83 protein-coding genes (1 of these 83 cut by a window edge) are annotated in these 92,115 nt (G+C 62.3%); 48 read left to right on the top strand and 35 right to left on the bottom strand.

The window, feature by feature from the left end:
* Nucleotides 1-441: the start of an MFS transporter gene (locus Q0O40_RS00220; protein ID WP_295524711.1), read on the bottom strand. Its footprint begins 897 nt before the window's first position; only the first 441 of its 1,338 coding nucleotides appear in the window; its start codon is at nt 439-441; its stop codon lies off the left edge, out of view.
* A 436-nt stretch (nt 442-877) separates the two neighbouring features.
* Here Q0O40_RS00220 and Q0O40_RS00225 point away from each other — a divergent pair, with 436 nt between their 5' ends.
* Genes Q0O40_RS00225 through Q0O40_RS00260 form a run of 8 tightly spaced genes read left to right on the top strand, consistent with a single transcriptional unit; the run spans nt 878 to nt 10,754 of the window.
* Complete coding sequence (locus tag Q0O40_RS00225; protein WP_295524713.1) at nt 878-2,092, top strand: aromatic ring-hydroxylating dioxygenase subunit alpha; 1,215 nt, start codon at nt 878-880, stop codon at nt 2,090-2,092.
* Entirely contained in the window at nt 2,079-3,350 is a 1,272-nt protein-coding gene (locus Q0O40_RS00230; RefSeq protein ID WP_295524716.1) for a cystathionine gamma-synthase family protein, read from the top strand. Before Q0O40_RS00225 ends, Q0O40_RS00230 begins: the two co-directional genes overlap by 14 nt.
* 1 nt (nt 3,351) lies before the next feature.
* Nucleotides 3,352-4,812, top strand: coding sequence for an NAD(P)/FAD-dependent oxidoreductase (locus Q0O40_RS00235; RefSeq protein ID WP_295524718.1), 1,461 nt, complete (start codon nt 3,352-3,354; stop codon nt 4,810-4,812).
* Between the two features lie 8 nt (nt 4,813-4,820).
* Nucleotides 4,821-5,948: an FAD-binding oxidoreductase gene (locus Q0O40_RS00240; protein WP_295524719.1), complete on the top strand. Its 1,128-nt coding sequence runs from the start codon at nt 4,821-4,823 to the stop codon at nt 5,946-5,948.
* Nucleotides 5,945-7,213 (top strand): sarcosine oxidase subunit beta family protein, encoded by a 1,269-nt coding sequence (locus Q0O40_RS00245; protein ID WP_295524720.1) that lies wholly within the window; start codon nt 5,945-5,947, stop codon nt 7,211-7,213. Before Q0O40_RS00240 ends, Q0O40_RS00245 begins: the two co-directional genes overlap by 4 nt.
* Before the next feature lie 13 nt (nt 7,214-7,226).
* Nucleotides 7,227-7,490, top strand: a complete 264-nt coding sequence (locus tag Q0O40_RS00250; protein WP_295524722.1) for a sarcosine oxidase subunit delta — start codon at nt 7,227-7,229, stop codon at nt 7,488-7,490.
* Nucleotides 7,487-10,267, top strand: coding sequence for a 2Fe-2S iron-sulfur cluster-binding protein (locus Q0O40_RS00255; protein ID WP_295524724.1), 2,781 nt, complete (start codon nt 7,487-7,489; stop codon nt 10,265-10,267). Before Q0O40_RS00250 ends, Q0O40_RS00255 begins: the two co-directional genes overlap by 4 nt.
* On the top strand, nt 10,260-10,754 hold the full coding sequence (locus Q0O40_RS00260; RefSeq protein WP_295524727.1) for a hypothetical protein: 495 nt from the start codon (nt 10,260-10,262) through the stop codon (nt 10,752-10,754). The genes Q0O40_RS00255 and Q0O40_RS00260 overlap by 8 nt, the downstream gene beginning before the upstream one ends.
* A 39-nt stretch (nt 10,755-10,793) precedes the next feature.
* Here Q0O40_RS00260 and Q0O40_RS00265 read toward each other — a convergent pair whose 3' ends face one another.
* Nucleotides 10,794-12,074, bottom strand: a complete 1,281-nt coding sequence (locus tag Q0O40_RS00265) for an MFS transporter (protein WP_295524729.1) — start codon at nt 12,072-12,074, stop codon at nt 10,794-10,796.
* A gap of 24 nt (nt 12,075-12,098) precedes the next feature.
* On the bottom strand, nt 12,099-13,463 hold the full coding sequence (locus tag Q0O40_RS00270) for an FAD-dependent oxidoreductase (RefSeq protein WP_295524730.1): 1,365 nt from the start codon (nt 13,461-13,463) through the stop codon (nt 12,099-12,101).
* A gap of 92 nt (nt 13,464-13,555) precedes the next feature.
* On the opposite strand from Q0O40_RS00270, the gene Q0O40_RS00275 reads away from it, so the two are divergent.
* A complete protein-coding gene (locus Q0O40_RS00275; RefSeq protein WP_295524732.1) occupies nt 13,556-15,916 on the top strand; it encodes a transketolase in 2,361 nt (786 codons plus the stop codon).
* A 13-nt stretch (nt 15,917-15,929) separates the two neighbouring features.
* On the opposite strand, the gene Q0O40_RS00280 is transcribed toward Q0O40_RS00275, so the two are convergent.
* The 3 genes from Q0O40_RS00280 to Q0O40_RS00290 all read right to left on the bottom strand — a co-directional run bounded on the left by Q0O40_RS00280 (nt 15,930) and on the right by Q0O40_RS00290 (nt 17,603).
* Nucleotides 15,930-16,337, bottom strand: a complete 408-nt coding sequence (locus Q0O40_RS00280) for a PilZ domain-containing protein (RefSeq protein ID WP_295524734.1) — start codon at nt 16,335-16,337, stop codon at nt 15,930-15,932.
* A gap of 175 nt (nt 16,338-16,512) precedes the next feature.
* The gene (locus tag Q0O40_RS00285) at nt 16,513-16,797 is read right to left on the bottom strand and encodes a hypothetical protein (RefSeq protein ID WP_295524736.1); all 285 of its coding nucleotides are present in this window, start codon (nt 16,795-16,797) and stop codon (nt 16,513-16,515) included.
* A 110-nt stretch (nt 16,798-16,907) separates the two neighbouring features.
* Entirely contained in the window at nt 16,908-17,603 is a 696-nt protein-coding gene (locus tag Q0O40_RS00290; RefSeq protein WP_295524738.1) for a pirin family protein, read from the bottom strand.
* 132 nt (nt 17,604-17,735) lie between these two features.
* Here Q0O40_RS00290 and Q0O40_RS00295 point away from each other — a divergent pair, with 132 nt between their 5' ends.
* Entirely contained in the window at nt 17,736-18,665 is a 930-nt protein-coding gene (locus Q0O40_RS00295) for a LysR family transcriptional regulator (protein WP_295524740.1), read from the top strand.
* A gap of 9 nt (nt 18,666-18,674) precedes the next feature.
* Here the strand turns inward: Q0O40_RS00295 and Q0O40_RS00300 are convergent, their stop codons facing one another.
* From Q0O40_RS00300 to Q0O40_RS00325, 6 genes are read right to left on the bottom strand one after another with little or no spacing between them, the layout of a single operon-like run.
* Nucleotides 18,675-19,529 carry a hypothetical protein gene (locus Q0O40_RS00300; protein WP_295524741.1) on the bottom strand — a complete coding sequence of 285 codons (855 nt, stop codon included), beginning with the start codon at nt 19,527-19,529 and terminating at the stop codon, nt 18,675-18,677.
* Nucleotides 19,529-21,115 (bottom strand): acyl-CoA dehydrogenase family protein, encoded by a 1,587-nt coding sequence (locus Q0O40_RS00305; protein ID WP_295524868.1) that lies wholly within the window; start codon nt 21,113-21,115, stop codon nt 19,529-19,531. Before Q0O40_RS00305 ends, Q0O40_RS00300 begins: the two co-directional genes overlap by 1 nt.
* Nucleotides 21,115-22,338 (bottom strand): acetyl-CoA C-acetyltransferase, encoded by a 1,224-nt coding sequence (locus Q0O40_RS00310; protein WP_295524743.1) that lies wholly within the window; start codon nt 22,336-22,338, stop codon nt 21,115-21,117. The genes Q0O40_RS00305 and Q0O40_RS00310 overlap by 1 nt, the downstream gene beginning before the upstream one ends.
* Complete coding sequence (locus Q0O40_RS00315; RefSeq protein WP_295524744.1) at nt 22,335-23,543, bottom strand: CoA transferase; 1,209 nt, start codon at nt 23,541-23,543, stop codon at nt 22,335-22,337. The genes Q0O40_RS00310 and Q0O40_RS00315 overlap by 4 nt, the downstream gene beginning before the upstream one ends.
* Before the next feature lie 26 nt (nt 23,544-23,569).
* Nucleotides 23,570-24,763, bottom strand: coding sequence for an acyl-CoA dehydrogenase family protein (locus Q0O40_RS00320; RefSeq protein ID WP_295524745.1), 1,194 nt, complete (start codon nt 24,761-24,763; stop codon nt 23,570-23,572).
* 10 nt (nt 24,764-24,773) lie between these two features.
* Entirely contained in the window at nt 24,774-25,691 is a 918-nt protein-coding gene (locus Q0O40_RS00325; RefSeq protein ID WP_295524747.1) for an SDR family NAD(P)-dependent oxidoreductase, read from the bottom strand.
* Between the two features lie 261 nt (nt 25,692-25,952).
* On the opposite strand from Q0O40_RS00325, the gene Q0O40_RS00330 reads away from it, so the two are divergent.
* The gene (locus tag Q0O40_RS00330; RefSeq protein ID WP_295524749.1) at nt 25,953-27,236 is read left to right on the top strand and encodes a DUF3391 domain-containing protein; all 1,284 of its coding nucleotides are present in this window, start codon (nt 25,953-25,955) and stop codon (nt 27,234-27,236) included.
* 165 nt (nt 27,237-27,401) lie between these two features.
* Here Q0O40_RS00330 and Q0O40_RS00335 read toward each other — a convergent pair whose 3' ends face one another.
* Together Q0O40_RS00335 and Q0O40_RS00340 are read right to left on the bottom strand one after the other, a co-directional pair.
* On the bottom strand, nt 27,402-29,039 hold the full coding sequence (locus Q0O40_RS00335; RefSeq protein WP_295524751.1) for an NAD(P)/FAD-dependent oxidoreductase: 1,638 nt from the start codon (nt 29,037-29,039) through the stop codon (nt 27,402-27,404).
* A gap of 107 nt (nt 29,040-29,146) precedes the next feature.
* A complete protein-coding gene (locus Q0O40_RS00340; RefSeq protein ID WP_295524753.1) occupies nt 29,147-29,461 on the bottom strand; it encodes a PilZ domain-containing protein in 315 nt (104 codons plus the stop codon).
* Nucleotides 29,462-29,652: 191 nt separating this feature from the next.
* On the opposite strand from Q0O40_RS00340, the gene Q0O40_RS00345 reads away from it, so the two are divergent.
* Nucleotides 29,653-30,882 (top strand): dipeptidase, encoded by a 1,230-nt coding sequence (locus Q0O40_RS00345; protein WP_295524755.1) that lies wholly within the window; start codon nt 29,653-29,655, stop codon nt 30,880-30,882.
* 3 nt (nt 30,883-30,885) lie between these two features.
* On the opposite strand, the gene Q0O40_RS00350 is transcribed toward Q0O40_RS00345, so the two are convergent.
* Together Q0O40_RS00350 and Q0O40_RS00355 are read right to left on the bottom strand one after the other, a co-directional pair.
* Nucleotides 30,886-32,397, bottom strand: a complete 1,512-nt coding sequence (locus Q0O40_RS00350) for an exopolyphosphatase (RefSeq protein ID WP_295524756.1) — start codon at nt 32,395-32,397, stop codon at nt 30,886-30,888.
* A 4-nt stretch (nt 32,398-32,401) separates the two neighbouring features.
* Complete coding sequence (locus tag Q0O40_RS00355) at nt 32,402-34,591, bottom strand: RNA degradosome polyphosphate kinase (protein ID WP_295524758.1); 2,190 nt, start codon at nt 34,589-34,591, stop codon at nt 32,402-32,404.
* Between the two features lie 333 nt (nt 34,592-34,924).
* Between Q0O40_RS00355 and Q0O40_RS00360 the strand changes: the two genes are divergently transcribed.
* From Q0O40_RS00360 to Q0O40_RS00385, 6 genes are all read left to right on the top strand, one after another.
* Nucleotides 34,925-35,896, top strand: coding sequence for a sulfate ABC transporter substrate-binding protein (locus Q0O40_RS00360; RefSeq protein WP_295524871.1), 972 nt, complete (start codon nt 34,925-34,927; stop codon nt 35,894-35,896).
* 58 nt (nt 35,897-35,954) lie between these two features.
* The gene (cysT, locus tag Q0O40_RS00365) at nt 35,955-36,806 is read left to right on the top strand and encodes a sulfate ABC transporter permease subunit CysT (RefSeq protein ID WP_367183700.1); all 852 of its coding nucleotides are present in this window, start codon (nt 35,955-35,957) and stop codon (nt 36,804-36,806) included.
* Complete coding sequence (cysW, locus tag Q0O40_RS00370) at nt 36,803-37,651, top strand: sulfate ABC transporter permease subunit CysW (RefSeq protein WP_295524762.1); 849 nt, start codon at nt 36,803-36,805, stop codon at nt 37,649-37,651. The genes cysT and cysW overlap by 4 nt, the downstream gene beginning before the upstream one ends.
* Nucleotides 37,648-38,640, top strand: a complete 993-nt coding sequence (locus Q0O40_RS00375) for a sulfate/molybdate ABC transporter ATP-binding protein (protein ID WP_295524764.1) — start codon at nt 37,648-37,650, stop codon at nt 38,638-38,640. Before cysW ends, Q0O40_RS00375 begins: the two co-directional genes overlap by 4 nt.
* Nucleotides 38,637-38,813, top strand: a complete 177-nt coding sequence (locus tag Q0O40_RS00380) for a YezD family protein (RefSeq protein WP_295524765.1) — start codon at nt 38,637-38,639, stop codon at nt 38,811-38,813. The genes Q0O40_RS00375 and Q0O40_RS00380 overlap by 4 nt, the downstream gene beginning before the upstream one ends.
* 99 nt (nt 38,814-38,912) lie before the next feature.
* Nucleotides 38,913-41,387: a TonB-dependent receptor gene (locus Q0O40_RS00385; RefSeq protein WP_295524766.1), complete on the top strand. Its 2,475-nt coding sequence runs from the start codon at nt 38,913-38,915 to the stop codon at nt 41,385-41,387.
* A gap of 41 nt (nt 41,388-41,428) precedes the next feature.
* On the opposite strand, the gene Q0O40_RS00390 is transcribed toward Q0O40_RS00385, so the two are convergent.
* Together Q0O40_RS00390 and Q0O40_RS00395 are read right to left on the bottom strand one after the other, a co-directional pair.
* Nucleotides 41,429-41,824 carry a GFA family protein gene (locus Q0O40_RS00390; protein WP_295524767.1) on the bottom strand — a complete coding sequence of 132 codons (396 nt, stop codon included), beginning with the start codon at nt 41,822-41,824 and terminating at the stop codon, nt 41,429-41,431.
* Nucleotides 41,825-41,828: 4 nt separating this feature from the next.
* The gene (locus Q0O40_RS00395) at nt 41,829-42,668 is read right to left on the bottom strand and encodes a TIGR00266 family protein (protein WP_295524769.1); all 840 of its coding nucleotides are present in this window, start codon (nt 42,666-42,668) and stop codon (nt 41,829-41,831) included.
* Nucleotides 42,669-42,920: 252 nt separating this feature from the next.
* On the opposite strand from Q0O40_RS00395, the gene ahpC reads away from it, so the two are divergent.
* From ahpC to Q0O40_RS00420, 5 genes are all read left to right on the top strand, one after another.
* Nucleotides 42,921-43,484 carry an alkyl hydroperoxide reductase subunit C gene (gene ahpC, locus Q0O40_RS00400; RefSeq protein WP_295524771.1) on the top strand — a complete coding sequence of 188 codons (564 nt, stop codon included), beginning with the start codon at nt 42,921-42,923 and terminating at the stop codon, nt 43,482-43,484.
* Between the two features lie 164 nt (nt 43,485-43,648).
* The gene (gene ahpF, locus Q0O40_RS00405; protein ID WP_295524873.1) at nt 43,649-45,199 is read left to right on the top strand and encodes an alkyl hydroperoxide reductase subunit F; all 1,551 of its coding nucleotides are present in this window, start codon (nt 43,649-43,651) and stop codon (nt 45,197-45,199) included.
* A gap of 110 nt (nt 45,200-45,309) precedes the next feature.
* Nucleotides 45,310-45,693 (top strand): cytochrome c family protein, encoded by a 384-nt coding sequence (locus Q0O40_RS00410; protein WP_295524773.1) that lies wholly within the window; start codon nt 45,310-45,312, stop codon nt 45,691-45,693.
* Nucleotides 45,694-45,768: 75 nt separating this feature from the next.
* Complete coding sequence (locus Q0O40_RS00415) at nt 45,769-46,221, top strand: Rrf2 family transcriptional regulator (RefSeq protein ID WP_295524775.1); 453 nt, start codon at nt 45,769-45,771, stop codon at nt 46,219-46,221.
* 78 nt (nt 46,222-46,299) lie between these two features.
* On the top strand, nt 46,300-47,106 hold the full coding sequence (locus Q0O40_RS00420; RefSeq protein WP_295524777.1) for an outer membrane protein assembly factor BamD: 807 nt from the start codon (nt 46,300-46,302) through the stop codon (nt 47,104-47,106).
* 74 nt (nt 47,107-47,180) lie between these two features.
* Here Q0O40_RS00420 and Q0O40_RS00425 read toward each other — a convergent pair whose 3' ends face one another.
* Entirely contained in the window at nt 47,181-48,245 is a 1,065-nt protein-coding gene (locus Q0O40_RS00425) for a glycosyltransferase family 1 protein (RefSeq protein ID WP_295524779.1), read from the bottom strand.
* Nucleotides 48,242-49,153, bottom strand: coding sequence for a UDP-2,3-diacylglucosamine diphosphatase (locus tag Q0O40_RS00430; protein ID WP_295524781.1), 912 nt, complete (start codon nt 49,151-49,153; stop codon nt 48,242-48,244). The genes Q0O40_RS00425 and Q0O40_RS00430 overlap by 4 nt, the downstream gene beginning before the upstream one ends.
* Nucleotides 49,154-49,329: 176 nt before the next feature.
* On the opposite strand from Q0O40_RS00430, the gene recN reads away from it, so the two are divergent.
* From recN to Q0O40_RS00455, 5 genes are read left to right on the top strand one after another with little or no spacing between them, the layout of a single operon-like run.
* Nucleotides 49,330-51,006 carry a DNA repair protein RecN gene (gene recN, locus Q0O40_RS00435; RefSeq protein WP_295524783.1) on the top strand — a complete coding sequence of 559 codons (1,677 nt, stop codon included), beginning with the start codon at nt 49,330-49,332 and terminating at the stop codon, nt 51,004-51,006.
* Complete coding sequence (locus Q0O40_RS00440; protein ID WP_295524784.1) at nt 51,003-51,695, top strand: GNAT family N-acetyltransferase; 693 nt, start codon at nt 51,003-51,005, stop codon at nt 51,693-51,695. Before recN ends, Q0O40_RS00440 begins: the two co-directional genes overlap by 4 nt.
* Nucleotides 51,696-51,699: 4 nt before the next feature.
* Entirely contained in the window at nt 51,700-53,763 is a 2,064-nt protein-coding gene (gene ligA / locus Q0O40_RS00445; protein ID WP_295524786.1) for an NAD-dependent DNA ligase LigA, read from the top strand.
* A gap of 5 nt (nt 53,764-53,768) precedes the next feature.
* A complete protein-coding gene (locus Q0O40_RS00450; protein ID WP_295524788.1) occupies nt 53,769-54,395 on the top strand; it encodes a LysE family translocator in 627 nt (208 codons plus the stop codon).
* Nucleotides 54,392-54,883 carry a CinA family protein gene (locus Q0O40_RS00455; RefSeq protein ID WP_295524789.1) on the top strand — a complete coding sequence of 164 codons (492 nt, stop codon included), beginning with the start codon at nt 54,392-54,394 and terminating at the stop codon, nt 54,881-54,883. The genes Q0O40_RS00450 and Q0O40_RS00455 overlap by 4 nt, the downstream gene beginning before the upstream one ends.
* Here Q0O40_RS00455 and Q0O40_RS00460 read toward each other — a convergent pair.
* The 3 genes from Q0O40_RS00460 to Q0O40_RS00470 are packed head-to-tail and all read right to left on the bottom strand — an operon-like array spanning nt 54,873 to nt 57,374.
* The gene (locus tag Q0O40_RS00460; protein ID WP_295524791.1) at nt 54,873-55,781 is read right to left on the bottom strand and encodes a 50S ribosomal protein L11 methyltransferase; all 909 of its coding nucleotides are present in this window, start codon (nt 55,779-55,781) and stop codon (nt 54,873-54,875) included. The two genes, Q0O40_RS00455 and Q0O40_RS00460, sit on opposite strands and share 11 nt — an antisense overlap.
* Nucleotides 55,778-56,623 (bottom strand): subclass B3 metallo-beta-lactamase, encoded by an 846-nt coding sequence (gene bla, locus Q0O40_RS00465; RefSeq protein WP_295524793.1) that lies wholly within the window; start codon nt 56,621-56,623, stop codon nt 55,778-55,780. The genes Q0O40_RS00460 and bla overlap by 4 nt, the downstream gene beginning before the upstream one ends.
* 37 nt (nt 56,624-56,660) lie before the next feature.
* A complete protein-coding gene (locus Q0O40_RS00470) occupies nt 56,661-57,374 on the bottom strand; it encodes an SDR family NAD(P)-dependent oxidoreductase (protein WP_295524795.1) in 714 nt (237 codons plus the stop codon).
* 140 nt (nt 57,375-57,514) lie between these two features.
* Here Q0O40_RS00470 and sdhC point away from each other — a divergent pair, with 140 nt between their 5' ends.
* The 3 genes from sdhC to sdhA are packed head-to-tail and all read left to right on the top strand — an operon-like array spanning nt 57,515 to nt 60,213.
* Nucleotides 57,515-57,940: a succinate dehydrogenase, cytochrome b556 subunit gene (sdhC, locus tag Q0O40_RS00475; protein WP_295524797.1), complete on the top strand. Its 426-nt coding sequence runs from the start codon at nt 57,515-57,517 to the stop codon at nt 57,938-57,940.
* A gap of 47 nt (nt 57,941-57,987) precedes the next feature.
* Entirely contained in the window at nt 57,988-58,371 is a 384-nt protein-coding gene (gene sdhD / locus Q0O40_RS00480) for a succinate dehydrogenase, hydrophobic membrane anchor protein (RefSeq protein WP_295524799.1), read from the top strand.
* Between the two features lie 3 nt (nt 58,372-58,374).
* Nucleotides 58,375-60,213 carry a succinate dehydrogenase flavoprotein subunit gene (sdhA, locus tag Q0O40_RS00485; protein ID WP_295524801.1) on the top strand — a complete coding sequence of 613 codons (1,839 nt, stop codon included), beginning with the start codon at nt 58,375-58,377 and terminating at the stop codon, nt 60,211-60,213.
* Nucleotides 60,214-60,641: 428 nt separating this feature from the next.
* Here sdhA and Q0O40_RS00490 read toward each other — a convergent pair whose 3' ends face one another.
* The 3 genes from Q0O40_RS00490 to Q0O40_RS00500 form a co-directional block, all read right to left on the bottom strand.
* Complete coding sequence (locus Q0O40_RS00490; RefSeq protein WP_295524803.1) at nt 60,642-60,995, bottom strand: type II toxin-antitoxin system ParD family antitoxin; 354 nt, start codon at nt 60,993-60,995, stop codon at nt 60,642-60,644.
* Nucleotides 60,996-61,086: 91 nt separating this feature from the next.
* A complete protein-coding gene (locus Q0O40_RS00495; protein WP_295524805.1) occupies nt 61,087-61,590 on the bottom strand; it encodes a hypothetical protein in 504 nt (167 codons plus the stop codon).
* A gap of 57 nt (nt 61,591-61,647) precedes the next feature.
* Complete coding sequence (locus tag Q0O40_RS00500) at nt 61,648-62,529, bottom strand: neutral zinc metallopeptidase (protein ID WP_295524807.1); 882 nt, start codon at nt 62,527-62,529, stop codon at nt 61,648-61,650.
* Between the two features lie 168 nt (nt 62,530-62,697).
* Between Q0O40_RS00500 and Q0O40_RS00505 the strand changes: the two genes are divergently transcribed.
* The 4 genes from Q0O40_RS00505 to Q0O40_RS00520 all read left to right on the top strand — a co-directional run bounded on the left by Q0O40_RS00505 (nt 62,698) and on the right by Q0O40_RS00520 (nt 67,580).
* Nucleotides 62,698-64,260: a M28 family peptidase gene (locus Q0O40_RS00505; RefSeq protein WP_295524809.1), complete on the top strand. Its 1,563-nt coding sequence runs from the start codon at nt 62,698-62,700 to the stop codon at nt 64,258-64,260.
* 66 nt (nt 64,261-64,326) lie between these two features.
* On the top strand, nt 64,327-65,784 hold the full coding sequence (gene guaB, locus Q0O40_RS00510; RefSeq protein WP_295524811.1) for an IMP dehydrogenase: 1,458 nt from the start codon (nt 64,327-64,329) through the stop codon (nt 65,782-65,784).
* 42 nt (nt 65,785-65,826) lie between these two features.
* Nucleotides 65,827-67,008, top strand: coding sequence for an RsmB/NOP family class I SAM-dependent RNA methyltransferase (locus Q0O40_RS00515; RefSeq protein ID WP_295524813.1), 1,182 nt, complete (start codon nt 65,827-65,829; stop codon nt 67,006-67,008).
* A 65-nt stretch (nt 67,009-67,073) separates the two neighbouring features.
* Nucleotides 67,074-67,580, top strand: a complete 507-nt coding sequence (locus Q0O40_RS00520; protein WP_295524815.1) for a hypothetical protein — start codon at nt 67,074-67,076, stop codon at nt 67,578-67,580.
* Between the two features lie 42 nt (nt 67,581-67,622).
* On the opposite strand, the gene Q0O40_RS00525 is transcribed toward Q0O40_RS00520, so the two are convergent.
* A complete protein-coding gene (locus Q0O40_RS00525; protein WP_295524817.1) occupies nt 67,623-68,108 on the bottom strand; it encodes an RNA pyrophosphohydrolase in 486 nt (161 codons plus the stop codon).
* Nucleotides 68,105-69,067 (bottom strand): alpha/beta hydrolase, encoded by a 963-nt coding sequence (locus tag Q0O40_RS00530; protein WP_295524818.1) that lies wholly within the window; start codon nt 69,065-69,067, stop codon nt 68,105-68,107. Before Q0O40_RS00530 ends, Q0O40_RS00525 begins: the two co-directional genes overlap by 4 nt.
* A gap of 235 nt (nt 69,068-69,302) precedes the next feature.
* On the opposite strand from Q0O40_RS00530, the gene Q0O40_RS00535 reads away from it, so the two are divergent.
* Nucleotides 69,303-70,679, top strand: a complete 1,377-nt coding sequence (locus tag Q0O40_RS00535; protein WP_295524821.1) for a deoxyribodipyrimidine photo-lyase — start codon at nt 69,303-69,305, stop codon at nt 70,677-70,679.
* Nucleotides 70,680-70,724: 45 nt separating this feature from the next.
* Nucleotides 70,725-71,996 (top strand): cyclopropane-fatty-acyl-phospholipid synthase family protein, encoded by a 1,272-nt coding sequence (locus tag Q0O40_RS00540; protein ID WP_295524823.1) that lies wholly within the window; start codon nt 70,725-70,727, stop codon nt 71,994-71,996.
* Between the two features lie 50 nt (nt 71,997-72,046).
* Here the strand turns inward: Q0O40_RS00540 and Q0O40_RS00545 are convergent, their stop codons facing one another.
* From Q0O40_RS00545 to purF, 3 genes are all read right to left on the bottom strand, one after another.
* Entirely contained in the window at nt 72,047-72,415 is a 369-nt protein-coding gene (locus Q0O40_RS00545) for a PilZ domain-containing protein (RefSeq protein WP_295524825.1), read from the bottom strand.
* 94 nt (nt 72,416-72,509) lie between these two features.
* Nucleotides 72,510-73,220: an SDR family NAD(P)-dependent oxidoreductase gene (locus tag Q0O40_RS00550; RefSeq protein ID WP_295524827.1), complete on the bottom strand. Its 711-nt coding sequence runs from the start codon at nt 73,218-73,220 to the stop codon at nt 72,510-72,512.
* An 11-nt stretch (nt 73,221-73,231) separates the two neighbouring features.
* The gene (gene purF / locus Q0O40_RS00555; RefSeq protein ID WP_295524830.1) at nt 73,232-74,719 is read right to left on the bottom strand and encodes an amidophosphoribosyltransferase; all 1,488 of its coding nucleotides are present in this window, start codon (nt 74,717-74,719) and stop codon (nt 73,232-73,234) included.
* Between the two features lie 227 nt (nt 74,720-74,946).
* Between purF and Q0O40_RS00560 the strand changes: the two genes are divergently transcribed.
* The 6 genes from Q0O40_RS00560 to Q0O40_RS00585 all read left to right on the top strand — a co-directional run bounded on the left by Q0O40_RS00560 (nt 74,947) and on the right by Q0O40_RS00585 (nt 83,279).
* The gene (locus Q0O40_RS00560; protein WP_295524832.1) at nt 74,947-76,188 is read left to right on the top strand and encodes a lipoprotein-releasing ABC transporter permease subunit; all 1,242 of its coding nucleotides are present in this window, start codon (nt 74,947-74,949) and stop codon (nt 76,186-76,188) included.
* Nucleotides 76,181-76,870, top strand: coding sequence for an ABC transporter ATP-binding protein (locus Q0O40_RS00565; RefSeq protein ID WP_295524834.1), 690 nt, complete (start codon nt 76,181-76,183; stop codon nt 76,868-76,870). The genes Q0O40_RS00560 and Q0O40_RS00565 overlap by 8 nt, the downstream gene beginning before the upstream one ends.
* Before the next feature lie 70 nt (nt 76,871-76,940).
* The gene (locus Q0O40_RS00570; protein WP_295524836.1) at nt 76,941-77,429 is read left to right on the top strand and encodes a glutathione peroxidase; all 489 of its coding nucleotides are present in this window, start codon (nt 76,941-76,943) and stop codon (nt 77,427-77,429) included.
* Between the two features lie 190 nt (nt 77,430-77,619).
* The gene (dnaE, locus tag Q0O40_RS00575; protein ID WP_295524838.1) at nt 77,620-81,216 is read left to right on the top strand and encodes a DNA polymerase III subunit alpha; all 3,597 of its coding nucleotides are present in this window, start codon (nt 77,620-77,622) and stop codon (nt 81,214-81,216) included.
* A gap of 23 nt (nt 81,217-81,239) precedes the next feature.
* A complete protein-coding gene (locus Q0O40_RS00580) occupies nt 81,240-82,847 on the top strand; it encodes a long-chain fatty acid--CoA ligase (RefSeq protein WP_295524840.1) in 1,608 nt (535 codons plus the stop codon).
* Between the two features lie 12 nt (nt 82,848-82,859).
* Nucleotides 82,860-83,279 (top strand): DUF1330 domain-containing protein, encoded by a 420-nt coding sequence (locus Q0O40_RS00585; protein WP_295524842.1) that lies wholly within the window; start codon nt 82,860-82,862, stop codon nt 83,277-83,279.
* 46 nt (nt 83,280-83,325) lie between these two features.
* On the opposite strand, the gene Q0O40_RS00590 is transcribed toward Q0O40_RS00585, so the two are convergent.
* From Q0O40_RS00590 to Q0O40_RS00605, 4 genes are read right to left on the bottom strand one after another with little or no spacing between them, the layout of a single operon-like run.
* Nucleotides 83,326-84,393 carry a PA0069 family radical SAM protein gene (locus Q0O40_RS00590; RefSeq protein ID WP_295524844.1) on the bottom strand — a complete coding sequence of 356 codons (1,068 nt, stop codon included), beginning with the start codon at nt 84,391-84,393 and terminating at the stop codon, nt 83,326-83,328.
* 57 nt (nt 84,394-84,450) lie between these two features.
* Entirely contained in the window at nt 84,451-84,978 is a 528-nt protein-coding gene (moaB, locus tag Q0O40_RS00595; RefSeq protein WP_295524846.1) for a molybdenum cofactor biosynthesis protein B, read from the bottom strand.
* Nucleotides 84,968-86,722 (bottom strand): lytic transglycosylase domain-containing protein, encoded by a 1,755-nt coding sequence (locus Q0O40_RS00600; protein WP_295524849.1) that lies wholly within the window; start codon nt 86,720-86,722, stop codon nt 84,968-84,970. The genes moaB and Q0O40_RS00600 overlap by 11 nt, the downstream gene beginning before the upstream one ends.
* Before the next feature lie 20 nt (nt 86,723-86,742).
* Nucleotides 86,743-87,561, bottom strand: a complete 819-nt coding sequence (locus Q0O40_RS00605) for a uracil-DNA glycosylase family protein (RefSeq protein WP_295524851.1) — start codon at nt 87,559-87,561, stop codon at nt 86,743-86,745.
* Between the two features lie 28 nt (nt 87,562-87,589).
* Here Q0O40_RS00605 and Q0O40_RS00610 point away from each other — a divergent pair, with 28 nt between their 5' ends.
* From Q0O40_RS00610 to Q0O40_RS00630, 5 genes are all read left to right on the top strand, one after another.
* Nucleotides 87,590-89,236 (top strand): electron transfer flavoprotein-ubiquinone oxidoreductase, encoded by a 1,647-nt coding sequence (locus tag Q0O40_RS00610; protein WP_295524853.1) that lies wholly within the window; start codon nt 87,590-87,592, stop codon nt 89,234-89,236.
* 30 nt (nt 89,237-89,266) lie between these two features.
* Nucleotides 89,267-90,064, top strand: a complete 798-nt coding sequence (locus Q0O40_RS00615) for a 4-(cytidine 5'-diphospho)-2-C-methyl-D-erythritol kinase (RefSeq protein WP_295524855.1) — start codon at nt 89,267-89,269, stop codon at nt 90,062-90,064.
* Between the two features lie 9 nt (nt 90,065-90,073).
* Nucleotides 90,074-90,802, top strand: coding sequence for an N-formylglutamate amidohydrolase (locus tag Q0O40_RS00620; RefSeq protein WP_295524857.1), 729 nt, complete (start codon nt 90,074-90,076; stop codon nt 90,800-90,802).
* Nucleotides 90,803-90,925: 123 nt separating this feature from the next.
* Nucleotides 90,926-91,591 (top strand): hypothetical protein, encoded by a 666-nt coding sequence (locus Q0O40_RS00625; protein WP_295524858.1) that lies wholly within the window; start codon nt 90,926-90,928, stop codon nt 91,589-91,591.
* A 174-nt stretch (nt 91,592-91,765) separates the two neighbouring features.
* Nucleotides 91,766-92,115, top strand: a 350-nt coding sequence (locus Q0O40_RS00630; RefSeq protein WP_295524860.1) for a dihydroxy-acid dehydratase, incomplete at its 3' end; no start/stop codon positions are given.

Here is a 92,115-nt window from a genome sequence, read left to right on the forward strand (position 1 = left end):
GCGGCGCGCGGCCGGAAAGTAATCGCAGATGATCGACGTGCACGAAGGCGTTCCGCCCGCTTCGCCGATACCAACCCCCATGCGCGCGAGCAGCAAGGTCGTATAGCTGCGCGACAGGCCGCACAGCGTGGTCATCAGCGACCATAGCGTGATCGACACCGCGAGGAGATTGCGCCGGTTCGAGCGGTCGGCGATCCACGATAGCGGGATGCCCATGGTGACATAGAACAGCGCCAGTGAGACGCCGGTGAGGAAGGCGACGCCGCCATCACTGAGATTTAGCTCGAGCCGGATTTCCTCGAGCACGGTGGACATGACGTAGCGATCGGCGATGTTGATCGTGTAGGCCAGCATCATGATCATCAACACATACCAGCGCAGCGCAACCGAGGCGGATGCTTCGCCCGCCGGGACGTCATTTGCCGTGCCGATACCCGCCATACCTTGAAGTCCTGTTCTGTTACGGTACCTGTTTCAGGCCTTGCGGCATGAACCTCCCGGTCCGGCGAATAACATTCGCTGTTCCCTTGCTTGAACGGCAGGCCGCAATAGTCAAGCGCGCGGTGGCAAAGGCGAAGCGATTGCGGAACGCTTGCTGCGATGCATTAGCAGCCACTTAGCGCGGCAATAAGCCCACTCTATGCAACTGCGGAGGGGTACTGCCCATTCGCAGCGCCATGGCGCAAATGGCCGATTTGCGCGACTTACGCCGAAAATTCAGCGAAACCCGCCTGCGCGGCTAACATCCAAATGCGCACCATAAGCAACTTTTGTGCTCTCAAATTGTTATTTTGCCATGGGTTCATGCTGAAATCCGATTGGAAGCGCACCGCCCGTTGGTTCACCTCCGCGATCAGGATTGCATTGGACCAACGACATGAACGATTTTAGCCGAATTGGCGCACTCCTCGCCCAACGGCGCGAAGGCCATTGCCTGCCGCAAGGGCTGTACAATGGCCTCGACGCATTTGCGTTTGATCAAGAGGCGATTTTTGGCACCAGCTGGCTGATGGCCGGCTTCGAGTGCGAATTGCCAAGGCCCGGCAGTTATCTCTCGCAGATGTACGGCAAGTGGCCGTTGCTGATCGTGCGCGGCAAAGACGGCGAGATCCGCGCGTTTCATAACAGCTGCCGCCATCGCGGCTCGATGATCTGCCCCCCGGGAAGTGGCTCCTCACCCAAACTGGTGTGCCCTTATCACCGCTGGACGTACGAGCTTGACGGCTCGTTGCTCTCCGCGATGCGCATGGGCGATGATTTCGAGAAAGACGAGCACGGGCTTCACCCGGTGCGGATCGAGCTGGTCGCGGGTGCGATGTTTATCTGCTTTTCGGACAACCCGCCGCCATTCTCCGATTTTGCGGCAAAGCTGGAAACCTATCTGGTGCCCGCCAATCTCAAAGATGGCAAGCTGGCCTTCCAGAGCACCATTTCCGAATCAGCGAACTGGAAGCTGGTGATGGAAAACGGCCGCGAGTGTTATCATTGCGCGACCGGCCACCCTGAGCTTTCGCGCACTTTTCCGGTGGGCATGTCGAAGCATTTCGACGTGGCTGACGATGCGCGTGCGCAGGCGTTTCTCGACGAGATGCAGGCCTGCGGCCTCGCCACCGAGGCCCTCGAGGGCAGCTGGTGGCAATTGGCGCGGTTCTCGCTGAACCGCGATGTGGTCTCGCTTTCGATGGATGGTCAGCATGTCGTCAAAAAGCTGATGACCGATCTCAATGGCGGCTATGTCGGCTCGATGCGGTTGGCGGTCGATCCGCACTGCTTCATGCATTCGGTGGCCGATCACACCTTCATGTTCAGCGCGATGCCAGTTTCCCCCTGCGAGACCCATGTTACGGGCAAGTGGATCGTGCACAAGGATGCGGTGGAAGGCGTGGACTACACGATCGAAAGCCTGTCAGACCTATGGACCCGCACCAATTTGCAGGACAAGGAATTGGCCGAAAACAACCAGCTTGGCGTGAACAGCCCGGGTTACACCCCGGGGCCATACTCGCGTGATGCCGAGATGCTGGCGCTGCGCTTTACCGACTGGTACGTTGAGACCGCACGCAAATTTGTCGAGACTCATGGCCAAGGATAACTCTGGGGATAACCCCGGACCATATCGCCCCGAAACGCTGGCCGTGGCCTTTGGCTTCGACCCGCAGACGGCCATGGGCGCGGTCAAGCCGCCGGTCTATCTGACCTCGACTTTCATCTACCCGTCGGCTCAGCATGCCAAGGACGTCCACCGCGCATTCTTCGATGCAGAAGGCCCTTTGGTGGGGATAAGCAACCACATTTATTCGCGGCTCGGGCATCCCGGCCTCGATATTCTGGAAACGCGGCTGGCGGCGATTGATGGCGCAGAGGCGGCGGCTGCTTTTTCGAGCGGCATGGCCGCGCATTCTTCAATCGCGCTGGCATTCGTCCGCCCCGGCGAGAGCGTGCTCTATGGCCGGCCGATCTATGGCGGCGTTGATATGCTTTATTCGCAGGTGATGCCGCAATTTGGCCTGCATTTCGAAAATTACCTTGATGGGACCGACCCTGAAGGTGTGCGCAAGGCCGCCGATGCGGCGCTGGCGAAGGGGCCGCTGGCGCTCATCGTCGCCGAAACTCCGGCCAATCCGACTGCCGCGATTGTCGATCTTGATTTGATGGTAGCGGTGGCCGACGAAGTTGGCACGCGGACGGGCAAGCGGCCGCTGGTGGTGGTGGACAACACATTGCTCGGCCCGTTTGCCCAGCGCCCGATCGAGCACGGCGTGGACCTGTGTATGACTTCTCTGACCAAATATTGCGCCGGGCACAGCGATTTGCTGGCGGGCGGCATCAGCGGGCGAACCGATCTGATCCATCAACTTCGCACTTTGCGCACCACGTGGGGCAATCATCTCGATCCATTTACATCGTGGCTGGTCGTGCGCAGCCTTGAATCGGCTTCGGTGCGGATCGAGCGCGCGATGAGCAACGCGCGGCTCGTGGCCGAATTCTTGCGCGATCATCCCAAGGTCGCCGGGGTCACGTATCTCGGCTTTCTGCCCGAAGGGTCGCGGCGGCGCGAAGTCTATGACCGGCAATGCAAGGGCGCTGGATCGACCTTCTCGTTCCATCTCCATGGCGGCGAGGCGGAATCGTTTCGCATGCTCGATCACCTGCGGTTGTTGAAATTGGCGGTCAGCCTCGGCGGCTCCGAAACACTGATCTGCCATTCGGCGACCACCACGCATTATGCCGTGCCGCGCGAGATGCGGCTGGCAGGCGGGATCACCGATGGCACGATGCGGCTTTCGGTAGGACTGGAACATCCCGACGATCTGATTGCAGATCTGCGCCAAGCGCTTGAGGCGGTTTGAAATGCACGCAAATAACGGAATCGATGAATCCGCCATCAATGGCAGGTTTCCAGCGCCATCGCAGCGCTATGATCTGGTCGTGATCGGCGCTGGCCCGGCCGGCATCGCAGCGGCGATGGCCAGCTCGGGCAAGGGCAAGTCGGTGCTGCTGATCGATGAGCATCCTGTGCCCGGCGCGATGATGGGCAACGACGTGCCGCTGATGTTTGGCGGGCGGATGACCACTGCCACACTGAACCCCGAGCGCATGGTCGAAACCGTGTTCGTGACCGAGCCCGCGCTCGAAGCCGCGATGGAGGCGGGCGTGGAAGTGCTCTTGGGTACGTGCGCGTGGGGCGTCTACCGCAATGGACCGGGGATGGCCGCGTTGCCCGAGCGCGTGGTCGGCCTGGCCGATGCCAGCCGCGCCTGGATGGTCGGCTTCGATCACCTTGTGATGGCGACCGGCGCGCGCGATCTGGCTATCGGTTTTCCCGGCTGGAACCAGCCCGGTGTGATGGGCGCGGCGGCGCTGACCATGCTGCTGGCGCGCTATGAAGCGTTTGCGGGCAAGCGGGTGTTATTCATCGGTAGCCACGATCTCGCGCTCGAAACTGCGTTGCTCGCGCGCGACAAGGGCATCGATGTCGCAGGTCTGGTCGAAGTGCGTGGGTGCCCACAGGGCCGGGCCGAGCTGGTCAGCGCGCTGGAGCAGGCGCAGATCCCGTTTTTCCTTAATGACGCGATTGCGGAGGCCAAGGGCGGGCTCGACGGCGTATCGGGCGCAGTGCTGCGCTCCGGCGCTGCCATTGACTGCGATACAATCTGCCTTGCCTTTGGCACGGTGCCTGCCATCGAATTGGTCGATGCGATGGGCGGCGCGCGCACTCTGGATGGGATGCGCGGCGGCTATGTGCCGGGCATCGAGGAGGGCGTGAGCTTTGTCGGCGATTGCGCGGGCCTTGCCGATACCGGGTTTGACCATGTGGCTTACCGGATGGATTGGGCGCAGGCGCTGGGCGCGCTGAGCAAGCCCGATACCATCGTCTGCCAGTGCGAAGAAGTGACCCGCGCCGATCTTATCGGAGTGCAGCCGCCGAACTATCTGTCGCGCCCGGACCCGATGGCGGCGCGCTCGCTCGAAAGCCTGCTTGGCGATGGCCCAGCCAATCAGGACCAGATCAAGCGGCTGACCCGCGCGGGCATGGGCGTGTGCCAGGGCCGCCGCTGCCGCGATCAGGTGGCGATGATCCTGGCGCTGGAATCGAACAAGCCGTTTGGCACCATTCCGCTCGCCTCGCACCGTGCGCCGGTTCGCCCGATCCCGCTTAAAGTGCTCGCCGATTGGGATGAAGACCCCACCATGCGCGCGGGCTGGGATGTGTGGTTTGGCATTCCCACCCAGTGGACGCCCTACCGCGACATCGGCACGCCGCGCGAAAAGGTGCATCAGGACATGATTTCCGGGAACATGAGCCTGTGAGCGCGGCGATGAAGGTAGTCGTGGTCGGGGGCGGGGTGACGGGTCTGAGCGCCGCATGGTGGATGGCGCGTTCGGGCGTGCATGTCACGGTGCTCGACAAGTTCATCGTCGGCTGGGAAGCTTCAGGCCGCAACGGCGGCGGGGCATCGCATTATCAAAGCCCGCTGTTTGAAGAAGAGCAGCGGATGTGGCCGCAGATGGACGCGTTGCTTGGTTATCCGACCGAGCACCAGAAAGAGCGCATTGTCATCGCAGTGACCGAGCGCCAACTGGGCCAATATCACTACATCGCCAAGATGAACAACGAGATGGGCCACCGGGTCGATCTGCTCGATGCCAAACAGGCGCAGACCGCGGTGCCGCTGGCGGGTGAAAACTGCCTTGGCGGGATGCAATATCGCTTCGGCGGCCACGCCAATCCCCAGCGCACGGTGCAGGCTTATGCTTGGGCGCTGCAGGATCTGGGCGGGCGCATCGTGCAGCACAGCCCGGTCACCGGTTTTAAGACGCAGGGCGGCAAGGTGACGGTGGTCGAGTCTGCGACTGGGCGCTACGAATGCGATGCGGTTGTCGTCGCGGCGGGCCCGCAGATCAGCGGCTTGATGGCGCAGCTGGGCGTGGATGTGCCTCTTGCGGCGGCGCGCGCCGAGATGATCGTGACCGAACCTGCGCCGATGATGCCGCTGGGCGGGGTGGACGGCAACGGGCTTTATGGCCGCCAGACAATGCGCGGCAATCTGGCCTATGGCGGCGGCCCGCACGAGTGGATCGATGTCGATGCGACTGGCCCGGCGGCGCGGCCGACTTCGCCGTTGACGCGCAATCTGGCGCGGCGCGTGGCGGAGTTGCTGCCCAAAGCAGCGCACCTCAGCGTGATCCGCAGCTGGGCAGGCGTCATCGAGAATACCCCCGATGGCCGCCCGATCATCGACCGGATGCGCGATCCTGAAAACGTCGTGGTCGCGACGATGTCGGGCGTCGGGTTTGGGCTTTCGCCCGCTTCGGGCCATGCCATTCGCGATCTGGCGATCGAGGGGCATTGCACCTTTACCGATATTGGCAAGCTGTCGCTCTCGCGCTTTGATGGCATTGCGCCTGATTGGCGCGCGCAGCGGGGGTGGCTTGCAGCCGCATGAACAGGTATTCGGTTTTTGGCCTGATGCGCGGCGCGCTGGGCGGGCAGAAGCACTGGCAGCCCGCGTGGCGCGATCCAGAGCCGCGCGCGAGCTATGATGTCGTGATTATCGGCGGCGGCGGGCATGGGCTGGCCACCGCATATTACCTCGCCAAGGTCCACGGTGTGCGCAATGTCGCGGTGCTGGAGAAAAGCTGGATCGGCGGCGGCAATACCGGGCGCAACACTACCTTGGTGCGCTCCAACTACCGGCTCGCGCCGCTGCACAACCTGTTCGATTTCGGGCTGAAGATGTGGGAGCATCTTTCCGACGAATTGAATTACAACGTGATGTTTTCCCCGCGCGGCGCGATGTTCCTCGGCCATTCGGATGCGGACATGACCATGCTGGCGCAGCGCGGCGATGCCTTGCGCTGCGACGGGATCGATGCCGAATTGCTCACGCGCGATGAGGTTGCCAAAGTCGAGCCGTTGATCGACATGTCGCGCACCGCGCGTTTCCCCATCGAAGGCGCGCTGATGCAGCCGCGTGGGGGCACGGCGCGGCATGATGCAGTTGCATGGGGTTATGCGCGTGCCGCCGATGTGCTGGGTGTCGACATCATCCAGAAATGCGAAGTGACCGGGTTTGTGCGTGATGGCGCCGATGGTTCGGGGGCGGTGGTCGGCGTGGAGACCACGCGCGGGCGGATCGGCGCTGGCCGCGTCGGCATCTGCGTAGCAGGGCATAGCGGGCAAGTGGCGGGGCTGGCGGGCCTCAAGCTACCGATAGAATCGCAGACCTTGCAGGCGGTGGTGACCGAGGGCGTGAAACCGATGGTGAACAGCTCGGTGATGTCGCAATCGCTTCATTGCTACGTCAGTCAGTCGGACAAGGGCGGCATCGTGATGGGCGGCGATCCCGACAACTGGCCAAGCTACGCACGGCGCGGCCAGCCAACGGTGATCGAGACGGCGATTGCCCAGACTATCGCGATCATGCCCGCGCTCTCGCGGCTGCGCATGCTGCGCACGTGGTCGGGCGTGACAGACATGAGCTTTGATGGCGCGCCGATCATCGGGCCGACGCCGGTGCGCAACCTCTTCATCAACGGCGGCTGGTGCTATGGCGGGTTCAAGGCAACGCCTGCTTCGGGCTGGACGTATGCGCATACTTTGGCAACCGGGGCGGCGCATCCGCTGAACGCGCCGTTCGCGCTCGATCGGTTCGTGCGCGGAGCCACTGTCGATGAAACCGGGGTCGGCCCGATGCCGAACCACCGCTAGGTCTGGCGCTGAGATGTATCTGATCGATTGCCCCCATTGCGGCCCGCGCGCGCAGCTTGAATTCACCTATGAGCGCACGATGGATTCCATCGCGCCTGCAGGTGCGGACCCGCAAGAGGCGATGCGCGTGCTCTATAGCCGCGCCAATCCGATGGGCGCGGATGACGAGGTTTGGCGGCATACTTACGGCTGCCGTGCGTGGCTGGTGCTGACGCGCAACCGCATGACGCACAGCATCGATGCGGTGCGCGCTGTTGGGCCGGAGACTCTGGCATGAGCGCTGGTCCATCACGCATTTCCCCCGGCGGCGAGACTGTTACATTCACCTTCGACGCGGTGACCTACTGCGCGCGCGCAGGCGATACCCTTGCCGCCGCGCTGCTGGCCAATGGCGTTGGGCTTGTCGCCCGCAGCTTCAAGTATCACCGCCCGCGCGGGATCATGGCGGCCGGGATCGAGGAGCCGAACGCGCTGGTAACAGTGGGCGAGGGCGGGCGCGCCGAACCCAATACGCGCGCGACCGATCTGTTTGTGTATGAAGGCATGGTCGCGAAAAGCCAGAACGCCTGGCCCAGCCTGTCGCTCGATCTGGGCGCGGCGTTAGGGCTGGCTTCGCCTGCGCTGCCTGCGGGCTTTTATTACAAGACGTTCTTTGGCCCGGCCAAACGCTGGATGCGTTATGAGTGGCTCATCCGCCGCGCCGCTGGCCTCGGCAACGCGCCGACCTTGCCGGACCCTGACAAGTTCGCGCAGCGCGCCGCGTTTTGCGATGTGTTGGTGGTCGGCGCTGGCCCCGCCGGGATCAAGGCTGCACTGGAAGCGGCGGAGAGCGGCGCGCAGGTCATGCTGGTGGAGCAGGACGCGGTCTTGGGCGGTTCGCTCCACCGCGATCCCGATCCGGAATGCGACGCGGCGTGGATCGCAGCATCGGCAGCGCGCATTGCCGCGCTGGGCGGACGCATTTTGCTGCGCACGACCGCTTCGGGCTATTGGGACCACAATTTTCTGACGCTGACCCAGCGTCTGGCCGAACCCGGCGCGGTGCCGGCGCATGGCTTTGCACAGCAACTGTGGCATTTGCGCGCGGGCCGGGTGGTGCTGGCGACGGGCGTGATCGAGCGCCCGATCCCATTTACCAACAACGACCGGCCGGGCGTGATGCTGGCAGGTGCAGTGCGCACTTATGTGCGGCGCTACGGCGTGCTGCCGGGCCGGCGCGTGGTCATCGCCGCCAACAACGATGACGCTTATCGCACAGCGGCGGCGCTGATCGAAGCGGGCGCGGAAGTGCTCGCCATCCTGGATTCGCGCTCCTCGTCGACCGCCGATGCGCCTGATGGCGTGCCGGTTCTTTACGACGCGAGGCCGACCCACGTTAGCGGCACCGCGCATCGCCTGAGCCGCGTCACGGCGCTTGTCCGCGAGCGCGAGCAAAGCTGGACTGCTGATTTGCTGGCGGTTTCGGGCGGGTTCGTGCCGGTGGCGCACCTTCACATGCAGGCGGGCGGCAAGCTTGACTGGAACGAGGCGGCGCAGGCGTTTGTGCCCGGCGTAACGCATCAGAACTGCGTCACGATTGGCGCAGCCGCTGATCCCGTTCCGGCCACACCTGCGGCGCCAGCTGGCCATCCCAAGAAAAGCTTTGTCGATTTCCAGAATGACGTCAGCCTCGCCGATATCGATCTGGCCTGGCAGGAAGGCTATCGTTCGGTCGAACACCTCAAGCGCTATACCACGCTGGGCATGGCGACCGATCAGGGCAAGACCAGCAACATGGTCGCGCTCTCCCGGCTCGCCGAGCGCGGTCATGTGTCGGTGCCGCAGGCGGGGCTGACGACGTTCCGCCCGCCGTTCACGCCGGTGACTATGGGGCTGTTCGCCGGTGCCGGTGCGCGCAATGCGGCGGCGCATGAGCGGCGGCTGGCGCTGTATGATTTGCATGAGGCGCGGGGGCCGGTGTGGCAGCCGCTTGGCTATTGGTTCCGACCGCGCGCCTATACGCTGGGCAGCGAGACGCTGGCCGAGGCGGCGCTGCGCGAGGCGCGCGGCGTGCGCACCAGCGTTGGCCTCACCGATGTTTCCACGCTGGCCAAGTTCGAAGTCAGCGGCCCGGATGCGGCGGCGCTGCTCGAAATTGTTTGCGCCACGACCGTCTCAAAGCTGGCGGCGGGGCGCGGACGCTACACGTTCATGCTGCGCGAAGACGGCATGGTGTTTGACGATGGCACCGTTTGGCGGCTGGCCGAAGATCGCTACCTGCTGACCAGTTCGACCGGCGGCGCCGACCGGATGGCCAGCCACCTCTCGTTTGTGCGCAATGTGCTGCGGCCTGAATTGCGGGTGTCGGTGGTCAATGTGCAGGAGCATCATGCCGGAATTGCGTTCGCCGGACCGAAAGCCAGCACGCTGCTGGCCGGGCTGATCGGAGAAGCGCCGCCGCGCCATATGTCGCTGGCCCGCGCGGTGATCGCCGGGGTGCCGGTGTTGCTTCTAGCGGCGAGCTACAGCGGCGAGCGCGCATTCGAAATTTATGCCGAGGCAACACAGGCGCAGCCGGTGTGGCGGGCGCTCGCCGCCGCTGCCGAGGCCGAGGGTGGCGCGCCTTATGGCATGGACGCGATGGAATTGCTGCGCATCGAGAAGGGCCATGTCGTCGTCGGCGGCGAAGTCGATGGGCGCACCACGCCGCGCGATCTGGGCCTCGACAAGATGCTGAACAAGGCGGGCGGCTTCATCGGCGCGAATGGACTGCAACGGCCTGCGCTGAGCGAGCCGGGGCGGATCGAGCTGGTCGGGCTTGAAGCATTGGGTGGCGAGATTGCCGAGGGGGCGATGCTAATCGGCGCGGGCGGCGGAGCACCGCAGGGCCATGTAACGGCGGCGGGACGGCGCGTGATCGAAGGCGGCGCTATCGCGCTGGCGCATCTGGCCGGGGGCCATGCGCGCCGCGGCGAGGAGCTGACCGCGGCTTCGCCTACCCGCGGCATTACCACTCGCGTTCGCGTGGTCGCGCCGCATTTCTATGATCCGGCCGGAGAGCGCTATCGTGACTGAGCTGACGATCACCGCGCTGCCGCCTGCGCCGCTGAACGCGGCCGAAATCTGGAGCAATCCTGCGCAAGTTTCGGTCAGGTGTCAGGCGGCTCTGGGCTTCGCGCTGCCCGGCATGGGGCAATCGGCGGGGAGCGAGGCGCTGAAATTGCTCCGCTATGAGCCGACGGTGTGGCTGGCCGAAGGCGACGTAGCGCCGCTCGCGGCGGTTTTGGCCGAAGACGGCGCAATCACAGCCATCGGCGGCGGCATCGTGCGGGTGCGCATCGCAGGGGCGGGATGGCGCGCGCTGTTGATGCAAGGCGGGGTGTTTGAAGCGGAAGCCGCCGCCTTCGCACCGGGGCACTGTGCGGCAACGGTAATCGATCATGTCGCGGTGCGTCTGTTTGTGGAAAACGAAGATGCCTGTCTTGCTTATGTGCCATCAAGCTATGCCGCTGCGCTGATGCACTTCTGGCATGATGTGCTTCCGCTGGTTGGCGCAGATTGACGCTTGCGCCCCTGCCTGCGCAGGGGCGTGGCGGGCATTTCAGGCCCGTGCCTGCATCGGATCGGCGGCTGACAGGATAACGCGGGCTTCGATCCCGCCGCCAGGCTGTCGTCGTTCGCGGACGCGCAAGGCCAGCGTAGCGGCAAAAGCGACGGCGCTCATGCTGGCGAACATCACCAGCATGGCATCGTACCCTTGCGGATTCTGAGGCCCGGCGGCAAACGCATCGTTGAGCCCGCCCGCCGCAAAATTTGCCGCTGCCAGCCCAAGGCTCTGCAGCATGTTGATCAGGCCGTAGGCGGTGCCGATGCGGCTTTTTTCCGCCAGCATCGCGGTGGCAGGCCAGATCACTGCGGGAATGACCGAAAAACTGATCCCCATCAGCACTGTGGAAACCCAAAGCCCCCAATCGGTGAGCGCGAGCACCATGAAGGTTAGCGGCATGAGCGCCGCGCCTATGGTCAGCAGGCTTGCGCGCAGGCCCACCTTGTCGGCGATCAGTCCGAAAACCGGGGTCGCAAAGATCGCGGCTGCAAAGACCCAACTGTTGGCAATGCCGGCCTCCGCCAGCGTGATCCCTTTGACGTCCTGAAAAAACTGGATCGAAAAGGTCGAGCGGAATGGAAAGAAAACGCTGGCAAACAGCACGTTGAGCCACAGGATGTACCAGAACGAGCGGCTGAAGGTGAACAGATCGCTGAACACGAACCGCTCCCCCGGCGTGCCGACCACGCGCAGATGGGGCAAGCGGCGATCAAGCAGATAGAGCGCCAGCGATGTGATGACGCCGATCGCAGTGAGACCGGCGGCCAGCCACAGCGGCGGTTGCCAGCCGATGGCATAGAGCGGGGCGGCCCAGCTTGTCGAAGTGTCGGCAGCATAAGAACCAACGCGCGCCAGCGAAAAGAACAGGGCAACCGCCAGTGCGCCGCCGCCGCCATGAAACCACTGTGCCAGAACCACGAGGAGCGCGATGTAAAGTGTTTCGTTGCCGAGCCCGAACAGCAGCCGTCCGACGATCATCACCATATAAGGTTCGCCAATCGCGGTCAGCACCGCGCCTAGCGTGCACAAGATCGCCGCGCCGAGCGCCGCCCGCGCCGCGCCGATCCGGTCGATCAGCACGCCGCCGATAATCGCCAGCGGAATGTTTGGCAGGCTGAACACCGCGCCCAGCGTGCCAATCTGGCTCTGGCTGAAGCCGCGCTGATCGCGCAGCAGATCGGCAATCGGCGCGATCGAATCATAGGTATAGTAACTGCCCATGATCGTCAGCGCCGCAAGCAGCAGCACGACCCATCTCACCTGCGTTTCGGCCATCTGCTCCCCTTCGCGATGCGGCACTTAGTGCAGGCGCGCACCTTGCCGGCGCAGTTCGGCCTGCACCGCGCCGACATCGATATCGGCAAAACTGCGCCCCGTCTTCACCGCAATCGCGGCGGCGGTTCCCGCACCTTGGCCCGATACCGCGCAGCACATCATGTTACGCACCGCAGCATGGCTGACCTTGTCGCCGCCGATCACGCGGCCCGCCACGATCAGGTTGTCGATGCCTTTGGGCAGCAGCGCGCGGTAGGGCACATGGAAGTAGCGCCCGGTGGTCGGCAGGATGAGCAAGCCGTAGCCATCGATGAATTCCGGGAAAATGCCGATTGAATCCTCGAAGCGGGCTTGCTGGCGCACGTCGTCGGCGGACATGTTGTAGGCAGCATCGATCTTGCGGGTGTCGCGGATGCCCAGGGTCATCCCGAAATTGCGGATCTTGGCAGTTTCGCAGCCCGGCATGAAACCGCGCAGGGCCTTGATCGCCAACATCGCATCGCGCCGCCCGCGCATCTCGCCCTCGGTCAGCGCGGCGGGATCGGTGCCATCCAGCGTGAAGTGCACCAGATTGAGATACGTGAGATCGCCTTGATCCGAAACCGTGCCCCAAGTGCCGGCGATGGTCGCCAGGTTGCGCGGCAACAGCCCGGCATCGAGCGCCTGCTGAAATGGCTTGCGCAGGAACGGGGAGAACAGCGCGTCCTCCTTGCCATCGGTGGTGATGTCCCATTCGCCATTGCCCGCCCAATCGCCATACGTCTGCGGATCGGCTTTGACCGCTTCGATAAAGCGCGGCTTGTTCACCCCGCTCATCGAGAACATCACCGAGACCGACATCATTTCGTCCACCGGATGTTTGAATGTCGGCGCGCCGCCGCGAAACGCGAGGTCGGCGTCGCCGGTCGCATCGACGATCCGTTTGGCCAGAATTGCCTCGCGGCCCGCCTTGCTCTCCACGATCACTCCCCGCATCACGGTGCCTTCCATGATCGGGGCAACGACCAAGCGGTGGAGCATGGGGATCACGCCCGCTTCCTCGACCAGCACATCGGCCACATATTTGAAGGCTTCGGCATCGAGCGAATGGCTGATCGATTGCGGTTCGGGCATGGCGGCGTCCATCGCGATGGCGCGATCCTCGAATTCGCGGCCGATGCCTTCGCTATCGATGGTGGCAGGGTGGCGATACCATGCAAAGCCCTCCACGCCGACTTGCGTGATGTTGCCGCCAAAGCAGCCATAGCGTTCGACCAGCGTGGTTTTGACGCCCGCGCGGGCGCTGGCCAGCGCAGCGGCGAGGCCGCCGGGGCCAGAGCCGACCACCAGCACGTCGGTTTCATGGATCACGTCGATCCGGCGGGCGGGTTCTTCGATGCTGTGGCTCATGCCGCCTCTTAGACCGTGCCTTAGCATTTTTGAATAAGCGGATCGCAGTTTTGAGCACGACAGCGCCCATGCCGCTTTGCTAGTGCTGCTGCATGAGCAAAACCATTGTCGAAGCCGCCGTTTCGGCCGAACGCACCGAACTTGTCACGACGCTAGAGGCGATCGAGCAGCGGCTGCGCTGGCTTTCCTCGTGGACCATCCACAATGCCAACCATTTGCGCGAAAGCCGCGACGGCTTGAAAGTTGGCGGGCATCAGGCCTCGTGCGCGTCGATCACCACGATCATGGCGGTGCTCTATTTCCATGCCCTGCGCGCCTCTGACAAGGTTGCGGTGAAGCCGCACGCCGGGCCGGTGCTGCATGCGATACATTACCTGATGGGCGGACAAAGCCGCGAGCAGCTTGAGGCGTTTCGCGCGCTAGGCGGGGCGCAGTCTTATCCCTCGCGCACCAAAGATAGCATTCCGGTCGATTTTTCGACTGGGTCGGTTGGCCTTGGTGTGGCCATAACCGCGTTTGCCAGCCTGGTGCAGGACTATCTTGTGGCGCATGGCCAGCTGGCGCAAGCCGATACCGGGCGGATGATCGCGCTGATGGGCGATGCCGAGCTTGATGAGGGCAACATCTACGAGTGCCTGATCGAGGGCTACAAGCACGATATCCGCAATTGCTGGTGGATCGTCGACTACAATCGTCAATCGCTGGACAGCACAACGGCCGACCGCATGTTTCGCCGCTTTGACGACATCTTCGAAACCTGCGGCTGGCGGGTGATCACGCTCAAGCACGGCAAGATGCAGCGGGCGGCCTTTTCCCGGGCTGGCGGGCCGGCAATCGAGCGCTGGATCGACGATTGCCCCAATGCCGAATACGCCGCGCTCACGTATCAGGGCGGCGCCGCCTGGCGCGAACGGATGAACGCAGATCTCGCCGGAGATAAAGCGGCGCTGGCGCTGATTGCCAGCTTCGATGACGAGGCGCTCTCGGCGCTCATGCTCAATCTGGGCGGGCACTGCGTAGAAACGCTGCTCGATGCGTTCGCGGCGGCAGCGGACGAGCGCCCGACGATGTTCATCGCCTATACGGTCAAGGGCTATGGTTTGCCGTTTCAGGGGCACAAGGACAATCATGCCGGGCTGATGAACCCGACCCAGATGGCGGATCTGCGCGCCAGCCTCGGGATCGCGGAGGGCACCGAGTGGGAGCCACTCGGCGGGCTGGGCAGCAATGTGGCCGCCAAAGCGCGCGACGCCATCGAACGCGCGCGCGCCGCGCTCGGCTCAAGCGCGCGTCCATCGCCTGCGATTGCGCTGCCTGCGATGCTGCCAGCGCCCGATGGCGCGGTCCAGGCGACGCAGGCCGCGTTTGGTCGGGTGCTGCTTGATCTCGCCAAGTCAGGTCATCCGTTGGCCGACCGTATCGTGACAACCTCCCCGGATGTTACCGTCTCGACCAACCTTGGCGCGTTCGTGAACCAGCGCGGGCTCTTTCGGCGGCAGGAATTGAAGGACATCTTCGCAGGCTACAAGATACCCAGTCCGCAGAAATGGGCAGGGCACGAGGCCGGACAGCACATCGAACTGGGGATTGCCGAGAACAACTTGTTCCTGATGCTCGCCGCGCTCGGGTTGGCGGGTCCCTTGTTTGGTTCCCGCCTGCTGCCAGTGGGTACCGTCTATGATCCGTTCATCGCGCGCGGGCTCGATGCGCTGAATTATGCCTGCTATCAAGATGCCCGGTTTCTGTTGGTGGCGACGCCTTCGGGTGTCACGCTGGGGCCCGAGGGCGGCGCACACCAGTCGATCAATTCGCCGTTGATCGGGATGGGGCAACCGGGGCTGACCTATTTTGAGCCTGCTTATGCCGATGAAGTGGCGCTGCTGATGCACTGGGCGTTTGGCCATATGCAGGCGGCAGACGGGGGTAGCGTTTATTTGCGCCTATCGACGCGGGCGATTGATCAGATCGAACGCACGGATGATGGCTGGCAGGTCGATGCGCTGCGCGGCGGCTATTGGCTACGCAAGCCAGCAAGCGGGACGAAGCTGGCGCTTGTCGCCATCGGCGCGATCATGCCCGAGGCTTTGGCGGCATGGGAGGCGCTGGCCGGGGATGTGCCCGGGATCGGGCTGCTGGCGGTGACTTCTCCTGATTTGTTGCACCGCGATTGGTCGGCTGCGCAGGCCGCGCGCTGGACCGGCGGGATGCGCGCGCCTTGCCACATCGAGCGATTGCTGAGCCCGCTCGCGGACGATGCCGGGCTCGTTACCGTGATCGATGGATCGCCCGCTGCGCTGTCATGGCTCGGGGGTGTGCGTGGGCAACGGGTCGCTCCGCTGGGCACAGACCGCTTCGGTCAGACCGGCGATCTTCCTGATCTCTATCGGGCTTACCGACTGGGTAGCGAGGCGATTGTCGATGGCGCAGCCGAAATCATTCTCGGAGCGCGATGATCGCGCATTAAATCTAGACAGGCCGAATGCGTGACTGGTTGACGTGCGGGCTTGAGACGCGGTGACGCGGCTCGACATGCCACTCCCCGTTCATCTGCGCGACGTGCGCTTTGTGCTGCAACGCTTCAGCAAGGGCTTCCGGTGAGAGCGGGGTATCAAGCTCGAGGCCAAAGGAACTGCGCGTAAACCAGCGCACCGTGCCATTCAGGACTTGATCTCCGGGCAAGATCACCGTTACGCATTCACCTCGCGCCGGTGCGGGCCCCTTCGTGCGCGCGCCAAGGCCAGTCGACGAGATGTTGCGGACAACAATATCATGCTGCTCACCGCTGCGCAGCACAAGCCGCGCGCTGACGATTCGGGGCTGGCGCGTGTCGCGCACCGTCTGGTCAATCGGGAAATGATCTTGCATGAAAGACATGACCGCGACGAACACCCGACAAGAGAGCCGATGCCCTCACGTTTTCCCTAGGGGCGATACTAAACCGAAATCGTAAACGTCTGGTTATGGCGGATAAATTAACTGGATACATTTGCCTTGAAGATCGCGATATGCACGGTGGCGCTTTGTCCAAGCCTGGCGGGCGAGCCGCCGATCAAGCGCTGATCAGGCCAATCGCCTCGATTTGTGCAGGGCTATATCCCTGAGCGGCCAAGGCGGGGGCATACTGCATTGCCGGACGGCGCAGCCGTTCGCTGGCGCACAGGAATTCGCGCAAAGGGCGCAAGTGCTCCGGCACTGGCAGACGGCGGCGACCGGTAAGGGCAGCGACAAAGCGCAGGCCTATGGTCTCACCGGACGTTTCAGCGCAACCACAGTCTGCGGCGGCTTGTAAGGCGGATTGCACGTCGCGCCATTCGGATTGGCTCAAGTTTGGCATTGTTACATGAGAACGCATCATCAATCTCCGAGGCGAACCAGCCTGCAAGGCTGGTTCGCGCCAAGTGCGTTAAGGGTTACGAGGGAGAGGCAGGTAAACTTCATGCGCGCTCAGGCGGCATCAACCATGATGATTTCGCTGTCTTCGATCGCCATTACGCGCAGCACAGCCATTTCGCTGATTGCAGCACCATCACGCGCATTCACGGTCATATCCTCGATCTGCACTTTGCCGGTGGCAGGGACGAGGTAGGCCTTGCGCGCCGTGCCCAGCACATATTCGGCGCTGGTCCCGGCCTTCAGTGTCGCACCCAGCACGCGGGCATCGGTGCGGATCGGCAAGGCATCGTCCTCGCTGTAGCCTGATGCCAGTGTGACGAACCGCCCAGCACGGTCTCCTTGGGGGAAAGGGCGGGCATCCCAGCTCGGTGCTTCGCCTCGGCGGGTAGGCATGATCCAGATCTGGAAAATGCGGGTCGTCACATCCTCGTGATTGTACTCCGAATGGCGAATGCCGGTGCCCGCGCTCATCACCTGCACATCGCCTGCTTCGGTGCGACCCTTGTTGCCAAGGCTATCCTGATGCGTAATCGCGCCCTCGCGGACATAAGTGATGATCTCCATATCGTTGTGCGGATGGGGTGGAAAACCGGTGTGCGGCGCGATCTGGTCGTCGTTCCACACGCGCAGGTTGCCCCAGTTCATCCGCGCGGGATCATGATATCCAGCGAACGAGAAGTGATGCTTGGCATTGAGCCAGCCATGGTTTTCGCCGCCAAGCGAAGCAAAAGGACGAAGTTCGATCATAAGAGGTTTCCGATGAGGCGCGGCCACGGTCAAACGCTCAAGGCCTGCTTGCTGTTGCTCCCCATATAGACCCATCGACCTTGTCTGTTCAGTGAGATAAATTGCATCCAAATCTTCGAAAGAATCGCAGTTATGGCCGATCCTGGGCTGCCGACGTTTGATCAGTTGCGCATCTTTCTGGCGATCGTCGATACTGGCAGCTTTGCGGCTGCGGGGCGCAGGCTCAATCGCGCGGTCTCGGTGATCAGCTACGGGATCGCCAATCTTGAAACGCAGCTCGGCCTTGCGCTGTTTGACCGGGAAGGCACACGCCGGCCCCAGCTGACCGAGGCCGGACGCGCGTTGCTGGCCGAGGCGCGCGGCATCGCGCAGGGTTTTGACGGGCTGCGCGCCAAGGCCAAGGGCCTGCTGGGCGGGCTTGAAGCGGAAGTGGGCTTGGCGGTGGACGTGATGTTTCCTTCCGCCCGCGCGGCCAAAGTGCTGCGCCTGTTTGCCGCCGAGTTTCCGACAGTGCAGCTGCGCCTGCATGTCGAGGCGCTGGGCGCGGTGGCGGCCATGGTGATAGATCAGGCGGCGGTGATCGGGATTTCCGGGCCGTTTGTGACGGGGGTTGCCGATCTGGATAGCTGCCTCGCGGGCTCGACAGTGCTGGTGCCGGTGGCTTCGCCCGATCATCCCTTGGGAAGCATGACGCAAATCGCGCCCGGGGCAGGGCGCGATTATACGCAGCTGGTGCTTTCGGACCGTTCAAGCTTTACCAAGGGCCAGGATTTTGCGGTGATCAGCGCGAAGACATGGCGGCTGGCGGACCTAGGCGCAAAGCATGCACTGCTCAAAGAAGGAATCGGTTGGGGCAATATGCCGCTGCCAATGGTGGTCGATGATCTGGCTGCGGGCCGATTGGTGCGCCTCGCGATGCCTGATTTTACGGGCGGGATATTCCGGTTTGCCGGGATTTGGCGGCGGGACACGCCGCCGGGGCCAGCAGCGCGGTGGCTGCTCGATCAGTTTACCGCGCTTGGTTTGAGTGATGGCAATGGCGATCACTTGGCCGATGTTTAGGCAGATGGGCTAAGCCAGCGTTGCTGACGCGCTCATCAACTGGCGGCCATCGCCGGCAAAGGCCGCGAGGGCCAGCTCTTCTCCCTCGCGGCGCAGCGCAAGGTGCATAGGTTCGCCGCACATCCCGGGCGAAACGGCGCGGAAGGAGAAGCTGGCCAGGGCATTCTCCCCATGTTCGCGCCGGGCGAGATCGAGCAACAGGGTGGCGATCAATGGTCCATGCACGACCAGCGCACGGTAGCCTTCGACATTGCGGGCATAGGGCGCGTCATAGTGGATCCGGTGGCTGTTGAAAGTAAGCGCCGAGTAGCGGAACAACAGCGCCTCTGCGGGCACGAGCGCGCGCGTGTGGTCCCACCCAGCGGGATCGAACGCCCCGTCTCCCGGCGGCGGCGGAACTGGCGCTGCGCCCACAGGCGATGCCTCGCGGTAGACCAGTGATTGCACCTCGCGCACCGCCAGATTGCCATCGGCCAGCGTCTCGTGTGCCACTTCCACAAACACCAGCGCGCCCGAGGCCCCCGACTTGGCGGCGACCGAGGCCACCTTCGATACGCGTTCGATCCGGGCAGCGGGCGGGATTAGGCTGATAAATTCCAGTTTGCTGGCCGCCCACATGCGGCGGGGCAGCGGGATGGGCGGGAGGAAGCTCGCCGGGCTGTCGTCGCGGCGCGGGTGGCCATCTTCGCCGAGTGCGGCCGTGGGTGCATCAGGCACGCACAGGCACCAGTGCAGCCCTTGCGGAACTTCATTTCCGATGGGCGTCGAGCGATCAAGTGCGGCGCACCAGCGCATGATCAGGCCCGGCGTAAGTTCATCCTGCCGCCGCTCTTCGCGCCCGATCCACCCATCCCAGTCGCCCATCAGTTTCGCCCATCCAATAGTCCGCGCGCGATCACTTGTGCCTGAATTTCCGCAGCGCCTTCGAAGATATTGAGGATGCGGGCATCGCACAGCACGCGGCTGATCTCGTATTCCAGCGCATAGCCGTTGCCGCCATGAATTTGCATTGCGGCATCGGCCATGCTCCATGCGCAGCGCGCGGCATGGAGCTTGGCCATGCCGGCCTCGATATCGCAACGCTTGCCCTGATCTTTGGCGCGCGCAGCGGCATATGTCAGCTCGCGCGCCATCACGATATCGACGAGGCCCATCGCCAGCTTGTCTGCCACGCGCGGGAACGCGATGATAGATTTGCCGAATTGCTTGCGGGCAAGCGCATAGTTCAGCCCCAGTTCGAGCGCGCGGCGCGCCACACCGACGGCGCGGGCAGCAGTCTGGATCCGCGCGCCTTCGAAAGTGCGCATCAGCTGTTTGAAACCCTGGCCTTCCTCGCCGCCAAGCAAGGCATCGGCTGGCGCGCAAAGGCCGTCGAATTGCAGCGCATATTCGCGCATGCCGCGATAGCCCAGCACCTCGATCTCGCTGCCGCTCATGCCCTCGGCAGGGAAGGGATCGCCTTCCGTTCCGCGCGGCTTTGGCACCAGCAGCATCGACAGGCCGGTATAGCCCCTTTGATCCGGCAGAGTGCGCGCCAGCAAGGTCATCATATCAGACCGGGCGGCGTGGGTGATCCAGGTCTTGGCGCCGGTGATGTGCCACTCTTCACCACTGCGCCGCGCGCGGGTTTGCAGCGCGCCAAGGTCTGATCCGGTATCGGGTTCGGTGAATACCGCCGTGGGCAGGATTTCGCCGCTGGCGATGCGCGGCAGCCATTGCGCCCTTTGCGCCTCGGTGCCGCCGAGCGCGATCAGTTCGCCCGCGATTTCGGAGCGGGTGCCGAGTGAGCCTGCGCCGATCCAGCCGCGCGACAGTTCCTCCGTCACGAGGCACATCACCAGCTTGCCAAGGCCAAGGCCGCCGTATTCCTGCGGGATGCACACCCCGAACGCGCCTAGCTCTGCCATTGCGGCGATGGTCCCATCGGGGATCAGCGCGTTGGCGAGATGCCAGCCATGAGCATGGGGCAGGATTTCAGCGTCGGTGAACCGGCGGAATTGGTCGCGGATGGTATCGAGGTCGCTGTCTTGCAGGCTTTCACTGGGCCACTGGCCTTCGCCAAGGAGGCGGGCGAGCTCAGCGCGCAGGGGCGCTTGGTCGGCGGTCAGCATCTCCCTCGCCGCGTCCTCGAGCGCGCGGGCGGCGTCTGCCAAGCCGAGGTCGGCGGGACGGACCATTTCGCCCGGACCCATGGGCAAGCCGCCAATTAGTTGGGCGATGATTTCGGCGAAGGCCAGCTTGGCCACCAGTTCGTCGGCTGGATTGCCCCCTGCGTTTCCATCGGCCCATTCCAGCGTCGCCTCCAGCGCGGCAACGCTAGTGGCGATCCATGCAAAGCCATGCGCGGCACGCTGCTCATCGTTGATGCTGCGCGTTTCAAGCCGCCGGGCGAGCGCTGCTTTGGCGCTGTCGGTGTAGCCCTGCGCAGCCGCCAAAGCGTGCCGGAGCATCACGCGCGTTCAAACACCGCCGCGATGCCTTGGCCGCCGCCGATACACATGGTTTCAAGGCCGAAGCGGCCCTGACGGCGGACCAGTTCGCGGGTCAGGTTGGCGAGAATGCGGCCCCCGGTGGCGCCGATCGGGTGGCCGAGCGAAATCCCCGAACCGTTGACGTTGAGGATGTCGTGGCGGCTGTCGTCCTCGCTCCAGCCCCAACCTCTGAGCACGGCGAGCACTTGCGGGGCGAAGGCTTCGTTCAATTCGACCAGATCGATATCGCTCCACGAGAGGCCGCTGCGCGCGAACAGGCGCTCCACCGCCGGAACCGGGCCGATGCCCATTCGGCTTGGCTCGCAGCCAGCGGCAGCGGCGGAGTGGAACCAGGCGATGGGTTCGAGGCCCAATTCGTCAAGCTTGTCCTCGGCCACGACAAGACAGGCGGCGGCGGCATCGTTCTGCTGGCTGGCGTTGCCCGCAGTCACTACCCCGCCTTCGAGTGCGCGCAGCTTGCCAAGGCTTTCGGCGGTGGCATCGGCGCGATATCCTTCGTCATGCGCGAAGATGAGTGGATCGCCCTTTTTCTGAGGGACGGGGACCGGCACCAGCTCGTCGTCAAAAAGGTGCGCTGCCCATGCGGCGGTGGCGCGCTGGTGCGAGCGGGCGGCATAAGCGTCGGCGGCTTGGCGGGTGATGCCATAATCCTTGGCGAGATTTTCCGCGGTTTCGATCATGCCCGAGATGAACCCGAAGCGCGCTTCCGGCTGCGACATCACGCGCCCGCGCGTCAGCCGGTCGTGCAGCACGAGGCTTCCGGCGCGGACACCTTTTCGGATGTCGGTGGTGTAATGCTCGACATTCGACATCGATTCTGCGCCGCCCGCAACCACGACATCGGACATGCCCGACTGGACCATCATGGCGGCGTTGATCACCGCCTGCAGGCCCGAGCCGCAGCGCCGATCGAGCTGATAGCCAGGCACTTCGAGGGGCAGGCCCGCGGCGAGCCAAGACCAGTGGCCGATGGCCGGGGCTTCGCCGTTGCCATAGCCTTGTGCGAAGACGACATCATCGACGCGCGCAGGATCGATCCCGGTTCGCTCCATCAATGCCTTCAGGATGACCGCGCCCAGATCGGCGGCAGTCAATGGAGCGAGCGCTCCGCCGAACTTGCCGACGGCGGTGCGGATCGGTGCAACAATGGCGGCGCGGCGCAGGGAGGGGCGGGTGGTCATGCTGGAGTTCCTACTATGCCGGTATCGATCAAACGGGCAATTTCGCCTGACGAAAGCTGCAGATGATCAGCGAGCACGCGTTCGGAGTGCTCGCCGATGAGCGGGGCGGGGGCAGGGGGCTGCCGTTCAAGCTGCGGGATGGTGGCGAAGGGGCCAGCGGCAGGATAGGCAAAGCCGCTGGGGTTATTGTCGGTCACGGCAAACATCGGATTTTCCCCGACGAGGCGGGGATCGGCGATGGCTTCGGGCATGGTTTTGTAAGGACCGTGGGTGACGCCTGCGGCATCGAGCCGGGCGGCGAGCTGCGCATGGGTGAGCGCCGCTGCGCTGCGTTCGATCAGGCGGTAGATGGCTTCGCGGTGGGTGAAGCGCACGCCGTCGTCGCCGGTGAACGAGATACCCAGCGCGGCCTCGATGCTCGCCAGCGCTTCGCCAAGATCGAGCGCGCGGGCAAGGCCTTGCCACTGGCGTTCGTTGATTGCGACGATCATCACGCGCACGCCGTCATGCGTCACAAAATCGCGGCCGATGGTCCCGAATACACCGTTGCCCAGCCGCTCACGGTCTTTGCCAGTATAAAGTACCTCAGCCACGCGGCCGAGATTGGCGGCGGAGCCCATGGCAATGTCGGTGAGGGGGAGGCGCACTTCGCCGCCAAGCCCGGTATGCTCGCGCCGGCGGACGGCAGAAACCATGGCGAACGCTGCATAAGCACCAGTCAGCAAGTCCCACGCCGGAAGCACATGGTTGACCGGCGCATTGCTTTCCAGTGGCCCGGTGAGCGCGGGGAAACCGACGGCAGCGTTTGCGGTATAATCGAGCGCAATCGCGCCGTCTGGCCAGCCCATTACGCGCACGGTGATCAGATCGGCGCGGCCTGCCGCCAGTCTTTCGTGCGCCATGAAACCGCCGACCGGCAGATTGGTAATCAGGTTGCCGACGCTTTGGACCAGCCGGGTGAGCAATTCGCGCCCTTCGGGCCGGGTAAAGTCGAGCGCCAGGCTCCGCTTGGCGCGATTGAGGTTTTCCCACGAGAGGGAGTCGCCGCGCGCCGTTACCGGCCAGCGCCGGAAATCCTGCCCGCCGCCGATCTGATCGACCCGGACGACGTCCGCCCCGAACTGTGCGCAATAAAGCCCCGCAGTGGGCGAGGCAACGAAGGACGAGACCTCGATCACCGAGAGCCCGGAGAGGATATCGTACATTCAGCGCGCTCCGGCCGGATGCGGGTTCACGCTTGCGCCCCGGATGCGAAATCGCGCAGCATTTGCTTGGCAATAACCAGCTGCATGATCTGCGTCGTGCCCTCATAGATGCGGTAAATACGGCTATCGCGAAAGAAGCGCTCCGCCGCGTATTCAGCCAGATAGCCCGCGCCGCCATGGATCTGCACGCACCGATCGGCCACCCGGCCGCACATTTCGGAGGCAAACATTTTGAACGAGGCGGCTTCCATCAGGATTTTCTCGCCCCGATCCGCCTTGGCGATGGCATCGCGCATCATGCATTCCGAAGCATATATTTCGGCCTGACTGTCCGCCAGCATGGCCTGGATAAGCTGAAACTGCGCGATCGGTTCGCCGAAGGCCTTGCGCTCGGTGGCGTAGCGGGTTGCGGTATCGAGAATGCGCCGCGCATACGCGGTAGCCGCCGCGCCGACCGACAGTCGTCCGTTGTCGAGGCTTTGCATGGCGATGGCAAAGCCTTTGCCTTCCTCGCCGCCGAGCAGCGCATCACCGGGGACATGCACATCGTCCATGATGATGTCGCCGATGTGGCTGCCCGATTGGCCCATCTTCTTGTCCGATTTGCCGCGCGTGATCCCCGGCGTATCGAGCGGCACGAGAAAGGCCGAAACATGCGCGTTCTTGGCCAGCGTTTCTTTGGACGTGCGGGCCATAATCAGCGCCATTTTGGCAAAAGGCGCGTTGGTGATGTAGCGCTTGGTGCCATTGAGCACATAGCCGTTGCCCGAGCGCACCGCCGTGGTCGCCATAGCCGCCGAATCCGAGCCAGAGCCCGGCTCGGTGAGGCCGAACGAGGCGATTTCGCCAGCGGCAAGGCGCGGCAGCCATTCGTCCTTCTGCTCGGCCGTTCCGGCATTCTTGATCGCCGAGCAGACCATGCCGAGGTTGATCGAGATGGTCGAGCGGAAGGCCGGCATGGCATAGCTTACGGTGTGGATCGAGGTGATGTACTGGCTGATGTTCATGCCTGCGCCGCCGTACTCCTCGGGCATGGTCAACCCGAAAAGACCCATCTGGCGCATCTCATCGAGCAGATCGGCGGGGATGGCATTGGCGGCGATCACGTCATCTTCGGCCGGGATCAGCCGCTCGCGCACATAGTGTGTCAACTGGCCGTGAAACTGTTCGAACGTATCGGGGTCCATTCCGGGATTCTGGCCGGCATTTGGCATGCTCATCAGTTGGTCCTCAGATCGGATCATACGGGAAAACATGCGCGGTCACTTCGTCCTCGCGCGCGAACGAAGCGCTGAACGCCGGGATCAGCTCGTCCGCAATCGACTGCGGTGTCCAGCCTTCGGGATTGACCATCGAGCGGATCGGGCGAGGTTTTGAAAACAGCACGATCTCGTTCTTGCGGACCGCAAAGATCTGGTTGTTGACCGCTTTGGCGAGATCCGAGGCAAGATAGGCGACCAGCGGCGCGATCTTGTCTGCGCTCATCGATTTGAGCCGCTCGACCCGCTGCTTTTGTGCGGGCGTTTCTGCAGGGATCGAGGCGGTCATCCGGCTCCATGCAAATGGCGCGATGCAATTGGAGCGCACACCCACGCGCGCCATATCGAGCGCGATCGAATGCGATAACGCGACGAGGCCGAGCTTGGCTGTCGAGTAATTGGCCTGCCCGATATTGCCGATGAGGCCGCTGGTCGAGGTGAAGTGAATGAAGCTGCCCGACTGCTGCTCGCGGAAATATGGAGTGGCTGCCTTCGAGACGTTGAACGCGCCCGTCAGGTTGACGTCGATCACGCTGGTCCAGTCCGCATGGCTCATCTTGTGCCACATCCCGTCACGCAAGATGCCGGCGTTGTTCACCACCGCATCGATCCGGCCAAACTGGGCGATGGCATCTTCGATGATCGAGGTTGCGCCAACCGGATCGGCCACGCTGGCCAGGTTGGCGAAAGCACGGCCGCCGCTGGCCCGAATTTCCGATGCAGTGGTTTCGGCAGGGCCCGAATCGCCGCCGTCGCCGCTTTGCGCCACGCCCGGATCATTGACGATCACCGCCGCGCCCTCACGCGCGCACAGCAGCGCAACTTCGCGGCCGATCCCGCGCCCGGCGCCGGTCACAGCGACAACTTTGCCTTCGAGTATTCCCGCCATGTCCGACTCTCCCAAGCACAGAATGCACTCGCTTACCGGCCCATGCCAGCAATTCAACATCCCGGAATGTTTTTCACTGTTTTGAATAGGCTCCCGCCCAGTACTGGATCGGTCTTCGATCAAGGCCATCGCCCTGCCCGCAGCATGCGCTGGGTGCTGGCAGCAAAGCCTCGCAATCCGGCTCAAGGCGATCTGACTAAGTGGTTTTCCCGATGGTCGCTATCAGCCGGTCGTAGGCACACGTCGTGCAATAGACACATCATGCTTAAACGTGTCCCCACAGATCAGATCAAGCTTGGCATGTTCATCCACAAGCTGGAAGGCAGCTGGTTTCAGCATCCCTTTTGGAAATCGAAGTTTCTCCTGACCGATGAGGGCATGCTGCAGACTTTGACCAGCAGCGATGTTCCCGCCGTGACGATCGACACCGAGCGCGGGATTGATTTTTTTGAGCAACCGAGTGCGCCCAGTACGCAACCGGTGGCGCGGGTGTTTGGCGGTGGGCGGCCCAATCTGGTGCGCACCATGCCGCCAGCTAATGGTCGAGTTGCGATTAGCGCCGCAGTCGCTCAATCTACAACCGTCGCCGAGTTCGGCAAGGCGCGCCAGATCACGCAGCGAGCGGGCAAAGTCGTCAGCCGCGTGTTTTTGAAGGCCCGACTGGGCAAAGCCTTCGAAGCTTCCGAAATCGAGCCGGTGATCGACGAGATTTATGCCTCGGTCCAGCGCAATCTTTATGCCTTCAATGGTCTCCTGCGGTGCCAGCAGGACCGCGATTTCGTTTACCGGCATGCGCTTGCGGTCAGCGCCTTGATGATCTCGCTCGCCCGGCAGATGAAGCTGTCGCCGCTCGATATCCGCGAGGCAGGCATGGCCGGGCTGATGATGGATATCGGCATTGGCCAATTGCCCGACAAGAGCATCGCCAGCATGGTCAATCTCCGCCAGCTTTCAAGCGAGATGCTCGCCCAGCATGTCCTGCTCGGTTATGCTTTGCTCAAAGCTTCCGGCGGGGTTCCCAAGCGGGTTCTTGATGTGAGTTTGCAGCACCATGAGCGGCTCGATGGCACCGGCTATCCCAATGGCTATGCAGGCAGTGATATCGGCCTTTTCCCTCGGATGGCCGCGATTTGCGACGAATACGATTACCTGGTTTCGTCTGACGGTGAACGCATCGGACTTGATCCGGGCGCAGCGATCCGCGCCCTTGGCGAAACCGGCGGCGGCGGGCTCGATCCCGAGATCATGTGCCATTTCATCGAAATGCTGGGCGTCTATCCGATTGGCGCGTTTGTGAGCTTGCGGTCGGGCCGTCTGGCCATGGTGGTCGATGAAGACCCCCATGATCATGCGTTGCCGATCGTGCGCACGTTCTTCTCGAGCGAGAGCGGCAAGCGGATCAAGAGCGAGACAATTGCACTGGCGCACTGTTTCGGCGCGGACGAGATTGTTGGCGTTGCCGAACTGGCGGGGCTTGATCTGCCCGATCTGGGCGATCTGCGCAAATCCATCCTCGCGGCCTATGCGCGCGAAGCGGGCGGCTGAGAGCATTCCTGCAAACCGCCGCAAATCGCCCGGAAGAGCGACCGAACGCGCAAAAAAAAAGGCCGAACGGTTGCCCGCTCGGCCTTGGAAGTTTGGGAGAGGATGCCTGAAAGGCTCAGCATGAGTGCAGCGCGCAGGCGTTTTGAGCAAGTGCGAAGAGGGCGTTTACAGTTGCGCTTCTTGCATCTGCCTAACGAGGCTGCTCGCAACCGCCTCGGCAACCTTGATTCCATCAACCGCGGCAGAGAGAATTCCGCCGGCATAACCCGCGCCTTCGCCCGCTGGATAAAGCCCGTGAGTGCCCAGACTCTGAAAATCCTTCCCCCTCGTAAAGCGCACCGGCGAGGAGGTGCGTGTCTCGACTCCAGTGAGAACTACATCCGGATGATCATAACCGGGCATCTGCCGACCAAATGCAGGCAGCGCCTCACGTAGCGCCTCGATGGCAAATGATGGAAGGCACTGCGCAAGATCGGTGAGATGCACGCCCGGTTGGTATGACGGAATGATCGATCCCAGCTCTGTCGATGGCTTGCCGACAAGGAAATCGCCCAGCTTCTGGCCCGGCGCCTGATAGTTTGATCCCCCGGCCTTGAATGCCAATTCCTCCCAGCGGCGCTGATAGGCGATCCCGGCCAGCGGTCCGCCCGGAAAATCGCGCTCGGGGGTGATATCCACGACAAGTCCGGAGTTCGCATTGAACTCTGCGCGCGAATGCTGGCTCATCCCGTTGGTCACGAGGTGGCCTGGCTCCGACGCTGCCGCCACGACCTGGCCGCCCGGGCACATGCAGAAGCTATAAGCAGAGCGGCCGTTCGCGCTCTGATGCGACAGCGAATATGCCGCTGGCCCGAGAATCTTGTTCCCGGCGAATGCGCCATAACGGGCTTGGTCGATCAGGCTTTGCGGATGTTCGATGCGAACGCCGATCGCAAAAGGCTTGGCCTCGGCGTGTACGCCCCGGTCGCACAGCGCCTGAAACGTATCGCGCGCCGAATGCCCGACGGCGAGGATCACGTGGCGGGCGGGCAGGAAAACGCCGCCGGACAGATGCAGGCCGGTTAGCTGGCGTTGGCCATCGGGCATGCGTTCAATCTCGAAATCTTCGACGCGCGTTTCGAAACGGTATTCACCGCCCAGCGCCTCGATCGTCTGGCGGATCGACATCACCATGGTCACCAACCGGAACGTGCCGATATGCGGATGCGCTTCGAACAGGATATCGGCCGGCGCCCCCGCTTTGACGAACTCGACCAGCACCTTGCGCCCGAGATGGCGCGGGTCCTTGATCCGGCTGTAAAGCTTGCCGTCTGAGAATGTGCCTGCGCCTCCCTCGCCGAATTGGACATTCGATTCGGGGGTCAGCACACTTTTTCGCCATAGCGCCCAGGTGTCCTTGGTGCGCGCACGCACAGCCTTGCCGCGTTCGATGATGATCGGTTTGAGGCCCATCTGCGCCAGGATCAACGCCGCCATCAGGCCGCAAGGACCGGCCCCGATGACCACGGGACGCGGGCCGGACCAAGCGCCCGGGGCCATGACGGGGAACCGATATGCCGTGTCAGGAGCAGGGCGCAGTTGACCACCGGACGCGCGGGCGAGCACGGCTGCCTCGTCGGCTAAAGTCACGTCGAGCGCATAGACCAGCGAAATCGCCGATTTGCGCCGCGCATCGTTGCCGCGCTTGACCACAGAATAATGAATGAGGTCGCTCGCCTCGATCGCCAGCCGCCCGCATATTGCCGCTTCGAGGTCTGCGGGGGTGTGGTCGATCGGCAATTTGAGTTCGTTGAGGCGAAGCATGCGGCTGGCCCTAGTGGGTTTTGCAACCGCTTGAAATCGCCGAGTTGCAAAATCCAGCGCAACCTGCAGATGCGATCACTCAGGTTGGTATGCGGGAACCGACTGCTCTATTGGATATGGCCCGAGATCACTGCTTCGAACACTGCGGGATGCAGCGGCTCGACAAATGCGCAGCCGGCCTCGAACTGATCGCTCCAGACCACAGTGGCGTGACGCGGTTCAAGCCCCGGCAACGTGATCCAGACGACTTCGCCTTCGCGCAGACGTTCCATCCCCGAGAAGCGCAGTCCATGCACTGAAAGGTCGAGCGTTTTGGCAACGAGCCTGACCAGTTTGCGCTTGTATTGGACTTGAACCGCGATGTGACGCCGTTCGGAGCGGCGCTGCGTCAATGCATCTGGCGTAGGCTGCTGGGCGGGCATAGTGACTCCGGCAAACGTGTCCTTGATCGGAGCGGACGATTGCAGGATAGTGCAAGATCACTTACAATCGGTTAACACATTGTAATGCAACATATACCCGGCCTCTTTCCGCTCTTGTGGCGATCACGTTGCTGGCTCGCTCCACAAATATGCAGCGCGAACGACAAGAACTGCCCCAAGGAGACCGCGACATGCGTCTGATTTTCCTCGCTGCGAGCGCCTTGACGCTCACGTTGTCGGCATCCAGCGCATCGGCGCGGGCGGACCGGGCGCTGACAGACTTCCATGAAAGCCTGCTGACGCTCGATTCGCATCTCGATACGCCGGCATCGCTGGTGCTGCCCGGCTGGTCGATCGTTGCGCCGCACGATGTTCATGCCGACTACACGCAAGTGGATGTCCCGCGGATGAAGCGAGGCGGCCTCGATGGCGGGTTCTGGGTGATCTACACGCCGCAAGGACCGCTCGATCCTGAGGCAGCGCGAAAGGCGCGCGATTTTGCGCTGATGCGCGGCATCGCTGTGCGCGAAATGGTGGCCGCGCACCCCGATCAGTTTGCCATGGCCAGCAGCGCCGCCGAGGCCCCTCGCATTGCCGCAAGCGGGAAACGGGTGGTCTATCTTTCCATCGAAAATGCCTGGCCATTGGGGGACGATCCCAGTCTGCTGCGCTCGTTCTTTGCGATGGGGGTGCGCATGGCCGGTTTTGCGCACTTCAGGACCAACCAGTTTGCAGACAGTTCGACCGACCAGCCCAAGTGGGATGGGTTGAGCCCGCTGGGTGTGCAGCTGCTTGCCGAGATGAACCGCTTGGGCATTGTGCCCGATCTTTCGCACAGCTCTGATCACGCGCTGGATGATGCATTGCGTCTGTCGAAATCGCCGCTGATACTGTCCCATTCAGGCTGCAAGGCGGTGTTCGATCATCCGCGCAATATTGATGATGCGCATCTGCGTGCGCTGGCGGCGCAGGGCGGCGTGATCCAGATCAACTCGGTCTATGTGAAGGCGGCCAAATCCAATGCCCAGCGCGATGCAGCAAGCAAGGCGCTTGAGGCGCGATTCCCTGAAGACCGGGCGCTCAGCGTTGCCGAGCACGCAGACTTGCTGGCGCAGCGCCGTGAGATCGACCGCAAATTTCCCGAAGATCGCGCCACGTTCGATGATGTGATGGCCAATTTGCTCCATGCCATCAAGGTCGCCGGGGTCGATCATGTCGGCATCGGGCTGGATTGGGATGGCGGCGGCGGTGTCATCGGGCTTGAGGACGTGGTTGATCTGCCCAAACTCACCCGCGCATTGCTGGCGGCAGGACATAGCAGGGATGACGTCGCCAAGATCTGGTCTGGCAACGTGCTGCGTGTGCTGACCGCGGCTGAGGCCGCAGCCCGGCAAGAAAATCAAGCTTCGCCGGGGGCTTAGGCTCTAAACTGCCTCAGCCGGCACGTTCACCCGGACCTCGGCTTTCAAGGCGAGATGGGCGGCCAGAGCTTTGAGATCGCGCTCTACCCCCTCGTTTACCAGCGCCGCGATGGCGGGCCGCACGCAGAGCAGCAGCAAGCCGCGCTCGGCGGTAAGCGAACTGCCGCTCAAGCCTTCTAATGTGCAACTGCTAAACCTGCGGCACAGGCGCGTGGCAAGCCCGACGGCATGGGCTTCGCGCAACTGCGCAGGCGAAATGAGCGCGGTAAGTTCGGGCGATAAGCCCAGTGATCCGGTGTTCGCGCCCATCGCCGCCGCCAGCGCCACCCGCGCGCGCGCGTCAGCGCCAATCCAGCGCTTGCGCAAGGCCCAGTCGCGCGCCAGATCGCCGCGCAGATTTGGCTCCACTTTGGTCGAGGCAAGGCAGAGCATGATGGCTGCAAGACGAATGCCATGATCTGTCTGCTCATTCTCAGCCGCGCAGGCCATCTTTACCGCCGCGCCGATCCAGTCCGCGACCATTCCAGCGGTTGCCGCCGATACGGAATATTCAGCGGCAAAGGCGGTCGCCCCGGCGACGAGCGGATCTTGCGCTTGCAGCGCTGGCGGCATGGATTGCCACAAGATGCCCTCGCGCAGACCCCATGATGAGAAAATCAATCGTCCAGGCTGCAAAGTGCGGATCAAAATCGCCAGCAGAGCCCCAGTATCGGGCAGGCTCGCCAACCGCGCATTGGCCACGCCCACGAGCGGAAGCATTGTATCGGGCTTTTTGCGGGCAAGGCCTCTGGCGATCTTGAACGCCTCTTCCGGCGCGATCTCGAAGCCATGGGGATCATCGATCGGCCAGTCCGTGGCATGGATGGCATAGCGGGCGAAAGCACGTAGTGAGCCGCCGACGAGATAGAGCGCAGAGCCGGGCGCCGCTTGCCACGCGGCCTTTTTGACGGCCTTGTTGATGCGTTGGGCAAAGGCGCGTTCGCCGTTGGCGCGCATCGCGGGCAGGTTTAGCGAACCGAGCGGCATACTGATGCCGTGGCGACAGCTCGGGGCATCGACATCGACCAGTTCGAGGCTTCCACCGCCAAGATCGCCGACCACGCCGCGCGCGCCGGGGAATGCCCCCATCACCCCGTGTGCGCTGGTGATGGCCTCTTCTTCTCCGCTGAGCAGGCGAGGCTCCAAGCCCAGATCCTGAACCGCGCGCAGGAATTCGGGGCCATTGCCAGCATCGCGTACGGCCGCTGTTGCCACAACGTCAACCTGGCCGATCCGCTCAAGCCGCAGTAAAGTGTGATAGCGCGCGAGGCTGGAAAGCGCGGCGGCCATGGCACGCTCGGCAAGCATCCCGGTTTCCGCCACGCCTTTGCCCAGCCGCGCGGTAATCTTTTCGTTGTGGAGCACTTCGGGCGCGCGGATCGGCCCGCCATAAATGACCAGGCGCACCGTGTTCGATCCGATGTCGATGATCGCCCGGGTGGGTTCATGGGGCGAGGTACGGTCGAACTTTGCCATGCGATCAGGCCCGGGTTGCCCCGCCACGGCGCAGCGCAAGCTTGGGCACCTTGCGACCTTTGGTCAGCGCGGCACCGCGCCCCGATAGCGACGGGTTGGTCATGAAATAGCGATGCACATTGAAAGGATTTTCGCCGCGTTCGGTGCGGTGATAGGTGCCATCGGGGCTGAGATCCCAGCTTTGTTCGGTGTCGAGCAGATTTGCCAGCATGACCTGATCCAGCACCTGATCGTGAACGGTCGCATTGCGGATCGGCACCAGGACCTCGACGCGCCGATCAAGATTGCGGCTCATCCCGTCTGCCGATGAAATGAAGACTTTCGCGCGCCGATTCGGCATCGCGCCGCCATTACCGAATGCCCAGATGCGGCTGTGTTCAAGAAAACGCCCGATGACCGATTTGACCGAAATGTTCTCCGACATGCCCGGCACGCCTGGGCGCAGGCAGCAAATCCCGCGAACCACCAGCCGGATATCGACCCCCGCGTTGCTCGCAGCGTAAAGCAGCAGGATCAACTGGCTATCGGTCAGTGAGTTGAGCTTGGCCCAGATCGTTGCCGGTCTGCCACTCTGCGCCAGCGCGATCTCGTGTTCGATACATTCATAGAGCTTGCGGCGCAGGCCCAGCGGCGCAATCGCGAGCATTTCGGTCGCTTTGGGCTCGATATAGCCGGTAATGAAATTGAACAGCAGGCCAGCGTCGCGTCCAAACTTGGGGTCGGCGGTAAAAAAGCTGAGATCGGTATAGATCCGCGCGGTGAACGGATGATAATTGCCAGTGCCGAAGTGGCAATAGGTGCGATAGGCATTGCCCTCGCGCCGCACCACCATCGATACTTTGGCGTGGGTTTTCCAATCGACGAAGCCATAGATCACCTGCACGCCTGCTTGTTCAAGCTGCGAGGCCCACATCAAATTCTGCTCTTCGTCGAAGCGCGCCTTGAGCTCCACCACGGCGGTGACTGATTTCCCTTCCTCGGCCGCCGCGATCAGCGCCGCGATGACTGCTGATTGCTTGCCCGCGCGATAAAGCGTCTGCTTGATCGCAACGACGTCGGGATCGGCCGCAGCCTGGCGCAGGAAATCGACCACCACATCGAAGCTTTCGAACGGGTGATGGATGACGAGGTCTTTCTCGCGGATCGCGGCGAAGGCATCGCCGTTGTGTTCGAGAATCCGTTCGGGGTAGCGCGGGTTGTAAGGTTCAAACTTCAGATCAGGGCGGTTTTCGTCGATCACGCCTGAAAGTCCGCTCATGCTGAGCAGCCCGGCGGATTTGGTCACCAGCGCCAGATCAAGCCCAAGCTGATCGCGCAGCAATTGTTCGGCCTCGGGATCAAACCCTTCCTGCAACTGAAGCAGGATCACTTTGCCGCGGCGGCGACGCTGGATCGCGGTGCGGAAATATCGCACCAGATCTTCGGCATCCTCTTCGATCTCGAGATCGCTATCGCGAAGCAGCCGGAATGTGCCGTAGCCATTGATGCGAAAACCCGGGAACAGTCTCGCCGCATTGCGCCGTACCAGTTCCTCGATGCTGATCCAGCACGCCGCTTTGCCCACCAGCCGCACAAAACGCGGCAGAGCGGACGGGATCAGAATCATCTCATTGACCGGCGCGCCATCGGCAATGCGGGTCAGCGTGAAGATCATGCCCGTGCCCTGGTTGGCGATGAAGGGAAATGGATGCGCCGGATCAATCGCTTGCGGGGTCAGCGCTGGGAAAACATGCGCCTCGAAATAGTTGGACAGCCAATCGGTCTGCGCTTTGTCGAGCTTTCCGTCGCTGATCAGGTGGATGCCGGCCGCATCGAGCAACTTCGAGAGGTCCGCCAGAATTTCCTGTTGTGCGTGAACAAGGTCGGTCACGCTGGCATAAGCGGCCTGCAATTGCTCGCGCGGGGTCAGGCCGTCGATCGACAGTTCGTCGATCCGCTGGCGCACCTGACCGGCGAGGCCGGCTACGCGGACCATCATGAATTCATCCAGATTGCTTCCCGATATCGACAGGAAGCGCAGCCGCTCAAGCACGGGATAATGGGGGTTTTGCGCCTCGGCCAGCACCCGGCGGTTGAACGCCAGCCAGCTCAATTCGCGGTTGAAGAAGCGCGCTGGCGGATCGGTTTCCTCGTGCTCGGCAGACAACGGCCCCGGTTGCTCGATCTGCGGCGTTTCTGTATCGACTGATGCCATCGCGGGTTCCATAAGGTTGCTTGGTTGCCTTCAGGTGATCAGTACACCACTCGTTAGTCGCATAGCACAAGGCTGACGGGAAAGGGCAAGCTTGCGAGGCGGGCGTATGAACAGAAATCGGTCCTAGCGCGAAGCGCATTCAGTCCGACTGCGCAAGCGTACTCCGATCCGGAACATTCGGGCCAAGCCAGACTTCTCGACCGAGAAGCAAATCTATAATGTCTACTGAATAACTTGAGTATATACCCAGCGTCACAACCGGGAGGCCCGAAAATGATCCGCCGTGCTTTTATCACGAGAATGCTGACGGCTGGCACGCTGAGTGCCGGGCTGATGCTGGCGGCATGTTCGGGCAAGCCGTCGAATCCCGACGCGATTGAGCTGACCAACGTTTCCTATGATCCCACGCGGGAGCTTTATCAGGATATCAACCCGGCGTTCGCGGCGCTGTGGAAACAGAAAACCGGCAAAGACGTTACCTTCAAAATGAGCCATGGCGGCTCGGGCAAGCAGAGCCGCGCGATCATCGATGGCCTTTCCGCCGATGTAGCCACGCTGGCGTTGGCCTACGATATCGATGCGATTGCGGCCAAGAGCAAACTGCTCCCCGCCGATTGGCAAAAAGCGCTGCCTGACAACAGCGCGCCCTACACCTCGACCATCGTTTTTCTGGTGCGCAAGGGCAATCCCAAGGCCATCAGGGACTGGGCCGATCTCATCAAGCCGGGCGTGGAAGTGATCACTCCTAATCCCAAGACCGGCGGCGGCGCGCGCTGGAATTTCCTTGCGGCTTGGGCATATGGCCGAACGGCTGGTGGCTCTGAAGCGGCGGCAGAAAGCTATGTGAAGCAGCTATTTGCCCATGTGCCCGTGCTTGATAGCGGCGCGCGCGGTGCGACGACCACATTTGTCGAGCGCGGCATCGGCGACGTGCTGATTTCCTGGGAGAACGAGGCTTTGCTGGCGCAAGTCAAGCTGGGCAAGGGCAAGTTTGAAATCATCACGCCGTCGGTCTCGATCCTGGCCGAGCCCACCGTTGCGGTCATCACCGAGAACGCCAAGAAGCATGGCAATGCCGAAGTTGCCGATGCCTATCTGCGCTTCCTTTACACGCCCGAGGCGCAAACCGCGATTGCGCGCAATTTTTATCGGCCGCGCGATCCGAAAGTCGCCGAGCAGTTCAAGGTGCAGTTCCCGGCGATGACACTGGTGAGCGTTGACCGTGACTTCGGCGGATGGGCCAAAGCGCAAAAAACCTATTTCGACGATGGCGGCGTTTTTGACCGGATCACCGGGCAGAAATAGTAAGCCGATCCCTGAGTTTAGCGCTTTCCAACCACTCTGATTGAGCAGATCACTGCAGATGCCGACAATCACGCAACAAAGACGCGCATGGCTTGAGCCATCGGTTATGCCGGGCTTTGGCCTGACCTTCGGGTTCACGCTGAGCTGGCTCGGTCTGATCGTGCTGATCCCGCTGGCCACCATCCTGCTCAAAGCCGCTGGCATGGGCTGGCAGGAGTTTGTTGCAGTTGGCCTCTCGCCTCGCGCGATCGCGTCGTATCGGCTCAGTTTTGGCACAGCAGCTGCCGCCGGGCTGGTCAACGCAGTGCTCGGCTTGCTCGTCGCGTGGGTTCTGGTGCGGTATCGTTTTCCGGGCAAGCGGGTGGTGAGCGCGCTGGTCGATCTGCCGTTTGCATTGCCGACTGCCGTGGCGGGCATTGCGCTGACAGCGCTTTATGCGCCGAATGGCTGGATCGGCCAGTTTTTGGAGCCGATCGGCATCAAGGTGGCGTTTACCCCCATCGGCATCATCATCGCGCTCATTTTCGTGGGGTTGCCGTTTGTGGTGCGCTCGGTCGAGCCGGTGCTGGCAGATCTTGGCCGCGATGTCGAAGAAGCCGCCGCCACGCTTGGCGCGTCAAGGTTTCAAACCTTCAACCGCGTGATCATGCCCGCCATCGGCCCAGCGCTGCTGACCGGATTTGCGCTCGCCTTCGCCCGCGGCGTTGGCGAATATGGGTCGGTCATCTTCATTTCGGGCAATATGCCCGGGCGCACCGAGATTGCGCCGCTGCTGATTGTTACCCAGCTTGAGCAATACGACTTTAACGGGGCGACCGCGATTGCGGTGGTGATGATGCTCGTCTCCTTCACCATCCTCCTGTTGATCAACGGCATTCAGGCCGCCAGCCGCCGGAGAATGGGGATATGAGCCGCGAAACAGCCCTACGCGCGACCAGCGAGGGCCGCCTCTGGCAAGCGTTGCTGATTGGCGGCGCGCTCGCGTTCCTTGGCATTTTTCTTGCGCTGCCGTTGATCGCCGTCTTTGCCGAGGCGTTCAAGACGGGCCTTGGTGCCTTCGTCCTCGCGGTCCAAACCCCCGACGCGCTGGCCTCGATCAGGCTCACCCTGTTCATCGCCGCGATCAGCGTGCCGCTCAACATGATCTTTGGCATCGCAGCTAGTTGGGCGATCACAAAGTTCGAATTTTCGGGCAAGGCACTGCTGATCACGCTCATCGATCTGCCGTTCTCGATCTCGCCTGTGGTTTCGGGGCTCATTTTCGTCCTGCTGTTCGGTGCCAACGGCGTGGTCGGCCCGTGGCTTGCCGCGCATGATCTGAAGATTATCTTTGCGGTTCCCGGTATCGTGCTGGCGACGCTGTTCATCACCTTTCCCTTCGTGGCCCGCGAACTCATTCCGCTGATGATGGAGCAGGGCAAATCAGAAGAAGAGGCCGCACTCTCGTTAGGCGCGAACGGCTGGCAGACTTTCTGGTACGTTACCTTGCCCAATATCCGCTGGGGTCTGCTCTATGGCGTGCTCTTGTGCAATGCGCGGGCGATGGGCGAATTCGGCGCTGTCTCGGTGGTTTCGGGGCATATTCGGGGCGAAACCAACACCATGCCGCTGCATGTCGAGATCCTCTACAATGAGTATGATTTCGTCGGCGCGTTCGCGGTAGCGTCGTTGCTCGCGCTGTTGGCGCTGGTAACGCTGGTCGCCAAGAGCGTTCTGGAATGGCGCTTCGATATGAATTCAGGAGCAGGCCATTGATCCGCTGCAACGCCATTACCAAGCGCTTTGGCTCTTTTGCCGCGCTCCACGGCATCGATCTGCATGTCCGGCAGGGCGAGTTCATCGCTTTGTTGGGACCATCGGGATCGGGCAAGACGACGCTGCTGCGGATCATCGCGGGGCTTGAGTTTCAAGATTCGGGCCAAGTCCTGTTCGCAGACGAAGACGTCTCAAAGCGCAATGTCGCTGATCGCCATGTCGGCTTCGTGTTTCAGAACTACGCGCTGTTTCGCCATATGAACGTTGCACACAACGTGGCGTTCGGGCTTTCGGTGCGCAAAGGCCGCGATAAGCCAAGCCGCGCGGCGATCAACGAACGGGCGGAGGAACTGCTCCGCCTGGTTCAGCTCGAAGGGCTGGGCGCGCGTTATCCCTCGCAGCTTTCAGGCGGCCAGCGCCAGCGGGTGGCGCTCGCCCGCGCATTGGCGATCGAGCCAAAGCTGCTCCTGCTCGATGAGCCGTTCGGCGCGCTCGACGCCAAAGTGCGCAAGGATCTGCGCCGCTGGCTGCGCGATCTGCACAAGGCGATGGGTCTCACCTCGATTTTCGTGACGCACGATCAGGAAGAAGCGCTGGAGCTTGCCGACCGGGTCGTGGTGATGAACGAAGGCCGAATCGAGCAGATCGGCACGCCGGAAGAAATCTACATGAACCCGGCGACCCCGTTCGTGTCGCACTTCGTCGGCGAAACCAACCGTGTTGGGCAAGGGGGCGAGGAACTGCATTTTCGCCCGCATGACACCGCGCTGGTCAGTCAAGGCGGCGAAGCCGTGCTGGTCGATAACGTGTTTCGCAAAGGCGGTGTGTGGCGGATCGAGGGGATCCTGCAGACGCAGCAGATTCTGGTCGAGATCGACCTTGATGCCGCTTCAACCCCTCCTTCACTGGGCGAGATCATCCAAATCCGTCCGCGCCAGTTCCGTTCTTTCAACCAAGCAGGAGCACAGATTAAAGGAGAACCCCAATGACCTTAGACCCCGCCGCGCCGCAAGACGACGCGCAGCGGCATCTTGAAGAAAGCATCACCAGTGTGCGCGAGGCGCTGACTGGGCTTCGTTTCGGCACTGTCTTGTTGACGGTTCACGAAGGCCGCGTCGTTCAGATCGACGTGACCGAGAAGAAACGCCTGAAGCCGACCTGAGTTTTTTATCGGCCGGTATCCGGCTAAAGCACCAACCCCCTTCACATTGCCAACCGGACCACTGGAGGCATCGTGACCCTTGATCAAAAGGATCTTGCGATGATTTCCCGTTTTATCCTCCTTCTGGGGGCGACCCCGCTTGTCTTGCTTGCAAGCCCCGCTTTTGGAGCAGCAGAAGCGCCTGAGCCTGTACCTCAACAGCAGTCCACTTCGGTCGGCACTGGCCAGGATGACAGCGACACCATTGTTGTGACCGCGCGCCGCCGCGCTGAAACCGCGCAGGACGTGCCGCTGGCGATCTCGGTGGTCGGCGGCGACCGGATCGACAGTACGGGCGCCTTCAACGTCGGCCGCTTGCAGCAACTTACCCCGACTTTGCAGTTCTATTCGTCCAACCCGCGCAACACGGCGGTCAACATACGCGGCATCGGTGTGCCGTTTGGCCTGACCAACGATGGCATCGAGCAGGGCGTTGGCATCTACGTCGACGACGTTTATTTCGCGCGCGTCGCGTCCTCGACCTTCGATTTTCTGGATGTCAAACAGATCGAGGTTCTGCGCGGGCCGCAGGGCACGCTTTATGGCAAAAACACAACCGCAGGCGCTATCAACATCACCAGCCGCCAGCCGACCTTCGATTTCGAGGGCCGGGCCGAAGCCAGCGCGGGCAATCTCGGCTTTTTTCAGTTTAAGGGTGCACTATCCGGGCCGCTGTCAGACAAGCTTGCGGCGCGCGTGGCGGTCTCTTTGAGCAAGCGCAACGGCACACTTTTCAACGTGGCGACCAACCGCCGGATCAACGAACAGGATAACCTTGGCCTGCGGGGACAATTGTTGTTCAAGCCGGGCGAAAGGATCGAACTGACGCTGGCCGGCGATTACAGTCGGCAGAATCCAGAGTGCTGCGCGCAGATTTTTGTTCGCACCGGCCTGACCCAGCGTGCGCTCAACCGACAATACGCTACGCTGGCAACGGCGCTCAACTATGCAGTGCCCAGCACCAACCCGTTTGATCGGATGACCGACGTCGATGCCGAGCTGCGCGCAAAAAACGAGATCGGCGGCGTATCGCTGCGCGCGAAGTTCGAGACTGGCCTCGGCGATCTGACCTCGGTTACGGCGTGGCGGTTCTGGGATTGGGATCCTTCGAACGACCGCGACTTTCTGGGGCTGCCGATCACCACGAAATCCCAGAATTCTTCCCGCCAGGACCAGTATACGCAGGAACTGCGCCTTGCGGGGGAACGGGGGCGGCTTGGCTATGTGCTGGGTGCCTTCGGTTTTTATCAGAAGATCCAGACCAACGGCACACAAGAGCAGGGATCGGCGGCCAGCCGGTTCCTGATCACGCCGTCGAATGCGCTTTCGAACGATCCCTCGGTCCTCGGTGGCCTTACCGCGAAAAACGACATCTCGTTCAAGAACACCAGCGCCGCATTGTTCGGTAAGCTGACCTGGAAGCTGACCGACACGGTTTCGCTGCAGCCGGGCTTCCGCGTCAATTATGACAAGAAGGAAGGCCGCTATAGCTCGGTTGTCACGACCGGTTCGGGCAATCTGCTGGTGTTCAAAACCGCCGCACAAGGCGGCAACTCGGCGCGTGAGCGGGCGCAACTCGCCGTTCTATCGCCGCAGTTCTTTGAAGCTAACTTCAGCGACTGGAACTTCTCGTATGACATCACCGCCGCTTGGGACGTGACGCCCGACATTTACGCCTATGCGACTTATGCGAAGAGCTTCAAGACGGGCGGGGTCAACCTGAACGGGGTTCCGGCGGACGCCGCAGGCGTGCCGCTGCTCGAACTTGCCACAGTCGCGCCGGAATCGGTCAACCACTTCGAAGTGGGCATCAAAACGCAGTTCCTCGATCGAAAGGCGACCTTCAATCTGGCCGCGTTTCGCACCGATATCGGCAATTATCAGGCGCTGGTGTCCAATTACACAGTTGGTGCGCTGCGCGGTTATCTGGCCAATGCGGATAAGGCGCGCTCACAAGGTATCGAAGCTGATCTGTCATTTCGCCCGAGCCCGCGCTTCAATATTTATGGCAACGGCGCCTATACCGACGCCAAATATGTCAAGTTCACCAATGCCCCGTGCCCGCCCGAATTGTCGGGCGGCAGCCAGCCGATCGACGCCAATGGCAACTTGACCAGCCCTGTCAGCCCCAAGGGCACGCCGGGCGGGGTCAGTCCGCTCAGTTGTGACATTTCCGGTCAAAGCCTGCCGGGGGTGTCGAAATGGTCGTTCTCTTATGGCGCTGAGGCCAACCTGCCGGTGCAGGTTTTTGGCCGCGAATCGCAGGCCTATGTCGGGTTCGATGGGAACTATCGTTCGGCTTGGTCGTCCAACCCCAGCCGGTCGGACTACACGCAGGTCGATGGCTATGCGCTGAGCAATTTCCGGTTCGGTCTGCGTACCGACTCCGGCTTCGATGTGTTTGGCTGGGTGCGCAACGCCTTCGATGTTCGTTACTTTGATCAACTAGCCGTCGGCCCCGGCAACACCGGGCTGATCGTTGGCAACGTCGGCGACCCGCGCACGTTTGGCGGCACGGTCAAGTTCACGTTCTGATAGGTGGGAGGTGCCAGTGGAGCGATCCTCTGGCACCTTCCTCAGGCCCAGAGGTCCAGCACAAGCTTCCCGCTCACCGGCAGGTCTTCGAAAGTATCCAGCCCATCGAAGTGGTCGATAGGCAGCGTGGCGACATCCGCCGGTTCGGCCATGCGCATATTCACAGCAAGCCTGACGCGCCCTTCCTCGTCGGGCGACCGGGCGCGCCACCAGATGATGCAGCCGCAGTTCTCGCAAAAGTGGAACTCGGTTGTGCGTCCGCGAACATAGGCGCGGGTCTGGCCGTGGGTGCTGAACCGTTCGTTTTCGTAGTCATAGGCCCAGAGCGCGCCATAACGGCGGCAAACCTTGCAATTGCACGCCGTTACCGAGCCCGGATCGCCGTTGATCGACCACCTTGCCGCGCCGCAATGGCAAGCGCCCTCGATCGTTGCCATGGGCTCAATTGTTGCCCTGAATGAAGTCGCCCAGCACGCCCAGCGCCGAGCCTTCGCCGCGGTTTTGTCCGCCGCCCGGAATGGCTGCAGCTGCTATGCGTCCAGCCAGCCGCGCAAACGGCAGCGACTGGATCCACACTTTGCCCGGGCCCGTGAGCCTTGCAAAAAACAAGCCTTCGCCGCCGAACAGCACGCTCTTCACCCCGCCAGCCGTCACCAGATCAAAATCGACGCCCGCTGTATACGCCGCAAGGCAGCCGGTATCGACATGCACTTGTTCGCCGGGGGCAAGCGTGCGCTCAACCAATGTGCCGCCCATTTGCACAAAAACCCAGCCATCGCCCTCAAGCTTCTGCATGATGAAGCCTTCGCCGCCGAACAGGCCGGTCATCACTTTGCGCTGAAAGGCGATACCGATCGAAACACCGCGGGCGGCGGCCAGAAAGCTGTCTTTCTGGCAAATCAGCGTGCCGCCAACATCGGAGAGCTTGATCGGCAGGATCGCGCCGGGGGTAGGGGAGGCGAACGCGACCCTCGCTTTGCCGCTGCCATTGTGGGTGAACACGGTGATGAACAGGCTTTCGCCGGTGATCAGCCGCTTGCCCGCGCCGAGCAGTTTGCCCATGAAACCGCCTTCGTTTGCGGCGGCGCTGCCATCTCCGAACACGGTGGTCATGTCGATGCTGGCATCTTTCCACACGAATGCACCCGCTTCGGCCACGGCGCTTTCGCCCGGATCAAGCTCGATCTCGACGAATTGCAGTTCCTGCCCCTTGATGTCGAAGTCGATATCGTCAGCGATGCTTGCGCTGCGTGCATGGTGCCAGGGATTGTTCGATGCCATCAGCTCTCTCCGTCTTTGAAGCCCGATCATAATAGCCATTTCGCGATGACAAAACAGCGATGAAGTTGCCGGGGCGAATCGGGCGCTCGGAACCTCTCGCGCACCGCGCCGTTTTCCCTGCAACCGCGCATTGATCGATTGGCTCAATCACCTTGATCTGACTTCATCATTAGCCATTGCGGGCATCGCCAGCTAATAGAACAACAGGCTCCGGCGCGCATGTCGGGAGTCGCAAGATAAAAGGATTTCACCATGTCACTCGTCGGAACCAGCATTCTGCCGTTCTCCACCCAGGCCTATTATCAGGGCAAGTTCGTTCCCGTGAGCGAGGCCGATGTGGCCGGCAAGTGGGCGGTTTTCTTTTTCTACCCGGCTGATTTCACGTTTGTCTGCCCGACCGAACTGGAAGACCTCGCGCACAAACATGACGAACTGCTGGCCATGGGTGTCGAGGTTTACTCAGTCTCGACCGACACGCATTTCAGCCACAAGGCATGGCACGACAGCAGCCCGGCCATCGGCAAGATCAACTACTACATGCTTGGCGATCCCACCGGCACGATCACCCGCAATTTCGACGTGATGCGCGAGGGCCAAGGCCTTGCCGATCGCGGGACCTTTGTGGTCGATCCCGATGGCGTGATCCAGATCATGGAAACCACCTGCGAGGGCGTTGGCCGCAATGCCGAGGAACTGGTTCGCAAGATCAAGGCTGCGCAGTATGTGCGCGCGCATCCCGGCGAAGTGTGCCCGGCCAAGTGGGAGCAGGGCGAAGAGACGCTTGCTCCGTCTTTCGATCTTGTCGGCAAAATCTGATTGAGCGTTCGGCCCGGGCTCCCTCTCCCGGGCCGCCGGGCGGCGCTGGCGCTGATATGCGCCGGGCCGCCGGCCCCCCCTTTTGATCGCTGCGTCACTGCGTCACCGGGCCCACAGCCCGGCGGTGCGGCCCCGCGCCTGTCTGAAAGCTACTCGCCATGCCCATGCTCGATGCTGCTGCCACCGCCCAGCTCAAGACCTATCTCGGCAACCTGCGTCGCCCGATCGAAATCGTGGCCACGCTTGATGACAGCGCGAAATCAACCGACATGCGCGCTCTGGTCGGCGAAATAGCCGCGCAATCTGAAAAGATTACGGCCCGTTTCGATGGCGCGGATGCGCGGATCCCAAGCTTTGCGATTCTGGCTGACGAAGAAAGCGCGAAAGCTGTTTTTGCCGGGCTGCCGATGGGACACGAGTTCACCTCGTTGATCCTCGCGCTGCTGCATGTCGGCGGTCATCCGCCGAAGGAAGATGCCGATTTGCTGGATGCCGTGCGCGCGCTGGAAGGGCCGCTTCATTTCGAAGTGTTCTTCTCGCTCACCTGCCAGAATTGCCCTGATGTGGTGCAGGCGCTCAATATCATGGCGGCGCTCAATCCAGCGATAACCAACGTTTCGATCGACGGCGCGTTGTTCCAGGAGGAAGTTGCGCGCCGCCAGATCATGGCTGTGCCGCAAGTGTTTCTCAATGGCGAACCGTTTGGGCAGGGCCGGATGGATCTGGCGCAGATCGTGGCCAAGCTCGATACCGGAGTGATGGCGCGCGCGGCTGAGAAGATCGCGGCGAAGGAGCCGTTCGATGTGCTGATCGTCGGCGGCGGCCCGGCGGGGGCGGCAGCGGCGATCTATGCTGCGCGCAAAGGCATCCGCACCGGCGTGGTTGCGGAGAACTTTGGCGGCCAATTGCTCGACACAATGGGCATCGAGAATCTCATTTCAGTGCCGCACACCGAAGGCCCTAAACTGGCGGCGGAGCTTGAGCGGAACGTGAAGTATAATCAGGTCGACATCATGAATCTGCAGAAGGCAGTCGGTCTCAAAGCGACCAATGGCGATGGCCTGACCACGATCGAACTGGCCAGCGGAGCGAGCCTGAAAGCCAAGACCGTCATCCTCTCAACAGGCGCGCGCTGGCGGCAAATGGGCGTGCCCGGCGAGGAGGAATATCGCAACAAGGGCGTCGCCTATTGTCCGCACTGCGATGGCCCGCTTTATAAGGGCAAGCGTACGGCGGTGATCGGCGGCGGCAATTCGGGGGTCGAGGCGGCTATCGACCTTGCCGGCCTTGTCGCGCATGTCACGCTGATCGAGTTCGATAGCCAGCTGCGCGCCGACGCCGTGCTGCAGACCAAACTGCGCAGCCTTCCCAATGTCAGCGTGATCACCTCGGCACTCTCGACCGAAGTGCGCGGCGACGGCGAGAAGGTGACATCACTCATTTACCGCGACCGAACGGACGATACCATGCACGAAATCGCGCTTGACGGCATCTTCGTCCAGATCGGGCTGGTCCCCAATACGGAGTGGCTGAAAGGCGCGCTCGCGCTGACCAACCGCGGCGAGATCGAGATCGATGCCCATGGGGCAACGAGCCTTGGCGGCGTGTTTGCCGCTGGCGATGCCACGACCGTGCCTTACAAGCAGATCGTGACGGCGATGGGCGAAGGCTCAAAGTCTGCGCTTTCCGCGTTTGATTACCTGATCCGGCATTGATCTCTGGCGAACAATGGCACTACGCGCGGCGAGCACGTTGACAGCGCGCGCTCGTTAAGCCAGCGCTCAGGCGCATGGTGCCACAAGGGGCGGAGAGCAGGGAGTTCGATATGAAGATCGTAAGCGCAGTTGTAGCATTATTCAGTCTTGTCGCAGTGCTTATTGCCAGCAACGCTTCGGCTGCTGGTCCCGATGTCGAGCATGGCAAGACTGTATTTGCGCGCTGCGTGGCTTGCCATGATCTCAACACCGGCGCGGCGCGCCTTGGACCTTCGATGAAGGGCATCGTCGGCAGGAAGGCGGGCAGTGTACCCAACTTTGCCTATTCGCCAGCCCTGAAAAACTCGAAGCTGGTCTGGAATGCCGCCACGCTTGACGCGTTCCTGACCAGCCCTATGAAGTATGTTCCGGGAACACGGATGCCTTTTGCCGGGCTTCCAAGCGCCCAAGATCGTGCAGATTTGATCGCCTATCTCGCCAAAGCGGCCCGCTGAACCCGCGAACCACCGTCACGGTTAAATGACTACTAACGCCGTTGACTTTTCAGCGGTAGCGACCATTTACGCGCCATGCTCTCGCAGAAAACGCGATATACCATCCGGGCGCTGCAACACCTGGCCGACAAGTTTGGACAAGGCCCCGTGCGGCTTGATGCGATCGCCACAGCGCAGAATATCCCGCGTAAATTTTTGACCGTGATCCTCTCTGAAATGGCGCGGGAGGGGGTCGTGGCGTCCCATCGCGGACGCGATGGAGGATATGAACTGGCGCTTCAGCCGATTGATATCCGCTATGGCGACATCATCCGGCTGACACGCGGAAGCCTCGCGCTGACACCTTGTGCAAGCCGCAATGCGCATGAGCAGTGCGCCAACTGCCTTCCCGAAGCAGACTGCCGCTTGCGAGCGGTTATGCTCCAGCTGCGCGATGAAATGGCCGCGATGCTCGACCGGATGACATTGGCGGACCCCATTTCGACAGAGCCGGCTTTCGTCGATGACGCAGTGACTCCAACCAATTGAATTCATGCCGGGCAGGTTTTGCGCAGAGCCGTTTTAACTTTGCTTGGCGTTGGCGCAGCCGCTGGTTATAGAGCGCAGATGATATCGACAGCCTTTGGCCGCAGTTCGCTGCGCTTCGCCGTTTTTGCCGCAGCCGTTGCCGTCATGGGGGTGACTACCGGTTGCGCCGGGACGAAGGCCAAGAAGGACGTGGCTTATGTCGCGCGCGACGTCGATACGCTTTATGCAGCCGCCCGCGAGCGACTCAATCGCGGCGATGCGAAGCAGGCAGCGGCCTTGTTTGATGAGGTCGAGCGCCAGCATCCCTATTCGCCTTGGGCGCGCCGCGCCCAGCTGATGAGCGCTTTCAGCTATTATGCCGCGCGCGATTACCCAAAGTCAGTGCAGGCGGCGCAGCGTTTCCTGTCGATCCATCCGGGCAACAAAGACGCTCCTTACGCCTATTATCTCGTTGCGCTGTGCTATTATGAGCAGATCAGCGACGTAACGCGCGATCAGAAAATCACGCAGGAAGCGTTGACCGCCCTCACCGAGGTGTCGCGCCGCTATCCAGCCACGAAGTATGCCGCCGATGCCAGGCTCAAGCTGGATCTGGTGAACGATCATCTTGCTGGCAAAGAGATGGAAATCGGCCGGTTTTACCAGCGCAGCGGCAAATGGCTTGCCAGCTCGCTACGGTTCCGTGCGGTGATCGATAAATATCAGCAAACCAGCCACACGCCTGAGGCCCTTTACCGGCTGGTCGAAAGCTATCTGGCGCTTGGTCTGCCGCAAGAAGCCAAGAAGGCTGCGGCTGTGTTGCAAAATAATTATCCCGGCGGCGACTGGTATGCGCGCGCCTACAAACTCATGAATAACAAAGCGCCTGAAACGGATGTAAGCTAAGCAGGCAAGACGAGCTAGCGCGCTAGGTTTCTGGCGGGGGCTCGCAGCAGCGGCTACACGCGAACGAGGGCCTATCAGGCGGCGGTTTGTGTCCGGCGAGAGAAGGCAGCATCGCTCAGTGCTTTGAGAAACTGATCGGTAGCGCTTTCCCAACTGTACGTTGCGCCAAAGCGGGCAGCCGCGCCGCGATCACATTGCAATGCGATCTTGATCGCACCTTCCAAATCCGATGAAAGCGCACCGATCGGCTCTGATAGTTCGCCTCGCGGTCCGCGGCCTTCGCTGCCGACAATGTCGATCGGTCCGGGCACGGCGAAACCTGCAACCGGCACGCCGCAGGCCAAGGCCTCGATCATGACCAATCCAAAAGTATCGGTCAGACTGGGAAAAACGAACATATCAGCCGAGCAATAAGCGCGCGCCAGCGTCTTCCCCGAGAGCGCACCGGTAAAATGCACGTCCGGATAACGGGCGCGCAATTGCGCTAGATCGGGCCCATTGCCGACCACGACTTTTGTTCCGGGCAAATTAGCATCGAGAAAGGCCGAGAGGTTTTTTTCGACCGCGACGCGCCCAACATTGAGCATGATCGGCCGCGGCAGATTTCTGAGCGCGTCCAATGGCTCATTGGCGGGGTGAAAAACGCTGGCATCGATCCCGCGCGACCAAAGCGCCGTTTGATGGATACCGTGTTCGGCCAGTTCGGCAGCAAGCGTTGGCGTAGAGACCAGCACGGCATAACTTGTCCGATGAAATCGGCGCATGATCGGCCAAAAATGGCTCGGACTGAGGCCGGTTCGCATCGCGGCGTATTCGGGGAAGCGCGTGTGAAAGGCGCTGGTGAAGGGGACTCCATTCGCCTTGCACCAGCTGCGTGCGCTCCACCCGATGGGGCCTTCGGTGGCGATGTGAACGATGTCTGGCGCGAACTTGCGCAATTTCCGGCGCGTGCCAAAGCGCGGCAGCATCGCCAAACGGATCTCGTGATAACCCGGCATGCCCAGTGTGAAAAACTCATTGGGCGTAACCATGGTTACTTCATGGCCCAGCGCGATCAGCCGGTCCACCGTGGTCGCCAGCGTTCTGACGACGCCGTTGACCTGCGGGTGCCAGGCGTCGGTGCAGATCGCAATCTTCATGTATCTTCTTTCGCGCGCGGCGCGCTTGTTTCGTTGCCGCGTGCCGAGGCAGCCTGTGCTTCCTTTGCGCAGACATCGGCCCAGTCGACGATCGCAATTGCGCCAGCAAAATCTTCGACCAGCGCGGTGCAGCTCTCGACCCAGTCGCCGTCGTTATAATACGTCACGTCGCCGATCTGGCGAATTTCAGCGCAATGGATGTGCCCGCACACCACGCCTTCGACACCCATGTCGCGCGCCGCATGCGCCACTGCTTCCTCATAAGCGCAAATGAATTGCACCGCATTTTTGACGCGCTTCTTCATGTAAGAAGAAAGCGACCAATAGGGCAGTTTGAACTGGCGGCGAACCAGATTGACCCAACGATTGGCCTTCAGCAGAATTTCATAAGCCTTATCACCCAGAAAGGCGAGCCAACGGGCATACAGCACCACGCCGTCAAACTCGTCGCCGTGCGTGACAAGCAGGCGGCGTCCGTCCGCCGTCGTGTGGATTGCCTGAAGGGCAAGTTCGACCCCGCCGAAGCTCAGCCCTGCATAAGGACGGAGCATTTCATCGTGATTGCCAGCAATCAGTACGACCCGGGTGCCGCGATGCGCCATTTTCAGAACGCGCCGGACCACCTCATTGTGCGCGTCGGGCCAATACCAGCCCCGCGACAAGCGCCAACCATCGAGGATGTCACCAACCAGATACAAGGTCTCGCATTCGATCGAGGCCAGAAAATCGATGAGCATGTCGGCGTTGCAGCCGCGCGTACCAAGGTGAACATCCGAAATCCACACCGTGCGCACTTTGCGCTTGGGCCGGAAGCTGCGCGGCTCGGGCAGATCAAGCCAGGCAGGAATAGAGGTGGCCAGTTCGGTTACGGAAGGGAACTTACCCTGAAGTTTTGCTTGCTGCGGCATCAACTGCCCCTTTGTAGTTACCGATTCAATTTATCACAATCACGTTTCGTTCGCATTGCAGTGTGTCATTGGAATGAAATACGCGTCAAGCGCATCGCGGTGCCTAGTTGTGCATCGCAAAAATATGCGGAACAAAGGGTGACTTACGAGCGCCCAACCGCTATCGGTCATCAGCAATGCTTACTGGCTTATCCATCCGCAACATCGTTCTGATCGAAGCGCTCGATCTTGCATTTTCGGGCGGGCTCGGTGTGTTGACCGGGGAGACCGGCGCCGGCAAGTCGATCCTGCTGGATTCGCTGGGGTTAGTGCTTGGTGATCGCGCGGAATCCGGTCTAGTCCGCGCGGGCGAGGATCAGGCCAGCGTCACCGCCACGTTCGAGTTCGATCGGCTGCCCGACGCCCTGAGCGCCATCTTCGCCGAGGCGGATATCCAGATCGAGGCGGGCGAGCCGTTGATCGTCAAGCGCCGCATCAAGGCGGACGGCGGCAGCAAGGCCTTTGTCAACGATCAACCGGTCGGCGTTGCCCTGCTGCGCGAAATCGCGCGCGGTTTGGTCGAACTTCATGGGCAGCACGATGATCGCGGCCTCGTAAATGCGCGCGGGCATCGGGCGCTGCTTGATCGCTTTTCGCGGGTTGGCGGCAGTGGGGGCGCAGCCGGGGTTGCCGCCGCCTGGGACCATTGGCGCCGTGCCGAGGCGGATCTCGCCGGCGCGCGCGCCCAGTTTTCTGCCGCAGCCGCCGAGCAAGACCTCCTGCTTGCGTATCTGGCGGAATTGACTGCGCTCGCGCCGATTGTCGGTGAGGAAGAAGATCTCGCCGCGCAGCGTGCCGGAATGCAGAAGGGCGAGCGCCTGTCTGCCGATCTGGCGGCGCTGCAACATCTGTGGGCAGGCTCCGATTCTGCGCTTGCCACCTTGCGCAGCGCGGCGCGGCGGCTGGACCGGATCGCCCACGAACATCCGCTGCTGGCAGGCGCGCTCGAATCGCTGGATCGCGCCGTGATCGAAGCAGGGGAAGCGGAGGACAAGCTCGCGGCCGCAGCCGAAGCATTGACGCATGATCCGCTGATGCTCGACCGGATTGAAACGCGCTTGTTCGAATTGCGCGCGGCCGCACGCAAGCATGTCTGTGCGGCCGATGATCTGCCCGCCCGGATGGATCAGATGCGCGGCGCGCTCGATGCAATCCAGAGCGGGGAAGAGCAACTGGTGATCCTTGAGCGCACCGCGCACGACGCAAGCCTTGAATATCAAGCGCAGGCCGAGGCGCTTTCGGTCGCAAGATCGGAAGCGGCTCGGCGGCTGGATGCGGCGGTCGCTGCCGAATTGGCTCCGCTCAAACTTGATTCGGCGCGTTTTCGCACCGCCGTGGTGCGCTTGGAGGAAGACCGTTGGGGCCCGCATGGCGTCGATGCGGTCGAATTCCTGATCTCGACCAATCCGGGTGCCGAGTTTGCCCCGCTGACCAAGATCGCCAGCGGCGGCGAGCTCTCGCGCTTCATCCTCGCGCTCAAAGTCGCGCTGGCGGAGGAAGGCGGCGCGGCGACGGTGATCTTCGACGAGATCGATCGCGGCGTTGGCGGAGCAGTGGCCAGCGCGATCGGCGAGCGGCTGGCCCGGCTGGCGCAAGGCGGGCAGCTTCTGGCCGTCACGCATAGCCCGCAAGTTGCCGCGCGCGGAACCGCGCATTATCTGATCGCGAAATCGAGCGAGGGCACCGTCACCCGCACGTCCGTCGTCCCGCTCGATGCGGCGGGGCGGCAGGAAGAGATCGCGCGCATGCTGTCTGGGGCAGAGGTCACGCCAGAAGCGCGCGCGCAGGCAGATCGGCTGCTGGAGCAGGCATGATCGCGGCAATCGAAGAGCACCCGCTGGATTGTCCGGTCTGGAACATGCTGAACGGGCCGCAGCGGGATCTGGCGCGATGGCATGGCAAAGCGTGTCGGATTGATCCGGGATATGGTCCTTTTGCCGCAGCAGCACCGGGCCATGAAGCGCAGCTCGCCTCGCTGCTGACCGCAACCAGCGATGAAATCTGGATCGTGCGCAGCGAGGGCATGGTAGCACCGCTCGGCACCCGTGTGGTCCGAACGGCGACGCTAATGCAAATGATCGCCGATCAAGGTGCAGTCGGCGCCGCAGGGGATGCGGAGATTGTCGTCCTGCGTGAAGCCGATTCTGACGAAATGAACGCATTGGCGCAGGCAACAGCGCCCGGCCCATGGGGCCCGGCCACGCATCGCTACGGCACATTTTATGGTGTGCGCCGCGAAGGGAAGCTGGTTGCCATGGCCGGAGAGCGGATGCGTCCCGTTTCAGGGCTGGCCGAAGTAAGCGGGGTCTGCACGTACCCGGAGTTTCGCGGACAAGGCTTTGCCGCCCGTTTGATCCGGCGCGTGATGGCCGGCATGATCGAGCGCGGCGATACTCCGTTCCTGCATAGCTATGCCGAGAATGCGGGGGCAATCCGGCTTTACGAATCGCTCGGTTTCCGGGCGCGGCGGACAATGGTGGTAACCGTTCTGGGTTTGGCTTGAGGCGATGGGCGTGAACGGGATAAGCGATGCGGATGTCGCCAATGAACTGATGCGGCTCGCGCGCGTGATTGCGCGCCACAATCAGCTTTATCATGCAAACGACGCCCCCGAGATCAGCGATGCTGAGTATGACGCGCTGGTGCGCCGCAATGCCGAACTGGAGGCGGCGTTTCCGCATTTGATCCGGCCCGATAGCCCGAGCCAGAAGGTGGGGCATGAGATCGCCGCTTCGCCGCTCGGCAAAGTCGCGCACGAGGTGCGAATGATGAGCCTCGACAACGCCTTTAGCGACGAGGAAGTGGAGGAGTTTGCCGCGCGGGTGCGCCGGTTCCTCAATCTTGCCGCCGATGCGGAAGTGATGATGACGGCGGAAGACAAGATCGACGGTCTGTCCTGCTCGCTGCGCTATGAGAATGGGCAGCTGGTGCGGGCGGCCACCCGCGGTGACGGGCAGGTGGGCGAAGACGTAACGCCCAATGCGGCGCACATTGCCGATATTCCGCAGGTGCTTAGGGGCGACGTGCCTGCCGTGTTCGAGATCCGGGGCGAAGTCTACATGGCCAAGGCTGACTTCCTTGCGCTCAATGCCGCGCAGGAAGCCAGCGGCGACAAGGTGTTTGCCAATCCGCGTAATGCCGCCGCAGGATCGCTGCGGCAGAAGGATGCCAGCGTTACGGCGGCACGTCCGCTGCGTTTTCTTGCGCATGGCTGGGGCGCGGCGAGCGAGGTTCCTTCCGAGACGCAGTTCGAAATGATGCAGTGTATCGCCGGTTGGGGCGTGCCGGTCTCGCCATTGCTGGTGCGCTGCGCATCAGTGGCTGCGATGACCGCGCATTACCGGGCCATCCAGGCCGCGCGCCCAGACTTGCCTTACGATATCGACGGGGTGGTCTACAAAGTCGATCGGCTCGATTGGCAAGAGCGGCTGGGCTTTGTGGCCAAAGCGCCGCGCTGGGCCATCGCACACAAGTTTCCCGCCGAACGCGCCGAGACGGTGATCGAGGCGATCGACATTCAGGTCGGGCGGACGGGCAAGCTGACCCCGGTTGGGCGGCTTCGGCCCGTGCTGGTTGGCGGCGTCACCGTTACGAACGTTACCTTGCACAACCGCGATGAGATCGGCCGCCTTGGTCTGCGCATCGGCGATCGCGTAGTGCTGCAACGCGCAGGCGACGTTATCCCGCAAGTTGTGGATAACTTGACGCGTGATGAAGTTCGAGCGGCTTACGCATTTCCAGCGCAATGCCCCGAATGTGGCTCGGAAGCGGCGACGCAAGACGATGAAGTCGATGTGCGCTGCTCGGGCGGGCTTGTCTGTCCGGCGCAGCGCACCGAGCGGCTGAAACACTTCGTCAGCCGCGGCGCGCTGGATATCGAGGGGTTTGGCGAGAAAACGATTGCCGAGTTCTTCGCTGCCGGTTGGCTGGAAAGCCCGGCTGATATCTTCAGGCTGCATCGCCGCCGCGCCGAGATTGCCCTGCGAGAAGGCTGGAAGGATAAGTCTGTGGATAACCTGTTGGCAGCGATTGAGGCCAAACGTGCGCCCGATGCCGCGCGGCTGCTGTTTGGCCTTGGCATCCGCCATGTCGGCGCGGTTACTGCACGTGATTTGTTGAAACGATTTGTGAGCCTCGCGGACCTGCGCGCGGTGGCTGAAAAATCGAAAGCTGGCGATAATGAGGCGGCGGCAGAACTGGCGTCAATCGACGGAGTAGGGCCGGTGGTGGCTGCGGCTTTGGGCGATTTCTTCCATGAGCTGCATAACATCGCGGTGTGGGATGATCTGCTTTCCGAAGTTGCGCCGCCGCCCTATGTTGTTGAAACCAAGGCGAGCGCGGTGGCAGGAAAGACCGTGGTGTTCACTGGCAAGCTCGAAACAATGAGCCGCGAGGAAGCCAAGGCGCAAGCCGAGATGCTCGGCGCGCGGACGGCGGGTTCGGTTTCTGCCAAGACAGATCTGGTAGTGGCAGGGCCGGGTGCGGGCTCGAAGTTGAAGCAGGCCGCAGCGCTTGGCATCGAAGTGATCGATGAGGCGGCGTGGGCGGATATCGTCGGGAAAGCAGGATAACGGCGATGGCGCTTCAAACTTGGTGGCTTTTTGTGATCACGGTATTCTTCGTTTCGGGAACACCGGGGCCCAACATGCTGCATGTCATGGCTCGCAGTGTCGAGCTCGGGCTTGCAGCGAGCGTGGCCGCGATGGCTGGATGCCTGATTGCGGTGCTCACACTGCTGTCCGCATCGGCCTTGGGCCTCACCGCGTTGCTGCTCGCGGTCCCCGGGGCTTTTGCGGTGCTGCGGTATGCCGGCGCTGCTTATCTGATGTATCTGGGCTACCGCGCATGGACCTCAAGGGAAATGCCGATCGCGCCTGACGGCGGAATGGGGCATGCTAGAATTGCGCCAGGGCGGGTCTTTCGGGGCGGCTTCGCGGTCGGCATCAGCAATCCTAAGGCGCTGCTGTTTGCCGCTGCTTTCCTGCCGCAATTCATCGATCCTGCGTTTCCTAAACTACCGCAATTTGCCGTGATGGTCGTCACCTTCACCGTGATCGAGACGGCATGGTACTTTGTTTATGCGCTGGGCGGACACAGCATGGCCGCGTTTCTGCGCCGTCCTGCGCCGCGTCGTGCTTTCAACCGCTTTACCGGCGGGCTCTTCGTTGCATTTGGACTGGCCATGGCAGGATCGCGCTTATGAATCTTGAAGATATTGCCCGAATTGGCGGCGAAGCGGGCGCCTTGCTCAAGGCGCGCGGTCAGACCGTGGCTGTTGCCGATGGCGCAAGCGGTGGGCTTATCTCGGCGGGGCTGCTGGCCTTGCCGGGGGCCTCGGCCTATTACGTCGGCGGCGGCGTGATTTACACGCTCAAAGGCCGCCGCTTGTTGCTGGACCACGAGCCGGGCACCTTTCGCGCCTTCAAAGGTGTCACCGAGGATTATGCCTGCGCATTGGCCGAGGCAGTGCGGGCGCGCTTCGGCGCCGATTGGGGCATTGCCGAATCCGGCGCGGCCGGGCCGGGCGTGCACCCTTATGGCGTGCCATCCGGGCGCAGCGCCATCGCGGTGGTCGGGCCGAATGGCGCTGCGTCGATCGTTGTGGAAACCGGGCATGAAGACCGGCTTGCCAATATGGCGGCGTTTGCGGCGGGCGGGCTCGCCCTGCTGCGCGATACGCTCAGCGGCTAAGCCGCGCGCTGCGTCGCCGAAGCCACAAGATTGACCAGTCACCGCGCACCGTGCGCGCGGCCAGCCGGAAACCTGCTCGGCGATAGGCCGCGCGCACGGCGGCTTCCTGCGTTTGCAGCAGCCCGGCGAGCAGCAAGTTTCCGCCCCCCATCACGCTGCCTGCGAAATCCGGCGCGAGTTCGATCAGCGGCCCGGCGAGGATATTGGCAATCACCAGATCATAAGGCGCAGCAGCGCGGAGCAAGGGATGGGCCATGCCCGGGGCGATCACCACCGTCAGCTGACCGGGGCCTTGTCCGGTTGCAATCGCGTTGGCCGCAATGTTTTCGGCAATCACCGGGGCGCAGACCGGGTCGATATCGCTGGCGATGGCGCGGGTGCGCGGCCACAGGTGCAGCGCGGCAAACGCCAGCAAGCCAGTGCCAGTGCCGATATCTGCCATGTTCTGCACGCGCAGCCCCCGCGCGCGCATGTGCGCCAGCATGGCGAGGCAGCCCGCCGTGGTCGCGTGCTGGCCCGTCCCAAATGCCTGACTTGCCGGAATCGTGAAGTTTTTCAGGCCGATTTGATCCGGGAAATCCGGCGTATGGATATAGAATGGACCTTCGAGGATCGGTTCGGTCCCCTGCTGGCTCAGCGTGATCCAATCCTCATCGGCCAGTTCCTGCGCAATCAATTCGGGCACGCACTCAGTGAACAGCGCTGCGATCGCCGCGCGGTCCGCGCCGGAGGGCGAGCGTTCCAGCCACACTTCCAATTGCCACTCGTCGGGCTTGTCCTCGGCTATTTCGCTGCCCGCCAGAACCATGTCGTCCGGCCAATCGAGCGCATCTTCATGCGCGATCAGCGCCGCGCGAATGGTATCGGCGGACGCATAGGCGGTGATTTTCCAGCTCATTTGTTCTCGATCTTGGCGAGGCGTTCGCGTGCGGCTTGCACGATTGGCCCGCAGCCTTTTGCTGACAACAGCGGTTCGCTGCCCTCCATCCGTTCCAACATGCCGCTGGCGCCGGGATGCGGGGTTAAAACAATGCCGCACTGCCATTGTTCCACCGCGGCAAAAGTTTGCTTGAACATGGCGACGCGCTCGGGATGCTGCGCAAAGCGATAGGTGCCCAGCGCCAGCGCCGAGAGGCTGTCGAGATAGGTGAATTTCTGGCAGCTCGCTCGCGCGCAGCTTGTCCAACTCCAACTGGTCGAGCCTTCGGTGTGGCCCGGTGTTGCGCGCGCGGTGAGGACGATTGTCCCAATCTGAACTTTGTCTCCGTTCACAAGCTTGCGATCGACCTCGACAGGATCGAAGCCATGGATTTCCTGCACTTGCGGGTCATCTGCGCTGACCCTGCCGCTGGCCAGCACCGGGGCCGCCGCTTCGAGCGCCGCGACTTTGGCCCCGGTCGCGCGTTTCAGCGCCGCCAGCCCGCCAACGTGGTCGAAGTGCTCGTGGCTGGTCACGATCCAGCGGATATCGCGAGGTTTGAAACCAGCGGCCTTGATGTTTGCCACGATCGAAGGGGCTGCCTGCGCGGTCGCTGCATCGATCAGCACGTGGCCTTTGGGCGAAGTGAGCAGCAGAACGGAGACAGTGCAGGTGCCTACATACCACACATTGGCGAAAATCCGGGCTGGCGGCGCGGGGTCGGAGAAGTCCTCTTTCCCCGCGCACTGGCGCACCAGCGCCGCGCCAGCGGATGGATCGGCGGCGCGCAGGACTGGTTTGGCATGTGCATTAGGAGCCATTAGCGCGGCAATAGCGAGCATGAAGGCGCAAAGGGTGTTAGCGGACAAAGCTGGCTCCATTGGCGTCGATTACCGCGCCGGTCATGCTTGGCGGCGCATCGAGCGCGCAGAAGGCGGCGATGGTGGCGATTTCCTGCGGGGTTGCGACCCGGCCGAGCGGAATATCGGCAAGCAGGGCAGGGCCGCCTCTGCTCGCCAGATAATCGTCGGCCATCGCGGTTGCGGTGAACCCCGGGGTGATGGCGAAGCTCAGGATACCGTGCGCAGCATAACCGCGCGCGATGGTTTTATGCAGCGCGACCATGCCGCCCTTTGCCGCCGCATAATGCCAGTGCGCGGGCGAATCGCCGCGATAGGCCGCGCGGCTGGCGATATGGACGATCCGGCCGGGGACTCCGCGCTCAAGCCAGTGCCGCAACGCAAAGCGCGATAGTTGCGCGGCCGAGGTCAGATTGATCCGCAGCGTATCCTCCCACCCGTCAAGCCAGGCGATGTCCGATCCATCGAGCGGATTGGCCTCGAACAGACCGGCATTGTTGATGAGCACATCGATGGTGCCGCTGCTTAAATCGAGCGCCTGTTCCCACAAGCGCTGCGGCGCAGAAGGCTCGGCCAAATCGGCACCGATCACGCCGGGTGCCGGGCGGCGGCCATGGGACAAAACCTGAGCACCGCGCAAGGTGAGCGTCTCGGCGATAGCCGCGCCGATGCCGCGGGTCGAGCCAGTGACAAGGATTATGGAGCTGGTCATACCCCAGTGCTCTAACAGGCCGCGCCGGGCATGGCCACAATTGCCCTTCGGCATGGTTGCGCGAAGAAGCAATTCGACTAATAGGAGCCTTGTTCGGAGCCGGTTTTTTGGGTGGTTCCATTGTTGTTACGGAGGTTTGGATGGCGCAAGCGCGCAGCAGTCGGCCACTTTCGCCGCATCTCCAGGTCTGGCGCTGGGGCCCGGCAATGCTGGTTTCGATCCTTCACCGGGTCACCGGCAATGGGCTCGCCTTTGTCGGCCTTGGCTTGTTGCTTTGGTGGACCGGCGCTCTTGCCAGCGGGCCCGAGGCGTACAACGACTTCCTCAACTGGGTCTGGATCGGTGAGGGCGGCAGCTTCCCGTTCGTGACCGCGATCCTTGGAAAAGTTGTGCTGGTTGGCCTGACTTGGGCGTTTTTCCAGCATATGGCGACCGGCCTGCGGCACTTCGTGCTTGATGTTGGCGCGGGTTATGAACTCGAAGCAAACGCGCGTTGGTCGGTCATCACATTGGCGTTCGCGGGGCTCGCCACCGCATTGTTCTGGGCGTTCGTGTTGCTGCGCTGATCGGCGCGGTTTCATGGTTCGGCATTATTTGAGCCTTTGGGGGTTTCATGGGTAACGGTACATCAATCGGCCGCGTGCGCGGCCTCGGTTCCAGCCATCATGGCGCGCATCACTGGTTGGCCTCGCGCCTCAGCGCGGTGGGCAATCTCGTTCTGATCCCGTTTTTGATGGTCAGCCTCGCTCTGATGCCGACGCATGATTTTGCAACGGTGCATGCATGGGCGGCCAAGCCCATCCCCTCGACTGCGCTGGTGCTGATCATGATCAACACATTCTACCATGCCCGGCTGGGCGTGCAGGTCATGCTTGAGGATTATGTGCACGAGGAAAGCGGCAAAGTCGCGGTCTGGCTGCTCGTTAACACTTTGCCACTCGCCGGCGCTGCCTATGGCATCATCTCGGTCATCCGTATCGCGCTTGGGAGCGCTTGAATCATGGCTACTTCGCATTCATCGCAGCCCGCCTACAAGATCATCGACCACACTTACGACACTGTCGTGGTCGGCGCGGGCGGTTCTGGCCTGCGCGCCACCATGGGCAGCGCGCAAGCAGGCCTGCGTACCGCCTGCATCACCAAAGTGTTCCCGACCCGCAGCCATACAGTCGCGGCGCAAGGCGGCATCGCTGCCAGCCTTGGCAACAATACGCCCGATCATTGGACCTGGCACATGTACGACACCGTCAAGGGGTCGGACTGGCTGGGCGATCAGGACGCGATCGAATACATGGTGCGCGAAGCCCCGGCAGCGGTTTACGAGCTGGAGCACGCCGGCGTGCCGTTCAGCCGCAATCCCGAGGGCACCATCTATCAGCGCCCGTTTGGCGGGCACATGCAGAACATGGGCGCAGGCCCGCCAGTGCAGCGCACTTGCGCCGCCGCTGACCGCACCGGCCATGCCATGCTGCACGCTCTTTATCAGCAGAGCCTGAAGTACGACGCCGACTTCTTCATCGAATACTTCGCCATCGATCTGATCATGGAAAAAGGCGCGGATGGCGTTCCCGTCTGCCGCGGCGTGATCGCGATGTGCCTCGATGATGGGTCGATCCACCGCTTCCGCAGCCACGCCGTCGTGCTGGCGACGGGCGGCTATGGCCGGTCATACTTTACCGCGACTTCGGCGCATACTTGCACTGGCGACGGCGCGGGCATGGTGCTGCGCGCCGGCCTGCCGTTGCAGGATATGGAATTCGTGCAGTTCCACCCCACCGGCATCTATGGCGCGGGTGTGCTCATCACCGAGGGTGCGCGAGGCGAGGGTGGGTATCTCACCAACTCCGAAGGCGAGCGCTTCATGGAGCGCTATGCTCCTTCGGCCAAGGATCTGGCGAGCCGCGACGTGGTTTCGCGCTCGATGGCGCTCGAAATCCGCGAAGGGCGCGGTGTCGGGCCGAACAAGGACCACATCTACCTGCATCTGGATCATATTGATTCGAAGGTGCTCGGCGAGCGCCTGCCGGGCATCACCGAGAGCGGCAAAATCTTTGCGGGCGTCGATCTGACCCGGCAACCCCTGCCGGTCGTCCCCACCGTCCATTATAACATGGGCGGCATTCCGTGCAATTATCACGGCGAAGTCGTCACCATCGGCGCTGACGGCAATCCGGAAACGATTATCCCCGGCCTGTTTGCGGTGGGCGAAGCGGCGTGCGTATCGGTTCACGGTGCGAACCGGCTCGGCTCGAACTCGCTGATCGATCTGGTCGTGTTCGGCCGCGCAACCGGCCTGCGCCTCAAAGAGCTGATCAAGCCAGGCTCGGCGCATGCGTCGCTGCCTGCGGACAGTGCGGACATGGCGCTCGCCCGCCTTGATCATTTCCGCCACGCCAATGGCAGCTCGCCGACAGCGGCGGTGCGGCTTGAAATGCAGCGCACGATGTCGGCGCACGCCGCCGTGTTCCGCACCGACGAGTTGATGGCCGAGGGTAAGACCAAGCTGACCGCGACATACGAGCGGATGCAGGACATCAAGGTTTCGGACCGTTCGCTGATCTGGAACTCGGACCTGATCGAAACGCTCGAACTCGATAACCTGATCGGCCAGTCGGTCGTGACGATGCATTCGGCCTACAACCGCAAGGAAAGCCGCGGCGCGCATGCGCACGAAGATTTCCCCGATCGCAACGATGGCGAGTGGATGAAGCACACAGCCGCGTGGTTCGACGGCTGGGGCGGCAAGGGCGGCGCGGTGAAAATCGACTACCGCCCGGTGCATGAATATACGCTCACCGATGAAGTGGCGTATATCGAGCCGAAGAAGCGGGTTTATTGATGCTGGGGTGGCTGCGACGAAGGATGGAAAGAGAGTTTCGAACGCTAGCTTTCCAGACCTTTAGGGCAGCCACTGATTCCGCAATGCCGCTTCTTTGCTCTGCAAAAGGCGGTTTCGACTCATCGGATGTTTATCAAAATTTCTAGCGAATTTCTGTTGAGTTGATTGAGTGCCTCGCGAACGGTGAAAAGCCGTCGTTGGATTTGCGCAAGCGGTGTGTCGAAGCAAATCGGCAATTGCGCCGCTTATATGACCAGTTCGGGCCAGTTGGTGGAAAACCGTTTGATCAAGAATACGCGCCGTTGGGCGGATGGACACTTTACTTTGAAATGAACTCGTCCGAAGTTCACTTAGTTACGGATATTGGAAAAATTAGGCAGCTTGTCGCTGACGATAAATCCACGCATTCTAATTTTTATTTTGCGGTTTCATTTGTCCTTTTCGCAGCATTCATAGCGCGGAAATGCTTCGTCGTGCCAGCGGTCTATATTGAAACTCTCGTCAATCGGACTGGCCAACCCGTCATCGATGGCTGCGAGCAGCTTCGATTTAAACGCCGCTGCCAAGAACTTATCAAAATCGAACGGCGTCGCTGGCCCACTTTCCTCACCCTCACGGATAGCCGCCCGCAACGCCTCAATGCGGATATCGCGCTCTTCGTGCAACCGCAAGGCATCCCGGATCACTTCGCTGGTGGAGCCAAATTCGCCAGTTTCAACTTTTCGCCGGGCGTAAGCGGCAAAGTGCTCCCTGAGCGCGATGGAGGTGGTTTTGACTGCCATGCGTTTAAACTACTAGATATTGGTAGTTTTGTCGATCTGGCGAAAGGTAAGCATCCAGTGGAGGGGCGCAACCCCGCAACGCTAGCGCCAGCTACGAACTTGCTGGCCGCGCCGGATAACGGCAGCCTCGCTGCAGCCCGACACCTTTGAGGAAGGCGCGGCGCACCGAGCCTGCGTAGACGGCGACCTGCCAGCGGCGCTCATGGTTGTTGGCGCCGGAGATTTCACGGATCACGCCTTCGAACGGAATGAGCGACCCGACGATTGATTTTGCCACTTGGCCAGCCGCATTTCCGCGCTTTTCGCCGCGTGTTTTCTCCGCGATCGCATCAATGTCATCGCCCAGCACGGCGTCGAGATTGCGTACAGCGGTCTGTATGCGTGAGCAGGTCTTCAAGCCGACCAGCGAATAGGGCCGTTCGATCGCGGCCTGCAGCACTTCGGGAACCGCCTTTTTCTTGAGATTGATATCGCTAAGCGGCTTGGTAACGACATCGTTCGCGGTCACATTGCCGGGATCAACCGCGGTCTGCGCAAGCGCGGGTGCTACAAGCGCAGCGGTCAGCGCAAGTGCTATAAGGGGCCGAGGTATCATTGGGGAAATCCTTGTTTTCCGCTCAACGCATCGCTGCCGATTACGTTCCTTGTGCCTTCAAGCAAATGTATCGCATTGCGCGGGGTCGCCGGCTTCGAGCCCCTTGTGCAGCCATTGCATGCGCTGTTCGGAGGAGCCGTGGGTAAACGCTTGCTCGACCGGCCGCCGTCCGGCTGCTCTCATCAAGGCATCGTCGCCGATCTGGTGCGCGGCGCGCATGCCTTCTTCGACATCGCCCGGCTCGATCCGGTCCTTGTTAAGCGCCGCCCATACCCCGGCATAGCAATCGGCCTGCAGTTCAAGCTTGACCGACATCTGGTTGGCGCGGCTCGGGTCGCGTTGCTGGGCGCTTTGCACTTTGGCCGATAGACCGGTGAGGTTCTGGATGTGATGGCCATATTCGTGCGCCATCACATAGGCCCGGGCAAAATCGCCGCCAGCGCCCATCTGTTTGTCCATCTCGTTGAAGAAATCGGTGTCGATGTAGATGCCCCTGTCGGGCGGGCAATAAAACGGCCCCATCGCGCTCTGCGCCGCGCCGCAGCCCGAATTGCCAGACCGGGCGTAGAACACCAGCTTTGGCGGCGCGAACTCTGCGCTGGATTGCTGGAAGATGGGCGCCCAGGTTTTGTTGAGCGAGGCGAGGGCATTGCAGTTTTCGCGGCTGAAGGCGTTGACATTGCAGCTCTCGGTGACCGAGTTGCCGCTTTGCTGCGGGCCGATTGCGCTCTGCTGGCCGCCGCCCACGAGATTGCCGAGGCCGCCAAACAGTGCCATCCCGATGACAACGACAATCACACCGCCAATGCCGAAGCGGCTGCCGATCATCGCCAGCAGTGCAAAAGGCAATCCGCCGCCGCCTCCCCCGCCAAACGAGGGGCCGCCGCTGCCGCGCTGATCTTCCACATCGATTGAATTGTCGGAATCGTCGAGCCGCATGCTGGTTCCTTTGGTTCGCTTGCCTGGTGCTCAGTTTCAAAGGGTGCGGCACCGCTGCTTTGTATGTCACGCTAGGTGACCGTTTTTCAAGGTTGCTACATTGGTCCCTTGCGTCACCCGGTCACATTTGTCAGCACTGTGTATGCGATGAAGTGTTTGGGGATAGCGATGGATCGTGGTGGCATCGGGCGGCTGGGGGGATTGGCAGTGCTGGCGCTGGCGCTGGCGCTGCCAATGATCGCGGTGCCTGTGCTTGCCGCCAAGGCAAAGCGCGAGACTGCGCTGGTGACCATGTTGCGTCAGCACGTCGAAACACTGGCCAGCGACGAGTTTGGCGGACGCGAACCGGGCACCGACAGCGAGACCAAGACCTTGCGCTATCTGGCTGGCCAGTGGTTCGATATCGGGCTGGAATCGGGCACGAACGACCCCGGCAACGCGTGGTTTGCCCCTGTCGATCTTGTGGAGCGCGAGCCGCTTCTGTCGCGCGCAAAGTTTATCCGCAGCCGCCGCGAGGTGGCGGTTCCGGCCGATGGTGTGTTTGTGGTTACCTCGGGGATCCGCAGCCTGATCGAAAATGCGCCTATGCTGTATATCGGGCCCGGCCATGGCGGACCCACGGCGCGGACAGAACTTGCCGGGCGAATCGCGGTGGTGTTTGATAGTCAGGCACCCCAGCGCATCGGTGACAAGGAGATCGACCGGGCCGGACGCCTGCTCGATGGCGGCGCGGCGGCCGTGCTGACCGTGCTTGATGGTGATCGCGCGATCGAGGATGTCATCGCCCGCCGCCGCCGCGCGGGGTATGCGCTGGCGAGCGAGCGGTTGGGCGGCGATATCGAAGTGTTTATTTCGCCCGCTGCGGCAGAAGTGCTCATGGCAGCGCCGGGCGGGGGCAATCTGGCCGCGCTGCGCCAGGCAGGGGACGCACCCGACTTTGCCGCGAAGTTGATCGGGGTGAATGCCACATTCGAGGCAACCAGCCGTGAAACCCGTATCAAGACGCACAACCTGATCGGCAAGCTGGAAGGGCGGCGCAGCGATACCGGTGCTGTTTTGATGATCGCTCATTGGGATCATTTCGGCAAATGTGCCGCTCCGCCGGCGGAAGATCTGATCTGCAACGGGGCGGTGGACAACGCCAGCGGGCTCGCGGTGCTTACCGAAACAGCGCGGCTGCTGGCGAGCGGCCGTCCGCTTGAGCGCGATGTCTATTTCCTGGCGACGACCGGGGAGGAGCTTGGCCTGCTTGGGGCGCTGGCGTTCACCGAGAATCCGCCGATCCCGCTGGATCGGTTTGTCGCAGCGTTCAATGTCGACAGCACCGGGCTGGTGCCCGCCGGGCTTCCTGTCAGTATCGTGGGCAAAGGGACAACCGGGCTCGATGCCGGGATCGCCCGCGTCATCAAGGGGATGAAGCGCAAGTTCGTGACCGGCGATGCCGCAAATGCCTTTGCCAAACGCCAGGACGGCTGGATCTTTATCCAGCACGACCTGCCAACGGTCATGGTCAGCACCAGTTATTCGGACCCAGAACGGCTCGAGCAGTTCATGGATGATGTCTACCACCGGCCAAACGACGAGGCCGCGAAGGTCGAATATGGCGGGCTTTTGGATGACGTACAGATCCAAGTCGGACTGGTGCGGCACTTTGCCGACTCTAAAGCCTTCCCGCGCCCGGCGCGGCCGGCCCTAGCGCACGCGGCGAGTCTAATGCCCCCAAGCCACTAGCGCTTTGGCCGGGGCTTGATTAAATGGGCCGCCACGAATCTCCCTTTCTCGAAGTGGCAGTCCTGCATGGAAATCCCCCTTGGCCTTACTTTCGATGACGTGCTGCTGCGTCCCGGCCCATCGGACATGCTGCCAACCGAGGCTGACACCCGAACGCGTCTGACCCAGACCATCGCTCTTAATATCCCGGTGATATCCTCAGCGATGGATACCGTGACCGAAGCTGACATGGCGATTGTCATGGCCCAAGTGGGCGGAATTGGCGTGTTGCACCGCAATCTGTCGGTCGAAGAGCAATGCGCGGCGGTGCGCGCGGTAAAGCGCTTTGAGAGCGGCATGGTGGTCAATCCGATCACGATCACCCCGGATGCCACGCTGGGTGAAGCGCAGGCGTTGATGCGGACGAACCGGATCAGCGGCATTCCTGTCGTCGAGCGGAGCGGCGCGCTGGTGGGCATCCTGACCAACCGCGACGTTCGCTTTGCCGACAACCCGGCGCAGCCGGTGCGCGAATTGATGACCCACGAGAATCTGGCGACGGTCAAATTGGGCACGACCGGCGATGAAGCACGCCGTCTGCTCCATCAGCGCCGGATCGAAAAGCTGCTGGTGGTGGATGATCAGTTTCACTGCATCGGCCTGATCACCGTGAAGGACATCGAGAAAGCCGTTACTTATCCCAATGCGACCAAGGACTCGGCCGGACGTTTGCGGGTGGCGGCTGCCACCACCGTGGGCGACAAGGGACTTGCCCGCACACAGGCGTTGATCGAAGCCGAGTGCGACGTGATCATCATCGATACCGCGCACGGCCATAACCGCGATGTTGCGCGCGCGGTCGAAGCACTGAAGCGCCTGTCGAACACGGTGCAGGTGATCGCGGGCAATGTGGCGACCGCAGAGGCAACCCGGGCGCTGATCGACGCAGGCGCCGATGGCATCAAGATCGGCATCGGGCCGGGTTCGATCTGCACCACGCGGATCGTCGCGGGTGTCGGCGTGCCGCAGCTGACGGCGGTTATGGAATGCGCCGAAGAAGCCGAAAAGGCCAATATTCCGGTGATTGCCGATGGCGGCCTGCGGACATCGGGCGATGCGGCCAAGGCGCTGGCGGCCGGGGCCAGCACCATCATGATCGGCTCGATGCTGGCCGGGACCGAAGAAGCGCCGGGCGAGACCTTCCTCTATCAGGGCAGGGCATATAAGGCCTATCGTGGGATGGGGTCGGTCGGCGCGATGGCGCGAGGCTCGGCCGATCGCTATTTTCAGCAGGATATCAAGGATTCAGTGAAGCTCGTGCCCGAAGGCATCGAGGGCCAGGTGCCGTTCAAAGGTGCGGCCAAGGATGTGGTCCATCAGCTCGTGGGCGGGATCAAGGCGGCGATGGGCTATACCGGCAGCCGCACGATCGAAGATTTGCGCAAGAATGCCCGGTTCGTGCGGATCACCAATGCAGGTCTGCAGGAAAGCCACGTGCACGATGTTTCGATCACGCGTGAGGCACCGAATTATCCCTCGCGCTGATCAGGGCATCCGCCGTGCCCGGCGGAAGCTGGAACTCACCGCATGACCCCGGCCGCACGCGTGCAAGCCGCTATCGAAATCCTCGACGCGGTGATCGCTGCTGCGCGCACGCAAGGAGCCTCGGCGGATCGGATCGCGGCAGACTGGTTTCGCACTCGCCGGTTTGTGGGATCCAAGGATCGGCGGGCGATCCGTGATCTGGTGTGGGATGCGATCCGGGCGTGCGGCGAAGTGCCCGTGAGCGGGCGCGCCGCCGTTCTCCGGCTGGCCGCGAGCGACCCTGTGCTGACTGCGTTGTTCGATGGAACAAACTATGGACCGCCTCCGATTGGTTCGGGGGAGCGGGTCGCAGGCGGCGGGATCGCGCCCGTGTGGCTCGAAGCGCGGCTGGCCGCGAGCGGCCTGGCGCCTGAAGAGCAGGCGGCCTTGCTGACGCGCGCGCCGCTCGAAATCCGCGCCAACCGCCTGCGGATTACGCGCGAGGAGCTTGCGGCGCGCTTGCCGGTGGCTTCGGAGCCGACCATCGCGCCGGATGGTCTGCGTCTGCCCGCCGGGACCAATGCCGAGGCGTGGGACACGTTTGCCGATGGGCTGTTTGAGGTTCAGGACGGCGGCAGCCAGTTGGCCTGCCGCGCGCTTGACGTCCAGCCTGGGGAATCGGTAGTGGACTTGTGCGCGGGGGGAGGGGGCAAAACTCTCGCGCTTGCCGCGGCCATGCGCAATCATGGGCGGCTGCTGGCCTGCGATGTTGATCGAACGCGGCTGTCGCGGCTGCCGGTGCGCGCGGCGCGCGCCGGCGCGCTGGCCGGGACCCGGCTGCTCGATCCCGGCCGCGAAGCCGAGGCGCTGGCTGACTGGCTGGGCACAGCAGATGCCGTGCTGATAGACGCGCCGTGTTCCGGCACCGGCACCTGGCGGCGCAGCCCGGAAACGCGCTGGCGGCTCTCGCCCGCAGCGATTGCGCGTTATGCGGCAACGCAGGCGCATGTCTTGCGGCTGGGGGCGAAGCTGGTGAAGCCCGGGGGGCGGTTGACATACGTCGTATGCTCATTGCTGGACGAGGAAGGAGCGGATGTCGTGCGCAGCTTTTTGTCCGAGCATGGCGGCTGGGTGGTCGCCAATGATGCCGCGATAGCCGGAACCACACACGGTCCTGGCCTACGGCTCATGCCTTACAGCCATGGAACCGACGGCTTTTTCTTCACAACTCTGCGGCGCTTGTGATACGATCTGCAGGTATGGAACTCGGCCGAACATCAAAGCTCACGGGCCGGGTGATGGAGTTGTTGATGCGTTACTCGCCAGCCGCGTTTGCCTTGTCCCTGCTTGCCGCGGTTTCCGCCAGCACGGGGACTGCCAAGGTCGGCGACCCGGCTGATCCGCGCGCGCAGATCCTGCTGGAAGCGGGCCGCAGCCAGCTTGCGAACGGCGAAATCGACGCGGCAATTGACAATTTTGAGGCGGCGCTGACCATCGATCCCGGTTATCCCGGCACCTTTCTGGCGCTTGGGCAGGCTGCCCGCCGCGCTGGTCTGCAAGGCAAAGCCATTCATTACTATCGTCAGGCTCTGGCGCGTGAACCGAATAACCTTGCGGCAATTTCGGGCGAAGGCAGCGCCTTTGCCGAGAAGGGCGCGCTGGAGAAAGCCAAAGCCAATCTTGCGCGTCTTCAGGGATTATGCGGCAAGGCTTGCCCCGAGGCCGAGCAGCTTGCAGGGGTAATCGCCAAAGGTCCGATTGCCAAAGTTGTGACAGCCGAAGCCATCAAGCCTGCGCCCAAAGTCGAATCGAACTGATCACCTGCGCGGTTGCGGTGCGCACGAATAGTGCGCCGCCGGTTAAATCAGCGCGCGAAACTCCTCGACCACTTGCCGGTAAACGCGCTTCTTAAATGGCACGATGAGGTCCGGCAGCGTTTCCGGCTCGACCCATTTCCAATCGAGAAATTCGGGCTGATCATGCGCACCAAGGTTGATCTGGTGGTCCTCCCCGGTGAACCGCAACAGCAGCCAGCGCTGGCGCTGACCGCGAAAACGCCCGCCCCACAGCTTGCCCAGCAGTTCGCCGGGCAGGTCATAAAAATGCTCTTCCCGGCTTTCGGCGAGGATCGTCACCAGATCCTGGCCAATCCCGGTTTCTTCCCAAAGCTCGCGAAGTCCTGCGGGATGAAGGTCCTCGCCTTCATCAATCCCGCCTTGTGGCATTTGCCAGGCATCCCCTTCCTTGCTGTCGATGCGCTTGCCCACAAAGACCCGGCCATGGGCATTGACCAGCATCACCCCGACGCATGGGCGATAAGGTAGGCTGTCGAGGTCGGTGGTCATGTGGTCCTTTCCAGCAGCAGCTTAACCGCCGCGAAGATCGAATGAAGATCGGCTTGGGCGCTCGGGATCGCCTTGCGCACTTGAACAAAGCCATGGATCGTGCCCTTCATTTCAAGGAACACGACTTCGGCGCCGGCCCGGATGAGTTCCGCGCCATAGACACGGCCGCTATCGCGGATAGGGTCGAGGCCCGCTGTCACCAGAATGGTCGGCGGAGTTGCCGCGTGGTCGCCATAGAGCGGATAGGCACGAATGTCGCCCGGTACGGCGCTATAAGCGTCTGAAAACCAGTTCATCGTATCTGCTGTCAGCAGGAATCCTTCGCCAAAATCGTGGAATGACTGGTGATCCGGCTTGTCATCGCTCAGCGGATAGATCGGCACTTGCAACACCACTGGCGCAGCAGCGGGCTTCTCCGTCAGTGCCTGCGTGATCACGATCGCCAGATTGCCGCCGGCCGAATCGCCCATCGGGATCAGCCCGGTGATCTCGCGGCCGAGCGCGGCGGGGCTGCCCGCTATCCAGCGCGATGCCGCCTCGCAATCATCGGGGGCGGCGGGGAAGGGATGTTCGGGGGCGAGGCGGTAGTCCACCGCGATGACCGGCAGATCGAGCCCGGCAGCGATCTCGGTGCACAGGGCATGGTGGCTTTCAAGATCACCGATCACAAAGCCGCCGCCGTGATAGAAAACGACGGCGGGGCCCGGCCCGCGGGTTTCGCGGGCGTCATAAAGCCTCAGCGGAATGTCCCCCGCCGGCCCAGGGCAAGTAAGGTCCTTGATCACGGCAAGGTCACAAGGCGGCAGTTCCGCGACCGTGCCCATCATGACATAAGCCTGCCGCGCATCGGCAGCGCTCATCTGGCTCATTGCCAAGCCGCCGGTCGTCGCCAAAAAATCAAGAAACATCCTGACGTCCGGGCGAACGAAGTGGGCACCGCCTGTTTTGCTGTCAGCCATGGCTCTGCTCTCCAAATTGCAATCTCTCGATACCTCGGATTCGGGCACCGTTCTCACCGGTAAGTCGCCGGAACCTACTTGACCAGCCGGGACCATCGGTTTCCTGTCCATCCCATCATTTTGCCGGAGGGTGTAGCCCACGTGCATCCTCATGGCCATTGAAACGCCCGGGCATGCCATTACGGCCCATCAGGAGGATGGCCGCGCCCGATGCTGTCTGCCATAGACAATACCGATGCCATCCAAGCCCTCTGCCATTCCAGCGATTGTCTGGTTTCGCCGCGATCTGCGCCTTTCCGATCAGGCCGCGGTGCTGGCGGCGGCTGCAGAAGGGCCGGTGATCCCTGTTTATGTGCTGGATGACGAAACACCGCGCCACCGGCGGATGGGCGCTGCTTCGCGATGGTGGCTGCACCATAGCCTCCTCAGCCTAGATGCAGCGCTGCAAGCGCGTGGCTCGAAGTTGATCCTGCGGCGGGGGCGCTGCGACGCGGTGCTGAGCGCGATTGCGCACGAAACGGGCGCGCAGACGGTGCATTGCCTGGCCCATTATGAACCATGGTGGCGCAATGCCGAGCGTGCGCTCGGCAAAGTGCTCCATCTGCGTTGTCATGAGGGGATCACATTGGCTCCGGCGGGCACGGTGCGCAACGGATCGGGCGCTCCCTACCGGATTTTCACGCCGTTTTGGCGTGCGCTCAGCCAGCGTCTGCCGCCGCCAGCCGCGTTGCCTGCGCCCGATCGTATGCCTTCCCCGGATCGCTGGCCGCCTTCCGATCAGCTGGACGATTGGGGGCTTTTGCCGACGAGCCCTGATTGGGCTGCTGGCTTCCGCGCCGAATGGACCCCGGGCGAGGCCGGCGCACAGGCCCGTCTCGATGCGTTTGCACAGCGCGCCGCGCGCTATGCCGAGCAGCGCAATCTGCCCTCTGAAGCCGGAACATCCAAGCTTTCGCCGCACCTGCACTTCGGCGAGATTTCGCCAGCGGCCGCATGGCATGGCACCGCGAGCGCAGGCGGCTCGGTCGGGACATTCCAGGGCGAACTGGGCTGGCGCGATTATGCACAGAACGTGATTCTGCAGTTTCCGGATTATGGCAACCAGCCTGCCCGCGATGGTTTTGACCGATTTGGCTGGCGCGATGCCCCCGATGAATTGCGCGCATGGCAACAGGGCCGCACTGGCTATCCGATTGTCGATGCCGGAATGCGCGAACTTTGGGCTACCGGCTGGATGCACAACCGGGTGCGCATGATCGCAGCGAGCTTTTTGATCAAACACTTGCTGATTGACTGGCGCGAAGGCGAACGCTGGTTTTGGGACACGCTGGTCGATGCCGACTATGGCTCGAATGCGGTCAACTGGCAGTGGAGCGCTGGTTCGGGCGTCGATTCGAACATGTTTGTCCGGATCATGGCGCCGCTTACCCAGTCGCCCAAGTTCGAGGCGGCCGACTATATCCGCCGCTGGGTGCCCGAGCTGGCGCATTTGGGCAACGATGCAGTCCACGATCCACCGATTCCGCCGCGCGGCTATCCTGCCAAGATCGTACCCCACGCTGAGGCGCGCGCTCGCGCGCTCGCCGCCTTTGCGGAGATGCGGGACAACTGACGCGGCGCGGTTGCCCTTCGGCAGACTTGGCGGCATAGCGGCGGCATGAACGCGCAGGCGCCCGGAAGGGGTGGGCAACTTGGTGCGGGCACTATGCCTGTTGCCGCTTCGAGCGGGTTTCTGGCCCGTATCTTTGCGGGGCGGATCGAGCGCGTGCTCGACCAGGTGGATCAGGGACTGAAGGTCGGCTCGTTGCTGTTGCATCTCCCCGGCGGTCGGTCGCGGCTCCTCGGCGGGCATCAGGATGGCGCTGTTGCAGAACTGACGATCCATGATTGGCGCGCCATTGGCCGCATTGCGACAGGAGGTTCTGTCGGGTTTTACCAATCATTTGAAGCGCGCGAGTGGGAAAGCCCCGACGCTGCAGCGCTGTTTGCATTGGTCATGCGCAATGCGGTCCATCTGGGTGATACCTTGCGCGCCAAAGGCCCATGGCGGATTGCGGCGAAAATGCTCCACTTCTTGCGCCGGAACAGCCGGAAGGGCGCGAAACACAACGTCGCTGCACATTATGACCTCGGCAATGATTTCTATGCGCAGTGGCTCGACAGCACGATGAGCTATTCCAGCGCGCGGTGGGAGGGGATCGCACACGGTGCTCCGCTGGAGGAAGCGCAGCGCAACAAGGCCCGCCTGCTGGCCGACCGGCTGGCGCTTGCCCCCGGCAGCCGCGTGCTCGAAATCGGGTGCGGGTGGGGCTATCTTGCCCGCTATTTGGCCGCGCAGCGCAGGGCGGAAGTAACCGCCATCAGCCTCTCGCGCCAACAGATCGAATGGGCAAGCGCGCGCCAAGCGATTGAACCAATCCCGGGTACTCAATTTCGTTTTGAGGATTACCGCGATGTCACCGGGCAATTCGATGCGGTGATCAGCGCTGAAATGGTCGAGGCGGTCGGCCAAACTTACTGGCCTTCGTATCTCGATTGTGTCGCACGCGCCTTGCCCCCCGGCGGTCGCGCCGCGATCCAGTATATCGCCATTCGCGATGAATTGTTCGAAGCCTATGCGCGCAGCGCGGATTTCATCCAGACCTACATTTTCCCCGGCGGCATGCTGCTGAGCACGCGCGAGTTTCGCCGTCTGGCCGAGGCGCGCGGCTTTGAATGGCAGGGCCAAGAGGATTTCGGCCCCGATTATGCGCGCACGCTGAACGATTGGCGGCGCGCCTTCGACGAGGCGGTGGAGGCCGGACGCATGCCACCCGCTTTCGATGAGAGGTTTGTCCGGCTGTGGCGGTTTTACCTCATGTACTGCGAAGGCGGATTTACCGGCGGCGGCATTACCGTGAGCCAGGTGACGCTGATCAAGCGCATTTAGTTAACCTAATGTTAACTTTAGGTTGGAAAAATCTTCATTTATTCGCGTATTTAATCGTCTTCGTCAGGGTAACGGCTGACGATGTGCTCATGGATGATCGGACTCAGCAATCTGGCAAACGCGCAGCCGACCACGCCGCCTTGCCACCAGATCACTTCGGATTGGAGCGATTCCAGCCCTGGCAAAGTAAGCCAGCAAATCGAACCGACGTGCATGCGATTGGGCGATTTTGCACTGAAGCCGGCAATTGAGAGATCATTGACCACGGTGCGAAAGCCCTTGGCGGTCGACCGGCGCAATATTGCCGGGATGCTAACCTTCGTTCGCAGCGCGCAACGGTCCTCCTGCGCTGCGATATCATATCGGAAACGGTCAAGACCCGGCGGATCGGGGCTGCGGGCGGGCCACCTCTTGATCATGGGCGTGTTCCTGGCTCGGTACGGCCTCCTTGTGCCGTAACACTAATGCAACCTTGAGCCGGAAATGTTACCGCGAAGCTAGGGTAACAGGTTGTCAGTGCTGGTTAATTCGTTCGCGATGCCGGTTTGCGAAACCTGTGGTCAGCAGCGCGGCAATCCGGTCGGCCACGACCTCGGGCGGCTGAACGCTGGCGGGGTCCTCGCCCGGATAGGCCTTGGCCCGCATCGCCGTGCGCGTGGCACCGGGATCGAGGATGGCCACCTTGATGTTCGAGATTGCCCCTACTTCCTGAGCATACGTCTCAAGCAGGTTCTCGAACGCTGCCTTCGAAGCGCCGTAAGCCCCCCAATAGGCGCGCGGCTTTTGGCCGACGCTGCTGGTCATGCCGATGATGCGCGCGTTGCTGCTGCGTTTGAGCATCGTATCGAATGCCGCGATCAGTGCTTGCGTCGCCATCACGTTCAGCGTCATCGCGCGCACGAGATCTTGCGAAGGCATCTGCCACACCGGGGTTAGCGGTGGCAGCACCGCCGCATTGATCACCAGAATGTCGAGAGCCTGCCAGCGCTCGCCAATCGCGGCTCCCAAACGGGCAATGCCATCGACTTCGCTGAGATCGACCGGCGCAATCGTGGCGGAACCGCCGCCGTCAAAGATTGCCTGCTCGGCAGCGTCAAGCTCCTTAGCGGTGCGGGCCACCAGAATGACATGCGCGCCGGCCGCAGCCAGCGCTTTGGCCGTTGCTGCGCCGATGCCCCGGCTTGCCCCGGTTACAAGCGCCAACTGGCCTTCCAGCGGCCGCATGCCGGCCTCCATCATCCTACCTTTTCGACCAACATCGAGAGCTGGTCGGAACCGTCCCGATCGACCAGATCGGTCAGGCGCGTGGGATAATCGCCGGTGAAACAGGCATCGCAATATTGCGGCCGCGCCGCATTCCGCGAAGATTCGCCAACCGCGCGGTAAAGCCCGGCGATCGAAACAAAGGCAAGGCTATCGGCCTTGATGAACTTGGCCATGGCGGCCACATCCATTCGCGCGGCGAGCAATTTCGAGCGTTCGGGCGTGTCCACGCCGTAAAAGCACGAATTCTCCGTGGGCGGGCTGGCGACGCGAAAATGCACTTCTGCGGCGCCAGCATCGCGTATCATCTCCACGATTTTCATCGATGTCGTCCCGCGCACGATCGAATCGTCGATCAGCACGATCCGCTTTCCTGCAACGAGCGCGCGATTAGCGTTGTGCTTGCGCTTGACATCCGCGTGCCGCGCGCCGTCCGAAGGCTGGATGAAAGTTCGCCCGACATAGTGCGAGCGGATGATGCCGAGCTCAAATGGAATGCCCGATTGGTTGGCATATCCGAGGGCGGCAGGCACCCCGCTGTCAGGAACCGGGATGATCAGATCGGCTACGCAGGGTGCCTCGATCGCCAGCTCGGCGCCGATTGCCTTGCGCACCTGATAGACCGACATGCCGCCCATCAGCGAATCCGGGCGGCTGAAATAGACATGCTCGAAGATGCAGGGGCGCGCCGTGGTTGCGCCAAACGGCCGGTGCGAGCGGATGGTGCCGTCGAGATCAACTTCGACCAGTTCGCCCGCTTCGATCTCGCGCACGAAATCCGCGCCGATCACATCCAGCGCCACCGTTTCGCTGGCAAAGACCGGCGCATCGCCAAGCCGTCCCATGACCAGAGGGCGGATACCCAGCGGATCGCGGCAGGCAATCATGCCCTGGTTGGTCATGCAGATCAGCGAATAGGCGCCTTCGACAAGCCGCAGCGCATCAACGAACCGATCCAGCAATGTAGGGTAACGGCTGGTGGCGACCAGATGGATGATAACTTCGGTGTCGGACGTCGATTGAAAAATGGCGCCCTTGCGGACCAGCTCATGTTTCAGCGTCATCGCGTTCGAAATGTTGCCGTTGTGCGCAATCGCAAATCCGCCCGAGGCGAGATCGGCAAACAGCGGCTGGACATTGCGCAGGCCCGATCCGCCGGTGGTGGAATAGCGCACATGCCCCGACGCCATCTCGCCGGGAAGCTCGGCAATGGCATGGCCGCTCGAAAAATTCTGCGCCACATGGCCGAGCCCGCGCCGCGAATAAAACTCCTGCCCATCGAAGCTGGTGATCCCGACCGCTTCCTGGCCGCGGTGCTGGAGCGCGTGAAGCCCGAGGGCGACGATCGCGGCGGCATCGCGCGCGCCCAGAATGCCGAAAATGCCGCACTCTTCGCGCAGCTTGTCGCCATCGCCGTCTGCGCCAAAGTATGGGCCCGCATCAGGCTTAGTGTCTGCCATTGAAGGGAGAAATTTCATGAGTTGGGCGTGAGTCCGCACGGGCGCCGGCGCTCCGGCCTTGGTTGGCGAGTATGTGGCGACCTTTGCACCATAACGCAAGGGGGACTCGGCACGCGGCGACACAGGACCGCAGGCCTGCTGCGGTGCAGCTTGCCTCAGCGGGAAACTGCCCCTACATCGCGCGCCACATCTGCGCGTTTATCCCGCTTCGAGCGAAAGTCCCCCGTTTGATCCTCTCGCCCTTCGAATGGACCATCGCCAAGCGATATATGCTGCCGGGGCGCGGCGAGGCATTTATCGCGATGGTCGCCGGGATAAGTCTTGTGGCGGTCATGCTCGGGGTTGCCGCGCTGGTCATCGTGATGAGCGTGATGAACGGTTTTCGCGCCGAACTGCTCGACAAAATCGTCGGTCTTAATGGCCACGCGGTGATCCAGGCTTATGGTGGCCGGCTGGATGATTGGCAGGATATCCTGAAGCGCGTGGAAAAAACCCCCGGCGTTACGCGCGCCTCGCCCCTGATCGAGCAGCCTTTGCTCGCCAGCTTCAATGGGCGAGTGGAAGCCATTCTGGTGCGCGGCAATACGACAGGCGATCTGAAACGGCTGGCCGAAAAGCGCGTGGCGGGCAATTTTGCCTCGCTCCAGATGGGGACATCAACGGCCGCAATCGGCTCGCGGCTCGCAGAAAATCTCGGCGCGCAAGTGGGCGACACGATCACGATCATCAATCCGCAGGGCCGCTCGACCCCGTTTGGCACTGTCCCGCGCCAGATCGCTTATCAAGTGGGCGCGATCTTCGAGATCGGGGTTTACGATTACGATCAGGCCTATGTCGTCATGCCGATCGCCGACGCGCAGACCTTGCTGCTGACCGGCGACACCATCGGCATGATCGAGGTGACTACCGAGGACGCCGATAGGGTGGGCAACATCATGGCCCCCTTGAAGCAGGAATTGGCTGGCCGCGCGCAAGTGACCGACTGGCGCACGATGAACGCCAGCCTGTTTGAAGCGCTGGCGGTTGACCGGGTGGCGATGTTCATCGTGTTGTCGATGATCGTGCTGGTGGCGGTGTTCAATATCCTGTCGTCCCTCATCATGCTGGTGCGCGCCAAGACCCGCGACATCGCGATCCTGCGCACGATGGGGGCAACGCGGACCAGCCTGATGAAAGTGTTCGTCACCATCGGTTTCGTGATCGGCGCGCTGGGCACTGCAGTCGGGCTGGGGCTGGGGTTCGTGTTCCTTTATTACCGCCAACAGGTGGTTCGCGCGGTCGAATTCATCACAGGTCAAAACTTGTGGGATCCCTCGATCCGCTTCCTCACCGATCTGCCCAGCCGCAGCGATCCCTTCGAAATCACCATGATCTGCGTGATGGCGCTGGTTTTGAGCTTCCTTGCCACGCTCTATCCCGCGCTGACGGCCGCGAGCACCGATCCGGTGCAGGTGCTGCGCTATGAGTGACCATGACCGAGTTCCTTCGGTGGTGCGGCTGCGCGGCCTCAAGCGGAGCTTCACCCAAGGCGGCGAGACGATCGAAGTGCTGCGCGGCATCGATCTGGACGTTCGGCCGGGCGAGATTGTCGCGCTGCTCGGGCCTTCTGGTTCGGGCAAATCGACGCTGCTGCAGGCGGTCGGCCTGCTTGAAGGCGGGTTTGCGGGCAATATCGAGATCGCCGGGATCGAAACCGCGCAACTTTCAGGTGATGAGCGCACGGCGGTGCGGCGCGATCATCTGGGTTTTGTCTATCAATTCCATCACTTGTTGCCCGATTTTAATGCAACAGAGAACGTTGTTCTGCCGCAGCTTGTGGTGGGCAAGCGTGCCGCCGCCGCGCAGCAACGGGCGCACGATTTGCTCATCGCGCTCGGCCTCGGCCACAGGCTCACCCACCGGCCCAGCCAGCTTTCGGGCGGCGAACAGCAGCGCGTCGCGGTCGCCCGCGCGCTCGCCAATCGCCCCGCATTGGTGCTGGCCGACGAGCCGACCGGCAATCTGGACGAGGCGACCGCCAACCGCGTGCTCGATGAATTCCTCAAACTGGTGCGCGAGGAAGGCAGCGCCGCCATCGTCGCCACCCACAACGAGCGACTGGCGCTGCGGATGGACCGGGTCTTGCGGTTGCACGAAGGGCTGCTGGCGTAAGCAGCACACCCCTTGATCCCCGGGCATCCCCGTGCGACGTTTGTACTTTAGCGAACTGCGAGAAGCGCAAATGTCCAGCCCTCAGACTATCGCCGATTTTTCCGTGAAGCTGCCGAACGGCGAGGCGCATAGCCTGAGAGACAAGGCGGGCAAGGTCCTGCTCGTGGTCAACACCGCCTCCAAGTGCGGATTCACCCCGCAGTACGACGGGCTGGAGGCGCTATGGCGCAAGTATGTGGACCGGGGCTTCGAAGTGCTGGCCTTCCCCTGCAACCAGTTCGGCGGGCAGGAACCGGGCACGGCGGAGGAAATCGACACCTTCTGCAAGGTCAACTTCGGGGTAAGCTTCCCGCTCATGGCCAAGATCGAAGTCAACGGCGCCGGGGCCGATCCGCTCTACCAATGGCTCAAGAACGCCGCCCCCGGCGTGCTCGGCACCAAAGGCATCAAATGGAATTTCACCAAGTTCCTGATCGGCCGCGATGGCAAAGTCGTGCGCCGCTATGGCCCGACGGACAAGCCGGAGAAGCTGGAAGCGGATATTGCGGCGCTGCTTTAAGGGGCACGTTCCTCCAGAAGCCCGTCACATCCGTTCGTGTTTAGCGAAGTCGAGACACCTTGGCGTGGCGTGCAGTGTCTCGACTTCGTTCGACACGAACGGGAGGTCAGGTTTGGATAAGCCCAATCCCAAGTGGAAAAAGCGCGCCCCGACCCTCGCAGAATCGCCGCCCAAACCCTAACCTTCCCAGATGTCCAACACTCCCTTCGTTCCGCTGCGCATCTTCTCCTCCTACACGATGCTCGACGGGGCGATTGATCCCAAGGCGATTGCCAAGACGGCGGCGGAGCGGGGGTTTCCGGCGGCCGCGATCACCGATCGCAATGGGCTTTATGGCAGCGTTGCGTTTGCCAAGGCCTGCTTCGACATGGGTGTGCAGCCGATCATCGGCACGATGCTCGCTGTCGCGCGGCCCTCGCGCGAAGGTGCCGCGCCGACGGGTTTCGGGGCCAGCGCGCCCACGATCGACTGGCTCGCGCTCTATGCGCAGGATGCGGCGGGGTATCAGAACCTCTGCCACCTCGTCAGCCATGCGCACCTTGGCCGTCCGCTGGAATTCGAGGCGCATGTTCCGCTTGCCGAACTCAAGGGCCGCACCGATGGGCTGCTGTGCCTGACAGCGGCGGGGGAGGGCGCGCTCGTGAGGCTGCTTGCTGGCGAACAAGCCATCGCGGCGGAAGCTTATCTGGCCGAGCTTGAGGCGCTGTTCCCCCAGCGGCTTTACATCGAGCTCGCTCGGCGGAGCGATGTGGCGGAAATGGCCGCCGAGGCTGGGCTCATCGATCTCGCCTATGCGCGCGATATTCCGCTTGTCGCCACCAATCCGGCTTGCTTTGCAGAGCGGGCGTTCTATCCCGCGCACGATGCGTTGCTGTGCATCGCCAGCTCCACCCATGTCGACAGCACCGACCGCCCGCGTTCTTCGAACGAATGGTGGATCAAGGGCGGCCCGATGATGGAGGAGATCTTCGCCGACGTGCCCGAGGCGCTGGCGAACACGCTCGTCGTCGCGCAGCGCACCGCGTTCAAGCCGCCCTATCGCAAGCCGATCCTGCCCAGCCTTGCAGGCGACAAGGAAGGCGAGGCGCGCATGATGGGCGAGGATTCGCGCTCCGGCCTCGTGGCGCGGATGAAGCCATACTACCCGGAAACAGTGTGCGATGAACTGGTCGACGCGCTGACTTGCCTGGTGGACGAGTTGGAAGAACGGACCTTCGAGCAGCTCAAGGCCGCTGGCCACTGGGACGAGGTCAAGCAATACCGCGACCGGCTCGAATTCGAGATCGGCATCATCAACCGCATGGGCTTCGGCGGGTACTTCCTGATCGTGGCCGATTTCATCAAGTGGGCCAAGGAGCAGGGCATTCCGGTGGGGCCGGGGCGCGGTTCGGGCGCCGGCTCGCTGGTCGCCTGGGCGCTGACCATCACCGATCTCGATCCGATCAAGCTTGGCCTGCTGTTCGAACGATTCCTCAACCCGGAGCGCGTTTCGATGCCGGATTTCGACATCGACTTCTGCGAAACCCGGCGCGGCGAGGTGATCCGCTATGTTCAGCGCAAATACGGCGAGGACCACGTCGCGCAGATCATCACTTTCGGCAAGCTGAAGGCCCGCGCGGTGCTGCGCGATACGGGGCGCATCCTGCAAATGAGTTATGGACAAGTCGACCGCCTGTGCAAGCTGGTGCCCAACCACCCCACCGACCCCTGGCCGCTCCCCCGCGCGCTCAATGGCGTGCCGGAGCTGCGCCGCGAATACGACCGCAACCCCGAAGTGCGCCGCCTGATCGATCTGGCGATGCAACTCGAGGGCCTGCCGCGCAACAGCTCGACCCACGCGGCGGGCGTGGTGATCGGCGACCGCCCGCTGGCGCAGATCGTCCCGCTTTATCGCGATCCGCGTTCGGACATGCCGGTCACGCAGTTCGACATGAAATATGTCGAGGAAGCCGGCCTGGTGAAGTTCGACTTCCTTGGCCTCAAGACGCTGTCGGTGCTGCGCAAGGCAATCGACCTGCTCGCGCTGCGCGAGATTACCATCGATCTTGATCGGCTCGCGTGGGATGATCCGCAAGTCTATAAACTGCTGCAGGCAGGCGACACGGTGGGCGTGTTCCAGCTTGAATCCGAAGGCATGCGGCGCACGCTTGCGGCGGTGAAACCCACCAGTTTCGGTGATATCATCGCGCTGGTTTCGCTCTACCGGCCGGGGCCGATGGACAACATTCCCCTCTTTGGCCGCCGCAAGAATGGCCTTGAAAGCATTGAATACCCTCATGAAAAGCTTTCGGTTATTCTGGCCGAGACATATGGGGTGTTCGTCTATCAGGAACAGGTGATGCAGGCCGCGCAGCTGCTTGCAGGCTACTCGCTGGGCGATGCCGATCTGCTGCGCCGCGCCATGGGCAAGAAGGTGCAGGCTGAAATGGACGCGCAGCGCCAGCGCTTTGTCGATGGCTGCAAGACGGTTTCCGGAATCGAGGCGGCCAAGGCGAATGAACTGTTCGACTTGATCGACAAGTTTGCAGGCTACGGCTTCAACAAGAGCCATGCGGCCGCCTATGCGCTGCTGGCCTATCAAACCGCGTGGCTCAAGACGCATTACCCGCACGAGTTCTTCGCAGCCTCTATGTGCTTCGACATGCATCAGTCTGAAAAACTTGCTATTTTTGTTGATGACATGCGCCGCAGCGGGGTCGCGCTCGCTGGGCCTGATATCAATTTCTCCGAAGGCGAGTTCACTGTTGAGCGGACCGACGAAGGTTACGGCGTGCGCTATGCGCTCGCCGGACTTCGCAATGTGGGTGAGAAGGCGATGGACGCGATTGTCGCCGAGCGACAGGTCAATGGGCCGTTCGCGAGCCTCGATGAGCTGTTTCGCCGCCTACCAGCAGGCGCGATGAATCGGCGCGGGCTGGAAGCGCTGGCCGCCAGCGGCGCGCTCGATGGCCTTGAGCCCAATCGCGCGATGATCACCGCCAATGCCGAGCTACTGATGGCGGTGGCAGACGAGGCCGCGCGCGCGCGCACCTCGGGACAAGGCGGGTTGTTCGGGGCTGAGGATCACGCGGTGCCCGCAAGCCGGCTGGCCGCAACCAAGCCCTGGACCCGCGCCGAGCAGATGGCGGCCGAACGCGAAAACTTCGGGTTTTATTTTGCCGCGCATCCCACGCAGGAATACCGCGTGGTCGCTTCGGCTAACGGCGCGCGCACGTATGGCAGCTTGATGGCAGGCGGCGGAGAAGGGGGCGGAGAGGCGCGCGCAAGTGCGCAAATGGCAGTGCTGGTTGAAAATGCGCAGCGCCGCAAAACCAAGCGCGGCAAGGATTTCATCCTCGCCGATTTTTCAGACAGTAGCGGGCAGTTCTCCGCCTCCTGTTTCGAGGAGGCGCTGGTCGATCCCCTCTTGCAATGGGCGCGCGAGGGCACCTGCGTATTGTTGACGGTGGAGCTGGATCGGCCCAATCCCGCCGATCCTCCCCGGATCACGGTGCGCGGTGCGCGGCCGCTGGCCTCGGTCACGAGTTCTGCCCAGATGCAATTGCGGCTCGACGTGACGCGGATTGAGGCGATTGCGGAGCTTGCGATGCTGCTGCCGCGCGCTGCCGAAGCATGCGGCGAAGTCTTCGCCCGGTTGCGCACCGGTGGCGCGCTCGAGCCGCTGATCCGACTGGGAAACAACTTCCGCCTCGATGGCGAGCTCATCGAACGATTGCTTCCGGTGCAAGGGCTTGGCAATGTGGCGCTAACGGCAAAACCGCAACGCCACTTGCGGCTCGTTGAATAACAAAATCGGATTGAGGGACAGGGATGATGCAACTTGGGGCGATGCAGGATTGGAAGCTGCGGGTAACGCACTTGATCGATCACGCAGCACGCGAACACGCCACCCGCGAGATCGTCTCGCGCTGGGCAGATGGTAGCGAAAGTCGGACAAATTGGGCGGCCATTCGCCATGACGCGATGCGCATGGCCCAAAAGCTGCGCCGGATCGGAATTGCCCCCGGCGAGCGGGTTGCCACGCTGGCCATGAACCATCACCGCCACCTGGTGACTTGGTATGGCGCGGTGGGCGTCGGCGCGGTGCTCCATACGATCAACCCGCGGCTGTTTGAAGACCAGCTCGATTATATCGTCAATCATGCCGAAGACCGCGTTCTGCTGTTCGACAAGGCATTTGCGCCTTTGGTCGAGCGCATGAAGCCGCGCTGGCCCTCCATCGAAACTTACATCTGCTTCGATAGCAATGAACCTGCCGAACACTTCGAGGAGTGGATCGCCGGCGAGGACGGCCTTGGCGAATGGGCCGACGGGGATGAGCGCGATCCGTGCATGCTTTGCTATACCAGCGGCACCACCGGCAATCCCAAGGGCGTACTCTACGAGCACCGCTCGACCGTGCTTCATGCCATGACTGGCATGATCCCCGGCGTTTTCGGCATGGATGCGCGCACCGTGATGATGCCGATTGTTCCCATGTTTCACGCAGCAGCTTGGGGATTGCCGTGGTCAGGTGCTGCGGCAGGAGCGCGGTTCGTCTACAGCGCGGTGAATGACCCTGCGGTGCTGAGCGAGCTTATCGAGCGCGAGCGTGTGAATACTTCTGCCGGTGTGCCAACGGTTTGGCTCAGCTTGCTCCAGCATTATGATAAGACTGGAACCGATATCCCGGCGAGCCTCAAGACGGTGGTTTGCGGCGGTTCAGCCATGCCGCGCGCGATGATCGAGCGTTTGATGAAATCCGGCATCCGCGTGGCGCATGCTTGGGGGATGACCGAAACGTCGCCGATTGGCACGACCGGCGCGGAAACCTGGAACTGGGACAATCTCTCGTTTGATGAGCAGATTTCCGTCAAGGCAATGCAGGGCCGGGTGCCCTTCGGGGTCGAGGTGCGCTGCGTCGATCTGGGCGATCCCGAGCAAGTCTTGCCCCGTGACGGTATCACAGCGGGCGCCTTGCAAGTGCGCGGGCCCTGGATCATCAAGCGCTATTTCAAGGCGGAGGCCGACGCGACGGACCCCAACCAATGGTTCGATACCGGCGATGTCGGCGTGATCCATCCCGATGGCACGTTGCAGCTGACTGACCGCACCAAAGATGTCATCAAATCCGGCGGGGAATGGATCAGTTCTGTCGAACTGGAGAATGCGGCGATCGGCTTTCCCGGCGTGGCCGAAGCCGCTGCCATCGGTATCGCCCATCCGCGTTGGGACGAGCGTCCGCTGCTGATCGTGGTCAAAAAGACCGATGCTGAAGTCTGTGAGGATGCTTTGCGCGCGTTTCTGGGCGAACGTGTGGCGAAATGGTGGCTGCCTGATGCCGTGGCGTTCGTCGACCAGATCCCGCACACCGCCACCGGCAAGATCAGCAAGAAGGACCTGCGCGAGCAGTTTCGCGATTACCGCTGGGACGCCTGAAGGAGCAAGCCGATGAGCACCTACATCGATCCGAGCCGAGAGAATTTCGACCTGTTCAAGGCTTTGCCGCGCGACACGCCGATTCACATGCTCAATCTCATCAGGTTCAAGGCTATGGCCGCTTATCCGGAAGGGCACGATCTGGCGGGCGCAGGGCTGACGGGTGCCGCGGCTTATGCCGAATACATGCGCACCATTCAGCCGGTGCTGGCGCGCGCGGGCGGCAGGATCGTGTGGAAGGGCGCATTTGAGGCGGTCGTCACCGGCCCCGGTGAATGGCCATGGGATGAAAGCTTCGTGATGAGCTACCCCGATGCGGCGGCCTTCATGGGGATGGTCAAGGATCCGGACTACGCGCCGGTCGTCGTGCACCGCCAGGCTGCGGTCGAAGATTCGCGCCTCGTCCGATTTGCGCCTGACCGCGATATCTGATCCGGCCACCGGCGCACGGCCGTCGGCGCCGATTGGCAGACCCTTGTCATAGCATGCACAATTGCCCGTCGGGCGAGGGCGGACGAAACATGCTGCCATCGAGGATTGCTTTTGCTTGCGGGATTGCGGCACGTTTCAAGGCAATGCGGAAGCGCGCGCGGATCAGATCGGCCCACACCCCTTGCGGCTTCATTCGCGTAAAGAATGCCGGATCGTTATCCTTGCCGCCCCGCGCCGATTGGACGATGCTGATGACTTTGGCCGCTCGGTCAGGGAAATGAACCTCAAGCCATTCGCGAAATAGCGGTGCCACCTCATGCGGCAGGCGCAGCATGATCCAGATGGCCGATAGCGCGCCTTGCTTCCCTGCCTGCGCCAGAATGTCTTCGATGAACGGATCGGTGATTGCGGGGATGATCGGCGAAACCGAGACATGGGCATGGACCCCCGCTTCGGCCAGCTTTCCCAATGCTGCCAAGCGTTTGGCCGGTGAAGTTGCGCGCGGTTCGAGGATTTCTGAAAGCCGGGGATCAAGGCTGGTCACCGACAGCGCGACCGCGACGAGGTTCTGCCGCGCCAATTCCCGCAACAGATCTAGGTCATCCAGCACACGCGCCGATTTGGTTGTGATCGTGACCGGGTGGCGTGTTTCCAGGCACAATTCGAGCACCGCCCGGGTGATGCGGTAACGAGCTTCGATCGGTTGATAAGGGTCGGTGTTGGTCCCCAGCGCCAAAGGCTTCGGGCTGTATCCCCGTTTGGCAAAGGTCTGGCGCAGCAACGCTGCAGCCTGTGGTTTGGCAAATAGCTTGGTTTCAAAGTCAAGGCCCGGGGACAGATCGTGGTAGGCGTGGGTCGGGCGGGCGTAGCAATAAATGCAGCCGTGCTCGCAGCCGCGATAAGCGTTCAAAGACCGGTCGAAGGGCACATCGGGCGACTGGTTGAAAGTCAGGATCGATTTGGGAAATTCCTCGACGACAGTCGTCCGCAAAGGTGCTGGCGCACCATCGATGATCGTGCTGGCATCCAGCCAATCGCGATCATCCTCCCGCGCAGCGAGCCCGAAGCGGGCCGGGCCAATAACGGATTGCGCACCTCTGCCACGAATCTTCATAGCACACTGGAACATATTAGGAACAAAAACGCAAGCTCATGGCCTGCGCCAAGGCGATCAGCTTTCGAGCAGGCGGGGCATCAACTCGACAAAATTGCACGGGCGGTTGCGGCTATCGAGTTGCTCGGCGAGAATACCGTCCCAGCCGTCCTTCACAGCGCCATTCGAGCCAGGCAGCGCAAAGATATAGGTGCCCCGTGCCACCACCGCGCATGCGCGCGACTGGATCGTACTGGTGCCGATGGTCTTGAAGCTAAGCCAGCGAAACAGTTCGCCAAAGCCGGGGATATCGCGGGTTTTGACCAGTTCGAGCGCCTCGGGCGTGACATCGCGGCCGGTCAGGCCCGTCCCGCCGGTGATGATCACGGCGTCGACCGTGCGGTCATCGATCCAGTTATTGAGCCGCGTGGCGATGCGCGGCACCTCGTCCTTTTCGATCGCGCGTGTCACCAAGTGGTGGCCAGCGGCCTTGATCCGCTCGGCAAGAATGTCGCCGGACGTGTCGTCACCGGGGCCGCGCGTGTCGGATACGGTGAGCAGCGCGATGTTGATAGGTTTGAAGATGCGATCCGGATCAACCGCCATTGGAGGCAATCCTTACGTTTGCTGCGCCGACGAGGCCGGGAAATTTGGGCCAAAGTCCCTGCACGAGACCGATCCGGCTTTCTGATACCCCGCCAGCCTGACGTTCATACATCCAGTAGTTGCGCATCACGATCGCCACATAGCCGCGCGTTTCCCAATAAGGGATCGATTCCATCCACAACAGCGGATCGCCTGCGTCGCGGATTTCGCTGTTCCAGCGTCCGATTGGCGCTGGCCCGGCATTGTAGGCCGCAATGACCTTGGGCAGCAAACCGCGCGTTGCATCCGATTGGCTGAGCTGCGCAAGGTAACTCTGCCCGAACGCAAGGTTTATCTGCGGCACATCGAGCTGGCGATCGCGCCCAGCCATTTCGGGCTGAGAGCGGGCCAGATCCCGGGCTGTTCCCGGCATGACCTGCATCAGCCCTTTGGCACCGGCCGGACTGGTGACGGCGGCGCGGAAATTGGATTCTTGCAATGAATGCGCGAAGAGCAAGGCTGGATCGACTTTCCAGCCATTCGCGGGCACCCATTTGGGCGCGGGAAAGCGCGCCGCTTCATCTGGTCTTGCACCAACCGGCGCGTTGTAGGCCATCCACAGCTGGGTTGCCGGAAGCCCGAGATCGCGCGCCAGCCGCGACAAAGGCGCATATTGCGCAGGCTCGCCAATGCGGGCCTGATAGCGCAATACCTCCTCAGCGAGCCCGTCCTCGTCAATTTCGGCCAGCTGGACCGCGATGCGCACATTGTTCACCGCGCGCAGCTGTTGCCAATCCTTGCTTGAAAAGTCGGCGCTAGAGGTTGTGGGGGCATCGCCGCGCAGGCCCAGTGATTCTGCGGCCAGCATGCCATAAAGCGTATCGCCGCTGCGTGCCGCGCCGCGCAGTGCCGCCGCGACCTTCTCCGGCTTGCGACAGCGCATCCATGCCCGTGCCGACCAGAAGTTAGCTGCCGAGGCAAGCTCATCATTCTGCGCCATCGTCGCAGCCTGCGCAAAGCTCTCGGCTGCGCCCATGCAATCGTTCATTCGCCAGGCCGCAAGCCCGGCTGTCCACATTGCCTCTGCCGCCCAGGCCCCGCCGCCTTCGCTTGCGGTGAGCGATAGCAGCCGCGCATTGGCATCGTCATTCTCGATGTAATAGGCCCAGCCCACGCGCTGCCGCCATTCGGAACGCGCTGCTGGCGAGAGCGCGCTGTCGATGCCATCAAGTAACAGCCGGGCGGCCGCAGGATCATCATTCTTGATCCGCTCCTGGATCGCCTGGGCAATGCTTTCCGGCATGGTGCCATCGGCGACCGAGCGCGGCTTGTTGCGCTTAGTGATGCCGGGCAATGTGAACATCTGCTGCGCGCTGGGCAGCGCGGGCACTTCGCTGGCGCCGCGCTTGATGGCGAGGCGGCCAAGCTGTTCGGACCAGGGCAAGCCGGGCGCTGTGGCCAGCAAATTGCTTAAGGATTGAAGCGGTGCCTTGGGCGAACTGGCCGCTAGATAGTATTGCGACTGGGCCACGGCATGCAGCGGGCCGTCACTGCGCTTGGTCAGCAAGGCCTGAACCCCGCTCCACTCTTCGCGCTCGATCGCGCTGAACAGTTGCTTGTAATAATCCCGGTCGTCCTGGCTGAGCAGCCCGGGAACCGCCGTGCGATCTGCCCGCGACCGAAAGTACTCAGCAGCGGCGCTGTTGGCCGAAGCGGGCGAAGCGGCGCATGCAGCCGCGATTGCGGCAAGGCTGCTCATTGCCATGCGCCGGAACTGCCACCTGATCATTGCTGCGCAATTCCCGTCCATTCGAGCCAGCGGTTCCAAAATCCCGATTTCAGCCCAGGCGATGCCAGCAAAGCTTCAAGATCTACTGCCATCATCATCGCCACGCTGCCAGAATGATGGTTAAAATTCCCTAAATTTGCAGCGGTTTGCGCCCACCCGTTGCCAAGCAGCGTCGAAATGCCGCTGCGCCCGAACACAAGCACGCGTTGCGGCGCGGCGAGCCTGATATGGTGCGCCAGCACCTTGCCCAAACCTGCGCTGGCCAGCGCTTCCCAATCGGGCAGTGCGGTTCGCGCCGGGACCGCAGAGGCGAGGTACACCTGATCCCGCGCCAAGCCCATCGCCGCCAGCATCGCCGCCAGCAGATGACCAGCCTTGCCCGAAAGAAGCGTTTCTCGGTCACCTTCCTCTGGCATGGCGACGAGCACCATAAGCGGCGAATGGCCAGCACCGGAAGGGGGCACACGGTGAACTCCTGCTGGCGCAAGCGTCGGTTCTGTTTGCCACCAGTCTGAGAATTCGGCCAGATTTTCGGGCCAGCTTGCCGTTGGCCCGCCGATTTGCGGCGCGGGCTTCGTCTCCACCGGCTGGGCCATCGGGATTGCAGCAGGCGCTGGCTGCGCTTCGGCCAGCCAATCCTGCGGCAGCTCGGTAAAGTCCGCATCGACACCCGCCTCGCGCCACCAATCCAGCGCAGATGCAAGCGCGGCGGCGAAAGAGCCCGACGTTCCTGTGCTTATTGGCGCGCTTGATCCTGTCACCAAGTGGTATTGACCTTGCTTGCGCCAGCTTTCAAGGCAAACTCTCTGAGTCATTCGAACTTGTCAGCCGGAGCCGAAGAAAATGAGCGAGCGGGAATCGATGCCCTATGACGTGGTGATTGTCGGCGGCGGGCCGGCGGGCCTCGCGGCGGCAATTCGGGTCAAGCAGGTCAATCCCGAGATATCGGTCTGCATCCTTGAAAAGGGATCAGAAATCGGCGCGCACATCCTTTCTGGCGCGGTCGTCGATCCTCGGGCGCTCGATGAATTGTTGCCGACATGGCGCGAAGACGGCTGCCCGATGGCCGAAGTGCCGGTAACCGACAATTGGCACTGGGCGCTGAGCAGCACTGGCAAGACCGCGCTCCCGCATGCCATGATGCCTCCGTTCATGTCGAACCATGGCAACTACACGGGCAGTCTGGGCAACTTGTGTCGCTGGCTGGCCGAGCGCTCCACCGATCTCGGCGTCGAGATTTTTCCCGGTTTCCCCGCTGCCGAGGTGCTGTTCGACGATAGCGGTGCGGTAATTGGGGTTGCAACCGGCGATATGGGCGTTGCCAAGGACGGATCGCATAAGGCCGACTACCAGCGCGGCATGGAGCTGCATGCAAAATATACCCTGTTTGCAGAGGGCGCGCGCGGAAGTCTCACAAAGAGTCTGAAGAAGAAGTTCGACCTTGAGCGCGATTGCGAGCCGCAGGTTTACGGCATTGGCATCAAGGAATTGTGGGATATCGATCCAGAGCAGCATGTGCCCGGCCGTGTACTCCACACCCAAGGCTGGCCGCTTTCCGAAAACGGTGCGTTTGGCGGGGGTTTCCTCTATCATCAGGCGAACAATCAGGCCGCGCTCGGCTTTGTGACGGCGCTCGATTATGCCAATCCGTGGATCAATCCTTTCGAAGAATTCCAGCGCTGGAAACAGCATCCCGATATCCGCTCCATCCTCGAGGGCGGTCGCCGCGTGTCGTATGGCGCGCGCGCGATCAATGAGGGCGGTTGGCAATCAGTTCCCAAGCTGGCGTTTCCGGGCGGCGCGCTGATTGGCTGCTCGGCCGGTTTCGTGAACGTGCCGCGCATCAAGGGCAGCCATACCGCGATGAAGAGCGGGATGCTGGCGGCCGAATCGATCATTGCGGCGCTGGCTGCAGCACGCGAGCATGACGAGCTGGCCGATTACGATGCCGCTGTGCGCAACAGCTGGATCGCCAAGGAACTGAAGCTTGTGCAGAACGCGCAGCCGCTGGCGGCCAAGTTCGGCGGCGCGCTGGGCACCGTGCTGGCGGGCATGGATATGTGGGCGCGGGTGCTCCGCATCAATCCGGTGCCAGGGCTGAAGCATCACAGCGACAACGAAGCGACGATGCGCGCCGACCTTTATAGCCCGATCGTCTATCCCAAGCCGGACGGCGTGATCAGCTTCGACCGTCTGACCTCGGTGGCATTTTCCTATACCAACCACGAGGAAGACCAGCCTTGCCACCTGACGCTCAAAGATCCGGAGGTGCCCACGCACATCAATCTCCCGATCTATGGCGGCCCGGAGGCGCGCTTCTGCCCGGCAGGGGTCTATGAATTTGTCGGTGTCGAGGAAGGTGCGCCGCGCCTGCAGATCAACGCGCAGAACTGCGTGCATTGCAAGACTTGCGACATCAAGGATACGACCCAGAACATCAACTGGGTCACGCCCGAAGGCGGGGGCGGGCCCAACTATCCGAATATGTAAGTTTCTCCCCGGAAACGGGAGTCGGGGGCCATGAAAGAGACCGCTTACGCCAAGATAAACCTTGCCCTGCATGTGCGGCGGCGGCGGGACGATGGCTACCACGAGCTGGAAACCGTGTTTGCCTTTGTCGATGCCGGCGACGAGCTGGAGGTCAGCATGGCGCCGCAGGACAAACTCATAACGGTTGGCGAGTTCGGAGCTGGGCTCGGTGACTTTGCGGAAAACATTGTCGCAAAGGCGCTGCTCGCATTGCCCCGCGCTCAGGGCTGGTCGGTGACACTGGAAAAGCGGCTTCCCGTTGCGGCGGGGCTTGGCGGCGGCTCGGCTGATGCGGGCGCGGTGTTCCGCATGGTCGAGCGCGCAGCGGGCCTGCCAGATGACTGGCGTGCCCGCGCCGCGGCGCTTGGGGCCGATGTTCCCGCGTGTGTGCTGAGCCGTACCTGTATTGGTTTAGGCACGGGCACCGAACTGGAAGAGATTGATAGCGATCTTGCCGGAATGCCGGTGCTGCTGGTCAATCCGCGCATTCCGCTGGCCACCGGCCCGGTGTTCAAGGCGTGGGACGCGCTTGATCGCGGACCTTTGCCGTCCGGCAATGTGCGGAAGATGGCGAGCGAGGGCCGCAACGACCTTGAAGCACCAGCGCTCGCGCTTGTTCCCATAATCGGCGATGTCCTGACGGCTTTGCGCGCTAGCAACGCATGGCTGGTGCGCATGTCGGGCTCGGGCGCGACATGCTTTGCGCTTTACGAGACCGCGGCTGAACTGGCGGCGGCACAAGCCTTGCTTCCCGCAGAGTGGTGGCAACTTGCGGGCAGGCTGCGCTAGGATGGGCCGATGAGCGAAGCGTTCGAGATCATCGGGGTGCCCCGCTTTGGCGGAATTCTGGTGGTTTGCGATCATGCGTCGAACAGCGTGCCCGATAACATCGACCTTGGCATCGATTCGGCGCTGTTGGAGCAGCACATCGCCGTCGACATCGGAGTGGCCGCAGTCGCGCGGCGGATGGCGGAGCGCGCCGGCACAGCCGCTTTTCTTGCAGGCACAAGCCGTCTGGTCTGCGATCTGAACCGCGATGAGCATCAACCCGCCGTTATACCTGCTGCCAGCGATGGCTATGCCATTCCCGGAAATGCCCTCGATGCGGCGGCACGGGAAGCGCGGCTCGCGCGGTTTTTCCGGCCTTATCATGCAGCGCTGGCCGATCTTCTGGACGCCATGCCGCCTTCGCTGATCCTCTCGCTGCATAGCTTCACCCCGCGACTCGCGAGCGATCCGGGGGGGGCACGTCCCTGGCATGTCGGTGTGCTTTACAACGGTGATGATCGCGCCCCGCGCCTCGCCATCCCGCTGCTTGAGGCTGAGAATCTGACGGTGGGCGACCAGCAGCCTTATTCAGGCCGATTGCTGAACGCGACGATGAACCGGCATGCTGAAGCGGAGGGGCGGCCTTATCTCGGCATCGAAGTGCGGCAGGACGAGATCGGTGATGAGGCGGGTCAAGCACTCTGGGCGGAAAGGCTCGCCCGGATCGCCAATTTGATAGCAGTAAGCTTGGATTGTTGATAGCAGCAGCATCATGTCTCTTTTGGGGGAAATACAGTGGCGGTGTTAACGGTCCCTTTCTTGCCAATCTACCTTTTCAAGCACGTGGGAGGCGGACTTATTGTCCACGCATACGGCGGATACGTGGCAAACACGCTTATTCCCGCATCGGTGGTATCTGCATTCAGTTCGGCCGGCACGACATTGGCTTCATTGGCTGGAGGTGCTGCTTCTATTGCAACAGCACCGGCAACTGTTGTGACCGTAGCCGGAATTGCTGTCGTCGCAGCAGGCGCGTATTGTTATTTCTACGGACTTCCGTTGCCGATCGAGTCGGTGCTTGCCAATGCTGGTCTTGGCACCAAGGTTGTGGCGGTGAAGGGATCTTTGCTTCCCGCCATCTCACACGGCGCGTTTGCTGTATCAACGACGAATCTTGCGACTGCGCTAATCCTGTTGGGGCTAGCCAGTTACATAGCCTATCGATTTTATGAGAATCATGCGGACGCTGCAAGGGCGGCGGAGGAAGGCCCTGCAATTGATGCGGAGGGCGTGGCAAAGGCTTACTTTGGAGCAAAGGCGTGGCAGACTTTCGGAGAGCCAATCTCAAAGGGGTTGAGCGACGCAAGTGCTTGTATCGTAAGTTTTTTTGCGAGCGTCGCAACGACGACGGCTGACTACTCGGAATGGGCGAGGAATGCGCTTATCGGGGTCGCGGCGCAATCGACAGAATATCTGGAGGGCGTTTGGGACAAGCTTGCAAGCCGCCTCTCGTCCAGCGGCAAAAAGGATACTCGCGAAGCCGGTTAGATGATTTCGCACAAAGGCCTTTGCTGTCCTCGATCGCCAAGGTGGCGGCGCTCGCCACATCGGCTGCAGGCCCACAAAGTGGTTGCGAACTTTACTTTCGACGGCGTGATGCCCTTGAAGTAAGGAATGCGAGGCCACCCACATAAGCAATCGCCTCATTCCGGAGTTCGCCCAATGCCCGTCTATCGTTCACGCACCACCACCCATGGCCGCAATATGGCGGGCGCGCGCGGGCTTTGGCGTGCGACGGGGATGAAGGACGGCGATTTCGGCAAGCCGATTATCGCGGTGGTCAATTCCTTCACGCAATTCGTGCCGGGCCATGTCCACCTCAAGGATCTGGGCCAATTGGTCGCGCGCGAGATCGAAGCGGCGGGCGGCGTGGCCAAAGAGTTCAACACAATCGCGGTCGATGATGGCATCGCGATGGGCCATGACGGGATGCTTTACAGCTTGCCCAGCCGTGAACTGATCGCGGACAGCGTGGAATTCATGGTCAATGCCCACTGCGCCGATGCGATGGT

The sequence above is a fragment of the Novosphingobium sp. Chol11 genome (genome assembly GCF_945870625.1).
Lineage (GTDB): Bacteria > Pseudomonadota > Alphaproteobacteria > Sphingomonadales > Sphingomonadaceae > Novosphingobium.

Excerpts from the sequence above, each read along its gene's own strand:
- Q0O40_RS00225 (WP_295524713.1), top strand. The coding sequence starts at position 878 with ATGAACGATTTTAGCCGAATTGGCGCACTCCTCGCCCAACGGCGCGAA.
- recN (WP_295524783.1), top strand. The coding sequence starts at position 49,330 with ATGCTTACTGGCTTATCCATCCGCAACATCGTTCTGATCGAAGCGCTC.
- Q0O40_RS00430 (WP_295524781.1), bottom strand. The coding sequence starts at position 49,153 with ATGCCGCAGCAAGCAAAACTTCAGGGTAAGTTCCCTTCCGTAACCGAA.
- Q0O40_RS00410 (WP_295524773.1), top strand. The coding sequence starts at position 45,310 with ATGAAGATCGTAAGCGCAGTTGTAGCATTATTCAGTCTTGTCGCAGTG.
- Q0O40_RS00530 (WP_295524818.1), bottom strand. The coding sequence starts at position 69,067 with ATGGCTGACAGCAAAACAGGCGGTGCCCACTTCGTTCGCCCGGACGTC.
- Q0O40_RS00315 (WP_295524744.1), bottom strand. The coding sequence starts at position 23,543 with ATGTACGATATCCTCTCCGGGCTCTCGGTGATCGAGGTCTCGTCCTTC.
- dnaE (WP_295524838.1), top strand. The coding sequence starts at position 77,620 with ATGTCCAACACTCCCTTCGTTCCGCTGCGCATCTTCTCCTCCTACACG.
- Q0O40_RS00325 (WP_295524747.1), bottom strand. The coding sequence starts at position 25,691 with ATGGCGGGAATACTCGAAGGCAAAGTTGTCGCTGTGACCGGCGCCGGG.
- guaB (WP_295524811.1), top strand. The coding sequence starts at position 64,327 with ATGGAAATCCCCCTTGGCCTTACTTTCGATGACGTGCTGCTGCGTCCC.
- Q0O40_RS00345 (WP_295524755.1), top strand. The coding sequence starts at position 29,653 with ATGCGTCTGATTTTCCTCGCTGCGAGCGCCTTGACGCTCACGTTGTCG.
- Q0O40_RS00550 (WP_295524827.1), bottom strand. The coding sequence starts at position 73,220 with ATGCGGCCGCTGGAAGGCCAGTTGGCGCTTGTAACCGGGGCAAGCCGG.
- Q0O40_RS00385 (WP_295524766.1), top strand. The coding sequence starts at position 38,913 with ATGATTTCCCGTTTTATCCTCCTTCTGGGGGCGACCCCGCTTGTCTTG.
- Q0O40_RS00300 (WP_295524741.1), bottom strand. The coding sequence starts at position 19,529 with ATGGGCGACTGGGATGGGTGGATCGGGCGCGAAGAGCGGCGGCAGGAT.
- Q0O40_RS00470 (WP_295524795.1), bottom strand. The coding sequence starts at position 57,374 with ATGACCAGCTCCATAATCCTTGTCACTGGCTCGACCCGCGGCATCGGC.
- Q0O40_RS00230 (WP_295524716.1), top strand. The coding sequence starts at position 2,079 with ATGGCCAAGGATAACTCTGGGGATAACCCCGGACCATATCGCCCCGAA.
- sdhD (WP_295524799.1), top strand. The coding sequence starts at position 57,988 with ATGGGTAACGGTACATCAATCGGCCGCGTGCGCGGCCTCGGTTCCAGC.
- Q0O40_RS00305 (WP_295524868.1), bottom strand. The coding sequence starts at position 21,115 with ATGCTCCGGCACGCTTTGGCGGCTGCGCAGGGCTACACCGACAGCGCC.
- Q0O40_RS00570 (WP_295524836.1), top strand. The coding sequence starts at position 76,941 with ATGTCCAGCCCTCAGACTATCGCCGATTTTTCCGTGAAGCTGCCGAAC.
- Q0O40_RS00360 (WP_295524871.1), top strand. The coding sequence starts at position 34,925 with ATGCTGGCGGCATGTTCGGGCAAGCCGTCGAATCCCGACGCGATTGAG.
- Q0O40_RS00525 (WP_295524817.1), bottom strand. The coding sequence starts at position 68,108 with ATGACCACCGACCTCGACAGCCTACCTTATCGCCCATGCGTCGGGGTG.
- Q0O40_RS00500 (WP_295524807.1), bottom strand. The coding sequence starts at position 62,529 with ATGCGGCTCGACGATTCCGACAATTCAATCGATGTGGAAGATCAGCGC.
- Q0O40_RS00350 (WP_295524756.1), bottom strand. The coding sequence starts at position 32,397 with ATGGCAAAGTTCGACCGTACCTCGCCCCATGAACCCACCCGGGCGATC.
- Q0O40_RS00585 (WP_295524842.1), top strand. The coding sequence starts at position 82,860 with ATGAGCACCTACATCGATCCGAGCCGAGAGAATTTCGACCTGTTCAAG.
- Q0O40_RS00355 (WP_295524758.1), bottom strand. The coding sequence starts at position 34,591 with ATGGCATCAGTCGATACAGAAACGCCGCAGATCGAGCAACCGGGGCCG.
- Q0O40_RS00620 (WP_295524857.1), top strand. The coding sequence starts at position 90,074 with ATGAGCGAAGCGTTCGAGATCATCGGGGTGCCCCGCTTTGGCGGAATT.
- Q0O40_RS00280 (WP_295524734.1), bottom strand. The coding sequence starts at position 16,337 with ATGTCTTTCATGCAAGATCATTTCCCGATTGACCAGACGGTGCGCGAC.
- Q0O40_RS00605 (WP_295524851.1), bottom strand. The coding sequence starts at position 87,561 with ATGACTCAGAGAGTTTGCCTTGAAAGCTGGCGCAAGCAAGGTCAATAC.
- Q0O40_RS00255 (WP_295524724.1), top strand. The coding sequence starts at position 7,487 with ATGAGCGCTGGTCCATCACGCATTTCCCCCGGCGGCGAGACTGTTACA.
- sdhC (WP_295524797.1), top strand. The coding sequence starts at position 57,515 with ATGGCGCAAGCGCGCAGCAGTCGGCCACTTTCGCCGCATCTCCAGGTC.
- Q0O40_RS00600 (WP_295524849.1), bottom strand. The coding sequence starts at position 86,722 with ATGGCAATGAGCAGCCTTGCCGCAATCGCGGCTGCATGCGCCGCTTCG.
- Q0O40_RS00615 (WP_295524855.1), top strand. The coding sequence starts at position 89,267 with ATGAAAGAGACCGCTTACGCCAAGATAAACCTTGCCCTGCATGTGCGG.
- Q0O40_RS00275 (WP_295524732.1), top strand. The coding sequence starts at position 13,556 with ATGAGCAAAACCATTGTCGAAGCCGCCGTTTCGGCCGAACGCACCGAA.
- Q0O40_RS00580 (WP_295524840.1), top strand. The coding sequence starts at position 81,240 with ATGATGCAACTTGGGGCGATGCAGGATTGGAAGCTGCGGGTAACGCAC.
- Q0O40_RS00565 (WP_295524834.1), top strand. The coding sequence starts at position 76,181 with ATGAGTGACCATGACCGAGTTCCTTCGGTGGTGCGGCTGCGCGGCCTC.
- ahpC (WP_295524771.1), top strand. The coding sequence starts at position 42,921 with ATGTCACTCGTCGGAACCAGCATTCTGCCGTTCTCCACCCAGGCCTAT.
- Q0O40_RS00390 (WP_295524767.1), bottom strand. The coding sequence starts at position 41,824 with ATGGCAACGATCGAGGGCGCTTGCCATTGCGGCGCGGCAAGGTGGTCG.
- cysW (WP_295524762.1), top strand. The coding sequence starts at position 36,803 with ATGAGCCGCGAAACAGCCCTACGCGCGACCAGCGAGGGCCGCCTCTGG.
- Q0O40_RS00395 (WP_295524769.1), bottom strand. The coding sequence starts at position 42,668 with ATGGCATCGAACAATCCCTGGCACCATGCACGCAGCGCAAGCATCGCT.
- Q0O40_RS00440 (WP_295524784.1), top strand. The coding sequence starts at position 51,003 with ATGATCGCGGCAATCGAAGAGCACCCGCTGGATTGTCCGGTCTGGAAC.
- Q0O40_RS00330 (WP_295524749.1), top strand. The coding sequence starts at position 25,953 with ATGCTTAAACGTGTCCCCACAGATCAGATCAAGCTTGGCATGTTCATC.
- Q0O40_RS00460 (WP_295524791.1), bottom strand. The coding sequence starts at position 55,781 with ATGAGCTGGAAAATCACCGCCTATGCGTCCGCCGATACCATTCGCGCG.
- Q0O40_RS00540 (WP_295524823.1), top strand. The coding sequence starts at position 70,725 with ATGAACGCGCAGGCGCCCGGAAGGGGTGGGCAACTTGGTGCGGGCACT.
- Q0O40_RS00515 (WP_295524813.1), top strand. The coding sequence starts at position 65,827 with ATGACCCCGGCCGCACGCGTGCAAGCCGCTATCGAAATCCTCGACGCG.
- Q0O40_RS00545 (WP_295524825.1), bottom strand. The coding sequence starts at position 72,415 with ATGATCAAGAGGTGGCCCGCCCGCAGCCCCGATCCGCCGGGTCTTGAC.
- Q0O40_RS00455 (WP_295524789.1), top strand. The coding sequence starts at position 54,392 with ATGAATCTTGAAGATATTGCCCGAATTGGCGGCGAAGCGGGCGCCTTG.
- Q0O40_RS00420 (WP_295524777.1), top strand. The coding sequence starts at position 46,300 with ATGATATCGACAGCCTTTGGCCGCAGTTCGCTGCGCTTCGCCGTTTTT.
- Q0O40_RS00610 (WP_295524853.1), top strand. The coding sequence starts at position 87,590 with ATGAGCGAGCGGGAATCGATGCCCTATGACGTGGTGATTGTCGGCGGC.
- Q0O40_RS00265 (WP_295524729.1), bottom strand. The coding sequence starts at position 12,074 with ATGGCCGAAACGCAGGTGAGATGGGTCGTGCTGCTGCTTGCGGCGCTG.
- Q0O40_RS00320 (WP_295524745.1), bottom strand. The coding sequence starts at position 24,763 with ATGAGCATGCCAAATGCCGGCCAGAATCCCGGAATGGACCCCGATACG.
- Q0O40_RS00450 (WP_295524788.1), top strand. The coding sequence starts at position 53,769 with ATGGCGCTTCAAACTTGGTGGCTTTTTGTGATCACGGTATTCTTCGTT.
- Q0O40_RS00240 (WP_295524719.1), top strand. The coding sequence starts at position 4,821 with ATGAAGGTAGTCGTGGTCGGGGGCGGGGTGACGGGTCTGAGCGCCGCA.
- Q0O40_RS00270 (WP_295524730.1), bottom strand. The coding sequence starts at position 13,463 with ATGAGCCACAGCATCGAAGAACCCGCCCGCCGGATCGACGTGATCCAT.
- Q0O40_RS00590 (WP_295524844.1), bottom strand. The coding sequence starts at position 84,393 with ATGAAGATTCGTGGCAGAGGTGCGCAATCCGTTATTGGCCCGGCCCGC.
- Q0O40_RS00310 (WP_295524743.1), bottom strand. The coding sequence starts at position 22,338 with ATGACCACCCGCCCCTCCCTGCGCCGCGCCGCCATTGTTGCACCGATC.
- Q0O40_RS00495 (WP_295524805.1), bottom strand. The coding sequence starts at position 61,590 with ATGATACCTCGGCCCCTTATAGCACTTGCGCTGACCGCTGCGCTTGTA.
- Q0O40_RS00285 (WP_295524736.1), bottom strand. The coding sequence starts at position 16,797 with ATGCCAAACTTGAGCCAATCCGAATGGCGCGACGTGCAATCCGCCTTA.
- Q0O40_RS00380 (WP_295524765.1), top strand. The coding sequence starts at position 38,637 with ATGACCTTAGACCCCGCCGCGCCGCAAGACGACGCGCAGCGGCATCTT.
- Q0O40_RS00490 (WP_295524803.1), bottom strand. The coding sequence starts at position 60,995 with ATGGCAGTCAAAACCACCTCCATCGCGCTCAGGGAGCACTTTGCCGCT.
- bla (WP_295524793.1), bottom strand. The coding sequence starts at position 56,623 with ATGGCTCCTAATGCACATGCCAAACCAGTCCTGCGCGCCGCCGATCCA.
- Q0O40_RS00235 (WP_295524718.1), top strand. The coding sequence starts at position 3,352 with ATGCACGCAAATAACGGAATCGATGAATCCGCCATCAATGGCAGGTTT.
- ahpF (WP_295524873.1), top strand. The coding sequence starts at position 43,649 with ATGCTCGATGCTGCTGCCACCGCCCAGCTCAAGACCTATCTCGGCAAC.
- sdhA (WP_295524801.1), top strand. The coding sequence starts at position 58,375 with ATGGCTACTTCGCATTCATCGCAGCCCGCCTACAAGATCATCGACCAC.
- Q0O40_RS00295 (WP_295524740.1), top strand. The coding sequence starts at position 17,736 with ATGGCCGATCCTGGGCTGCCGACGTTTGATCAGTTGCGCATCTTTCTG.
- Q0O40_RS00335 (WP_295524751.1), bottom strand. The coding sequence starts at position 29,039 with ATGCTTCGCCTCAACGAACTCAAATTGCCGATCGACCACACCCCCGCA.
- Q0O40_RS00505 (WP_295524809.1), top strand. The coding sequence starts at position 62,698 with ATGGATCGTGGTGGCATCGGGCGGCTGGGGGGATTGGCAGTGCTGGCG.
- moaB (WP_295524846.1), bottom strand. The coding sequence starts at position 84,978 with ATGGCGGTTGATCCGGATCGCATCTTCAAACCTATCAACATCGCGCTG.
- Q0O40_RS00250 (WP_295524722.1), top strand. The coding sequence starts at position 7,227 with ATGTATCTGATCGATTGCCCCCATTGCGGCCCGCGCGCGCAGCTTGAA.
- Q0O40_RS00290 (WP_295524738.1), bottom strand. The coding sequence starts at position 17,603 with ATGATCGAACTTCGTCCTTTTGCTTCGCTTGGCGGCGAAAACCATGGC.
- cysT (WP_367183700.1), top strand. The coding sequence starts at position 35,955 with ATGCCGACAATCACGCAACAAAGACGCGCATGGCTTGAGCCATCGGTT.
- Q0O40_RS00535 (WP_295524821.1), top strand. The coding sequence starts at position 69,303 with ATGCCATCCAAGCCCTCTGCCATTCCAGCGATTGTCTGGTTTCGCCGC.
- Q0O40_RS00425 (WP_295524779.1), bottom strand. The coding sequence starts at position 48,245 with ATGAAGATTGCGATCTGCACCGACGCCTGGCACCCGCAGGTCAACGGC.
- ligA (WP_295524786.1), top strand. The coding sequence starts at position 51,700 with ATGGGCGTGAACGGGATAAGCGATGCGGATGTCGCCAATGAACTGATG.
- Q0O40_RS00340 (WP_295524753.1), bottom strand. The coding sequence starts at position 29,461 with ATGCCCGCCCAGCAGCCTACGCCAGATGCATTGACGCAGCGCCGCTCC.
- purF (WP_295524830.1), bottom strand. The coding sequence starts at position 74,719 with ATGGCAGACACTAAGCCTGATGCGGGCCCATACTTTGGCGCAGACGGC.
- Q0O40_RS00520 (WP_295524815.1), top strand. The coding sequence starts at position 67,074 with ATGCGTTACTCGCCAGCCGCGTTTGCCTTGTCCCTGCTTGCCGCGGTT.
- Q0O40_RS00245 (WP_295524720.1), top strand. The coding sequence starts at position 5,945 with ATGAACAGGTATTCGGTTTTTGGCCTGATGCGCGGCGCGCTGGGCGGG.
- Q0O40_RS00415 (WP_295524775.1), top strand. The coding sequence starts at position 45,769 with ATGCTCTCGCAGAAAACGCGATATACCATCCGGGCGCTGCAACACCTG.